At 36.6% G+C, this 115,343-nt stretch carries 101 protein-coding genes and 3 pseudogenes (2 of these 104 cut by a window edge); 78 read left to right on the top strand and 26 right to left on the bottom strand.

The genetic code is table 11. The annotated features are described in order from the left end of the window. A protein-coding gene (locus tag C1H58_RS03065; RefSeq protein WP_165545281.1) for a DUF5776 domain-containing protein crosses the window boundary here: on the top strand, positions 1-417 show its 3' portion. Its footprint begins 1,458 nt before the window's first position; only the last 417 of its 1,875 coding nucleotides appear in the window; its start codon lies off the left edge, out of view; its stop codon occupies positions 415-417. An 81-nt stretch (positions 418-498) separates the two neighbouring features. On the opposite strand, the gene C1H58_RS03060 is transcribed toward C1H58_RS03065, so the two are convergent. The 4 genes from C1H58_RS03060 to C1H58_RS03045 all read right to left on the bottom strand — a co-directional run bounded on the left by C1H58_RS03060 (position 499) and on the right by C1H58_RS03045 (position 4,453). Then, the gene (locus tag C1H58_RS03060; RefSeq protein WP_060829383.1) at positions 499-1,998 is read right to left on the bottom strand and encodes a tripartite tricarboxylate transporter permease; all 1,500 of its coding nucleotides are present in this window, start codon (positions 1,996-1,998) and stop codon (positions 499-501) included. Between the two features lie 13 nt (positions 1,999-2,011). Further along, positions 2,012-2,455, bottom strand: a complete 444-nt coding sequence (locus tag C1H58_RS03055) for a tripartite tricarboxylate transporter TctB family protein (RefSeq protein ID WP_165545280.1) — start codon at positions 2,453-2,455, stop codon at positions 2,012-2,014. Positions 2,456-2,473: 18 nt separating this feature from the next. Continuing rightward, entirely contained in the window at positions 2,474-3,451 is a 978-nt protein-coding gene (locus C1H58_RS03050) for a tripartite tricarboxylate transporter substrate binding protein (RefSeq protein ID WP_165545279.1), read from the bottom strand. Between the two features lie 339 nt (positions 3,452-3,790). After that, positions 3,791-4,453: an NAD(P)H-dependent oxidoreductase gene (locus C1H58_RS03045; RefSeq protein WP_165545278.1), complete on the bottom strand. Its 663-nt coding sequence runs from the start codon at positions 4,451-4,453 to the stop codon at positions 3,791-3,793. 291 nt (positions 4,454-4,744) lie between these two features. Between C1H58_RS03045 and C1H58_RS03040 the strand changes: the two genes are divergently transcribed. Further along, a complete protein-coding gene (locus tag C1H58_RS03040) occupies positions 4,745-5,608 on the top strand; it encodes a fructosamine kinase family protein (protein WP_165545277.1) in 864 nt (287 codons plus the stop codon). 663 nt (positions 5,609-6,271) lie between these two features. Here the strand turns inward: C1H58_RS03040 and C1H58_RS03035 are convergent. Then, positions 6,272-6,874, bottom strand: a complete 603-nt coding sequence (locus C1H58_RS03035; protein ID WP_165545276.1) for a YIP1 family protein — start codon at positions 6,872-6,874, stop codon at positions 6,272-6,274. A gap of 178 nt (positions 6,875-7,052) precedes the next feature. On the opposite strand from C1H58_RS03035, the gene C1H58_RS03030 reads away from it, so the two are divergent. From C1H58_RS03030 to C1H58_RS03015, 4 genes are all read left to right on the top strand, one after another. Then, positions 7,053-7,694: a hypothetical protein gene (locus C1H58_RS03030; RefSeq protein WP_165545275.1), complete on the top strand. Its 642-nt coding sequence runs from the start codon at positions 7,053-7,055 to the stop codon at positions 7,692-7,694. 95 nt (positions 7,695-7,789) lie between these two features. After that, positions 7,790-8,848 (top strand): efflux RND transporter periplasmic adaptor subunit, encoded by a 1,059-nt coding sequence (locus C1H58_RS03025; RefSeq protein WP_425353681.1) that lies wholly within the window; start codon positions 7,790-7,792, stop codon positions 8,846-8,848. After that, positions 8,845-9,528: an ABC transporter ATP-binding protein gene (locus C1H58_RS03020; protein WP_050329922.1), complete on the top strand. Its 684-nt coding sequence runs from the start codon at positions 8,845-8,847 to the stop codon at positions 9,526-9,528. Before C1H58_RS03025 ends, C1H58_RS03020 begins: the two co-directional genes overlap by 4 nt. Continuing rightward, positions 9,525-10,700 carry an ABC transporter permease gene (locus tag C1H58_RS03015; RefSeq protein ID WP_165545273.1) on the top strand — a complete coding sequence of 392 codons (1,176 nt, stop codon included), beginning with the start codon at positions 9,525-9,527 and terminating at the stop codon, positions 10,698-10,700. The genes C1H58_RS03020 and C1H58_RS03015 overlap by 4 nt, the downstream gene beginning before the upstream one ends. 307 nt (positions 10,701-11,007) lie before the next feature. On the opposite strand, the gene lip is transcribed toward C1H58_RS03015, so the two are convergent. Continuing rightward, a complete protein-coding gene (lip, locus tag C1H58_RS03010) occupies positions 11,008-12,864 on the bottom strand; it encodes a YSIRK-targeted triacylglycerol lipase (protein ID WP_165545272.1) in 1,857 nt (618 codons plus the stop codon). Between the two features lie 332 nt (positions 12,865-13,196). Between lip and C1H58_RS12475 the strand changes: the two genes are divergently transcribed. Next, complete coding sequence (locus tag C1H58_RS12475) at positions 13,197-13,331, top strand: hypothetical protein (protein WP_268768012.1); 135 nt, start codon at positions 13,197-13,199, stop codon at positions 13,329-13,331. Between the two features lie 85 nt (positions 13,332-13,416). Beyond that, entirely contained in the window at positions 13,417-14,358 is a 942-nt protein-coding gene (locus C1H58_RS03005; protein ID WP_165545271.1) for a cation diffusion facilitator family transporter, read from the top strand. A 112-nt stretch (positions 14,359-14,470) separates the two neighbouring features. Here C1H58_RS03005 and yut read toward each other — a convergent pair whose 3' ends face one another. Beyond that, positions 14,471-15,385 carry an urea transporter gene (yut, locus tag C1H58_RS03000; RefSeq protein ID WP_165545270.1) on the bottom strand — a complete coding sequence of 305 codons (915 nt, stop codon included), beginning with the start codon at positions 15,383-15,385 and terminating at the stop codon, positions 14,471-14,473. 241 nt (positions 15,386-15,626) lie between these two features. Between yut and C1H58_RS02995 the strand changes: the two genes are divergently transcribed. The 7 genes from C1H58_RS02995 to C1H58_RS02965 all read left to right on the top strand — a co-directional run bounded on the left by C1H58_RS02995 (position 15,627) and on the right by C1H58_RS02965 (position 20,592). Further along, positions 15,627-15,929 (top strand): urease subunit gamma, encoded by a 303-nt coding sequence (locus C1H58_RS02995; protein ID WP_165545269.1) that lies wholly within the window; start codon positions 15,627-15,629, stop codon positions 15,927-15,929. Positions 15,930-15,940: 11 nt separating this feature from the next. After that, positions 15,941-16,297, top strand: coding sequence for an urease subunit beta (gene ureB / locus C1H58_RS02990; protein WP_165545268.1), 357 nt, complete (start codon positions 15,941-15,943; stop codon positions 16,295-16,297). Beyond that, positions 16,294-17,529, top strand: a complete 1,236-nt coding sequence (locus tag C1H58_RS02985) for an urease subunit alpha (RefSeq protein WP_165545267.1) — start codon at positions 16,294-16,296, stop codon at positions 17,527-17,529. The genes ureB and C1H58_RS02985 overlap by 4 nt, the downstream gene beginning before the upstream one ends. A gap of 530 nt (positions 17,530-18,059) precedes the next feature. Next, positions 18,060-18,605, top strand: coding sequence for a dCTP deaminase (gene dcd / locus C1H58_RS02980; protein ID WP_050329933.1), 546 nt, complete (start codon positions 18,060-18,062; stop codon positions 18,603-18,605). After that, positions 18,606-19,508, top strand: coding sequence for a CobW family GTP-binding protein (locus tag C1H58_RS02975; RefSeq protein ID WP_050329934.1), 903 nt, complete (start codon positions 18,606-18,608; stop codon positions 19,506-19,508). It begins immediately after the preceding gene. Positions 19,509-19,728: 220 nt separating this feature from the next. Next, positions 19,729-20,151 carry a universal stress protein gene (locus C1H58_RS02970; RefSeq protein ID WP_050329936.1) on the top strand — a complete coding sequence of 141 codons (423 nt, stop codon included), beginning with the start codon at positions 19,729-19,731 and terminating at the stop codon, positions 20,149-20,151. Positions 20,152-20,358: 207 nt separating this feature from the next. After that, positions 20,359-20,592, top strand: coding sequence for a ferredoxin (locus C1H58_RS02965; RefSeq protein WP_165545266.1), 234 nt, complete (start codon positions 20,359-20,361; stop codon positions 20,590-20,592). 311 nt (positions 20,593-20,903) lie between these two features. Here the strand turns inward: C1H58_RS02965 and C1H58_RS02960 are convergent, their stop codons facing one another. After that, complete coding sequence (locus C1H58_RS02960; protein WP_242680135.1) at positions 20,904-21,134, bottom strand: hypothetical protein; 231 nt, start codon at positions 21,132-21,134, stop codon at positions 20,904-20,906. Between the two features lie 223 nt (positions 21,135-21,357). Here C1H58_RS02960 and cidR point away from each other — a divergent pair, with 223 nt between their 5' ends. From cidR to C1H58_RS02915, 9 genes are all read left to right on the top strand, one after another. Then, positions 21,358-22,287, top strand: coding sequence for a cidABC operon transcriptional activator CidR (cidR, locus tag C1H58_RS02955; RefSeq protein WP_060829400.1), 930 nt, complete (start codon positions 21,358-21,360; stop codon positions 22,285-22,287). 78 nt (positions 22,288-22,365) lie between these two features. Further along, positions 22,366-22,758, top strand: a complete 393-nt coding sequence (locus tag C1H58_RS02950) for a CidA/LrgA family protein (RefSeq protein WP_050329938.1) — start codon at positions 22,366-22,368, stop codon at positions 22,756-22,758. Beyond that, positions 22,755-23,441 (top strand): LrgB family protein, encoded by a 687-nt coding sequence (locus C1H58_RS02945; protein WP_060829401.1) that lies wholly within the window; start codon positions 22,755-22,757, stop codon positions 23,439-23,441. Before C1H58_RS02950 ends, C1H58_RS02945 begins: the two co-directional genes overlap by 4 nt. 122 nt (positions 23,442-23,563) lie before the next feature. After that, positions 23,564-23,737 (top strand): hypothetical protein, encoded by a 174-nt coding sequence (locus C1H58_RS02940; protein WP_016426109.1) that lies wholly within the window; start codon positions 23,564-23,566, stop codon positions 23,735-23,737. Between the two features lie 413 nt (positions 23,738-24,150). Next, positions 24,151-25,119: an ABC transporter permease gene (locus tag C1H58_RS02935; protein WP_050329942.1), complete on the top strand. Its 969-nt coding sequence runs from the start codon at positions 24,151-24,153 to the stop codon at positions 25,117-25,119. Next, positions 25,109-26,068, top strand: coding sequence for an iron chelate uptake ABC transporter family permease subunit (locus C1H58_RS02930; protein WP_050345177.1), 960 nt, complete (start codon positions 25,109-25,111; stop codon positions 26,066-26,068). The genes C1H58_RS02935 and C1H58_RS02930 overlap by 11 nt, the downstream gene beginning before the upstream one ends. Beyond that, positions 26,065-26,826, top strand: a complete 762-nt coding sequence (locus C1H58_RS02925) for an iron ABC transporter ATP-binding protein (RefSeq protein WP_060829403.1) — start codon at positions 26,065-26,067, stop codon at positions 26,824-26,826. Before C1H58_RS02930 ends, C1H58_RS02925 begins: the two co-directional genes overlap by 4 nt. A gap of 57 nt (positions 26,827-26,883) precedes the next feature. Further along, the gene (locus C1H58_RS02920) at positions 26,884-27,918 is read left to right on the top strand and encodes a ferrated catecholamine ABC transporter substrate-binding lipoprotein SstD (RefSeq protein WP_165545265.1); all 1,035 of its coding nucleotides are present in this window, start codon (positions 26,884-26,886) and stop codon (positions 27,916-27,918) included. Between the two features lie 235 nt (positions 27,919-28,153). Then, positions 28,154-29,035, top strand: a complete 882-nt coding sequence (locus tag C1H58_RS02915) for a hypothetical protein (protein ID WP_182281025.1) — start codon at positions 28,154-28,156, stop codon at positions 29,033-29,035. An 89-nt stretch (positions 29,036-29,124) separates the two neighbouring features. Here the strand turns inward: C1H58_RS02915 and C1H58_RS02910 are convergent, their stop codons facing one another. Then, positions 29,125-29,574, bottom strand: a complete 450-nt coding sequence (locus C1H58_RS02910; protein ID WP_060829405.1) for a MarR family winged helix-turn-helix transcriptional regulator — start codon at positions 29,572-29,574, stop codon at positions 29,125-29,127. 135 nt (positions 29,575-29,709) lie between these two features. Between C1H58_RS02910 and C1H58_RS02905 the strand changes: the two genes are divergently transcribed. Together C1H58_RS02905 and C1H58_RS02900 are read left to right on the top strand one after the other, a co-directional pair. Further along, a complete protein-coding gene (locus C1H58_RS02905) occupies positions 29,710-30,339 on the top strand; it encodes a nitroreductase family protein (protein ID WP_016426117.1) in 630 nt (209 codons plus the stop codon). A gap of 323 nt (positions 30,340-30,662) precedes the next feature. Further along, positions 30,663-31,406, top strand: a complete 744-nt coding sequence (locus tag C1H58_RS02900) for a GTP pyrophosphokinase (RefSeq protein ID WP_165545264.1) — start codon at positions 30,663-30,665, stop codon at positions 31,404-31,406. A 116-nt stretch (positions 31,407-31,522) separates the two neighbouring features. Here the strand turns inward: C1H58_RS02900 and C1H58_RS02895 are convergent, their stop codons facing one another. From C1H58_RS02895 to C1H58_RS02885, 3 genes are all read right to left on the bottom strand, one after another. Continuing rightward, positions 31,523-32,080, bottom strand: coding sequence for a M23 family metallopeptidase (locus C1H58_RS02895; protein WP_060829406.1), 558 nt, complete (start codon positions 32,078-32,080; stop codon positions 31,523-31,525). Positions 32,081-32,397: 317 nt separating this feature from the next. Beyond that, on the bottom strand, positions 32,398-33,255 hold the full coding sequence (locus C1H58_RS02890) for a CHAP domain-containing protein (protein ID WP_165545263.1): 858 nt from the start codon (positions 33,253-33,255) through the stop codon (positions 32,398-32,400). A gap of 581 nt (positions 33,256-33,836) precedes the next feature. Continuing rightward, positions 33,837-34,550: a lysozyme family protein gene (locus tag C1H58_RS02885; RefSeq protein WP_103356315.1), complete on the bottom strand. Its 714-nt coding sequence runs from the start codon at positions 34,548-34,550 to the stop codon at positions 33,837-33,839. A gap of 428 nt (positions 34,551-34,978) precedes the next feature. Here C1H58_RS02885 and C1H58_RS02880 point away from each other — a divergent pair, with 428 nt between their 5' ends. Next, a complete protein-coding gene (locus C1H58_RS02880; protein ID WP_165545299.1) occupies positions 34,979-36,397 on the top strand; it encodes a phosphate--AMP phosphotransferase in 1,419 nt (472 codons plus the stop codon). 87 nt (positions 36,398-36,484) lie between these two features. Continuing rightward, on the top strand, positions 36,485-37,360 hold the full coding sequence (locus C1H58_RS02875; RefSeq protein WP_050345184.1) for an alpha/beta hydrolase: 876 nt from the start codon (positions 36,485-36,487) through the stop codon (positions 37,358-37,360). A gap of 190 nt (positions 37,361-37,550) precedes the next feature. On the opposite strand, the gene C1H58_RS02870 is transcribed toward C1H58_RS02875, so the two are convergent. Continuing rightward, on the bottom strand, positions 37,551-37,757 hold the full coding sequence (locus C1H58_RS02870) for a hypothetical protein (RefSeq protein ID WP_050329956.1): 207 nt from the start codon (positions 37,755-37,757) through the stop codon (positions 37,551-37,553). Positions 37,758-38,072: 315 nt separating this feature from the next. Between C1H58_RS02870 and C1H58_RS02865 the strand changes: the two genes are divergently transcribed. Both C1H58_RS02865 and C1H58_RS02860 read left to right on the top strand, forming a co-directional pair. Further along, entirely contained in the window at positions 38,073-43,061 is a 4,989-nt protein-coding gene (locus C1H58_RS02865) for an Ig-like domain-containing protein (protein WP_165545262.1), read from the top strand. 154 nt (positions 43,062-43,215) lie between these two features. After that, positions 43,216-44,361, top strand: a complete 1,146-nt coding sequence (locus C1H58_RS02860; protein WP_165545261.1) for a hypothetical protein — start codon at positions 43,216-43,218, stop codon at positions 44,359-44,361. A gap of 195 nt (positions 44,362-44,556) precedes the next feature. Here the strand turns inward: C1H58_RS02860 and C1H58_RS02855 are convergent, their stop codons facing one another. Continuing rightward, entirely contained in the window at positions 44,557-46,074 is a 1,518-nt protein-coding gene (locus C1H58_RS02855; protein WP_165545260.1) for a M4 family metallopeptidase, read from the bottom strand. Between the two features lie 285 nt (positions 46,075-46,359). Here C1H58_RS02855 and C1H58_RS02850 point away from each other — a divergent pair, with 285 nt between their 5' ends. The 3 genes from C1H58_RS02850 (at position 46,360) to C1H58_RS02840 (ending at position 49,134) form a co-directional block, all read left to right on the top strand. Next, positions 46,360-47,241 (top strand): SDR family oxidoreductase, encoded by an 882-nt coding sequence (locus tag C1H58_RS02850; RefSeq protein ID WP_050329961.1) that lies wholly within the window; start codon positions 46,360-46,362, stop codon positions 47,239-47,241. Positions 47,242-47,466: 225 nt separating this feature from the next. Beyond that, complete coding sequence (locus C1H58_RS02845; protein ID WP_165545259.1) at positions 47,467-48,627, top strand: FAD/NAD(P)-binding protein; 1,161 nt, start codon at positions 47,467-47,469, stop codon at positions 48,625-48,627. 123 nt (positions 48,628-48,750) lie between these two features. Continuing rightward, entirely contained in the window at positions 48,751-49,134 is a 384-nt protein-coding gene (locus C1H58_RS02840; protein WP_165545258.1) for an NUDIX hydrolase, read from the top strand. Between the two features lie 59 nt (positions 49,135-49,193). On the opposite strand, the gene C1H58_RS02835 is transcribed toward C1H58_RS02840, so the two are convergent. From C1H58_RS02835 to C1H58_RS02825, 3 genes are all read right to left on the bottom strand, one after another. Next, positions 49,194-49,589, bottom strand: coding sequence for a hypothetical protein (locus C1H58_RS02835; RefSeq protein ID WP_060829414.1), 396 nt, complete (start codon positions 49,587-49,589; stop codon positions 49,194-49,196). 158 nt (positions 49,590-49,747) lie between these two features. Further along, the gene (locus tag C1H58_RS02830; protein WP_165545257.1) at positions 49,748-50,881 is read right to left on the bottom strand and encodes a sugar diacid recognition domain-containing protein; all 1,134 of its coding nucleotides are present in this window, start codon (positions 50,879-50,881) and stop codon (positions 49,748-49,750) included. 777 nt (positions 50,882-51,658) lie between these two features. Further along, positions 51,659-52,645, bottom strand: a complete 987-nt coding sequence (locus tag C1H58_RS02825) for a putative sulfate exporter family transporter (RefSeq protein WP_165545256.1) — start codon at positions 52,643-52,645, stop codon at positions 51,659-51,661. Positions 52,646-52,937: 292 nt separating this feature from the next. Here C1H58_RS02825 and C1H58_RS02820 point away from each other — a divergent pair, with 292 nt between their 5' ends. From C1H58_RS02820 to C1H58_RS02780, 9 genes are all read left to right on the top strand, one after another. Then, entirely contained in the window at positions 52,938-54,581 is a 1,644-nt protein-coding gene (locus tag C1H58_RS02820) for an alpha-keto acid decarboxylase family protein (RefSeq protein ID WP_165545255.1), read from the top strand. A gap of 565 nt (positions 54,582-55,146) precedes the next feature. Beyond that, positions 55,147-56,550, top strand: a complete 1,404-nt coding sequence (locus tag C1H58_RS02815; RefSeq protein ID WP_165545254.1) for an anthranilate synthase component I — start codon at positions 55,147-55,149, stop codon at positions 56,548-56,550. Then, positions 56,547-57,131, top strand: a complete 585-nt coding sequence (locus C1H58_RS02810) for an anthranilate synthase component II (RefSeq protein ID WP_165545253.1) — start codon at positions 56,547-56,549, stop codon at positions 57,129-57,131. The genes C1H58_RS02815 and C1H58_RS02810 overlap by 4 nt, the downstream gene beginning before the upstream one ends. Continuing rightward, positions 57,115-58,119 carry an anthranilate phosphoribosyltransferase gene (gene trpD / locus C1H58_RS02805; RefSeq protein ID WP_165545252.1) on the top strand — a complete coding sequence of 335 codons (1,005 nt, stop codon included), beginning with the start codon at positions 57,115-57,117 and terminating at the stop codon, positions 58,117-58,119. Before C1H58_RS02810 ends, trpD begins: the two co-directional genes overlap by 17 nt. Continuing rightward, positions 58,116-58,895 carry an indole-3-glycerol phosphate synthase TrpC gene (gene trpC / locus C1H58_RS02800; RefSeq protein WP_165545251.1) on the top strand — a complete coding sequence of 260 codons (780 nt, stop codon included), beginning with the start codon at positions 58,116-58,118 and terminating at the stop codon, positions 58,893-58,895. The genes trpD and trpC overlap by 4 nt, the downstream gene beginning before the upstream one ends. Position 58,896: 1 nt before the next feature. Then, positions 58,897-59,526, top strand: a complete 630-nt coding sequence (trpF, locus tag C1H58_RS02795; RefSeq protein ID WP_165545250.1) for a phosphoribosylanthranilate isomerase — start codon at positions 58,897-58,899, stop codon at positions 59,524-59,526. After that, the gene (gene trpB, locus C1H58_RS02790) at positions 59,523-60,728 is read left to right on the top strand and encodes a tryptophan synthase subunit beta (RefSeq protein WP_165545249.1); all 1,206 of its coding nucleotides are present in this window, start codon (positions 59,523-59,525) and stop codon (positions 60,726-60,728) included. Before trpF ends, trpB begins: the two co-directional genes overlap by 4 nt. A 2-nt stretch (positions 60,729-60,730) precedes the next feature. Next, a complete protein-coding gene (trpA, locus tag C1H58_RS02785) occupies positions 60,731-61,462 on the top strand; it encodes a tryptophan synthase subunit alpha (protein WP_050329980.1) in 732 nt (243 codons plus the stop codon). 147 nt (positions 61,463-61,609) lie between these two features. Beyond that, positions 61,610-62,323, top strand: coding sequence for an HAD family hydrolase (locus C1H58_RS02780; protein ID WP_165545248.1), 714 nt, complete (start codon positions 61,610-61,612; stop codon positions 62,321-62,323). 115 nt (positions 62,324-62,438) lie between these two features. On the opposite strand, the gene C1H58_RS02775 is transcribed toward C1H58_RS02780, so the two are convergent. Further along, positions 62,439-62,867 carry a 6-pyruvoyl trahydropterin synthase family protein gene (locus C1H58_RS02775; RefSeq protein WP_165545247.1) on the bottom strand — a complete coding sequence of 143 codons (429 nt, stop codon included), beginning with the start codon at positions 62,865-62,867 and terminating at the stop codon, positions 62,439-62,441. A gap of 359 nt (positions 62,868-63,226) precedes the next feature. Here C1H58_RS02775 and C1H58_RS02770 point away from each other — a divergent pair, with 359 nt between their 5' ends. The 3 genes from C1H58_RS02770 (at position 63,227) to C1H58_RS02760 (ending at position 67,400) form a co-directional block, all read left to right on the top strand. Further along, positions 63,227-63,364, top strand: coding sequence for a hypothetical protein (locus tag C1H58_RS02770; protein ID WP_165545246.1), 138 nt, complete (start codon positions 63,227-63,229; stop codon positions 63,362-63,364). Positions 63,365-63,846: 482 nt separating this feature from the next. Then, the gene (locus C1H58_RS02765; protein ID WP_165545245.1) at positions 63,847-65,625 is read left to right on the top strand and encodes an ABC transporter transmembrane domain-containing protein; all 1,779 of its coding nucleotides are present in this window, start codon (positions 63,847-63,849) and stop codon (positions 65,623-65,625) included. Next, on the top strand, positions 65,622-67,400 hold the full coding sequence (locus C1H58_RS02760) for an ABC transporter ATP-binding protein (RefSeq protein ID WP_207554609.1): 1,779 nt from the start codon (positions 65,622-65,624) through the stop codon (positions 67,398-67,400). Before C1H58_RS02765 ends, C1H58_RS02760 begins: the two co-directional genes overlap by 4 nt. A 224-nt stretch (positions 67,401-67,624) precedes the next feature. Here the strand turns inward: C1H58_RS02760 and C1H58_RS02755 are convergent, their stop codons facing one another. The 3 genes from C1H58_RS02755 to C1H58_RS02745 form a co-directional block, all read right to left on the bottom strand. Then, positions 67,625-68,053 carry a pyridoxamine 5'-phosphate oxidase family protein gene (locus C1H58_RS02755; RefSeq protein WP_050345201.1) on the bottom strand — a complete coding sequence of 143 codons (429 nt, stop codon included), beginning with the start codon at positions 68,051-68,053 and terminating at the stop codon, positions 67,625-67,627. A gap of 287 nt (positions 68,054-68,340) precedes the next feature. Continuing rightward, complete coding sequence (locus C1H58_RS02750; protein WP_165545244.1) at positions 68,341-69,726, bottom strand: alanine/glycine:cation symporter family protein; 1,386 nt, start codon at positions 69,724-69,726, stop codon at positions 68,341-68,343. 594 nt (positions 69,727-70,320) lie between these two features. Continuing rightward, on the bottom strand, positions 70,321-72,291 hold the full coding sequence (locus C1H58_RS02745; RefSeq protein ID WP_050329988.1) for a fructose-bisphosphatase class III: 1,971 nt from the start codon (positions 72,289-72,291) through the stop codon (positions 70,321-70,323). Between the two features lie 459 nt (positions 72,292-72,750). Between C1H58_RS02745 and C1H58_RS02740 the strand changes: the two genes are divergently transcribed. The 4 genes from C1H58_RS02740 to C1H58_RS02725 all read left to right on the top strand — a co-directional run bounded on the left by C1H58_RS02740 (position 72,751) and on the right by C1H58_RS02725 (position 77,638). Beyond that, positions 72,751-73,941: an MFS transporter gene (locus C1H58_RS02740; protein ID WP_165545243.1), complete on the top strand. Its 1,191-nt coding sequence runs from the start codon at positions 72,751-72,753 to the stop codon at positions 73,939-73,941. Positions 73,942-74,274: 333 nt separating this feature from the next. Continuing rightward, positions 74,275-75,546, top strand: a complete 1,272-nt coding sequence (locus C1H58_RS02735; protein WP_165545242.1) for a pyruvate MFS transporter — start codon at positions 74,275-74,277, stop codon at positions 75,544-75,546. A 168-nt stretch (positions 75,547-75,714) separates the two neighbouring features. Continuing rightward, a complete protein-coding gene (gene srtA / locus C1H58_RS02730; RefSeq protein ID WP_050345203.1) occupies positions 75,715-76,326 on the top strand; it encodes a class A sortase SrtA in 612 nt (203 codons plus the stop codon). Positions 76,327-76,498: 172 nt separating this feature from the next. Next, positions 76,499-77,638, top strand: a complete 1,140-nt coding sequence (locus tag C1H58_RS02725) for a glycerate kinase family protein (RefSeq protein ID WP_165545241.1) — start codon at positions 76,499-76,501, stop codon at positions 77,636-77,638. Positions 77,639-77,813: 175 nt separating this feature from the next. Here C1H58_RS02725 and scdA read toward each other — a convergent pair whose 3' ends face one another. Beyond that, entirely contained in the window at positions 77,814-78,494 is a 681-nt protein-coding gene (gene scdA / locus C1H58_RS02720; protein WP_060829431.1) for an iron-sulfur cluster repair di-iron protein ScdA, read from the bottom strand. A gap of 310 nt (positions 78,495-78,804) precedes the next feature. On the opposite strand from scdA, the gene C1H58_RS02715 reads away from it, so the two are divergent. From C1H58_RS02715 to C1H58_RS02645, 15 genes and pseudogenes are all read left to right on the top strand, one after another. Next, entirely contained in the window at positions 78,805-79,971 is a 1,167-nt protein-coding gene (locus tag C1H58_RS02715) for a betaine/proline/choline family ABC transporter ATP-binding protein (RefSeq protein WP_165545240.1), read from the top strand. Then, the gene (locus C1H58_RS02710; RefSeq protein WP_050329999.1) at positions 79,971-80,606 is read left to right on the top strand and encodes an ABC transporter permease; all 636 of its coding nucleotides are present in this window, start codon (positions 79,971-79,973) and stop codon (positions 80,604-80,606) included. The genes C1H58_RS02715 and C1H58_RS02710 overlap by 1 nt, the downstream gene beginning before the upstream one ends. A gap of 33 nt (positions 80,607-80,639) precedes the next feature. After that, the gene (locus C1H58_RS02705) at positions 80,640-81,293 is read left to right on the top strand and encodes an ABC transporter permease (RefSeq protein ID WP_016426162.1); all 654 of its coding nucleotides are present in this window, start codon (positions 80,640-80,642) and stop codon (positions 81,291-81,293) included. Between the two features lie 254 nt (positions 81,294-81,547). After that, entirely contained in the window at positions 81,548-82,651 is a 1,104-nt protein-coding gene (locus C1H58_RS02700; RefSeq protein ID WP_060829433.1) for a Leu/Phe/Val dehydrogenase, read from the top strand. A gap of 516 nt (positions 82,652-83,167) precedes the next feature. Continuing rightward, entirely contained in the window at positions 83,168-84,232 is a 1,065-nt protein-coding gene (locus C1H58_RS02695) for a PTS sugar transporter subunit IIC (RefSeq protein ID WP_050345208.1), read from the top strand. Positions 84,233-84,711: 479 nt separating this feature from the next. After that, complete coding sequence (gene pflB, locus C1H58_RS02690) at positions 84,712-86,961, top strand: formate C-acetyltransferase (RefSeq protein WP_165545239.1); 2,250 nt, start codon at positions 84,712-84,714, stop codon at positions 86,959-86,961. Positions 86,962-87,027: 66 nt separating this feature from the next. Continuing rightward, positions 87,028-87,789, top strand: a complete 762-nt coding sequence (pflA, locus tag C1H58_RS02685; RefSeq protein WP_050345209.1) for a pyruvate formate-lyase-activating protein — start codon at positions 87,028-87,030, stop codon at positions 87,787-87,789. A 544-nt stretch (positions 87,790-88,333) separates the two neighbouring features. Then, positions 88,334-88,984, top strand: a pseudogene (locus C1H58_RS02680) (SDR family oxidoreductase). A 291-nt stretch (positions 88,985-89,275) separates the two neighbouring features. After that, positions 89,276-90,997: an oligopeptide ABC transporter substrate-binding protein gene (gene opp4A, locus C1H58_RS02675; protein ID WP_165545238.1), complete on the top strand. Its 1,722-nt coding sequence runs from the start codon at positions 89,276-89,278 to the stop codon at positions 90,995-90,997. A gap of 158 nt (positions 90,998-91,155) precedes the next feature. Beyond that, positions 91,156-92,170 (top strand): annotated as a pseudogene (locus C1H58_RS12540) (ABC transporter ATP-binding protein). Beyond that, the gene (locus C1H58_RS02665; protein WP_050345214.1) at positions 92,160-93,149 is read left to right on the top strand and encodes an ABC transporter ATP-binding protein; all 990 of its coding nucleotides are present in this window, start codon (positions 92,160-92,162) and stop codon (positions 93,147-93,149) included. The pseudogene C1H58_RS12540 and the gene C1H58_RS02665 overlap by 11 nt, the downstream one beginning before the upstream one ends. Beyond that, positions 93,146-94,108 (top strand): oligopeptide ABC transporter permease, encoded by a 963-nt coding sequence (opp4B, locus tag C1H58_RS02660; RefSeq protein ID WP_165545237.1) that lies wholly within the window; start codon positions 93,146-93,148, stop codon positions 94,106-94,108. Before C1H58_RS02665 ends, opp4B begins: the two co-directional genes overlap by 4 nt. 11 nt (positions 94,109-94,119) lie before the next feature. Beyond that, positions 94,120-95,013, top strand: a complete 894-nt coding sequence (gene opp4C, locus C1H58_RS02655) for an oligopeptide ABC transporter permease (protein WP_050345216.1) — start codon at positions 94,120-94,122, stop codon at positions 95,011-95,013. A 241-nt stretch (positions 95,014-95,254) separates the two neighbouring features. Next, positions 95,255-95,509, top strand: coding sequence for a hypothetical protein (locus C1H58_RS02650; RefSeq protein WP_060829438.1), 255 nt, complete (start codon positions 95,255-95,257; stop codon positions 95,507-95,509). Between the two features lie 286 nt (positions 95,510-95,795). Next, positions 95,796-96,515 (top strand): trypsin-like serine peptidase, encoded by a 720-nt coding sequence (locus tag C1H58_RS02645; RefSeq protein ID WP_165545236.1) that lies wholly within the window; start codon positions 95,796-95,798, stop codon positions 96,513-96,515. A 163-nt stretch (positions 96,516-96,678) separates the two neighbouring features. Here C1H58_RS02645 and sdaAA read toward each other — a convergent pair whose 3' ends face one another. From sdaAA to C1H58_RS02630, 3 genes are read right to left on the bottom strand one after another with little or no spacing between them, the layout of a single operon-like run. Continuing rightward, on the bottom strand, positions 96,679-97,578 hold the full coding sequence (sdaAA, locus tag C1H58_RS02640; RefSeq protein WP_165545235.1) for an L-serine ammonia-lyase, iron-sulfur-dependent, subunit alpha: 900 nt from the start codon (positions 97,576-97,578) through the stop codon (positions 96,679-96,681). Positions 97,579-97,593: 15 nt separating this feature from the next. Further along, the gene (gene sdaAB / locus C1H58_RS02635; protein WP_050345220.1) at positions 97,594-98,271 is read right to left on the bottom strand and encodes an L-serine ammonia-lyase, iron-sulfur-dependent subunit beta; all 678 of its coding nucleotides are present in this window, start codon (positions 98,269-98,271) and stop codon (positions 97,594-97,596) included. Positions 98,272-98,286: 15 nt separating this feature from the next. Beyond that, complete coding sequence (locus tag C1H58_RS02630; protein WP_060829441.1) at positions 98,287-99,318, bottom strand: PTS sugar transporter subunit IIC; 1,032 nt, start codon at positions 99,316-99,318, stop codon at positions 98,287-98,289. 463 nt (positions 99,319-99,781) lie between these two features. Between C1H58_RS02630 and C1H58_RS02625 the strand changes: the two genes are divergently transcribed. After that, complete coding sequence (locus C1H58_RS02625; protein WP_016426178.1) at positions 99,782-99,961, top strand: hypothetical protein; 180 nt, start codon at positions 99,782-99,784, stop codon at positions 99,959-99,961. Positions 99,962-100,186: 225 nt separating this feature from the next. Beyond that, a complete protein-coding gene (locus C1H58_RS02620) occupies positions 100,187-101,032 on the top strand; it encodes a metallophosphoesterase (RefSeq protein ID WP_165545234.1) in 846 nt (281 codons plus the stop codon). A 195-nt stretch (positions 101,033-101,227) separates the two neighbouring features. Here C1H58_RS02620 and C1H58_RS02615 read toward each other — a convergent pair whose 3' ends face one another. Beyond that, complete coding sequence (locus C1H58_RS02615) at positions 101,228-102,715, bottom strand: aldehyde dehydrogenase family protein (RefSeq protein WP_165545233.1); 1,488 nt, start codon at positions 102,713-102,715, stop codon at positions 101,228-101,230. A gap of 901 nt (positions 102,716-103,616) precedes the next feature. Here C1H58_RS02615 and C1H58_RS02610 point away from each other — a divergent pair. The 12 genes and pseudogenes from C1H58_RS02610 to C1H58_RS02555 form a co-directional block, all read left to right on the top strand. Next, entirely contained in the window at positions 103,617-104,624 is a 1,008-nt protein-coding gene (locus C1H58_RS02610; RefSeq protein WP_165545232.1) for a PTS sugar transporter subunit IIC, read from the top strand. A gap of 95 nt (positions 104,625-104,719) precedes the next feature. After that, positions 104,720-106,251 (top strand): annotated as a pseudogene (locus C1H58_RS02605) (SLC13 family permease); the annotation flags it as partial. Between the two features lie 595 nt (positions 106,252-106,846). After that, a complete protein-coding gene (locus C1H58_RS02600) occupies positions 106,847-107,422 on the top strand; it encodes a hypothetical protein (protein WP_165545231.1) in 576 nt (191 codons plus the stop codon). A 12-nt stretch (positions 107,423-107,434) separates the two neighbouring features. Beyond that, positions 107,435-107,611, top strand: coding sequence for a hypothetical protein (locus tag C1H58_RS02595; RefSeq protein ID WP_164905406.1), 177 nt, complete (start codon positions 107,435-107,437; stop codon positions 107,609-107,611). A gap of 218 nt (positions 107,612-107,829) precedes the next feature. Further along, positions 107,830-108,648, top strand: a complete 819-nt coding sequence (locus C1H58_RS02590; RefSeq protein ID WP_165545230.1) for a formate/nitrite transporter family protein — start codon at positions 107,830-107,832, stop codon at positions 108,646-108,648. Between the two features lie 170 nt (positions 108,649-108,818). Next, positions 108,819-109,370 carry a GNAT family N-acetyltransferase gene (locus C1H58_RS02585; RefSeq protein WP_060829446.1) on the top strand — a complete coding sequence of 184 codons (552 nt, stop codon included), beginning with the start codon at positions 108,819-108,821 and terminating at the stop codon, positions 109,368-109,370. A 359-nt stretch (positions 109,371-109,729) separates the two neighbouring features. After that, positions 109,730-110,470, top strand: coding sequence for a sirohydrochlorin chelatase (locus C1H58_RS02580; protein WP_165545229.1), 741 nt, complete (start codon positions 109,730-109,732; stop codon positions 110,468-110,470). Then, the gene (locus C1H58_RS02575) at positions 110,452-110,913 is read left to right on the top strand and encodes an NAD(P)-dependent oxidoreductase (protein WP_165545228.1); all 462 of its coding nucleotides are present in this window, start codon (positions 110,452-110,454) and stop codon (positions 110,911-110,913) included. Before C1H58_RS02580 ends, C1H58_RS02575 begins: the two co-directional genes overlap by 19 nt. Next, on the top strand, positions 110,906-113,311 hold the full coding sequence (gene nirB, locus C1H58_RS02570) for a nitrite reductase large subunit NirB (protein WP_165545227.1): 2,406 nt from the start codon (positions 110,906-110,908) through the stop codon (positions 113,309-113,311). The genes C1H58_RS02575 and nirB overlap by 8 nt, the downstream gene beginning before the upstream one ends. Before the next feature lie 5 nt (positions 113,312-113,316). Next, complete coding sequence (gene nirD / locus C1H58_RS02565; RefSeq protein WP_016426190.1) at positions 113,317-113,631, top strand: nitrite reductase small subunit NirD; 315 nt, start codon at positions 113,317-113,319, stop codon at positions 113,629-113,631. Continuing rightward, a complete protein-coding gene (cobA, locus tag C1H58_RS02560; RefSeq protein ID WP_165545226.1) occupies positions 113,619-114,563 on the top strand; it encodes a uroporphyrinogen-III C-methyltransferase in 945 nt (314 codons plus the stop codon). Before nirD ends, cobA begins: the two co-directional genes overlap by 13 nt. A 328-nt stretch (positions 114,564-114,891) precedes the next feature. After that, positions 114,892-115,343, top strand: partial view of a nitrate reductase subunit alpha gene (locus C1H58_RS02555; RefSeq protein WP_165545225.1) — the beginning only. 3,220 nt of this gene lie beyond the right edge of the window; 452 of the gene's 3,672 nt are visible here — the first part of the coding sequence; it begins with the start codon at positions 114,892-114,894; its stop codon lies beyond the right edge, outside the window.

Genomic DNA, 115,343 nt, shown 5'->3' with positions numbered 1-115,343 from the left:
GTTGTGACAATTAAAAAAATTAAGCGACATGAAGATAAAGATTTTAAAAAACCAATTAGTGATGTCGAACCCGGAACAGCATTTTATATTAGCAAAATTGTAGCTTCATCAAATGATACACCTCGACTTCAAACTGTAGAAGGGGATTTGATTACGGCTAATCAAAAATTTGTAGAACAACTCAATAAAATTGATGAGCAGTATTATACTGAGGCCCCTAAAACTGTTGAAATTATTAAAACATGTTATTTATATGATTCAAGATCATTTAAAAAAGAGCCTATCGATAGTTTAAAGCCTGGCGATACTTTAACAATCGAACAAATCATTTATACTGCAAATCAAACACCGCGGTTAAAAACAACTACGGGTGCATATTTAACAGCGAATAAGCAATTTGTAAAAGCTATATCTTAAGCACAAAAACAGTTGAATTAAAAGAACAGCACCAGCAATGTATAGTTGGTGCTGTTCATTTTGATATGGACATCTTTCTCGTTAAGTGTTGCTCTGCTTCGATTTAATGAATTTCATCACGAAAGGATAACATAGTGAAAGGAGCGTCATAAGTGTTAATACAATTGCAATCGGAGAGCCAAAGAAAATATCGCTTAAATGATTTTGACTGGTGATTAAGCTTTTGCGGAAGTTTTGTTCCATATCTGAGCCAATGATTGCAGCTAAAATTAATGGAGAAATTGGGAAATCGAGCAATTTCAACAATAAACCGACGATACCAAAAATCAAAAGAATGTAAAAATCAATGATGCTGTAACTTAAAGTATAAGTGCCTAAAAAGGCTAGGACCAAGATGATAGGATACAAAGTTTTTGGTGGTGTCTTTAAAATTTTCAACAATAAACCGATAAGTGCGATATTCAAAATCACTAAAAAGATGTTACCGATAAACATACTATTAACTAATGTCCAAATCATTTCAGGCTGTTTTTCAAATAACAGAGGTCCAGGTTGCAAACCTAACATAACAACAGCACCCAGTATGACAGCTGTCGTACCTGAACCAGGCACACCCATAGTTAGTAATGGAATAAGTGAGCCAACAGAAGCAGCGTTGTTTGAAGCTTCAGGCGCAGCGACACCTTCGATGGCGCCTTTACCGAATTTTTTACTGTTTTTAGAAATTTGTTTTTCAGTGGCATAGCTTAATAGGGATGCGACAGACCCGCCTGCCCCGGGTAATACACCAATGAGAAATCCAATCGGACTTTGACGTAACATCGTCCAACGCGTGCGCTTCCAATCTTCTTTAGTCAATTTCATTGAACCGAGGTCAGCTTTAGGCGGTTCTAACGTATCTAAGTGCATGTAATTATAGAAAACTTCTGCAACTGCATAAACGCCGATTATGATAACAAGAAAATCAACGCCTTCACTTAAATGTGTGATATCAAATGTGAAGCGATACACACTTGTTTGTAAATCGACACCGATTGTACTCATCATTAAGCCGATAGACATTGCGATGAAGCCTTTTACCATTTTGCCAAGTGATAGCGTTACAATCATAGACAAGGTAAATAAAAAGAGCACAAAATACTCTCTTGGACCAAAATTGAGTGCAAAGTTAGATAAAGGCTTTGCGAGTAGTATAAAACCAATGACAGAAGTCAAACCACCGATTAAAGAAGCCACGGCTGAAATCGTTAAAGCTTTACCGGCTTGGTGATTTTGTGTCATAGGATAGCCATCGAATGTAGCAGCAATTGCTGAACCGTCGCCTGGTGTGTTGAGTAATATAGAACTTCTCGAACCACCGTACATCGCGCCATAATAGATTGAAATCATTAAAATGAGCGCGCTCACAGGATTCATCCCAAACGTGACTGGAATAAGAACGGCAACTGCAGTGGCTGGACCAAGCCCGGGTAACATACCGACAACAGTTCCTAAGAATCCGCCAACAACAATCCATAATAAGTTCATAGGTTGGAAGGCTGTTGTTAATCCTTCCCAAAAACTATTTAAATCTATTCCCATTGTAAGCCCTCCTTTATGGTAAGCTGACGTCTAATAGGTGTGAAAAGGTATACCATGCCACCCCAGAAAAGACGATTGCGACAACTAAATTTTTTAACCAGTGCTTTAATCCGTTGATTAAAAACATAACTGCAGCTAAAAAGAGTATGGTTGAAATTAAAAAGCCTGCACGTTCGAAAATAAGTGTATAAATCAAAATAAATAAGCAAGTTAAACCGATTCTTTTTATGACTAAGGGTGTCCAAAGTTGTTTGAACGCTTCAAAAGAAACTGCTTTGTCACGATACATTTGAAAGAAATAGATGATACTTGAACTAATGAGTAAAATTGAAATCAAAACTGGAAAATATTTTGGGCTTTGTGAATCTCCAATTCTAGAAATAGGGAGATGAAGCGAAAGTATCAAATAGACAATGCCTATCATAAGACAGACGAGAGGCGGAATGAATTTTGCCATATTTTAAACCCCCTTTGTTTAAAATCCAGCATCTTGAATCAGTTGCTGATATTTTTTTTGTTGTGCATTTAAAAAGTCTTCTGTTTCATAACTGTCTTTATAAAATGCATCCCAATCTTTGTTTTGTCGTATTTTTTTCCACTGGTCAGATTGAACGACTTTTTTCATAGTTTCATTCCAATATGCACGCTCTGTTTTAGACATGTTTTTAGGTCCCATGACACCGCGCCAATGTGGAAAAACAATATTTAATCCTTGTTCTTTCCATGTTGGTACATCTTCTAATCCTTGTATTCGTTTATCTGATGTAGTAGCAAGAACTTTGAGTTTTCCTGCTTGGTGCTGCGTTTTTACTTCAGAGACTGCTGTGGAAGCGACATCAACATGCCCCCCTAAAAGCGCTGTTTCTAAATCACCACCACTTTTATAAACAAGGAAATCTAATTTTTTTACATCGACACCGTAAGCTTTTGCTGCCTGTACAAATGCGAGGTGATCGTTATTTCCTAAGCCAGGCGCTACTCCGATCGTTAACGATTTCGGATTCTTTTTTAATTTTTCCATGACTTCTTTTCCTGATTTGAGATGAGAATGATTAGAAGCGGATAGACTAATCCATTCTGTCGCCAAAATAGCAATAGGTGTAAAGTCGCGTTGACTTAAATTGCTTAACCCTAATTCATGGTTAGACAGTAATAAGCTGGAGTTGATAGCAATGGAAGAAGCAGGTCGCTCTGTTAGATATTGCCATCCTACTTCGCCACCCCCGCCTGGTTTGTTTATGACAGTGATATTTTGATCAGTTAAATTTTGATCTTGCATGATTTTCTGTATGGCACGAGCAGTTGCATCCCAACCGCCTCCTGGTGAAGCGGGCGCAATAATTTCAATTGTACGATTTGGAAATGTCTCGCTTTTCGACTGCTCATGATGATCATGGCTACATGCTGTGAGAATAAAGACGACAACAATTAAAAGTGTCACGAAATTACGCATAACATATACCCCCTTTGTTTGTGACAGCTTTAATTTTATCACAATATTCAGAAAAATATACATTAATTTTGGCTTTGTGTGACTGTCTGTAGACAAAAATGAGGGGATAGGGTATCAATCCCAAAATAAATAGCGCTAAGATGATTTTGAATAGAAAACCATCTTAGCGCTTCTTTTTTATAATAATACGTCGCTTACGAGGGGACAGAATCAGCTTAGAGTCTTCTGTCCCTAAACAAGCATGTTCATGAAGGAAAGGTTATCAAAGATGTTACATCCCGACGCCCTCTCGAATCTTCATCGCGTATCACAGATAATATGATTTCAATTGTTTTGAACCTAAACCCATTTTACAATTTCTGATTGGGTTTGACGTGTTTTTTCACGTTTTGGATCTTCTTCTCGATAACCAAATGCGACCATTACAGATGGCGCAAAGTTTTCACCATCAATAATGCCTTTTTCGCTTAATAATTCAGCTACCTCATCATATTGAAAACCTTCAATTGGACATGAATCAATACCTAAGAAAGCAGCAGACGTCATCATGTTACCTAGTGCAATATACGTTTGTTTACTGGCCCAATCCCACAATGCGCGATCATTTTCATAAAGGTTTAAGTTTTTATCTTGGAATGAAGTCGTTTTTTCACTCATTTGTTGTATCATCGTTTCATCCATGTGTTTGACATCACGTAATAAATCTTGAACGTACTTGTTTTCTGGACGGACATTTTTACGTGCTAAAATGACCACAAAATGACTCGCTGTATCTAATTGACCTTGTGCCCCCCAACTCATAGGTTTAAGTGCAGCACGAATGGCTGAGTCTTGAATAACGACAAATTGCCAAGGTTCAAAACCAAGCGAACTTGGGGATAATCGTCCTGTTTCAAGAATGGTATTAAAATCCGCTTCTGATATTTTTTTGCGTGCATCAAAACGTTTTGTCGCAAATCTGTAATTAAATGTATCTAGCAACAATTGACGTCGATCTTCCATAGTATTGCAACTCCTTTGTGCATATTTTCATATTATTTAGTATAGCGAAGCATATAAAGACAATAAAATATTTTGTTTTAACAGGGGGATGATCAGGGAATTTCATTAAATGAAGATAATTTAAGCCAGATGTTAGAAATAATATCTAGACATATTTTTAATTCGGAAAGACGACATGATTATTTGTCAACAGATTACCGGCTAACAGTGTACGTAATGATGAAAAAAGCGTAGTCACTAATTGAGAATTGTTATATGAAAAAGTGTTTATATAGAAAGGATTGAGGTTTTATGTTGGAACAATGGTATCGTGAATTGCCACTTCAAGATATTCAAAATATTACCGCTGTGAGTGGTGGCGATGTCAATCAAGCTTATCGTGTAGAAACAAGTAATGAAACGTATTTTTTGTTAGTGCAACAAAATAGAGCGGCCTCATTTTATGATGCAGAAGTGGCAGGTTTAAAAGCTTTTGAGGAAGCGGGTGTGACGGCGCCTGTCGTCATTGCTCAAGGTCGAATTGACCAAGATGCCTACTTGTTATTAAGTTATTTGGAAGAAGGGCAAAGTGGCAGTCAACACGCATTAGGACAACTTGTCGCCAAACTACACCATACCCACGAGCCACAAGGGAGATTTGGGTATCCTATGCCCTTTGAAGGCGGGGATGTTCAATTTAATAACGAATGGACAGAGACATGGTCAGAATTATTTATTAACCAACGAATGAATCCTTTAGCGAAAACGATTCGGAATCGTGGATTATGGACGGAAAGTGATGATGCTTTATTTGAAGAGGTCCGGAAGATTATGATTACGTCTTTAAAGCAACATAATAGTGAACCTTCACTCTTGCATGGCGACTTATGGGCTGGTAATTATATGTTTTTAACAGATGGTCGTCCGGCGTTATTCGATCCTGCACCATTATACGGCGATCGAGAGTTTGATTTAGGTGCTACAAAAGTTTTCGGAGACTTTGATGATGCTTTTTATCATGCCTATAATGAAGCTTATCCATTAAGTGAGGGTGCGCATTTACGTATTCAATTTTATGAACTTTACTTATTGATGGTGCATTTAGTCAAATTTGGCGTGATGTATGCGCAAAGTGTCAGACGTACAATGAATGATATTGTCGATTCAGCAACTTAGTGCAAGAACGTTTGACAATATAGGAGTGGGCTGCTATTATCAACCGTGCTTATTTGTGATAAAGAATGAGTAGCTATTGGTAGCTTATCCACGAAGTGATTTAAATAAAAATAAAGTAGATATTTAGGTTGCACATGTACTTCTATTAAGCCATAGTAACCTGAGTTATTTATAACGGAATACAGGCTGTGACATTGATCCAAAAAAGCGCTCAAATGATTTTTAATAGAAAATCGTCTGAGCGCATTCTTTTATGATAAAACTTTGTATTGTATGACTTCCCTCAAGGGCTCGCTATCAATACTTCGTTTATGCGTGCCGTTACTCACTGTTTTAGTTAAAAATAAATCACTTTCGCGTCATTTAATTAATAGTGACAAAAACTAAATGAACGAAACATTGATTTGATCACATCATAAACGTTTAGGAGGTGAACGCTATGCATATCGAAATGAACGATATTTAATTTAAAATACATTCACTTAGATGGGTTCTATAATTTTTGACATTTTGTTTTTATAAAATACTTTCATCGTTTCATAAAAATATCTTCTTCATCTATATGATAATGGCATAATTGTCCTTAAGCAAACGTACACATGAAGGTAAGAATATTAAATATTTTATGTCCCGAACTCTGTTCTCTTTTTTAAATTCGTTCAATTAACCAAGGCCGGAAATGACGAAAAAGATAATAAATGCAACGCATGCACCTATCCATGAACATTTTTGACTGATACCAAGAGAAGAATGAAGCATAATACCAAAGAACCAAGCTGAAATGATATTAGTGATATTGATTGCGCCTAACCAATTATTTTTAGGTGCGAAGATATTTAATGAATCAATTTTAACAATGCTTGGATCAATGTGGAAAAGCCACTGTAGTAATGCAACAATACAACCTACTGAAGTTGTAATAATGGCATAGCGTAAAGATGCTGCAAAAACAACTTTAGCAGAGACTTGTGATTTAAAGATTTTAGTTATTCCCCAAGTGATTAAGAACAATAAAGCTATAAAGAAACAATAAACAATGAAACTCCCAATCGTACCGGCAACTCTCACAATTGGTAATGTGGATTCAGCTTCAATTGGTGATAAGCCGCCTTCATTAACAAGTGTCTCAGTAAAATCAATGTTTAATATGGTTAATAAGCTGATTAAACAACTGACAATAATAAAAATCAAAATTTTAACTAGAACTTTAGGTCGATGCCTCTCCTTAACGAAAGATTCAATATGTAACAGTTTTGAGTAATTCATGAATTGCCTCCTTAAATTATATTTATATTAGATTGTATCATTAAAATTTATAATTTTATACTTTATATTGTAGCTTTCTCATATGTTATGGCATATTTTAGAATTTTCAACTTTTAATAGTATATTTTACCTTGCAATATGATAATATAATATTAACTTTTTAGAGGAGGATTTAAAGTTGGTCAAAACGAAGCTCCCTTTATTCCAACATTTTGAAAACTTACGGGATTATCCAACATGGAAAGTCAAATCGTTTTTACTTATTTTGATTACTGTTATTTATTCTTTAATATTAAAATATGACACGGATAATACCGAGTTGTTAGAAGGCTTTGGCTATTCTAAACAAGATATAGAAGAAATTCATCAAATCCATTGGCTAACCGATGTATCAAGCAGTCTGATGGGTGGCGTGATTAGCTTTCTATTTACATTTGTCGTTTTTATGATGATTTCGAAATTACTAAATTCAGATGTGACACCTAAGACGATTTTATCAGCTTCTCTAAGCCATTCGCTTATAGTGACAACTGTTTCATTGGTTGTTATAGTGATTCAACTTGCATTACATTTACCTGCACCAGCTTATATTATTACGAGTTTGAATATTTTTCTTCCAGGCAACACCTACCTCGCTGCTTTTGATTTACAGACGATATTTAAAGGATATGTGACATTTATCGTCTATTATGTGACGAGCCGCTTGTCATTTCGTGCTTCCTTAATTTTGGGTATTTTAACAATAGTGCTCATTGTCTTGCTAGCATTAGGCTCAGCTTTCTTAGAAGATACGATTTTGAGCTTGGCTGCTGAATTATAAAACAATTATTAAATATTTTGAATACATAAAATATGGAGTCCTTTTTAATGTTATAATACAGAAAACACAAATTATAACATTAAGGAGGATTTTTAATTTTGAAGAAGAGGACACTAATTGCATTGTCAATCATTGGTATTATCATTTTGACAGGAGTTGCTTTTCTCGTTAAAAACTTTAGCCATATCGGTGGAGACAATGATGGTGAAGGGTACAATACATATACAGTAAAAAGCGAAAAACCGATTCGTATTTCTGGTAAAGTCTCTCCAGAAACGATTAAAACATACTTAAATAATGCGCAACTCGGTACATTTCTAAGCATACAAGTTGAAGACGGTCAAAGTGTATCTCAAGGCACACCGTTGATTAACTATGATATTGATGGGGCGCAACGTCAAAAATTGAATGATCAACTTGTAAAAGCACAACAAAGTGGCGATCAACAAGCAATCAATACGGCTTGGAAGCAACTTAATCGATATGACGGTCAAGTGAATAATAGTATAAATGCAACATTTGATGGCACAATTTCATTAATCAATCGACAACAAGTGGGTGAAAGCGAGCCTATCCTTAAACTGATTTCGAAAGAGCCAATCATTCAAACGACAGTTTCTGAATTTGATTTGAATAAAATTAAAGTCGGCGATACGGTTAATATTGAAGTCACAAGTTCTGGTCAAAAAGGTAAAGGTAAAATTAAAAGCATCGCACAACTTCCAACAAGTTATGATCAAGATAAAGGACAACATAGCGAAACGACAGCTGGAAGTCTAGATGAAAATGCGCATGGAGATGCGCAAACGTTAACGACCAATAATCCAATAGATACACAGCCATCAGGTCAAAATGATAAAGAAACTTCAAAATATAAAATCATCATTGGGGACCTTGATTTTAAAGTTAAAGCAGGATTCTCCGTTGAGGCAAATATTCCTTTAGATACGCTTAAAATACCTAAATCTGTTTTAACTAAAGATAACCATGTTTATAAAGTGGATAAAAATAATATTGCCCATCGTACAAAAATTAAGTATGACGAAAAAAATGGTGATCTCATTGTGACGCAAGGTATTGAAAAGGGTGACCATTTAATACAAAATCCAGACTCAAAAATTAAAGATGGGGAGAAAGTAGAGGTGGCGAAATGATTGAGCTTAAAAAGATCAATCGTCACTTCAAAAATGGGAATACGCATAATCATATTTTAAAAGATATCGATTTAAAAATTCACGAAGGCGAGTTTGTCGCTATCATGGGGCCTTCTGGATCAGGTAAAAGTACTTTGATTAATATACTTGGTTTTATTGATCGCGGTTATGAAGGAGATTACTTATTTGATGGCGAAAATTATCAAAAACGCTCTGATAATGAGTTGGCTGCTATTCGAAATCGAACAGTTGGATTTGTCTTTCAAAATTTTAAGCTGATTCAAAACAATACGATATTAGAAAATGTTAGCATTCCGTTGCTTTATGCAGGTCTACGTGCTTCTGAACGCCACGACCGTGTGATTGAGATGTTGCATCGAGTTGGTTTATTCGAGAAAGAAAACTTGGTGCCCAATAAGCTTTCAGGCGGACAACAACAACGTGTAGCGATTGCGAGAGCCATTGTGAATCAACCGAAGTTTATTATTGCTGACGAGCCAACAGGAGCGCTTGATTCAAAAACTTCAAAAGACATTATGGCATTGTTTTTACAACTCAATAAAGAACAAGGGACCACAATGATTGTGGTGACACATGACCCTAAAGTAGCTGAACAAGCGGATCGTGTGATTCATATCCTCGATGGTCGTGTTCAAAAAGAAGAGGTGTTGAAACGATGACCTATTTCGGTAATATTATACACGTTGCATTGAAGTCAATTATGAAAAACAAGCGTCGTAATATTTTTACCATGATTGGAATTATAATAGGTATAGCTGCGGTTATTACCATTATGTCTTTAGGGAATGGTTTTAAAAAGACAGCGAATGAGCAGTTTAGTGATGCAGGGGCTGCAAAAGACACAGCGTTAGTGAGCTTTATGCCTGACGACTTCGAGCCTATTAAAGATTCTCCTTTTACTGAAACGGAAATTGATATTGCGCGCCAAGTGAAAGGTGTTCAAGATGCAAGTATTAAAGAAGATGAAAGCTCAGGTTTAATATCTGAAGCAAAAACGGTTAGTAAGAAAACAGATATTGCAGTCGTTAAAAGCGAATCGGTGTCAGATGTTTCTGACGGAAAAGGTTTTACAAAAGATGACAATGCTTTAAAACAACGTGTGGCTGTCATCTCATCAGAAGTGGCTGACACACTTTTTAAAGGTAATGTGAAAGGCAAAACGATTTATATAGATGATATGGGGTTTGAAGTCGTAGGTGTAAAGGATAAAGCACAGCTCTCAGATGCTGTTCAAATCCCTACAAAGACAGTAGAGACTTATTTACCTCATCTAAAATCTGCATTTCCACAGCTTGTGCTAAAAATTGGAGAAGATGCGAATAAAAAAGAAATTGCAACACGCGTGGCTGATCAACTGAACAAAAAGGGGGCAGCGATTGATCAAGGGCAATATGAATACTCAGATACCGAAGAATTAATGAAAGGGATTGGCAAGATATTTGATTCAATCACCTATTTTGTTGCTGCTGTCGCAGGGATTTCACTATTTATAGCGGGTATTGGCGTGATGAATGTGATGTACATCTCTGTCACAGAACGGACAGAAGAAATTGCAATTCGACGTGCATTTGGTGCAAAAGGTCGTGATATAGAATTACAATTTTTAATTGAGAGTGTTATTCTATGTTTGATCGGCGGTATCATTGGTTTAATCATTGGGATATTGATTGCACAGCTAGTCGATGTCGTTACACCGGAATATATACAAAGTGCAGTTAGCTTTGGTTCTATCGTACTTGCGGTAGGAGTATCAACGTTAATTGGTATTGTATTTGGATGGATTCCTGCAAGAGCCGCAGCTAAAAAAGAATTGATTGATATTATCAAATAAATTTCACGGTTTCATTAAAAAGATGACTAGGGTTATGCAGCGCTTAAAACGAGCGCATGTGTGGTCCTAGTCATTTTTTATGTTTTTGTACTTTTATAAGATGTTAGTTTCTTGTGTCCACATGATGATATAAAGCGCAGGTGATTCAAGCTTTTCTCGCGCAAAAAATGGTTGGTGCATCGTTACACCAACCGCAAAAATCCTATCAGTTCATTTTGATATTAGAATTTGAAGATGTTTCTTAATACTTTAAATAAAGAAAGTAATAATTCTAATGGTGTTCCACTCACTATGCATCGCCTCCTTATTATTTTACAACTTCTTCTGTTTTAACTAAATCATCTGCAATATTAAGCCAGAAATTTTGAAGTTGTTCTTGTGTATGATTCGTATCATTCGTATCTTGACCGACAAAGTCGACATGATCCCAACCTTCAAGGACCGGTGTCACTTGCCAAATTCCTTTTTGAATTTGGTCTGTAGCATTTGTCCATGCTTGGTTATAAGGATGTAAAGAAGAAACAACAGATACAAGACCATCATTGACACGCCAATTTTTTTCAGGAACTTTGCCGATAACGTTAGCTGTTAAAGCAAATGTTAAAAATAGATCGCGATTTGCTTTTTGTTTACCTGACAGCGTTGCGTGTGTCGCTTCTCCTGTATAAGTTTTATAAACGATATTTGGATTGAGTGAAGTATGTTTATTGATCTCACTTGCACCTTCACGCGTTAAGTCATAAAAACCATTATCTTTTGTTGTCCACAGTTTATTATTATTTTTGATGCGTTGCGTATAGGCTTGATCCGTTTCACCAGGTTTACGTTTAAGTCCCCATTGGTTGAGACCAAAGTCGACACGTGCATCATTTTTAGCTAATGCAGCTGCGAAATCAAATACAAATTGTCTTACGATAGGCTCATTACCGAGTAAGTCTGCTGCGTGTGTTCCGTTATGAGGCGTACCTAAAGTAGTAATTGAAGCGACCATGTTATCGTGTCCACCTTTAAATAAAGGCGAGATTGTACCACCATGTTCCTTTTGGTATTCAATTTCTTCTTGGCTTCCATTACGTAGTAGTTCTTCTAACACACGTATTGTTTGCCCCCCCATGCTATGACCTACAAGATGAATCTTTTTACCAGGTTCCCAATCTTTGTATATACCTTCATATGTATTACCATAACGTTCATGTCCATATTTCGCTGCATGAGCTGCACCGTAATCAACACGACCGCCTTTAATGTAGTAATACAATTCTACAGCACGGTCATAGTTACTCCCAAATGCGCTTACACTTGCTTCATAAGTGTTGTAGCCATTTTCTTCTAAATATTGACGAATATTGAGCTTTTCTCCACCCCAATAATGTGAGAGGACAGTAGGATTTTTATCATCAACAAAGCCATTAAAGCCATGAACTAAAACAATGGGGTCTCGGTTTTTATAATAATTTTGTTTCGCTTTTTGACTTGGTTGTTCATTTAATTTTTCAGCTTGGCGTTGGCGACTTTGCGTTTGTGTTGTCGCTTTCTCTTGTTCTCTTGTTGAAGCTAAATCCGTTTTGACAGGCTGTCCGACATGAGGTTTCGTCCATTCATTTGATTTAAGCGTTTGGGGCGCAGCAGTTTTCTCATCTTTTACTGCGTAAGTTGCTGATGATGTGGGTTGAACGGTATATGGGCTTTGTGTTTGTTTTGCATCTGATGGTGTCGTTGAAGGCGTATCTTCATTTGATGGTTTAGGCATAGGTGCTTTGACAGGAGAATTCAAAGGTTGTTGAGCCGCTTGAGGTGCTTTGACATGATTTTCAGTTTTTGAAGCATAAGTCAAAGGTACAGATGATGTCGTGTCATGGCTAGATGTTTGTTCTTTTTGATTGTTTTGAGCGCGTGTGTTTTCGTCGGTTTGAGTATGAGATACACCGTTATTTGGATATGTTTCTGTATCTTTTAAAGATTTTTGTGATTCCTCATCAGAAGGTTGTTGTTTTTCTAATTGGACATGTGTTTGATGAGAAGCGTCACTTGGCTTTTGACCCCCGTATGTAGATTCAGCTGAAACAGGCGTTTGTAATAGCCCGATGAAAAAGAAAGAAGCAATAACAGCTGATGATGCCCCGATTTTAAATTTACGAATGCTGTAGACATGTTTTTGTTTCATTTTTTCTCACCTCATTTGAATATTCTTTGTAAAAGTTAGCCAAAGTTAAATAAAAATATTAATCAGTATGCGAGGTAACCACTCAAGAATTTGTGCTAAATAAACCGACATATAGAAGCCTCCTTATAATTTTTCTTTTTTGAAAGGGTTTTCAAAAAGGATATATAAATAATACATTAAGTTCAAATAATTGTCAAAATTTTTTAAATTAAGTACCTTTAAATATTTGTTCTTTAAAAAATAGATGTTTTTTAAAGAATATATTTCTAAAGCATGTTTGTAGTTGTTGGCACAGTGGTATGTTAGAATAGAATGAACTGGAGGCTTGTATTATGAAACAATGTTATAAATTGTCTGCATACATTTTTGGCGGTATTGCGGTAGCAGTGTTGGCAGGTGTGGCATACTTGTCATACCAACAATATCAACAAGATGAAGAAATAATGGATGATAATTTCAAAGCTTAGTCGAAAAAATGAGGTGAATGCGGTGAGACCGTATTCACCTCGTGTCGTTTATGGGTAGTGAGAAAAATTATCAAGGAGGGATACGATGTCAAGAGGAAACTATTTTCATCACGTGGAGCATAGAAAAAAACAGACGCATTCCAAAATGACTTTGTGGTTGTCACTTATTATTACGCTCTTTTTTACAGTTGTTGAATTTGCTGGAGGGATAATTTCTAATTCGCTTGCGTTATTATCTGATTCGTTCCATATGTTAAGCGATGTCTTTGCACTTGCTTTATCGATGCTTGCTGTCTATTTTGCGAGCCGCAAACCTACTGCACGATATACATTTGGGTATTTGCGTTTCGAAATTCTTGCTGCTTTTTTAAATGGTTTGGCGTTGGCAGTGATTTCGATATGGATTTTTTATGAAGCGATCGTACGGATTATTTTTCCAAAGCCAGTAGAAAGTGGTTTAATGCTTGTCATTGCTACAATTGGTTTAATTATAAATATAGTACTAACCGTCATTTTAGTGCGGTCATTGAAGAGTGAAAATAATATTAATATCCAAAGTGCGCTGTGGCATTTTATGGGAGACTTGTTAAATTCAATCGGTGTCATTATTGCAGTAGTATTGATTTATTTTACAGGTATTCAGTTAATTGACCCAATTTTGAGTATGATTATTGCGCTGGTGATTTTGCGTGGCGGGTATAAAATCATGCGTAATGCCTGGTTGATTTTAATGGAATCTGTACCAGAACATTTAGATACAGATGAAATTATGGAAACGATGAAATCCGTTGACCAAGTGTTAGACGTCCATGAGTTCCATTTATGGTCAATCACGACAGAGCACTATTCACTTAGTGCCCATGTCGTTTTGGATAGTCGAAGTAGTGAGGATGCGTATCAAACGATCAATGAGCTTGAAACATTGTTGAAAGAAAAATATGGTTTGGCGCATACAACACTACAAATTGAACATTTAGTCATCAATCATTTAGATGAAGCTTACTTTGAAGAAGTGAAAAATGAATAGATATCAAGTTTAATTTAACGTAACTACAGAAATGTATTTGATTTTAAAAGCGTCAATACGAGCATACTGAGTTTTTAACTTAGTTGCAGTGATTGACGCTTTTTTATGAGGATTATCTAATTTGACTTGGACGTGGGGTTTGACCAGCTAGTAACAATGTCCATGTCACTAAAATAAATGGGAATGTTAATGCAGGGAGTCCTATAGGTTCGAAGAATGTTGCAATAGCTGCATACATCATCGGTGTCATCATAACTGCCAATACAAAGACAAGAATAGGATGAAAATAGTTTTCTGAACGGAATGTAACACCTATAGCAATGATGGTTAGCATTAAGTTGAAACCAAATAGACCCTCATTAAGGCTGCCGATATCTGCGCCCAAAAAGAATTCAAGAAGTAAGCCTAATAAATTGGCTACAAGGATATAGAGACCTGCACGTCGAGAAGCAATCCAACAAGCAATGACAATCAAAAGTCCACTTAACACATGTTCAATAAGGAAAATTTGACTCACATTGTTAAAAAAAGCAAGCACTGGATGGAAAGGTGTGTTTAAATCAATGTGAATGTGCGAGGTTAATGGTAAGACCGCTACATTCGTTTGGATAAACTTAAACTGTCGAGACATTAATAAAACAATCCATGTTAGAACGACAAATGGCGTTGTCAGCTCTGGCAAATGGAAAGGTTTTAAGAAGTTTTTAATTGCTTGAGCAATAGGCATCGCAAGTAAAATACAAATTAAAATGATCATCACGTTTTGCCAAGACCACACTAAAAAAAGCGTTAAATCAATAGCAATTAATACAGGATTAAAACCAGCAAGTCCCGCTTGAATTTCCGCTTCTGTATAATTAAAAAAACGGGCGGTTAATAAGCTGAGTAGGCTACCGACCATTGCAGCTAATCCGATTTTCCAATTGCCAATCCATAAAGCAATTAAAATAATGAGACCTGTCCAAGTATTTTCTAATAGCACGACTTGGGAGATGTTTTTGAAAAAAGTATGTATCCATGTTGGCATGTTTTTTCACGCCTTTCTTTCTTTTGATATTGTTTCTGAATATGCTTTGACTTTACCACTTTAACAGCGTATATAACCACTATATTACAATAACATTAAAACTAATGAAAGAAATATATTATAAAATAAAATACACTTAAAAGCTTTTATAAAATAACATTATTGTTTGAAAGTGGTTATGTAAGACACTATAATGAGAGGAGTAATCACTTATTTTCACATTGTTAAGGAGTGGACTGACATGTATTTTACACAACGAGAACAAGACAAGTTAATGATCGTCGTCGCAGCGGATTTAGCGCGTAGACGAAAAGAACGAGGGCTGAAATTAAATCATCCAGAAGCAGTTGCCTTAATTAGTTATGAAGTATTAGAAGGGGTAAGAGATGGGAAGTCCGTCGCCGAATTAATGAGTTATGGAAGGGAAATTTTATCAAAAGATGATGTCATGGAGGGCGTTGATGCCATGGTGACTGACATTGAAATAGAAGCCACATTTCCTGATGGCACAAAGTTGGTAACTATTCATCATCCCATTGTATAGGAGGAATAAGCATGAAACCTGGTGAAATCATTGTTAAAAAGTCGGAAATTACAATTAATAAGGGTAAAGAAAAAACAAAAATCAATGTTAAAAATACTGGTGATCGTCCTATTCAAGTCGGTTCACATTATCACTTTTATGAAGTGAACCCTGCACTCGCGTTTGATCGTGACGATGCTTACGGAAAACATTTAGATATTCCTGCAGGGGCTGCTGTGCGTTTTGAACCTGGAGATGAAAAGACAATTTACCTTGTACGTTACGCGGGGCGTCAACATATTTATGGTTTTCATGGTCTTGTAGATGGTCCAATTGATACATCAAAGGTAACGCCACCAAATGTCGAAGAGGGAAGTGAAGACAAATGAGTTTTAAAATGACAGATGCGCAATATACCAGTTTATATGGGCCTACAGTAGGAGATTCGATTCGTCTGGCAGATACAGATTTATTTGCGAAAGTAGAAAAAGATTATGCCAATTATGGCGATGAAGTCACTTTTGGTGGTGGCAAATCCATTCGTGATGGCATGGGTCAAAATCCAAACGCTACAAGAGCGCATCCACAAGTTGCTGATCTTGTCATTTCCAATGCGGTTGTCATTGATTACAACAAAGTGATTAAATGTGATATTGGTGTGAAAGATGGACGAATTATGAAGTTAGGTAAAGCGGGTAATCCAGACATTATGGATGACGTTGATATTATTATTGGCGCTTCGACAGATGTCATTGCAGCAGAAGGTCGAATTGTAACTACGGGCGGTATTGATACACATGTGCACTTCATTAACCCTGAACAAGCAGAGGTTGCATTAGAAAGTGGTATTACGACGCACATTGGTGGTGGTACAGGAACTTCAGAAGGTACCAATGCTACAACTGTTTCACCAGGCGCTTGGTATATCCATCGAATGCTTCAAGCTGCAGAAGATGTATTACAAGATATGGGCGTTTTCAGTATGGTGAGTTCTGACTCACAAGCAATGGGTCGTGTGGGCGAGGTGATCATCCGCACATGGCAAGTGGCGCACAGAATGAAGCAGGAAAGAGGCCCACTTGAAGGCGATGGAGCATACAATGATAACCGTCGAATTCAACGTTATATCGCTAAATACACGATAAATCCCGCAATAACACATGGCATTTCTGATTATGTGGGTTCAGTAGACGAAGGAAAGCTAGCTGATTTAGTGATATGGGATCCACGTTTCTTTGGTGTCAAACCAGAAATAGTCATTAAAGGTGGCATGATCAATGTCGCAGCAAATGGAGATGCGAATGGATCCATTCCAACAGCTGAACCGGTAAAATATCGTCATATGTATGGGCAATATGGCACTAATATACAAAATACAGCAATCACCTTTGTTTCTCAGGCAGCGTATGACGATGATATTCGCAGTCAGCTCGATTTAAAACGGCAGGTCAAACCTGTACATAACATACGAAATCTTTCTAAAAAAGATATGATTAATAATAACGCGATGCCACAAATTGATGTCGATCCACAAACGTACGAAGTCTTTGTAGATGGCAATAAAATTACAAGTGAAGCGGCAATAGAACTTCCATTAGCGCAGCGTTATTTCTTATTTTAAAGTGATTTAGAGTCATCAATGCATTTTGATGGATTTATTAAAAATTTTTATATCGGAGTAGGATGGCAACCGTCATCCTGCTTTTTTAGCGTTCATATATTTAATGTTGTGCTTTTGTGTAGAGATATTATCTGAACGATGATGTATAAAAACTTTGCCCTCATATGCAAAAATTTAAAACGTATAACATTTTTTACTTTTAATTCTCTACAAATGAGTTTAAATTTAAACAGAGTAGGGTATATTTTTTAATCCTTTTGTTAAGTGAAGGATATTAATTTGCAGTCAAAACGAACTGAGCTATGGAATACATACGCACAAGAGAAATGAAAACAACACAAAAAAATTGATATTTTTGTAAATTATCGTATGTTTTTTCATTTTTTTGTGATAATTTTCCGAATTGAAAACAGACCAAACTATTTGAATCTTTAAAATGCTTGTATGAACTTTTTATACATGGTAAATTATTTAGGCTATAAATTTTCAGAAAAATAATGATTGATTATAAAGAAATAGAGGTGTTGAGCGTGATATTGTCAGATAATGATATAAAGGAATATCTAAAACGCAACATGCTTAAAATCGAACCATTAGTAGAAGAACATATTGAACCCGCTTCTGTTGACCTCACGTTAGGGCAACATTTTTTAAAGCCACTCCCACCCAAAGATGGTGTGCAGCGAATGAGTGAGCCGATTGATTACGAAACGATCAATCAATCGCATGTTGTTGTTCCTGCACATGCATTTATTTTAGCTACAACGGAAGAATATATTACTTTGCCAGAACAATTAACTGGCTTTATAGAAGGTAGAAGTTCAATTGGTCGTGCAGGTCTCTTTATTCAAAACGCAGGATGGGTTGATCCAGGATTTGAAGGAAAGATTACGCTAGAATTATATAATGCGAATGATTTTCCTTTAGAAATTGAGCAAGGTCAAAGAATTTGTCAAATTGTTTTAGCTGAAACGAAAACGAAACCCCAAGCTGTTTATCATGGTAAGTATCAAGGTCAACAAACCACAACGGGAAGTCGAGTATTCCGTGATTGGATGAAAGATGGGGGGATTTAGATGGATATTGTCATATTATCAGGCTTTTTAGGTGGCGGAAAAACATCGACGCTCAATTATTTAGTCCAAGACGCCCTTGACAATCATTTGAAACCGGCTGTAATTATGAATGATTTTGGTGCAAGAAGTGTTGACGAACATCTTGTTACAGAAGATGTTCAAATGGAAGTCCTAGTCAATGGTTGTATTTGTTGTGAGTTGAAGGAAGATGTATCTCAACAATTGCATGAGCTGTATCTATCGTACCAACCTGATATTGTCTTAGTTGAATGTAGTGGTGTGGCACACCCTATCGGGGTCTTTGATGCATGTATGACCCCTGTGCTTGCGCCTTATATTGAAGATATCACGATGTTAGGTCTCGTTGACGTAGCAGCCTATTATGAGAAAAAAGAATTACCAGAATCCGTGCATCATTTAATATTTGAACAATTTCGCTATTGCAGTCACTTAATTTTAAATAAAATAGATTTATTAAATAACGAGGCCTTGTTATCTGTGGTGGATGAAATTCAGCAAACATATCCGAATATTCCTTATATTTTAACAAGTTATGGAGAGCTGACTTTAAACGAAGTCCAACATCAATCACAGTGTCAAGTCAATGAACGTTCCAGTGTGCATCATCATGGGCAATTATCACACTTGATGTACGAATTCGAGGCGCCTGTGCAACAAACAGCCTTAATTGAAGGGCTACAAGGTTTAGAAGATATCTATCGTATTAAAGGATTTGTATATCTTAAAGATTGTGAGAATCCGTGTGTTGTCCAATATACACCTGGTAATTTAGAAATCAAACCGTGTCCGATTCCGATGAAGCCATATTTAATTGTAGTGGGACATAATTTGGACTATCAAGAAATTACCGATACGTTTGATGTAATGGAACTCGCATCTTAAAAATGAATAGATGAACTAAAGCATAATGTGAATGTCGAGATCTCATCGGCTACTCGCATTGTGCTTTTTTAATTTAAAATTCAATTGATTAAGTTATTCTTCTTATTTGAGAAAGCGTTATCATAATGATAGAATAAATGTGATAGAAGTATTTATTTCTCAGTTATATTGTTTGTTATTTAATATATTGGGGAATGCTAATAATGAGGAGGGATTGGATATGTTCAAAAATATTCTAGTTCCATTTGATTTCGGTAATAGTTTTAAAAATGTACCTGAGCAATTAGTGAAATTAACAGGTGAAAATTCTGCATATAAAATTGTCATTTTTAATGTTATTTCTGAAACGGAACTTGCAAACTATGTACGATACCAAGGCAAGCATTTTGAAGAAGTTGTTGAAGAGAAAAAAGATGAAATGAAACCATTTTTAAAATCTTTAGACGATGCCAACTTAAAATATGATGTCAAGTTTACGACAGGTGCAGCTACGAAAGAAATCGTCAATGAAGTTGAAAATGCAGACTATGACGTTGTAGTCATGAGTAATAAACGTTCCGAAATAGATATTAAGCATGTGTTAGGACATGTTACACATAAAATTGCGAAGCGTGTCAATATCCCTGTATTGATTATAAAATAATAAATATCTTCAATGATTTATATAATTATAATATATTTTCCCTTCAGGCATTCGTTGTCTGAAGGGTTTTTTTGGTAGAATTCCTGAAACAAGGAGAATTACTGTGTTGACTCTATATTGCTTTATTTATATAATATAAAAAATAATAGATATAAATAAATATATTATGTGTTTTTGTTTGTATTTAAGGAACAAGGAGGGAAGTTGATGCATTATTATGCGTATGTAGACAGAGAAGTGTGTATTTCTTGTTCAGCTTGTGGTGCTGCGGCGCCTCGATTGTTTCAGTATGATGCCCAAGGGATAGCGTACATGTGTTTAGATTGTAATAGTGGCACGGCGCAAATACCTGAATGTGACTTGGAAAATTTAGATGATGCAGTTGAAAATTGTCCCACGTCAGCGATTATAGTGGGACAGCGCCTTTTTCATATCTTCTAGCTCATTTGTTTTTAAAGGGCTCACTATCCTGAATGGCGTACTTATCACAGTATTTTTAAGTCAGCAAATCAAACGAAAAGGGATTTAATTAAAATGACAACACTATTCATCAGTGCTATAAAAGGGAATACGTATGTATAGAATTTGTAAATATGCAGACGAGGTGTTGAAACGCCAGTACAATTACATCGAGTCACCATTTAGTTACAGCGAAGCGTAGTTTTTATATTTGTTATAGGCATAGTGTAAAAAAGTGATAGAAAAGGCTGGGAAAACTTAAATGCATCCCAGCCTTTTAAATGTGGACTTTTTCAAACCACTTTATAACGTTTGACGGTTGAGAGTAATAATAGAAAGCCTGTTACGACTGTTGCTAAAACTAAACCTGACATCATAAGCGGTGTGAGTAACGTACCAATGATTAAAAATAGCCGCGATATGAGCTCTGCCCCAATCGGCACCCAACTGTCTAGTGCAGAATGGGTACCACGTGTGTCGGTAGGAATAAAACGTATATAAGCATAAGTCCGATTTTTTACCATCTAAATAGTGCATGAGCAATAATAGTATAATCGGAAACACGACATTCACATTTAGGTAATGTCATAAGCATATCTCCATTTTATAAGGTAAAAAATATGTAAAATTAGTATTATATTATCTTTAAAGTGTAAGCGTGTCAAAATTTGTGTGAGACCGTTGTGCACGTTACAATTTGTAAGAGGCATTGGGCTATAATAAAGAGAAAGAATGGAGGGTTATCGTTTGGATATCAAACAAATGAAATACTTTGTAGAAGTTGTACGTCAAGAAGGGATGACACGTGCAGCGGAAACATTGTATATTGCACAGCCAACAATTAGTAAGGCAATCAAAGAGCTAGAATTAGAATTAGGAGAGCCATTATTTGATCGTTCGAAGCGGCAACTGAACTTAACGGATGTGGGTGAAGTTTTCTTTAATAAAGCGTGTGAAATATTAAATTTATATGATAGCTTACCTTTTGAAATCAGTAGTTTACTCGGAATAGAGAAAGGTTATGTTTCCATTGGATTATCTGCCATTATGGATATGGAAAGATTTGGACAAGTGTTGGGAGAATTTCATCAAAAGTATCCGGATGTCGTTTTTAATCTGAATGAGAACGGCGGGAAAACGATTGAAGCTCAAGTGAGAAACAATGATATCCATTTAGGGTTAACGTCATTACCAGTAAATAACCAAGAATTCGATTCATTCCCACTCTATTCAGAGCGCTTTGAAGTGGTGATGCATCATCTCCATCCGTTAGCACACCAACAAAGTGTGACAATTTCTGATTTAAAAGACGAAGATTTTGTGATGTTTAACGAGGATTTTTATTTGAATGATAAAATCATTGCGGTAACACGCCAAGCGGGGTTCGTTCCGCATATTGTTTCTAAAATTTCGCAATGGCGTTTTATTGAGCATTTAATTACTGCCAAGATGGGGATTAGTATATTGCCTGAGAACATCGTGCGTATCATTGCTCAAAATCCAGAAATCAGAGTCTTACAACTGAGTGATGTCACGTTAGATTGGGAGATGGGTGTGATATGGAAAAAAGATGTGCATCTTAACCATGCTACAAAAACTTTTTTGGACTACCTAAATATCCATCTGCCATTGGCACAACAAGGAGATAGCGTTATCATAGACAAAAGTAATGATTGATATGAAAAACCAATATTTTTCTTATGTATCATCACCCTTTACAATAGAATCATTCGAATGAAGAGAAGGGTGGATGAAATGATTAAGTTGAAAAAGTGTTTTAAAGTGTTATCACAATTACTCATCATATACGGCATTACATTATTAGGTAACGGGATTCAACAATTATTTCACATCCCACTTGCAGGAAGTATTGTTGGATTAATCCTATTTTTTATTTTACTGCAGTTCAAAATCGTGAAAGTAGAATGGATTAAAGAGGGCGCAAATTTTCTACTCGCTACGATGGTGTTTTTCTTCATTCCTTCTGTGATAGGCGTGATGGATGTGGTTTCTGAATTAAATTTAAACTTCGTTGTCTTTTTCTCGCTTGTTGTTTTAGGGACTGTACTTGTCGCTTATAGTTCAGGTTTAGTTGCTGAAAAAATGACAACAGGACGTGTATTTCGCAAAGGGCATGAGCAATCATGATGTTTTTACAGGGCGTTGCAATGATTGCGTTGACAGTCGTGATGTATATACTGTCTAGAAAATTATATACAAAGTTTAAATTTCCTATTCTTAACCCTGTTTTAATCACATCTATAAGTGTCATTATTATATTACTCTTATTTCGTCTCGATTATCACAGTTATATGGTTGGGGGACAATGGATTAATCAATTACTCGGATCTACCGTCGTTTGTTTGGCTTTTCCATTGTACTTAAATCGTCACAAGATTTTAAAATACTTCAAAACAATCTTCGTGAGTGTGTTAACTGCGGTCACTTTAAACTTTTCCCTAATTTATTTTACTTTAAAGTTACTCGGTTACGGTCGCGAAGATATCGTGACTTTGTTACCTCGGTCGATTACAGCCGCGGTCGGAGTGCAAGTGTCACATCAGCTCGGCGGCGAAGATACAGTGACAATTATGTTTATTATTGCTACTGGTCTCGTCGGAAGTATGATAGGTGCAACACTTGTGCGCATGACGAATTTTCAAACTTCTATCGCACGTGGGATGACATTTGGTAATGCTTCTCATGCATTTGGTACTGCACGTGCTTTAGAGATGGACTTAGAGTCAGGCGCATTTAGCTCAATCGGCATGATTTTATCTGCCGTTTTAAGTTCCGTTATGCTTCCAATCTTATTGATGTTGTTCTATTAATGAATAAAGAATCGTCATGGCTACCCCTACGCGCCATGACGATTTTTTTAATTTTATATTGATAAATATGATAATATGATATTATTCACGAGATGACATTGGAGGTGCAGGAAGTGAACACCATGTTCTTTATAGTGATTTTATCGATTTTAACGGTGATAGCTTGGGTCATTACCATTCGTGCGTTTAAACGTACAGCAAAACCTGGTAAAATCAGTCCGAATAATTGGGCGGTGATTACAGCCGTTATTACAACGCTGACAATTATGTTAATGTTTATTTATAGCTTGATGTAGACTCGCATTAAGGATGTATCATCATGACAACTGACAATGACGTTTTGAGTAGGTTGCTCAAACACTTGGAGTTCTTTTGAGCTGTATTTTAAGATGGACATTGCATCACGCAGTCAAACCGCGTTTCTATGTTCACTGCTGACAATTATCATATGCAGATTTCAATTTCCACATCATTTGCAATAAAGCTGTATTCTTAAATGCAGTGTGCGCGAAATGATGTGGCTTTTTCATTTTGATGTTCACATTGTGATGAACGTTGATAAGTATTTAACAATTATTTTTAAATGAGAACTGGATTTAAGCTTAATTGAAAATTTAAATTTAATATTGTGTAAAAGTTGGCTTAATGCTAAAATTTTATTGATAATGAAAATCATTATCAATATTTTGCTTTTTAAGGAGCCAGAATAATGCGCGTGATAATGAATGTTTATGTGTTGTTCTTGATCCTAAGTGTGCTCACTGTCTGCTCTTTATTTATAGGTGTGAGTCGTGTCCCTATCACTGAGCTATTTCAATTTAATGCGCATCAACTGAATATTTTATGGGCAAGTCGAATACCAAGAACAGTAAGTATATTAATTTCTGGGAGTGCTCTAGCACTTGCAGGCCTCATTATGCAACAAATGATGCAAAACAAATTTGTGAGTCCAACGACTGCAGGGACGATGGAATGGGCAAAATTAGGCATTTTAATATCACTTATCTTTTTCCCAAAACAACATATCCTTTTAAAATTGGTTTTCGCCGTTTTATGCAGCTTATTTGGAACATTTATGTTTGTTCAAATTGTGCAACGGATTAAGTTCAAAGATGTGATCTTTGTACCGCTCATCGGCATCATGCTTGGTGGGATTGTCTCTAGTTTTGCGACCTTTATTGCACTAAGAACAAACGCTGTTCAGAGTATTGGCAATTGGCTAAATGGTAATTTCGCGATAATTACGAGCGGGCGCTATGAAGTTTTGTATTTGAGTATACCGCTACTCATTGTTACATATATTTTTGCAAATCAATTTACGATTGCTGGAATGGGACGTGATTTCAGTAAAAATCTTGGCTTAAATTATGAATGGATTATGAATATAGGCTTGTTTATTACTGCCACGATGACTGCGCTTGTTGTAGTCACTGTTGGGACGTTACCTTTCTTAGGGTTAATTGTACCGAATATTGTTTCAATTTTTAAAGGTGATCATTTAAAAAATGCGTTGCCACAAACAGCGCTTCTTGGCGCGATTTTTGTGATGATTTCTGACATTTTTGGACGTCTTATCGTTTATCCATACGAAATCAATATTGGATTAACGATTGGTATTTTTGGCACATTTGTTTTTATTGTGATGTTAATGAAAGGACGTCGACATTATGAACAATAAACCTTTGAGAACACTTATCTTTCTAATGATAGGTACAGTGATTACAGCTTTGATGTATTTATTAATCGGAATTGATTTCGAAATATTTGCATACCAAATTTCAAGTCGACTTAGAAAGTTTTTCTTAATTTTATTAGTTGGCGCTGCGATATCCGCATCGACAGTTGTTTTTCAGTCGATTACCGTCAATCGACTATTAACCCCGTCCATTATGGGATTAGATGCTGTCTACTTGTTTAGTAAAGTATTGATATTATTTGTATTTGGGGTGAATTCAGTCTTAGTTCATTCTTTTTATTTAAATTTTTCAATATCGCTTATTGCTATGGTCATATTTGCATTGCTTTTATTTGAAGTCATTTTCAAATTCGGTCAGTTTTCTGTCTATTTTATTTTACTGATTGGTGTTATTCTAGGGACATTTTTTAGAAGTATCACCGGTTTTCTTGAGCTCTTAATTAACCCAGAAGATTTCTTAGCCGTGCAAAGTGCCATGTTTGCAAATTTTGATGCATCTCAAACACCGCTTGTAATGATTTGTGCGGTTGTGTTACTTGTATTGCTTGGTATTACAGTGGCAATTATTCCTTATTTAGACGTTCTCTTATTAGGGAGAGCCCAAGCGATTAATTTAGGTGTGAATTACAATGTGGTCACACGCTTACTGTTAATTCTTGTCGCACTATTAGTCGCTATTGCAACAGCTTTAGTGGGGCCGATTACCTTTTTAGGTCTTTTAACAATTAACTTAGCCCATGAGTTAATGAAAACATTTGAGCATCGCTATATATTACCTGCAACAATTTGTATCAGTTGGATTAGTTTATTTTTAGCACAGTGGATTGTGGAACACTTATTCGAAGCAACAACACAAGTGAGTATACTGATTAATTTAATTGGTGGTATTTACTTTATTTACTTATTAATGAGAAGGAGGACAGCGGCATGATTTGTATTCGAGGATTAAACCAATCTATCGATGGTAAAGAGATACTCAAAGATATTGATGTTGATATTGAAAAAGGAAAATTAACATCTTTGATTGGTCCGAACGGGGCTGGAAAGAGTACATTACTTTCAGCAATGAGTCGTTTGAGTTCATTTGATTCTGGATCTATTGAAATCGAGGGACAAGCAATTGAAACGTATCAAAGTCAGACACTTGCGCAACGTTTATCCATCCTGAAACAAACCAATCATACGGAGTTAAATATTACCGTTGAACAGCTCGTTAATTTTGGTCGCTTTCCTTATTCGAAGGGCTATTTAAAGAAAGAGGATAAAGAAAAAGTTAATGAAGCACTCTCATTATTAAAGTTGGAAGAAATTCGACATCGTTATCTTAAAACGTTATCCGGAGGTCAGCGTCAACGTGCTTATATTGCGATGACGATTGCGCAAGATACGGATTACATTTTATTAGATGAGCCTTTAAATAATTTGGATATGAAGCATTCTGTCCAAATTATGCAGACGTTACGTGAACTGGCTGCTTTTCACAATAAGACCATTGTGGTTGTATTACATGATATTAATTTTGCTTCTGTATATTCAGATCGTATTGTCGCTCTGAAGGGGGGCAAATTGGTCAAAGCAGCACCTAAACGCGAAGTCATTCATACAGCCGTATTAAAAGAACTTTATGAAATGGATGTCAAAATAGAAGAAATTCGTGGTCAACAGATTTGTATTTATTTTGATGAATAATGATGTATATCATTAAAAGCAACACGATTAAATAGCTTAAGTATGTGGAGGAAAACAATGAAAAAACTAGGTCTATTATTAATGATGACACTCATGGTGATTTTAGTCGCATGTGGTAATCAAAACAATGATAAAAAAGAAGAAACGAAAGAAGCAGATAGCAAAAAAGCGGTTGAAATTAAAAATGATTTCACTTTAAGAGGGGAAGCTAAAGATGGCAGCGAAGACAAATCATATCAAGATACAGTGAAATTAGATAAAGATCCTGAAAAAGCAGTCGTTTTTGATTATGGTACGGTCGATACGATGAAAGCCCTTGGATTAGAAGACAAGATTGTCGCGTTACCAAAAGGTGAAGGCAATGCATCACTTCCAGATTTCTTAGATGAGTTTAAAGATGACCGCTATGCGAATACAGGAAGTTTGAAAGAAATTAATTTTGATGTTGTCGCAAAAGCAAAACCAGATGTTATTTATTTATCACCAAGAACAGCGTCACAGAAAAATATTGATGAATTAAAAAAAGCAGCCCCTAATGCAAAATTAATTTATATGGGTGCTAATGATAAAAATTATGTATCTTCTATGAAAACAAACACTGAAAATTTAGGTAAGATTTATGGTCAATCAGATAAAGCGAATCAACTTGTTAAAGATTTAGAACAAAAGATTGATGAAATGAAAGCAAAAACGAAAGACATTGATGAAAAAGCAATGTATTTACTTGTTAATGAAGGTGAATTATCAACATTTGGCGCTGGTGACCGTTTTGGTAATTTAGTTTATGATACATTAGGATTTAAACCTGCTGATCACAATATTAAGAGTAGTAGACATGGTCAGAATGTGACAAACGAATATGTCAGTGAGAAAAATCCTGGTATTATTTTTGCGATGGATCGTGGTCAAGCGATAGGTGAACAATCTTCAGCTAAACAGGTGCTTTGCAATGATGTGCTTAAAAATGTAAAAGCAATCAAAGATAAAAAAGTTGTCGAAGTAGATCCAAAATTATGGTATTTTGCATCTGGTTCAACGACTACGACAATTAAACAAATTGATGAATTGGAAAAAGGGCTTAACTTAAAATAAGATTCTAAGCTTTTAGTGATTCTATGTTATAGATAGGGTTGGAGCGATACGGTTCCAACCCTATCTTTATACAGAGCGTCGAAAGGTTAGTTTGTAAGAAGTAAGTTACCATAGTAGAACACGTTGATGATAAGTAATATGGAAATCAAGTATCGCTATGGCGCTTATTCGATTCATTATCGATTAAAAAATTGGTATAATACGTTTAAATTGAAAAAACGAAAGAGTGAGTAGGATGGTCAATACTTTAGTCATCACAGACGGTCAACCTTACACCCATGAATATGTAAATATGATGCGGGAGCAAGGTCATAAAGTTTATGTACAAGTGTCACCTACTATGGCACAAACGACGAATGGGCGAACACGCCATATTGATTTATTTAACAAAGCAGCTGTTGGAAAGGCGCTAGAAGATATTGCTTTTGTCGTTATCATTGGAGACCCACATTATTCTAACAACGCCTTGACACAAGGACGGGTTATCAATTTGGAACGACTCATCTATGATAATTTAGCAACCGCTATGCATCAAGCGGGCGTCCAAAAATGTTTAGCAATTCAAGCACACCTCAATCCTATACTTGAACAAACATTGGCAGCTTTTAATATTGATGTGATTCATCAAAAAATAAAAGTGAGACATTTAAAATGGGGAAAACGTGCACTTTACCAACTGAGTAAAGAAACACAAACTGTACGTTCTATACAGGCCCTTGAAATTCCTGAAAATGTGTCCATGGATGGTGTTACGTCTATGTATGGTCGCTTTCTTAAGACATTGAATGGCCGATTGATTAATGGTGTCTATGATGGAACACGTTTTACAATTATTTTAATGCCATTCAAGTTACCCCTTATTCAAATGTATCACGACACCACAAGTGATCCTGTTAAAAGCGTGGTACTCAATATTACAGGGGGATTGCTTGTTAAAAGAAGCGGTCGGATTCCAAGGTTAGAGTTTAGACGTTTAGAAGGGGCAACAACGACTTGCTTAATCGCTTTGCATGATTTTGTGCCGAGATTACCTTGGCCGATTTATCGTTTAACACAGGCGCCATTGCATGTTGGCGTTTCATATTTATTTTATAAGTATTGGAATAGCTTTAAATAGAGAAGAGACTCTAAGTTGCTAAAAAGAAAAACTCACCTAGTCAACGTGACAAGGTGAGTTGAAGTGTATCAACGACCTATTTTGGTGTTTTACAGTGCGGTTGGATTTGAAGGAAAGTTATTATCTAGAAAACGTTGTAAAATACCAACCATATCTGCCAAATCATTGCCTTCAAATTTAAGTGAAGCACAGGCATCAACAGTGACATTTCTTAATTGTTGCTTCAGTTGACGCCCTTCATCGGTCAATGAAATATTAAGGTTACGTTCGTCTTCAGGGTTTCTAATTTTTTCAACAAATCCTTGAGCAACCAACTTTTTAATAAGTGGTGTGAGTGTACCTGAATTTAAATAAATTCGGTCACCTAAACGTTTAATATTGATCACTTCATCATCTTCTATTGAAATCAATGTAATATAACCTGTATATGTGAGATTATAATTTTTTAAATGCGTGCTATACTTTTTAATGACTTCTTTGGAAGCGACATAAAATAAAAAGCATAATTCTTTATTTAAATTTTTATCTTGATTTGTCATTTTCAGACCCCCAGTATATAGAAGTGATTATTTCTATTATAACACTTTTCTCTTGATTCAAAAGAAGGTATAAAATATAATCAAATAGCACTTGATTAAATGGATTATTATAAAAATAAAAGAAAGGTGATACTTATGGCACTTAATCAAAACTTTGAGGAAATAATGACAGGAAGACGTTCGGTAAAATTATTTGACGAATCTGTTAAAATTCCACGTTCAGAAATGAATGAGATGATTAGAAAAGCGACGTTAGCACCTTCATCAATTAACATGCAACCATGGCGCTTTGTAGTAGTTGATACAGAAGAAGGTAAAGATACATTACGTCCACTTGTTCAATTTAATACACGTCAAAACGATTCATCTGCAGCGATGATTGTTATTTTCGGTGATATGTTAAATTATGAATATGCAGAAGAAATCTATGGTTCTGCAGTTGAACAAGGCTTTATGCCAGAAGATGTTAAAGTTGACCTTGTTAAACGTTTTGTAGGTATGTATGAAGGTCTTGATCAACAATCAATGAATGACATCGTTAAAGTGGACAGCAGTTTAGCTGCGATGCAGTTAATGTTAGTTGCACGTGAACATGGTTATGATACGAACCCAATTGGTGGCTTTGAAAGAGAAAAAATTGCTGAAGGTTTAGGATTAGATCCTCAACGTTATGTACCTGTTATGATCGTAGCAATTGGTAAAGCAGCGCAAGAAGGTCGTCCAAGTGCACGTTTAGATGTAGACAGAATCGTTCAATATCGTTAAACCTAAAGAGACATTGCTATTCGCTGTGTAAAGAGTGGCTTCATTGCGAATATGTTCTTCATCCCCAAGGCTAAAATGAACGTAACTTTCATTTCCTTAAATGAGATCATTTGCCACATAATTAAAGTGATAGTGACTGATGAACAAATTGATGGTAATAGACCAGATTTGAATCTGTTGCTATCACTTTTTTTGCAATTTTTAGCTAAAAATTCGATAATACAATCATAAGTAGTAAAGTGGTAAGTAGTGAAAACATCGATGACATGGGAGTAAAGACAAAAAATGATAAAACGCGTATCCAATCAATATGGGGTGAGAACATGTTTGTAGAAAAAAACGCGCCAATCAATGTTCAAAGTTTGAAGCATGAATTTGCAAGCTATCGAATTGAGGATTTAAAGCATTTGGACCAACCTGAGGAAATTATCGCATTTGTAGCACTCGAACATTCGTATCGTGCAGCTTTAGAAGAGATTAGCACAAAATTGAGGATACTAGACGAGGATTTCCAAGTCAAAAATGCACATAATCCAATTCATCATATGGAGCGACGAGTGAAAAAGATACCAAGTTTACTCCAAAAACTTAAAAGAAAAGGCATCGAAATTACCGCGAAAGCTGCACAAACACATATTATGGATATTGCAGGAATTCGAGTCGTCTGTAATTATATCGATGACATTTATACTGTGGAGCAACTATTGTTAAAACAAGCAGACATTAAATTGTTGAAGCGTAAAGATTACATCGAAGTGCCTAAGCAAAACGGCTATAAAAGTTTACACATTGTTGTTTCAGTCCCTATATTTTTGACAGATGGGACTGTTGAGACACCCGTTGAAATCCAATTACGTACAATCGGGATGGATATGTGGGCAAGTTTAGAACATAAATTGCATTATAAAAATACAAATGGCAATACAGACGTTTATCGTCATACATTGAAAGAATGTGCGCTTGAAATTGCAAATGTTGAACGCAAAATGCAACGTATTCATCTCAATATTCAACAAGATGATGTGAGCAATCAAAATACAACGCATCATCCCTATTTGGAAGAATAACCTGATGTCATTAATAAGCATGCATACAACGTATATGAAACGTTGGTATAAATAAAACGCTATGTCAAAAGGACATATTAAGAAATCGAACGGTGCATTGATTTCTCAATATGTCCTTATTCAATGCGATAAAGGCTACGTTGTTGATGTGGCAATTGATTAATAAAGGGTTCAGGATCTTCGGCAAAACGATTACCAATACCGCCTTTCATACGTTGGAAATGGAGGTGAGGGCCTGTTGTTTGTTCCCCCGTATTACCAGATTGTGCGATGACTTCTCCAGGAGAGACAGTATCACCCACTTTAACTTTATATCGGTTTAAATGCATAAACCATTGATAATGTGTGCCGTTAGCTTCGCGAATCTCTAAAACATTGCCACCTAATTTATTTTTAAATGTACGTGTCACAGTACCGTGTGTTGGTGCAAGAATTTTCGTGTTTTCAGGTAATGCGTAATCGATACCATAATGACGTGAATCACCATTAAATGATAAACCATGGTTATACTTTCCAAATCCATGTGTTTTTCGATCGGGATGTACATACTTTTCATATTGAGCTGTATACCAATGTGTGAGCTGTGACTTGAGCGTGTGGTCATTCCGAAGCGCAGTAAAAGCCACCCCTAGCGTGGTCATACAAAAAAGTATAAAAAATAAGGAACGTTTCATATATCCTCCTTATATCAATAAGTAATATTATTTTATAAGGCATATGTATTCAGCACAATGATTTTGTTTCAAAGTAGCACGTAGCTAATTATATGGAAGGAAATGATTCATATATCATAGCTGTGTGCACGAAAACATGAACAGCTTGCTTAGGGGCTAAAATCTCAACTCAATTTGGCTTAATTGAAGAGGAAACGAAGTTATATCATAGCAGTTTTATTATAAAAAGAAGCGCTAAGACGATTTTCTGTTAAGAATCATCTTAGCGCTTCTTATTTTAGTATTGATGTCCCGATTTATTATATATTAACTAGCGATTAGTGAATAAAGTTATAACCTGCAGCTTGGCTTGCAGAGATCGTACGTGAAGTGACAACACCAGCACCGTGGCCATAGTTCATTTCAGACACTGTTACTGAACCATTTGAACCGACACTTTCAACGTAAGCAACGTGTCCATATGCCCCAGCAGACGTTTGCATGATTGCACCTGCAGTTGGTTTGTTGTTTACTGTGTATCCAGCTGAACGCGCTGCGTTTGCCCAGTTATTCGCATTGCCCCAAGTTGAACCAATTTTACCGCCTGCACGTTCAAATGCATAGTAAGTACATTGACCAGAAGTATATAAGTTTGATCCAGATGCAGTTGTTGCGATAGAACGTCCACTTGTAGTTACTGTACCTTGATTATAAGTAGGTGCTTCAGTAGTCATTGTTGTGGCTGTTTGTTGTGTTTGGTAGTTAACTTGGCTTGTTGTTGTAGTAGGTACTGTTACGTTTGCTGTTGATTGTGCATTGTATGCACTGTATTGATAGTTTGTATTTGTATTATTATTTGTATTGACTACAGGTGTTTCAACTGAAGTGTAGTCATAGTGATAAGTGTAGTTTTGGTTGTTAGTTTGGTAGTAGTAATAATCAACTGTTCCATCACCATTTTCTGTATAAAAAACATAATCTTGGTTGTTAAACATTGATGGATCCCAGTTTCCGTCTAATGTATGGTGTTTGTTACCATTTACGTCTGTTGTTACGAAGTCTTGAGTTGCTTCTGAATATGTTGTCGTGTAGTGCGATGTTTCATTAAGTTCTGCTGCTTGGGCGTCATTAGAAGCCATGTAGCCAACTCCAACTAAACTCAAGGTAGCGATCGTAGCAGTAGTTAATTTTTTCATAATTAAAAAGTCTTCCTCTCTGAATTCGTTTTGTTACTGAAAGCATCATAGCACACTCATATGATGGAATAAACCATTGTAAACAATTTTAAGTGTGAATGTAACATAAATGAAACAAAAGATAAAATGACGTCTTATTTTACATTAGTGTGTAATTCATATTTTATAAAACGGAACAATGGAAAATTTTGACTTTAATCAAAAATCAGAAAGTGATAAATGGGATCAAATACTGCCAAAGTAGCTTCTTATTTCTTTTAACCTGCTACTTAAAACAAAAAATATAATCATTTTTTATACAACGAAAAGAGAGAGATTATTGAAATTGAAGTTAGAAGCAGTATGAATTTCACATAAAGCATAAAAAATTGAGTTCAGTGACACGTACTAAAAAGGTTATATGAACTTCAACAAGTTGGCACATTCTTTGTAAATGAAAATGGGGGTGAGAGGGAATAGGAATTAGAGTTATAAATAAAGCTTTAAAATAGTAGGGATAGTGTCACTCGATTGAAAAATAACATTAAACATAAAAAAGGATTCCAATTTTGGAATCCTTTTTTATAATATATTGGGTTAAATTACATTCCCCAAGCACTTAAGCCTTGTGCTTTGTATGCTTTTGTAGCAGCGTCCACTTGTTGATCGAAAGTATTTGTTGGTCCCCAACCTGGCATAGTTTGGAATAAACCTGACGCACCTGAAGCGTTACGTGCGTTTAATTGACCATTAGATTCACGAGCGATGATGTGTTCCCAAGTTGAAGCAGAAACACCAGTACGTTGTGCTAAAATTTGTGCTGCTCTTGAACCGTGGCTACCAGCAGTGTTGCCGTTTGATAATGTTACAGAACCAGCACTGTTTGATGAAGTTGATGAAGTTTGGTATGAAGGTGCTGATTGTTTCGCTGGTGCTGAGTAATTTGATTGTTGTACATTTGAAGCTTCATTATTTCCGTGGTGTGCTGAAGCTTGTGCACTGTAGTCAGCCATTTGAGTTGGTTGTGCTACTGATGATTGTGCCATTTCTTGACCTGAACCGTAACCGTATGACCATCCGAATGTCACACCGTCAGACCAGAAGTGGAAGTTTACGCCATTTACAGTGAAGTGGTAGTCGTATGCACCATCTTCAATTGCATGTTCATTTAATGATTGATCGTTGTTTAATGCTAATTGAGCTAATTCTACTTTATTAATATTTTCTTCTGCGGCATTCGCGTCTGCTGAATGTAAAGCAACACCTGTAGTTCCTAATGCTAATGCTAAAGAAGATGCAAGTAATGTTTTCTTCATAATAAAATAAGTCCTCCAGTAAAAATTATTTTTCAGATTTTCATTTTCAAAAGCTTACTAAAAATTTTCAACAACCACACTCTACCAACGAAACACCTATTTGTAAATTACGTGTAAATAACAAAACATTACAATCAGTTTTCATTTTCTCTTTTTGTAATCTAACTGTCATATAAAATGTCGTACCCTGAATGGTTTAATACGTTATAAAGCGCTGATATGAAAGGTTTTTAGCGATGCATTTAAAAATTGTTGAAACCGTCCTTTTATTACAAATATTACAATATGAATTAAAACTGTAATGAAAAGAGGGGGTTGAAATTGACGAAATTTGAATTGTAAAGCTAATTTTTTTTGAAGAAAGGGCGAAAAAAATCCATGATTCAGTTAAAATATTCTTATATATTAATAGAAGTGGACGAGGTGAAATAATGAAAAAACTTGAAACCCTACGACTAAAAATTGCGGAACTCACACGACAAACCCACGAACTTGGCATCCCGATAATGATTGTTTTTGAAGGGGTAGCTGCATCAGGAAAAACACGCTTAACGAACGACTTACTACTCAACTTAGATGCTAAATATACAAAATTTATTGCGACAAAAACCCCTTCTGAATATGACTTGAGATATCCTTTCTTACAGCGATTTTGGGAAACATTACCCGAGAAAGGCCATATCAATATCTATTTTAGAAGTTGGTACTCACATTTTGTGGATTATAAAATTCATCAAATTAAATATCCGCTTTACAAAGATGAAAAAATCCTTAAAAGTGAAATTCAAGGCTTTGAATGCATGTTACAAGACGACCATCACGAAATTATTAAATTTTTTATTCATATTAATGAAGAAAAGCGACAAAAGCATATTGCGCATATGAAATCGAATCCTTTAACACGATGGAAAGCACAAGAGTATGAGCAAATTGTTTCACCAGACGTTTATTTAGAGACATTAAAACCGATGTTAGATCAAACGTGGAAAGAAATTGATTATAGCGATAGAGAAGATGCGATTATAACAATGTATGAGCATTTGCATGAACGCTTATCTAAGGCTATAGACAAGCATCAGAAGCGTGAAGATAAGAAAGACGGTCATTTTTCGCCCTCTTTTCACTCGCATTTATTTGGCAAACCTAAAAACAAAGTGTCAAAAGAAGCCTATCAAGATAAAATTGAAGCACTTCAATTAAGAATGCGTGAACTGCAGTTTGCATTATATGAAAGAAAAATCCCATTAATCCTCGTTTATGAAGGAATGGATGCTGCCGGAAAAGGCGGAAATATAAAACGCGTGAGAACCTATTTGGATCCAACAGGTTATGAAGTTAATGCCATTAGTGCACCGACAGATGTCGAACTCAATCATCATTATTTATGGCGATTTGCGAAAACCATGCCTAAAAGTGGGCATATCGGTATTTTTGATCGCAGTTGGTATGGGCGCGTTCTTGTTGAACGTGTTGAAGGTTTTGCATCTGAACAAGAATGGATGCGTGCTTATGATGAAATTAATGCGTTTGAAAAAATGTGGGTCAATGACGGTGCAATCATATTGAAGTTTTTCTTGTCGTTAGATAAAGATGAACAATTGAAACGTTTTAAAGCGCGCGAAGAAGATGTTGATAAGCAATGGAAAATCACAGATGAAGATTGGCACAATCGAGATAAATGGGCCGAATATGTGGAAGCAAGTCACGATATGATTAAAAAAACAAATACTGAAGCTGCACCGTGGTATGTTGTTGCTGCAGATCATAAGAAAACAGCACGAATTGAAGTTTTAAAATATATTATTCAAAAATGCGAAGAAAAACTTTGGGGCGTTCAGCAATATTAAAATCCGTCCTAAGTCTTTTGACCAAAACTTTTTTCTACTATAATATATTTATCAATAAAACAATAGACCTTAGATAGAGGAATTTTTATGTCATTGGAAAATTACAAAACGGATATTAAAGTGTTAGAAAATGCACATCAAGCACAACTTGAAATTGTAACGATGGGTGACCCGAATGCAACCCATGCGGTCGTTTTACTTCATGGTGCGATTATGAATTACAAGATCATGACACTATTTGCAGAATATCTTCAAAATGCGCAGCTCATTTTTATTAACGCACCTGGACGTGGAGAAAGTACGGGACTAGAGCGAGGTCAGTATGATCTCTCAGAATATGCAATACGGATGAACGAAGCACTTGTTGATATTGTAGAAGCAGGCCACATTGAGCAAATGTCCATTATCGGTTATTCAATGGGTGGATTAATTGCGACAAAGTTAGCAGGCTATAATACGTTACCCATCAAGCATTTAATTTATTTAAATAGTGCAGCTAAAATTGATTACAAAGAGTTACGTTTTTCTAAGTTACTGAGTGAACTCGTTAAAGATATCAAGCCGGGTGAGCAAGATAAAATGGTCAAAAGTATTCCTGAATTTATCTTAAAGCAAGGTGTTTCGAAAAAACATAATGAAGTGTTTAATTTCACCCAATATCTTGCACCAGTTGATACGATGATGACAGATTTGTTGTATACGTTGCGTGCGGATTATTTAGATGATATTGACCTTATTCAAAACATGCCAGAAGTACTGTTTTTGTTAGGTGAAGATGATGTGATTTTTCCAAACAAAGACTCGCAAACAACCTACGAAAAATTTGATGCATTAGGTGCAAAAGTTAAATCGATTGTTTATCCTGAAGTAGGGCATTTAGACTTTTTACGTGTCTTGAATCACACGCATGATCGACATCAAGGGAGCATCACTTATCATATCAACCATCTATTATCGTTATAAATTAAAGACCATTTTATTAACACTAATAGTGGTTATTACACGCGTGACGAAATCATATCATACAAAGTTGTATCATAAAAAAGAAAGCGCTAAGACGATTTTTATTATCAATCATCTTAGCGCTATTTATTATGAGATTAATGGCTCGGCCTCTTTTTCGCATCATCTATTGGACGTGATTTTTAAAGGTTTAAAAGAAATCTGAAGGTAAGAATTCCTCAAAGTCAAAGTTTTGAACTTTTTGTACGGGACCACTATTTAATATTTCTTGAACAGGTTGGCTTTGGGCCAATTCATTTTTGTAGTTATCAATAGTAGAGAGATTTTCGTGATTTAGGAAATGTGCAGCAACAAGGATGGCTGCAATTGCGACTGTTGCTCGAATAATGACGCGCATGATTTTCCTCCTTCTTGTCGTGTGATACTTTCATCATACAGGATGATGCTGATGATTGACATGCGGCCTCAGCAATAACCCTGCATACGACTTTAGAATGATAATCAACATTTTATTAAAAAGCATTTAAACGATGCAAATGATATACAATAATTACGCATTATAACCCTATTTTGATACAGCCTTATTTCTAAGAATAAAATACTTGCTTGAATGATAACCACAGTACATCTTCCAAAACTAAAAATGTTTTGATAATATATATTAAGATAAATTTAATTTATATCAATAAAGATATAGGGATGTGAATCGATATTGAATAGAAAATATCATTTAAAATCAGAAAAGCAAGTACAGCAACAATTTGGCATACGCAAGTTTAAAGTGGGTATCGTCTCTGTCATGTTTGCTTCATTTATTTATATCAATATAGGGCATACAGCACAAGCCGCCGAATTACCTGCTTCCCTTGAATCAGTGTCATCTATAACACATAGCAATGTAAACACAGGAGAGAGAAAAGAAGCACCTCAAGCCGGGGAACATACAGCGCTCAAGTCTGAAGACCCAGTAGACGTGCCAACGGTGACGCATGTAGAAAGTACTGTTAATAAAGAGAAAGTCATCAACCATAAGCAAGCGGGACAACCTACAAATGCGGATATAGATACACGAGACACAACGACAAAGACACTACAATCTGATAAGCAAGATGCAGAGATAGGTCAACAAACGGATGAAACCACTTTTCGTGCAGCGGATTCATCTGTACCAGAAGCAAATGAAGCAGACATACACGCACCAGCACTTCAAGCACAAGCTCAGCCAAAAACAGTAGAAAAGATTCCAGAGAAAGTTTATGAAAAAAGTATCCCAGTCATGAACCATCCTAAAAATGCACAAACATTAGGGATGGGAAGAGGCATTGGACAAGGACGTGAAAGTTTAGGTGTGATTGTACCTGCACATACGAAATTATATATCCGTCAAGTTCATCCGCAAAATAACGATGAGCTTCACGTAAGTTTGATGACGGATGATAGCCAGCAAAATAAAAGTAAAGTTATCCCTAAAACTGGAGAATGGGTCAGTGTTGAAGCAGCGATCGACAGTGCGGCCTTTGTCAATTTACCTAGAGGCCTCAATCATCAGCCGCTCGTTGATTTCTATATTCAAAACAATTTAGGACGCACTTTGCCTACTTATCGACGTGGACAAAGTCAAAATGATTTTGAAGCGCAATGGGAAAAGCAAGATGCGAGCTATGCATTTGTAGAAGGTGAACATATCTCATTTTTGATTCCAAAAGAAGACCGTCAACGCATCAGTGAAATGAAACAGAGTCAAGGTTCCGCTTTTAAAAATTTAGATGAAATGATTGCCTATTATGATGATGTCATTTCGAAATATAGTCAATGGGCAGGGTTAAATGAGGACCCGCAATCACCAAATTATAATGTGGAAATGAAATATTTTACGATGGCAGATAAAAATGGTTATGGTTTAGCTTATTGGACATGGGATCATATGGGCTCTAACAGCGCATCATTACATGGCTATTTACAACCAGGATGGCTCGCTTTACATGAAGTGGGGCACGGGTATGATGGTTGGATGGTCGGCGATAGTCGAATGGAATTACTAGAAGTATGGAACAATATTTTTGCGAATGAGTATCAAACAAAAGTTCAAAGCATTAAAAATGGTTGGTTATATGAGAACCGTCAGCAAGCTTTTCAACAGCGCATTCATGATCAAATATTAAAGGATTCGAAACAATTTTCGTATGCCAATATTGGTTTACGTGATCGATTGGATTTTATGACTCGGATGGTTCGTTTGACGGGAATTGAGGGTTTGACTCAGATGCTTCAATCTATACGGGAAGAAGCCTCACAAGGGCCAGTAACAAAAGATGTTCCACGCTGGATCAATACGTACTGGCTTGCGAATCGTGGGTACAACGGCTTGGCGTACTTTGATTTATATCATATCGATATACCAACAAGTTTAAAAGATACTGTAAATGCATATCCTAATAGTTACATTTATCCGTTAGCGTTATTAATTGATAATGAAACTGAGCGTCAAAAATATGTGAAGCAGTTAGGCTTGGCGACTGCCTATGAACTTGTACGTAGTTCGGATTTAAAAGAGAGTTCTATCAAAGCAAATGCAACGGTGACAGTGGATCAGCAAGGGCAGATTTTACCTGATGGCAGTACGATTAAGTTAATAGATGGAACGACACAAGTAGCTGAAGCTACAATTGTAAATGGAAAAGCACAATTTGAACAAATTCGTGCAGGGATATATAAAATTGTAGCGCCGTTATCAAAAGACGCAGCGTTGCCAGAGCATGCGTATTTGATAGTGAAAGAAAAAGGGGAAAACGTAGCCATAGTGACATATCCTGCCATCCAACATAGGCAAACGGCAATGACTGAACGCATTGTATTACAGGGGATTTCTAATCGAGAGTTTGTGAATATTGAATATCAACCTGAGCATCAAAAAGTGATCTATCGTCAAAACAATGTACAACCGCATTTTTATTTTACAGATGAATATGCGCATATTACGATAAAAAATCAAAATGGAAAGATTTTATTAGACCAATCATTAATAGGCAATGAGACAGCTGAAGGCAAAGTTGCTACATTTGATTTGAAAGACGGTGACACAATTACGGTTAAACATCGTGAACCCCAATCACGTCGACAAGTTTGGCGTATCGAAAATCATACGCAATTAAAATTGCCGCAACCTGAAAAGGAAACAGTCACTTACACATTAACTGACAAAGGCTTTATAGCGGAGGGAGAAACTACCGAAGCAGCAGAAAAAAGATATGCTGAGCAAATGCAAGAAGATGTGACACAGCTGATTCAGCGATTGAAAGCGGAGCCAAATCGAGATTATCGCATCCCACTATATCGTATTGTTCAAGGCGTTCAACATATGGATGTCGTTGAAAAAGAGAAATTGATGCAACAATTACAACCTTATTTACAAGAAATGGTCACAAATCATACTGAGCGACCAACAGTGTCTTCAACTGAACGGGATAAAGATTTTATTACGGGAGATGCATCTGAAAATGCATGGGTCACTGTGACGTATCCATCAGGTGTTATGACAAAAGTTCAAGCAGATGAATATGGTTATTGGGAAACTGCAATTCCTGAACGAGAAGCATTACAAGTCAATGATCAATTGGCAATTGTTGCTACATTGCCTGGGAAATTTCCTTCTCCGCCACTTTACGCTAAAGTCATGGATACCATTGCACCGCCACCACCACAAGTGGATGATTTTGTAGAAAATACGTCAACAATGACTGGTACATCAGCGCTGCATACGACCATATTGGTGACATTACCGAACAAGAAAACTTTACAAACGAATACTGTAGAAGGTAAATGGTCCATTGAAATACCGCCAAGTACACCTCAAATTGCAGATGATACAATTTTTGTCCAAGCGATAGATGATGTAGGCAATCGCTCAGCAATCAACTACGTGACACCTATTGACAATACACCACCTATTCAACCAAAAGTTACAGTCACTGAAGCGGGCAAACATATTATTTGGGGGTATGGTGAAAAGTATAAAGACACGATAGAAGTGACATTACCGAACAATGAAATCATCAAAACGAAAGTAGGACGAAATTTAACTTGGATGATCGGTGTACCATTTCATACTGAATTGCGTGCAGGATCCAAAGTATCAGTTATAGAAATAGATCGCTCTGGCAATCAATCTCAACCGGGCATAGGACAAGTTGTAGATACGACACCACCTCAAACACCTACAGTCGATTTATTACAACAAGGAACATTAGTATTGACAGGGAAAGCAGAGCCGAAAAGTAAAATCATTGTGACGATTAATGAAAAAACAACTCTAGAAGCACAGGTCCTTCAAGATGGAACATGGGAAATTAATGATCCTGTCATCGCAACGATTCAAGCTGATGACAACGTTTCAGTCAAAGCTGTCGATGAAAGCGCAAATGTTTCACCGCTCGTATTTGTTAAAGTTCAACCGATAACAAAAGCACCTGAGCCGATAGAACCTGTTAAAGACAGTGAAACTTTAGCGCATACAAATACATCAGAAACACCGTCTGACTCTGTAGAAACAGCAGAAGTAATGGAACAACCAAAGACTGAAAATAATGTCGAGGCTACAGGAACAGAGGAAACACCTAAAATGGAAGAAGAATCAAAAGCTGAAGATAAAGTAGAACCGACAGAAGAAGTGGAAACGCCAGAGAAATCAACTGTTAAAGAAGAGGGGACACCAGCAGTAGTAGAACCTGCAGAAAATGTAGATGTACCGAAAGAGGAAAATTCATCTACGAGTGAGAAGCCACCTGAAGCATCAGCAGTAGTGGAGCCACCAAAGACTGAAGGTAACGCTGAGCCAACCGAAGCAGATGAAACACCAGAGAAAGAAGTGCCAGTGGAAACAGAATTATCCTCAGGTCCTGTAGACGCTCCAGAAATAGTAGAAGAACCTAAAGTCGAAGATAAAGTAGAACCAACAGAAGAAGTGGAAACACCAGAAGAACCAAGTGTTATAGAAGAAGATACGTCAGCAGTAGAAGAAGCTTCAGACAGTGTGGAAACTCCAGAAGTGGAAAATGCCATAGAGAAGGAAGAGGAACCAGTTGAAGTAGAAGAACGACCTAAGACTGACGACAATGTTGTAGTCATAGAGGAGGACAATGTACCAGAGGAATCAACTTCAATAGAAGCAGCACCTCCATCAGAGGAAGAAGACTTAGAAAGCATCAATACACTACAAGAGGAAAGTGCTATTGGACATATAGAAGAATTAGAAAAGACGCCACCAGTAGAAAACGATAGTCAAACTGAATCAAAAATAACATTGGAGAGCGATAGAGTATCTGGTAATCGGGAAATTGAAGAAAATTTAAAAGCTCTAGGAAAGCCTGAATCACAAGATGGACCTATGGTAGAAGAAATTGATAACCATAACCAATATGATAAGCAGAATATCGATGATAAAGTCCAAATTATGAAGGCTAAGACGAATAATCCTCATGGTTATAAATCACTAGAAATGACAAAGGCGCATTTAACATTAGCTCGTAACACAGTATTGGTCAATCATGTGAATGTCAGTGATGAAAACAAAAAATTATTCACTGCATCACAATTGCCTGCCACAGGTCAATCTGAAAATATACAGTGGAAAGGTTTATTATTGGGCTTTGTGGGATTGATCTTAATGACACGACGTTGCTTTAAAACGCATTCCAAACAATAGTCTACTTACCATATTAATGAATTCTAGAAAGCGGAATGTTGATTGACGTGTGCTATACAAGCTTCGTTCACTTTTCATATTCGTTTCATCTTTACATTCCTTTAATATCATTACGATATGATGAAAGTAAAGACAAATGAAGGGAGTATCTCAGGTGAAAATCACTTTCGAGGCGATAAAAAATCAAAGTGGCTGGATACAAGCTGATTATAAGGATGGTTTACATGAAGGTTGCATACGTTTTGAAATGTCAGATGCAATTGATGTGCGTGATGATATAGTAGCTGAAGCCCTTGCTGCTTTGTGTGGACAATATTATGACACCATTGAACTGGCATTAAAAGTATCGAATAAAACCAAAAAACAAATAGAGGCGCGTACCGGTGCGCAATTGATTTGTAAAGTAGGCATGCTATTTTGGAATATGAACAAGATGATGAGACAAGATATTAAGACTTTGAACTTTAATGGTGATTTGTCTAATTTGTCAGCTTTAGCTTTAACACCAGGCGAAGTGAATAAAGTGTCGTTAGACTTCGGTCAAGAATCAATACGGATGTATGAAATGTTTGATCGCTGGAATAGTAGAATCGTTAAAACGAATGTGATGGCAACTCATTTTCCAAAAATCACGTCCGATTATTATATGATTGGTAGTATTTTATACAAGGATTATTTTAATACGACCTATATGATTACGGGTTTACAACTTAATCCATTAACTTTTAATATGACTAAAATAGAAGCAGAGCAAGCGATAGCGGGTATGATTAATTTGCCACATTCTCTAGGTTTAACTGTTGTCGGTCATACAAAAATAGCTTGTCGTCATTGGTCTAATATATTAGAAAGTGCGATTAGCTCGGTTAAACTGTCAGAACCACATGTCAGTTCATTACAGAGATTATTAGTAGAAATTGAAAATGAGCGCAATTATCTGGGTTTGAGAATCCATTCGCGAGATCTTCAACCGACGCCAATCGTGTGGGGATCAGATGCGCGTTTAGATTTTATCGCACTCTATATTTTAAAGCATGGAGGTCGTGAAAAAGCTGAAAAATTAGTACGGGATATTCCAGTTTCGGCAGAAGCGTTAGTTGCACAATGTGATTTCAATTTTTATGACCGCTTTTATCCAGGTGCGTTTTATTATATGAGTCGGTCATTTAGAGAAGCGGTACAAAAGGTATTAGAAAAAAATGAAATTTTATTCTATAGTGAAGCGGACTGGCAGAATTTTTTATATGTGAAAGATTGGATTGCAAACACAAGAAAAGATGCGATTCAAATAGGAAGATAACAAAAGGTATTTGCATCCTTAATTTCAAATAGGGAGCGGAACAGGGGCAAAATAACGACTGTTCCGCTCCTTTATTGCTGATTCAGTTCAATGTATTGAGGGGTTTATTGAACAACATCAATTTTTATCTATATTTGGAAAAATAAGCGTTTTTATATGTTATGGCAATGCAATTACAAGGAGATGAAATCTTTTTTATACGCCAACATCTTCCCAAGCTTGAGCGACTTGACTCGCTACATTTTGTCCATATAAATCTAAAGCAGATTGATATAGAGACGCTTTTGCATCATTGAAATTAGAAGTTGAAGTTAAATATTTAGATAAGGCTCTGTAATAAATTTGTTCTGAACGGTCTTTACCGATACGTTGAATCGTATTGTAAGCTGCTTTGTTCGGAATACCTGAATTTGTGTGAACGCCACCATTATCACTTGAAGTATGGACATATTGACTCATATGAGAAGGTTGCCCATATTGTTCTGGTGAAGACATACTACGTAAGGCATCGCCATCACGTCCTGGCGTGTATGCATCTTCCCCAATTAAGAAATCTTCTGAATCTACAAAATAAGCAAATACGTCAGAGAAACTTTCATTAAGTGCACCTGGTTGGTTGCGGTATACAAGGTTTGCTGTACTTTGTGTCACACCGTGCGTAATTTCGTGTGCGACGATATCATTCGCAGCAGATAAGTTTGTGAAAGTTACACCATCGCCATCACCATAAATCATTTTATCACCAATCCAAGCGGCATTGTTACGGTTGTCTTGTCCATTAAAACGGTTGACATGTGTAATAGATACAATTGGACTATCTTTATCGTCATACGAAGAACGACCAAATTTAGTTTTGTAATAATCGTAAACTTGTTTCGCATAGTAGTTTGCATCTACACCTGCGCTTTGATATTTATCTGTAAAGTTTGTATCTCTATCTGTAATTAATTGAGCGGAGCCTGTTGCTTCATTAACTGTATAAGCAGACATAACAGCGGGTGTTGTGACGTCTTCTAAACTATAACCATTTCCAATACTGTTAATGTTGATTTCTTTAGTATCACCTAGTACCCCACGGCCAGTTCCTTTTGCAGCGGCATGCTTAATTAAATTCGTTTTTTCAATAATTTCTCCAGTTTCTGCATCGACTTTAATATCCCAATGGGCAACATCTGGTTTTGTCATAACTAATTCAATGTTATAAACGAATTTATTCTTTTCACCATCGATTTCTACTTTGCTTTCTTTAACGACGTGATCATCAATATTTTTAGCTTCTGATGACCTGACATCAATACTTTGAAACGCACGGTTGATGGCTTTATCCTTTGAAATTTCAACTTCATTTGTCGGTTTAACTTTTTTAGCTTTGACTTCACCATTGACAAGGACAACTTTATTATCTTTATTCACGTGTACTTTGACCTCTTTATCTGTCGCAAATGCACCATCAACAACGGGTTGTAACGTGTAATGTGTAAAACCAAGTTTGTCTTTTTCTGTTTTAACGACTTCGTAATCTTCATAGTTCTTTTTAATGTCGCTAGGTAATTCTTTAAGCACTTCGTGTGCTTCAGATTGACTATGAACAGGTTGTTTAAAGTTATGTTTAAGAGGAATGTCAGCTTTCGATTCAGCGTGAGCATTGTCAGAGATAGGTAAAAGACTTAAGCATAAAGAACTAGATAATACTAATTTTGAAATTTTATACATTTTATCAACTCCATTAATTTTTAATACAACAAAAGTTTAATAAAATTATAAGTTTAAAATACAAATTTTGCCTAAGTGTAGATAAATAGTTCGTAGATGTTAAAATTTTCTAAAAAATAAGATATTTATTCGACAATGAAATTTTGTTTTTAAGACTTGTGTTTATTTGTTAACTATTTAATAAATAAAACTATATATAGATGGTGATGGAAAAATGTAGATAGGTATGTTTTTAAACACATAAAAAGGGAATGGAATTCATATACTATTGAAAGGGGTTTTATCATGTCTAATAATAATCCGTTGAAACAATTTTTTAATGGTGATTTTGAAGAACAACCTCAAAAATATCCTGGGATTCAAAAACAAATGACACCTGTCCCAGACTGTGGAGAAGAAACATATGAAGGTGCCAATAAATTAAAAGGTAAAAAAGCATTAGTAACAGGTGGCGACTCAGGTATTGGTCGTGCTGCTGCGATTGCATATGCCAAAGAAGGTGCGGATGTTGCGATTGCTTATCATCCAGATGAACAAGACGATGCTGAAGAAGTCAAAGCAGTGATTGAAAAAGCAGGTCAAAAAGCGGTATTACTGCCTGGTGATTTACGTGATGCTAAATATGCAAAACAAATGGTTAAGGATGCTCACAGTCAATTAAATGGACTCGATATCCTTGTATTAAATGCAGGTATGCAACAATATGAATATGAAATTGAAAACTTAGCTGCAGATCAATTAACAGATACATTTGAAGTCAATGTTTTCTCAAATATTTATTCAATTCAAGAAGCATTACAATATTTTGAACCTGGTGCGAGCATCATCGTAACTGCATCTATCCAAGGGGTAAAACCGAGCGCCCATTTAGTGGATTATGCAATGACAAAAGCTTCTAACATTTCAATGACGAAAAGTTTAGCCGCACAATTAGGACCTAAAGGTATTCGAGTTAATGCGGTTGCCCCAGGCCCTATTTGGACACCACTTCAAGTAAGCGGAGGTCAACCACAAGAGAGTCTTCCAAAATTTGGTCAAAATCAACCACTCCAACGTGCAGGTCAACCTGTTGAACTAGCAGATGTTTATGTGTTACTTGCTTCAGACAATGCAAGCTATATTACAGGACAAGTTTATGGTGTAACTGGAGGCGCGCCGATCAATTAATCGGTTTACACGTACACACATCTTTCTATATAAAAGCCAGAAGTCGAGCTTATTTCGATTTCTGGTTTTTTGTGCTGGATTTCCTTTGCAGTTCGTGAGGTACCCATTGTTAGATGTTCTAAAAAATGAATTAAAAGTGCTATTCGCATGAATAAACAGTTGATTTGAGAACGAATTTCATTTATCATAAATCGTAATTATTACTATTTAAGATAGGTGAAAAAGATGACATACGAATGGGTTATTATCGGGGGTGGCGTACAAGCGACAACGATTGCGTTACAATTAAGAAGCATGGGGCTACCGAAAGAACAATTGAAAATGATTGATCCGCATGAGCGATTATTAGGACAATTTGAAATGCAAACAGGGCGGATAGGTATGCCTTATTTAAGATCGCCATTAGTGCATCATTGTCATCCCGAGCCGTTTGATTTGAAAAAATTTGCGAAAAAAGAAGGCTATGTTCAGGCGATGATTGGACAATACCAACGGCCACGTTTGGATATGTTTTTTGATCATACGCGTTATTGGATAGATGCGTATGAATTAGAAACATGTCACATATGTCAAAAGGCGCGACACCTTTGTCAATGTGATACGTCATGGGAAATTGAATTAGAGAATGGACAAAAAATTAAAGCGCAGCAATTAATTTTAGCGATGGGAACACATCATACGCCATTCATACCTCAAATATTTCAACATCAACCTGATGTTCAACATATTCATAGTGAACAATTAGAGCCCATCGCTGAAGTTTCACATGTGGTCGGTAGTGGGATATCAGCTGGGCATTTAGCCATCAAATTGATTAAAGAAAATCAAGATAAGACAATTCATTTGTGGATGAAGAAAGATTATGAAATCCATGATTTTGATGCAGATCCGGGTTGGTTAGGTCCGAAAAATATGAAACATTTTCAAGAAGAACCACTTTCTGAACGCGCGCTTGTTAATCGCCAAGAACGTCATAAAGGTTCGATGCCTAAAGATATGTGCATGACTTTAAAAAAATATGAAAAACAAGGCCGATTGATTGTTCATCATACAGCCATTGATTACGTCCAAGATCATATGATTATCGCGGGCGACTTAAAAACGCGTTATGATGGCATTTATTTAGCGACAGGTTTTGTGCCAGATTTAATGACACAGCCTTTACTTCGAGACATATTGGCTTTACCAGAAGCGCAATTAGTGTCGGGTTATCCTCGTATTTCAGATGAGCTAGAATGGTTGCCCCATTTATATGTCTCAGGAATGTTAGCAGATTTACAATTAGGTCCCTTTGCGCGAAATATAATGGGAGGCCGTCAAGCTGCATTAAGAATTGGCAAGGTTTATTCAAACCGCATCGCAACGTATCAACAAGCAGTAAGTTAACGCTCACAAATCGTTTCTAATGGATATTCAAATTGCGTCATGATGCCATTCGTTATAAGATGAGAATATGTGTGCAAAGATGTCCTATTCTTTAAAAATGATTGGAAAAGGGGAGTGGCAAGCATGATTAGGTGCGTTTGTTTAGTAGATAGAAAGGCAGATCACTTACGCTTGGTTCAAGTGAGACATAGAGATAAAATGTACTTCCCAGGTGGCAAAATTGAACCGGGTGAAACGATGGAAACGGCATTAATTAGAGAAGTGAAAGAGGAATTACAGTTAGAGATTAAACCTGAAAATATCATCTATATCGGAACCGTTGTAGGACAAGCTTATCCGCAACATGATGAGCAAACTGAATTGAATGGATTTAAAGTGAATCATGCTATTGATTGGTCTCGCGTTGCAATCAATGCAGAAATTACAGACATTGATTGGGTGCAAATAGACGACTTAGACCGGATTGCACCGGCTGTTCAGCAATGGATTGATACTTACGAACGTTAAAAAAACAGCTTATCGTTATTTTCCAATATGTTGGAGATGACGGTAAGCTGTTTTATTTTTTATTGCTTGATTTGGTATAGATTAGGATAAAAACCAATACGAGGGAAATTAAAGCCTATTGTTTTAATTTCAGCTTTTTTACCTTCTATAATATCTTCTTGGATGCTTTGGCTGTTAAATTTACCATGCAACAATATATCATCATTTTGAATTTTAATCGTCTCTTTGCCATGTTTTAAAACGATAAAACGACTTGTACCAGTCGTTAGACCATGGTTTTCTTTATATTTTTCAACGACGATGCCTTGATAAGTTTTATGGTTTAGTTCAGGTATGACTGTTGCCATACCAATAAAAAGAATGGCAAGGATAAAAACTGTGACAAAAATAATTTTCATCACCTTTGGGCCGACCATTTCAAAAAAAGAATTAATCCATTGCTTAATTTTATTCATTAAAATCGCTCCTAACACTCGCATTATATCTAATAAATGACGACATGCATAGTCTGGAGGCACTTCGAATAGCGGTATATGAAATAAAAAAATTATGAGGTCGAAACCCTATTTGGAAGTTGGATTCGGCCTCATGATTTATTTTTTTAAAATTTGTATTAGCATTGTGCACTCTCATATAAGATTTGTGCGATTCGTAACAATACAATCCCGTCTATCGTATTGGGATCCCATCCTGTAATTTCATGGATTTTTTTAATGCGATAGTTCAGTGTATTGCGGTGAATAAACAAGTCATTTGCCGTTTTGACGAGTTTACCGTGATTTCTAAAGTAGGCCTCAATCGTTTCATTGAGATATTTATCTTCTCCAAAATCTAATAACTTTTTGTAGTTAGATACAAGTGACATTTCATTCGATGGCGTGAATTTTTTAATGTTATTACAAATTGTCTCTAGTTCATGGCTTTTATACGTATGCAAGCCTTCTTGAATTTTTAAATCGTGCATCAGCACTTTAAGTGACGTCGCCTCATTATAAGATTGTATGAGTCCTTGTAGTCCATTAGTAATGGAGCCAAGTGTAATTAATGTGCGGGAAAAGATTTCATCTTTCATCTCACTCTCAATGGAGGCTCTTATTTCAGATTGTGTTTGACCACGATTGTCATTGGATTTGAGTATGAACACGTATTCAGAAGGAGAAATTTCAATAATGTCGTCGCTTGGTAATTTCCAGTCTTCTAAAGCGCGGCGCAATGTCATGATTTTCGTTTTACTTGTACTATTTATCGAGATGAGTGCGACGGTAAAGTCTTCGTTTAAACCTAACTTTTCAATGACATTTTTACGGTTATAGGCTTGGATTTGCCGCTGTGGATTAAATAATATATGTGCAAGCATCTGTGTTCGAGATAATGTTTCTTCAAAGCGCGTGGAACGTTCGAATTCTTGTTCGACGATGAACTCTGCATTTAATTTTAATAAATGTGAATAAATTCTAATTTCATCTGGCTCTCCTACTACAAAAAGTGCGCCGTACGTTTTCCCACTATGTGTAATCGGAATAATGACACCAGTCTGTTTAACCTTCCAAAATTTCATATCCTCTTTTTCAATATCGATAGGGAGATTTCGTTGAATAGAATGGCGGGCAGCAGGGTAAAAAACGCCTATTTTATCTGAATTTGATGTTGCGATAACGTAACCGCTTCTATTCAGGATTAGTACATCTGACTTAATAATTGATGATGCTTTTTTTACGACTTTTTGAGCCCAATGTTGTTTAATCATTAATTCCAGCTCCTATTGTTATGTATTTCGCCAGTAGGATGTGAAAGCATCCTCCTTTATAAAAGAGATAAAAATACAGCAGACTTTATGTCAACGGAGTGTATTTTTAGCATGACTATGCTCGAAATTTTATGATAGGGAAGAGAATAACACGATTTAACGTATCCGCTCTTGTTTAAAAATTTTTCTCATCATCCCTAATTCATTTTCAATATATGAATCGATACACCATTGTTTGAAACAAATTGTTTTCATCAACAATCAAAACCCATCAATGAAACTATCATAGCATTTGTTGTGGTGACACACTAGAAAACAACTTGATTCTATTTATAAAGATTTTTATTTAAAACAATGTTTCGTTCGCGTTTCATATTATTACATTTCCGTTACGTCTATGCTTAAAACATAATTTTGTTAAAATTGTTAAATAATTTAAAGTTTAGATTAATATTCAAAACATAAAAGTATGAGTCCATATTTGAGTGTGAATAAGTTTCCTTGATTGTACATTTTACTTATTCTTATATCATAAAGCACATTTATCTTCTTATGCAAATTATATTGAATATCTTTTTGAATTTATAAATACTATTGATTTTACATCTGTACAAGGTTTTGTACTGTGAATTGAAACTGACAAATTGTGATTTAATCTTCATCTTAACAATAGTCAACAGAAAAAACGAATAGAGGATAAAGACATGAAAAAACAAGCAAAGGGCAGACTTAAAAAGCGAAATCCGATTGATTTCTGTTCCCCTTGCTTGTTCATTTTTATAGCATTCCTATTAAGCCCAAGACAATAAGGCTTGTCACAATTAAAGCAGCCCAAGTTAATAGACCGAGCAATATAGGTCTCAGTCCTGCCTTTTTAAATTGACTGAATTTCACAGATAATCCGACGCCCGCTAAAGCTATAGTGATAAGAAAGAGTGCAATCGTTTTAAAAATTTGAATGACCTCATGTGAAAAGTTAAACAGCGTACTGATGAGTGAGGCTACAATAAACCAAATAATAAATCCTGGGACGGCACGAATAATGGTAGGACGTTCCCCTTGTTTTTGAGCTTCTTGTCGTTGTGTAACCCATAGGGCAAGAATAATTGTAATAGGAATAATAAAGAGTGTTCGTGTCAGTTTAACAATCGTCGCAACTTCAAGCGCTTTTGATCCGTAAAGGGCACTCGCAGCGACAACACTAGACGTATCGTTAATCGCTGTACCACTGAAAAAGCCAAAAGCCTCTTGGCTCATATGTAAAAAATGACCGATTGGTGGGAAGATAATCACTGCAACTAAGTTGAACAAGAACACAGTTGATAAACTAAAAGCAATGATTTCATCTTTGGCTTTAATGATTGGACTCGTTGCTGCGATTGCAGAACCACCACAAATAGATGTGCCGACACCTATGAGTATGCCTGTATGGGTATCAATTTTTAATAGTTTGACGCATACAGTAACAATTACGAGTGCGACGAGAAGTGTCACGATAAGGATAGGCAAAGATTTAAGTCCAATGGAACCAATCGACTGAAAGCTAAGTGTGAAACCGAGTACGATAATGCTGTAATGTAATATTTTTTTACTGCTGAATTGAATACCTGGTTTTAACGTTTGTGGTAATTGGATACAGTTATTTAGGACCATACCGATAAGCATTGCGAATATGGCGCTTCCTATAATAGGAAAGAAATGACCGAGCAATGTTGCACCTATCGCAATACTCAATGTAAGCAAGAGACCTTTAATTTTAGACACAATAGACCTTCCTTTCTCAAACTGTTGAGTCATACATTAATGCACGAAAACACAATCAATGGGTGATAAATACGTGCCTATTTTTTAGCCCAATTATTATGAATTGAAAACAATTTGAACTCAATAATGTACTAAAGAGCGCAATCAAATAACTTTGAATCAAGTATAGAACGGCCTTTATATTATTTCAATAGAAGATTCAGTATTATTAGGTCAATATCATTGACTTATTTAAAAGTGCCATGTAGAATTCTAATTGTAAAGAAAAATATAAATCAAGGACGGGATGAAAATGAAAAAAAGAGTAGGACAATTTTTATTTGACGAAATTGCAAAACACGGTGTTGATAAAATCTTTGGTGTACCTGGAGATTTTAACCTTGCCTTTTTAGACGATATTGAGTCACATGAAACCTTACAATGGGTAGGGAATACAAATGAATTAAACGCGAGTTATGCAGCAGATGGCTATGCACGTATCAATGGATTAGCGGCAATGGTGACAACATTTGGAGTAGGAGAATTAAGTGCAACGAATGGTATTGCAGGATCTTACGCTGAAAATGTGCCGGTGATTGCAATTACAGGTGGCCCTACAACAGTCGTTGAGAAAGCTAAAAAATATGTCCATCATTCATTAGGAACAGGTATCTTTGATGCATATCGTAAAATGTTTGCACATATCACTGAAGCACAAACTTATTTAACAACAGATAATGCTCTAACAGAAGTGCCTCGAATCATCCAAGTCGCAATAGAAGAAAAACGCCCTGTACATGTTCATTTACCTATTGATACAGCGATGAAAGAAATTGAAGTACCAGATCAAATTGAATATCCAGAAGTAAAAGCGTCAGAGGACTTATCAAGTATCATCGAAAAAGTAACTGAAGCACTTCAAAATGCGAAACAACCGACTTTAATTGTAGGACATCAAATCAATAGCTTTGGCTTACAAGCTCAAGTTCAACAATTAGCTGAACGTTTAAACTTACCTGTTGCACAGTTATCACTTGGAAAAGGCGCTTTTAACGAAGAAAGCCCACAATATATGGGGATCTTTGATGGCAGTATTGCAGATGAAGCGATTCGTGATTATGTAAATGGTAGCGATGTTGTCATTACTTTAGGGGCAAAATTAACAGACTCAGCTACTGCAGGCTTTTCTCAAGAATTTAAAGATGACATTGTGATGATTTTAAATCATCGTCAAGTTCGTATTGGAGAATTTGAATCGACTTCGCCAGCACTTCCTGAGATTGTGGAAGCACTTGGACAAATCGATTATCACTATGAAGGTCAGTTCCCACAATTTGTATGGCCACAAGCTGAAAATGTGGACTTAAATGAAGAGCCGTTGACACAAGAAAATTACTTTAAATTAATGCAAGGTTTTCTTAAAAAAGGTGACGTTGTTTTAGCTGAACAAGGTACATCATTCTTTGGTTCATATAGTCTAGGTATTGAAGGTTCAACAACGTTTATTGGTCAACCTTTATGGGGTTCAATTGGTTACACATTGCCATCCACTTTAGGAACGACTTTAGCTGCACCAGAACGTCGTAACATCTTACTTATTGGCGATGGCTCTTTACAATTAACAGTACAAGAAATTTCAACAATGATTCGAGAAAAAATGAATCCGATTATTTTTGTCATCAATAACGATGGTTATACTGTTGAAAGAAAAATTCATGGTGAAAAAGCACATTATAATGATATTCAAATGTGGGATTACAAAATGTTACCAGCCGTATTTGGAGGCCAAGATATTCCAACTTATGATGTGAAGTCAACAAAAGCCTTAAAAGAAACAATGGATGCGATTGAACAAAACCCAAATACAATGCATTTTGTAGAGGTCCACATGGATGTGATGGACGCGCCAGAAAAATTGAACATCATTTCAAAAGCCTTTGCAAATCAAAATAAATAGGCAAAACCAATACTAAAAATAGCAATATCCTGATGATTTTCAAAGTCAGTTATTGACATGGGATTATGAATGGTGTTATAGTAAGCCTTAACTTAATATACGTTAGATTGAAAGTAGTTTTTATCGTTTGTAGCATGCAGAAAGCTAATGGTTGATGAAAGTTAGCACGGCGTAAAAATGAATTGGGCAATCACGCATTAACGTAATAATTGAATCATGATTTTAAAAGCGAATATGGCACAACAGTCATATTAACTAAGGTGGCACCACGGTAACGCGTCCTTATAGAGGATGGGAAACCGTGGTGTTTTTTATTTTTTAGTGAGATATAGTTAAATAGTGAGGTAAGATGTAGTAGTTTGAATCATCGGTAGCATCAGAAAATAGACGGTTGATGAGAGTCTATACCGACTTCAAATGAATTGGGTTTTACTGGAAGCAGCTAATTTTATAAGATTTTGAGTGAACAGAAGTATATCTGTTAACAAAGGTGGTACCGCGTGTGAGCGTCCTTTTTTAAGGAGACACACGCGTTTTTTTATTTTAAAAATTAAGGGGGAGACCGATGAAAATCCGTTATCGCATTTTAGATGCACCAATAAATCCAGAAACACTAGCACGACATAAACAACACAAAATTGTATTAGAAAGTGCCACAACATCTCAAACCAAAGGACGTTATTCAGTTGTTGCGTTTGATACGTTTGGTGAAGTGACATTGACTGAAGCGGGTTTAAATATTTCGACGCCTCAATATTCAAAATATGAAACGGACGCTCCGTTTGAAAAATTAAAAGCTTTTATAGGCGCACACCAATCAGATATTAAGTACGAAGCATTACAACAACTTCCTTTTATTTCAGGGTTCATGGGTTACTGCAGTTTTGATTTAGTGCGACATGCATTTCCCATACTTCAACAATATCCGGTTCAAGGAGAAACAGAAGACGTCCATTTTTACATGATTGAATCGGTCTATGTCTTTGATCATTATAAAGAGCAGATTTATGTGATTGTGACGAATCTTTTCTCAGGCGCCTCTGAACAAGAGATGGTACAACGCTTGGATGCGATGATTGATGTATTTAGCCACATTCAACTGTTTGAAGAGGAAATAGAATACAACTTGCCACAACGGAAAATTGAAACCAATATTGATGGAGCGACTTTTATCAATCAAATTACGCAGTTTAAAAAATTAATTCAAGAAGGGGATATGTTTCAAGTCGTTCCTTCTCGAGTTTACAAATATGCTCATGGCTTTGGTCATCATTTACATCAATTAACGTATCGGCTTTATCAAAAATTAAAACGCAAAAATCCAAGTCCTTATCTGTTTTACTTAAATATGGGAGGACCCATTTTAATCGGGAGTTCGCCAGAAAGCTTCGTTAAAGTGAAAGATGGCAAAGTCATGACAAACCCAATCGCGGGCACAATTAAAAGAGGTGAGACAGAGGAAGAAGATTTTAAACTTGCGCAAATTTTGTTGGAAGATGAAAAAGAATTAAGCGAGCATCGTATGTTGGTTGACTTAGGACGTAATGATATTTTGCGAATTGCCAAACCTAACTCATTAGAGATACCGAAGTTAATGACGATAGAACGCTATGAACATGTCATGCATATTGTGACAGAGGTCGTAGGTGAAATTGATGCCAAGCGCTCTCCTCTTGATATAATCGCGAGTCTTTTACCTACAGGAACAGTTTCGGGTGCGCCGAAATTACGTGCGATTCAACGTATTTATGAGAATCACCCCTATAAAAGAGGCGTTTACAGCGGGGGTGTAGGCTATATCAATTGTGATCATACGTTGGATTTAGCCCTAGCCATTCGAACGATGGTCATTGATGATAACGATGTCCATGTCGAAGCGGGTTGTGGAGTTGTCTATGACTCTGTGCCGGAGAAAGAATTGGAAGAAACGAAACTTAAAGCGAAAAGTTTATTGGAGGTCACACTATGATATTAGTCATCGATAATTATGATTCATTCACGTACAACCTGGTAGACATGTTGCGACCATTTGACAATGTGCGTGTCCATTATCCAGACGATACGTCACTCTTTAATCTGAATCCAGATGGTGTGGTCATCTCACCTGGGCCAGGCCATCCAAACGATAGCGATGATTTGCATCGGATTATTCAATCGTTCGAACATATACCTATCTTAGGGATTTGCCTTGGAGCGCAAGCACTTTACTGTTATTACGGTGGGGATGTGAACGTCGCACAGAAAGTTATGCACGGTAAAATTGATCAGTTATCTTTTGATGCACCGAGCGCTTTATACAAAGGGATTTCAGAACATTCTGACATTATGCGCTACCATTCACTGATTTGTGAAGAAGCCACATTACCGGCTTCGTTATTGATTACAGGGCGAACGCGAGATAGTATTCAATCATTTGAACACCGAAGTCGGCCACACTTTGGTCTTCAATATCATCCAGAGTCTTTTGCAAGTAAAGATGTGGCGAAAGTGGTTGAGAATTTTTTATTCATCGTAAAGAAAGGTGTGAAGTCACATGACATTGCTCAATAAAATAATGAATTTTGAAACGTTAGATGCAGATGATATGGCATTATTCGTCAATACTTTAATCTCTGAAACAACACCGATAGAAGATAAGGTAGGATTGCTTGTTGCATATACGATGAAAGGTGAAACAACAGATGAATTATATGCATTATGTGCGCGTTTGATTCAAACCATGTATGAAGAACAACCTCAACATACAGGAAGTATGTGCGTCTGTGGAACAGGGGGAGATGGATCGAATAGTTTTAATATTTCAACGACCGTTTCATTTGTTGCTGCAAGTGGCGGCATTCATGTCGTTAAACACGGAAATAAAAGTGTCACTTCACAGTCAGGTGGAATGGACATTTTACAAGCAATGGAGATTTCGACAACGCCGGTTCAACAAGTTTCACAACAACTGGCGACGAGCCGTTTGGCATTTGTTAGTGCGACAGAGTCTTATCCATTAATGAAAAATATGCAATCTGTACGCAAAAAAATAGGACGGCCGACGATTCTGAATTTGATAGGCCCTATCATTAATCCTTATGCCTTAGATTACCAAGCGATGGGGGTATTTGATCCATCAAGAATGGTGAAAATTGCAGAGGTGCTTCAAAAATTAGGACGTAAGAGAGCGATAGTGATGCATGGCGCAAATGGCATGGATGAAGCAACGCTATCTGGAGATAACCAAATTGTAGAAATGAACCAAAATAAAGGGATTGAGGTCTATACCGTTAATGCCGCGGATTACGGATTACAATACGCGCCTGATGATGCTTTAAAAGGCGGAACGCCTGAACAAAATAAGCAAATCAGTTTAGATATTTTAAAAGGGAAAGATCGCTCTTGTCGGAGAGATGTGGTGTTATTGAACGCGGGTATCGCTTTCTATACTGCTGAAAAAACAGCATCTATTCAAGACGGCATTATCTATGCGGCTGAATGTATTGATTCAGGTGCAGCCTATCAACAATACGAACAAGCGAGAGGTGTCATCGTATGAGTATCTTAGACGAAATCATCACATATAAAAAAGCATTACTAGCAGAGGGGTATTATGAACAGAAAATAGCTCAGATAGATGCCATCAATGTGGCGCACAAGCCTCGTCTTACGCAATTGCTAGCGGATGATTCAAAAATAGGTGTCATTGCAGAAATTAAGTCAAAAAGTCCGACAGTGTCAGACATTCCTGAACGTGATTTAACAGAACAATTGCAACTTTATACAGAAGGAGGGGCTTCAGCCATTTCTGTTTTAACAGATGACAGGTATTTTGGCGGCAGTTACGAGCGGTTGATAGATTTAACCCAGCAAACAAACTTACCTGTACTTTGTAAAGATTTTATCGTCGATGAACGCCAAATAGACCTTGCACATAAAGCAGGGGCCTCGATTATTTTATTAATTGTCAATGTTTTAACAGATGTACGACTCCAACAATTATACAATTACGCTACTGAATTAGGCTTAGAAGTATTAGTCGAAGTACACGACCGTAAAGAGCTTGAACGTGCACATCGCCTCAATCCAGAACTGATAGGTGTTAACAACAGAGATTTGCGCCACTTTAAGACTGACGTTGCACACACGTCTCAAATACTCACGTGTAAGCAACCGGGTGTGCATTATATTTCGGAAAGTGGTATTAAGACCCCTGCAGATATCGCTCAACTAACTTCCACAGGTATTGCAGGCATTTTAGTGGGGGAATCATTAATGAAAGCCAAAGCACCTCAAAAACAAATTCAAGCTTTTAAATTAACAAAGGGTGTCTAATATGTATTTAAAATATTGTGGTTTTACGAGACAACAAGATATTGAAGCTGCGATTCAATGTGATGTATCTGCAATCGGTTTTATTACTTATCCTAAAAGTGCACGGTACGTTAATCTAGAAACATTGCACAGCCTTTCAAAGCAAGTGCCCGATGACATTGACCGCGTGGCTGTTACTGTAAATGCTTCAATGCAAACTTTGCAAAATATCGTTGAACAGACGAATATTAACACCCTTCAATTTCATGGAGATGAATCTGTGGAGACTTTACGTATATTTAAAGCGTACTATCCACATATACAAGTGTTCAAAGCGCTTCCTGCTGACGACATATTGCGTTCTCATATAATGTCGTATCGTGATGCTGTTGACAAAATTTTGATTGATACGCCATCACAACATTTTGGTGGAACAGGGGAAGTGTTTGATTGGTCATATTTAAATGACTTGCCCGAAACAAAGTACATGATTGCTGGAGGATTGAATACACAAAATTTAGCACAATTATTAAAAACACATATACACATTCACGGAATCGATATTGCGAGTGGTATCGAAAGAGACAAAGGCATTAAAGATCCAATCAAAATGAAACAGATGTGTGCAATTATGAAAGGAGCAATAAGATGAAACATATTCAATTAGAAGTAGATGAAAATGGATTCTTTGGAGAATATGGTGGCAAGTACGTACCAGAAACACTGATGCCAGCAATAGATGAACTCAAGAAAGCCTACATAGAGGCGAAGCAAGATGACGCATTTCAAGCCATGTATCATGACTATTTAAGACATTATGTAGGGCGTGAATCGCCATTAACTTATGCGGCATCTTATACTGAACAACTCGGTGGCGCTAAAATTTATCTTAAGCGTGAAGATTTAAATCATACGGGCGCACATAAAATTAATAACGCACTTGGACAAGCGCTTCTAGCGAAAAGAATGGGCAAAAAGAAATTAGTAGCTGAGACAGGCGCAGGACAACATGGTGTAGCCAGTGCAACCGTTGCAGCGTTATTTGATATGGAACTGGTTGTTTTTATGGGAGAAGAGGATATCCGTCGACAACAGTTAAATGTATTTCGTATGGAATTATTAGGGGCTAAAGTTGTGCCTGTGACAGATGGGCAAGGGACGTTATCGGATGCTGTCAATAAAGCATTACAATATTGGGTGGCGCATGTTGAGGATACACATTATCTATTAGGTTCGGCGCTTGGTCCAGACCCATTTCCAACAATGGTACGAGATTTTCAACGTGTGATTGGTGATGAAATTAAAGCGCAACTTCATGAAAAAGAACAACGATTACCTGATGCGATTGTAGCTTGTGTCGGTGGCGGTTCTAATGCGATAGGGACTTTCTACCCTTTCGTCAATGATGAAGCGGTTAAACTGTACGGTGTGGAAGCAGCTGGAGAAGGCGCGGATACAGATCGTCATGCGCTAGCCATCAATAAAGGAAGTAAAGGTGTGTTGCATGGCACAAAAATGTATCTTATTCAAGATGAACAGCATCAAATTAAATTAGCGCACTCGATCTCAGCGGGGTTAGATTATCCTGGTGTCGGACCTGAGCACAGTTATTATCACGATATCGGTCGTGTTGACTATGTGACGGCAGATGACAGAGAAGCTATGGACGCATTAGTTCGTTTCACGCAAGCTGAAGGGATTATTCCAGCAATTGAAAGTGCACATGCATTAAGCTATGTAGAAAAACTTGCCCCTAAAATGGATAAAGAAGAAGTCCTTGTAGTTACAATTTCAGGTCGAGGTGACAAAGATATGGAAACAATCAAAAATTATCTTGAAGAAAGGGAGCGTTAATAATGACTACGAAGCAATTTGTCGCTTATATTATGGGTGGCCCTCAGTTTATTGACGAACTTAAAGCTTTAGATGAAATAGGCGCTGATTATGTTGAAATAGGTATTCCATTTTCTGATCCTGTCGCTGATGGTCCTGTCATTATGGAAGCAGGCCAAGCTGCTATTAAAGCGGGTATGACAGCACAGAAAATTTTAAGCCAATTAAAAGCGGTACAGCATGAATTACAGACACGCACCATTTTAATGACATATTATCACACCATCGAAACGTATGGTGAAGCGGCTTTTATAAAAGATGCCGAAGCAGCAGGTGTGAAAGGCCTTATTATTCCAGATTTGCCTTTTGAATATGTAGAACAACTCAAAGCGCGTCATCCAGAGCGTCAGTTACAATTCATTTCCTTAATTGCGATGACAGCCGCAGCTTCACGACGTAAACGGATCGCAGCGTCTGCGGAAGGATTTATCTATACAATTACAATGAATCAAGTGACAGGGCAAAATGGTCATTTTCATCCTGAACTCAAAAACAATATTTTAGATGTTAAAGCACAGAGTAAAGTTCCTGTGTTTGCCGGTTTTGGAATACGAACACCTGAACACGTGCGTGAAATTATAGAAGTGGCAGATGGTGTTATTATCGGTAGTGAAATTGTGAGACGCTTTAAAGAAGAGGGAATCGACAAGACAAAAGTGTATTTAAAAACAATTAAAGCGGCTCTTGATTCGTAAGAAACATAATCCTGTTGTTTAATCATTTTATTGAACAAATAAAAGGGTTAAACGGTTTGAAAAACTGTTCATGACGATGTGGAAATTATATAATAATCTCACAAAGATATACTGATTGAATTGCTACGATTATAGGGGGTGTATTGGATGATGAAGGTCATACTATTTGATTTAGATGACACGCTGTACAATCAATTGGAAGCTTTTGAATTTGCATATTATCGTCATTTTGCAGATAGCGATATTGGTGCAGAGACATTGTATCGCCACTTTAGAATTTATAGTGATGCATTATTTGAAGCGACACAACTCGGTGAATTATCACTGAAATCGATGCATATTGCGCGCATCACACAAGCAGTACATGATTTTGATATTGATTTACCAGAGCACATGGCTATTGCGTTTCAACAGGATTATGAAGCCGCTCAACAACATATCAACTTATCTGAGACGATGACACAAATTCTCGACTTTTTAACGTCTCAACAAGTTGAATTAGGCATTTTGACAAATGGTGAATCTGATCGTCAACGCCGTAAACTAGAAGCATTAAAACTAGATGCTTTTATTCCTGAGTCACATCAATTTATCTCCGCAGATTTCGGTCTATCGAAACCAGAACGAGGTATTTTTAAAGTTGTCGAGCAGAAGTTAGAGGTTGCCCCGCATGAAATTTATTATATCGGAGATCATTTTGACAATGATGTCATCGGTGCCATTGATGCAGGTTGGCATAGTATTTGGTTTAATCGTCGAAATCGTCCTATGACGCATCAACAATACAACCCTGACCATATTGTGATGACCGAAGAAGAATTATTCGAAACCATTAAAACAATATTCGAAATAGAACATTAACTAACGATACAGAACGTCAACACCCCCACCTTTTCAAAATGATGAGAAGATGGGGGTGCTGTTGCATTTAAATACTTTATAGATAGTGGCGAGATTCGCGCGTGATTCAGTCTACTTATTGGGCCATAATATTTCGTGTTAATTTTGTGCCTTGATCAGGTGTTTCAAATAATGTAATTGTATTCAATGAGACGCCTTCTGGTAGGTGCGCATGGAATTGTTGCCAAATCCAATGGGCAATATTTTCTACAGTGGTGTTCATTTCAGGTAATGTATCGTTAATCAACTGTCCTTCAAGTTTAGGCGCTAAATAGTGATTATAGACAGCATCGATTTCTTTAAAGTCCACAGCCATCCCTTGATCATCTGTTTTTGACCATAGTTCAACCTCTAGTTGATACGTATGTTGTTCTAAATCTACATAGCGTGTATCAGAAAAATAAACACGATTATCACACGTGAAAGCATAATGCTTAATGACAATGAGTGTTTTGTGATGACGTGCAAAATGTTGCGGTGGACGCACATGATCGAATTTTGTCATGTTGTTACCTCATTTCCTCTCTTTTTTATTAGCTTAACATATGAACAATAAAGTTGTGTAGCCCTATCCGTTTTGGTGCTATGTTACCAATTTTTCAACCAACTTATCTTTGCTTTGTTTATCATTCGTTTTTAAAGAAAGTGATAACTTTTATGCGTCTCAATGGTAAATATCTCATTATTTCCCGACTAAAATTCTAGCCTATGGATGATTCATAATAATCAGTACAGATTGTGTTTTCTAAAAATAAAGCAATAAATACGAGGCCGTTATGTTGGGTGAGATAAAGTATGATAAAATAGTTTAAAATATTATCGAAATATTTTGACATTTAAACGTAGTGGGAGGGGGGAGGCAGGATGAATGATGAGCAGAAAATGAAAAGTGTAAAAAGGCAGCGTGCTATAATAAGAGGACTTAGTAAAAATATGAAAGTTAGAGAAGTAAGAAAAATTAAGGGATACGACGTCACTTTTAAATGTAGAGCTTTTCAATAAAGTATAAAAGCATAAATAAAGTGTGTCTAATTTATTTGAGCGGCGAGTGAAGGACTTATCACAACACGAAGCATAGCTTTAGAAAGGGGAGAAAACATGTAGGATGTAGATAAGAATTAAAGCAGATTGCGTCGAGCGCTTGTGTCAATAATAGTTTAAAAGCGCGTAACCATCGCTTTGATCATTCACGTTATAGATTGGGATAGAGATTCCTTAATCTATTAACTTTAGACAAACAATAGAATAGTAGCTATCCAGATTATATATGCGACACTTGTATACAGGTTGATGTAGCTCTTACTCACGCGCCCCAGAATAGGGAACAGAAGAGACGTGCGTGTTTCGTAAAATGAATTTAATGTTGTTTTAACGATGAGGCGTGCATCGTTTGAATAGAATACAGTAAAAACGTGTCGATGCTATTGTTCTTATACAAATAAATATGAAAGTACAGTCTGTGCTTAGAAAGAGTAGGTGGCAACATGAAAGTTTTTAAGCAACTCGGGTGGTTTTTCAAGCAAGAAAAATGGCGCTATATAAGCGCCTTGATTGCTTTAGTTATTACAGCTTTATGTAGCTTGATTCCACCGCAAATTATAGGTTTTGTGATAGATCATATCGCACAGCACACGTTGACACCTCAAAATTTAACAATGTATCTTGTGATTATCTTTATCGTCGGTTTAGCAGTTTATGCGTTACGTTATTTTTTGCGTACGCGATTTTTTGGCGCAAGTGCAAAATTAGGGAGCATTTTGAGAAATCAACTTTATGAAAAATATACGAATATGAGTCCATCATTTTACCAAAATTACCGTACAGGTGATTTAATGGCGCATGCGACAAATGATATTCGAGCGGTGCAAAACACTGCGGGTATCGGTGTGTTTACGATATCTGAAGCAGTCATAACGGGTGGCATCACTTTAATAATGATGTGTGTGACCATTAGTCCTAAACTGACACTCATTATGATGATTCCTTTACCATTATTGGTGATATTGACGAGTTATTACGGCCATTTGTTGCATAAGGGTTTTAAAGAAGCACAAGGGGCTTTTAGTCAATTAAATGATAAAACGCAAGAAAGTATCGCAGGGGTCAAAGTGACAAAATCTTTTGGTTATGAACAAGCGGACGAAACGGATTTTCGACAATTGAGTGACCGTGTCGTGGCTAAAAACTTAGTTGTATCCAAAATTGATGCGCTTTTCGATCCTACAATTGAATTGGTAATTGGTGCAAGCTACCTTTTAAGTGTGGTCTTTGGAGCATTGATGGTGATTCATGAGTCCATCACTATTGGTCAACTCATTACATTCACGACTTATTTAGGCATGCTTGTTTGGCCGTTATTAGCGCTTGGGTTTTTCTTTAATATCGTTCAAAGAGGATCAGCATCTTATGACCGGATACGCAAAATAGAAAGTGTACAAAGTGATATTGTGACGACATCTCAAACATCGTCAGTTCCTGAAGGTGATATTGATTTCAATATTGATACGTTCGAATTTAAAGGTGAAACAGAACCAGACTTAAAAGATGTTCATTTCCAAATTAAACAAGGAATGACGTTAGGGATTGTTGGACATACAGGTTCAGGTAAAAGTTTATTATTACGTCTTTTACTGCGTGAGTTTGATACCAAACAGCCCGAAGATATTCAATATGGCGGACGACCTATCCGTGATTATGAAATTAACAAACTTAGAGGTCAGTTCGGCTACGTGCCACAAGAACATTTTCTATTTTCATCAACCATTCGTGGGAACATCGCATTTAGTCAACCGGATGTTGCGGATGAAAGGGTCTTTCATGCAAGTGCGATGAGTCATATTCATCAAGACATCTCAAGTTTGCCTGAAGGTTATGACACCGTTGTCGGAGAGCGAGGCGTTTCATTATCAGGCGGACAAAAGCAGCGGATTTCCATTGCACGGGCATTAATGACGGAGCCACAAATTTTAATTTTAGATGATGCTTTATCTGCTGTTGATGCAGAAACTGAAACAGCTATTTTGAACAATTTGAAACAAGAACGTCAAGATAAAACGAATATTATTACGGCGCACCGTATGAGTGCTGTTATGCATGCAGATATGATCATTGTAATGAGACATGGCACTATCATTGAACGCGGAACACATGAACAGCTTATGGCAAAAGAGGGTTGGTATGCGGAGACGTACCGTTCACAAGCGATGCAAAGTCGTCTTACCCGTGATTTAGAAAGTGAAGTTGATGGAGGTGAGCGAAAATGATGCAGCAAGACGTCAAATCTCAATTGACAACGAAAGAACAAACTCAGACTTTAATGCGACTCATTCGTTATACATTTCCATTTAAAAAGTTAATCTTCCTAACTTTAGCAATGCTCACTTTTTCAACGATGGCAAGTATGTCTATTCCTTATCTTGTCAAAATGTTTATTGACCAATATTTAACACCGCAACATTTTCCAAGAAATGAAATTACGATTTTGTTAGTCGTTTTTGTTGCAGTTGAATTAATAGGAGCAGTCACTACGTATTTAAGTATTTATTACTTACAATATCTAGCATTTAAAGTCATTCAACAACTGCGAATTGATGCTTTTCATAATATCAGTCAATTAGGAATGAAATTTTTTGATGAAACGCCGAGTGGGAGCATTGTTTCGCGTTTAACAAATGATACTGAGGCAATTGTCGAAATGTTCACAGGTGTGCTCTCTTCCTTTTTAATTGCATTCTTCATGATTATCGCAAGTTTTGTCATGATGTTTGTCTTAGATATTCGAATGGCATTTTTCGCAATGTTGTTTATTCCGATTGTAATCGTTGTGCTCGCAATATATCGGAAATATGCATCCATTTATTTCTATGAAACACGTCAGCGCTTATCTGATTTAAATGCCAAACTCGGTGAATCTATAGAAGGTATGAAAATCATCCAAGTGTTTAATCAAGAGCGACGTTTACGAAATGAATTCGAAGCTATTAATGCATCACATTATCAATATTCAATTAAGACAATACGTTTAGACGGTCTATTATTACGACCTGCGATTACGATGTTATCAACATTTGCAATCGTTGTGATATTAGCGTATTTCGGTATTTTAAGTTTTTCAACAACTGTCACAGCAGGGGTAGTGTATGCATTTATTCAATATATGCAACGTTTCTTTGAACCTGTCAACCAAGTGAGTCAAAATTTAAATATTTTCCAACAAGCCATTGTTTCAGCTAGTCGTGTTTTCAAAATGATGGACGATCCCACTTTAGCGCCGTTACAAAATGTGCAAAGTCAAGGTGAAATTAAAGAAGGAAAAATTGAATTTAAAGATGTTTCATTTAGTTATGATGGTCAACATGATGTACTTAAAAATATTTCATTCACAGTGGAGCCTGGCCAAACAGTAGCTCTAGTAGGGCATACAGGTTCCGGTAAAAGTTCTATCATTAATTTATTTATGCGCTTTTATGAATTTAACCGTGGTGAAATTTTAATTGACGGGCAATCTATTAAGGATTTTCCGCCGGCACAATTAAAACGTAATATCGGACTTGTGTTGCAAGATCCATTTATGTTTTATGGAACGGTCGCTTCTAATATTAAGTTATATCATCCGACGATGACACAAGAAGAAATAGAAGCAGCAGCTCAATTTGTACACGCAGATGAATTTATTCGTCAATTGAAAAATGGGTACGCCCACGAAGTGATTGAGAAGGGGAGTGCTTTCTCAAGCGGTCAACGTCAATTAATTGCTTTCGCAAGAACGATGGCTATCCAACCTAAAGTGCTTATTCTTGATGAAGCGACGGCGAATATTGACTCGGAAACGGAAGAAGCGATTCAACAGTCACTCAATCGTATGAGGACTGGACGAACAACGATTGCCATCGCGCACCGTTTATCGACGATTCAAGATGCCGATCAAATTTTAGTGTTAAATAAAGGGGAAATTGTAGAAAGAGGAACACATGAATCCTTAATTGCGCAAGAAGGCATTTATTACAAGATGTATCAATTACAGCTTAACGGCGCGTAATGTACAAAGGCAGTATACAGAAGCATGTGATGCCATGCAGTTCTGTATACTGCCTTTTGTGTGGAATACAACTTTATATAAGGATAAGACATTTTATATAAACAAAAGTATAACAATGGGAACAATCGGAAAATAAAAGCATTTCCTCAACCGCTCCCGAATAGGTTAATGATTCAAAAACTGACAGATTCATCAGCACACTCTCATTAATTTGCACGAATGAATTAAAGGGCACTGACGTCAATTTCGAAAGGTGTATCTAAATCTTCACTGTTTAGCAGTTTGATATGTGATGGGATGACACGGATAACGACTAAATCTGGATCATTTTTTGAATCAAAAAATGTTTTATCTTGTTCTTGCCATAACCAATCTATTTCTTTTGAATTCGTAATAATATCAATTGTACCATCGATTTCGACATAAGGATGACCAGATCCTTCTTCATAACCGAGTAATACGTGTGCTTTTGGATTTTGTTTTAATTCTTCAATTTTTTGAGAAGAACGGCTTGTTTTTGTATATAAATCTAAGTCGTCATTATAAAAAATCATATAACGACTATTAGGTTGATTGTTAACTGCAGTAGAAAGAACTCCGATACGAGATTTTTCAAATACTTGTTTCATTTGATTAATAACTTTTTGTTTCATTGATTTTTCACCTCAATTTACCCATACCCTTCTCAAGTAGGATCAAACGAAAGTATGAAAGGGACACATTTCCAATCGCAAATATATCTATAAAAAGAAGAGTTCGAGACATAAATTTTTGATAACCTTAACTTTATGAATGTGCTTGTATAGAGGATGCCCCCTTGGAAAGCAAAGTCATACAATACGAAGTTTTTATCATAAAAAGATAGCGCTGAGATAATTTTCTATTAAAAATCATCTTAGCGCTATTTATTGGACTTTCTATCCCAGCTACTTGTATTATTTTATGAATATTGACGTACAGACGGCTTAAAGTAAAGATCTGTTTCTTCTTTAATCACTTTGTATAAGAATAAAATACCAATTAAGTTTGGAATCATCATTAAAGCATTCGCTGTATCTGCAAACATCCAAACAGTTCTTAAGTTAGCTACTGTACCGATGAATGTTGCGATGACATAAATGATGCCATAAAACATGACATATTTTACGCCGAACAGATATTCAAAACATTTTGCCCCATAGACGAACCAAGCAATAATCGTTGAAAAGCCGAAAAAGATGACCGATAGCGATACAACGTATTCCCCCATCGAACCTAAACTTGCGCCAAAAGCTTTACTTGTAAGTGCACCGGCTTCTAAACTTGCATCATGATGCACACCAGAAAGTACACCACCTGTTGGATCCCAAAATCCTGTAACGAGAAGGACGAGTGCTGTCATTGTACAAACGACAATCGTTACAATAAAAGTTCCTGTCATTGCGACTAGCGCTTGAATGGCTGGTTTTTCAGCTTTAGCATTTCCTGAGATTAAAGCGACTGTACCCAAACCTGCTTCGTTGGAGAAAATCCCTTTAGAAACCCCATTTTGAACGGCTTGCATGACTAAAATACCTGAAAAGCCACCTGCAGCGGAGACGGGTGTAAATGCATATTGAAAAATTAAACCAAATGATGGCAATATTTGATTGTAATTGAGAATTAAAATGATGATGGCTGCGCCAATATAAAAAATGGCCATCATTGGAACAAAAAAGCCTGCCACATTGCTAATGCGCTTTAAACCACCAAAAATAATTAATGAGATGAGTATCACTAAAACAATGCCGGTCACAAAGCCGCTCACGTTAAAGCTATTTTTCATGACGTCGGCAATCGTATTTGATTGCACGCTATTACCAATACCCAGTGCTGCAAACGCACCGAATATAGCGAAAGCGACCGCTAAAAATTTAAAGCGATGACCAAGACCCTTTTCTATGTAATACATCGGACCACTTGAAAATTCCCCTTTATCATTTTGAACGCGGTATTTCATTGCGAGTAAAGCTTCCGCATATTTTGTTGTCATGCCCAGCAAGCCCACAACCCACATCCAAAATACGGCACCGGGACCACCTAAAGTGACGGCAGTTGCTACACCGGCGATATTCCCATTTCCTATCATTCCAGCGAGTGATGTCATTAAAGCTTTAAAGTTACTGATATCGCCTTCATTGTCTTTATCACTTTCATTTGGAACGAATGCCAGTTTAAATGCATGCAATAATTTTGTAAATTGCATCCCTTTAAGTAAGAGGGTTAAAAATAACCCTGTCCCTGTTAATAAAATTAAACTCGGTGCCCCCCACAATATTGCATTGAGTTTTTGTAGAATATCAATCAAAATTTCTCCCTCCAATAATTCGCATTTCATAAGTAAACGCTTTCAACATTATAATACATCACGATTTAAAAAGTAAAATAGTGTAAAAGTTCGATTTTGCTCTAGTCATATGATTTGAATTTCCAATCTATCATATGAAAAATTTCTGAGATCAAATAGTTATTATTTTTGGTTTTATATAGACAGCACTTTGAAGTAATGAAACAATTTGGTTGTTTAGTCAAAGTTATTTGATAATGAGGAAAGAACTGGATCCTGTCTTTATACAAAAATGCTATAGCAGGCATTTTGGGCTGACAATCGACCGACACCCACTTCGAACTTGCCTACGTAATAAGGTTGTAATTGATATGATATCCATCATGTTTTCATACTTCATTTTGAACCACTTCAATGCGCACTCTCAAATTTTACACCTTTCTTTTGAACATTACCACTTTTATTTGCAATAAAATAGGGGCAAGACATAATGATGTCTCGCCCCACATACTTGTATGATAACTGATAAAATTGCCAACAATGAAAACCAACCAAAGACATTTCAAATCAAGATTGTATTATCAATGTCTATGCATGCGTAGTCGATATATTTAATTAACGATGTGTTGATTTTTTCATGTAACGATAGTTCATGAGCGCTTTCAACATGTCGATTTCTTTCTGCAATTCTACACCTTTGTTAGTATCGCGAATAAGCTTACGTTCTAACTCTTCATCCACGACACGTCGTATTGATAACTCATCTTCACCAGTTTCCAACATATTTTCTTTTGAGTTGAATTGCTGATGCGCCACCAACTGCATGCCAAATGAATTGTAGAGTAAAGTATAACCAGCAATTCCTGTTGTCGATTGATAGGCTTTTGAAAAGCCGCCATCGATGACGAGCATTTTACCATTGGCCTTGATAGGTGTCTCACCATCACGTTCTTTTACAGGTGTATGGCCATTAATAATTCGGCCTTGCTCTGGATCTAAATCAAACTCTTTTAACATTTTTTTGACGACAGCTTCATCTTCACGCAAATGATAATATGGGTTTTTCTTTTCTTTATGCGTTTTTTTATCTTGAATGAAATAACGTTCAAATGTTGTCATTGCACGCTTTCCAAAAAGTGAAGAATATTTACCTGTCCATAAATACCAAACTAAATCGGTAGAAAGGTCATCGTGTTCGTCTTTTTGTTCATATGCATAATGAACATGCTTTTCAAATTCATCCACTAATGCGCGACCTGATTCATATTGCCCATTAATGACCATACCTTCCATTTCACCTTGTTCGTCAATAGGAATACAACCGTGAATTAAAAGATTGCCATTATAACGCAAATAAAGGTTACCTTTTTTCATTAGAAAGTCAATATGACGACGCAATTTTTCAGATTCTTGGAAAGAGATTAACAGTTTATCAATCACTTCTTTTTCTTCCTCAAGAAGTGCACTTGGTTGTCTTGGATCGACGGTTCTAAAACATGTATTTTCAACAGGGTATACGACACCTTCTATTTCAACTGTTCTATCTTGATAATTAACACGATCCAATAGTAATCTTGACTCCATTTCGAATTCTGGACGGCGTTTAATAATTGGAGCCTCTAATTTAAATTGAATCATAGTAATAGCTTGATGAATTTTAGTGATTTGTAGTCTTTCAGATTCTGACGGTGTCTTTTCAGGATGCTTTTTAGGACGAAATGCGGGATTATCATCATAATATTTTTCAGCTAACGTCAATAAAGGTCTCAAGTTAATGCCATATGCATCTTCAATGATGTCCAAATTATCATAACGGGCACAAATTCGTAAAAGGTTTGCTAAACATACTTTTGACCCCGAATAGGCGCCCATCCACAAAACATCATGATTTCCCCATTGAATATCAACGGAATGATAATCGATTAACGTATCAATGATTTTATCTGGATGAGGTCCCCGGTCATAAATATCACCAACTACATGTAAATGGTCCACCACGAGTCGTTGAATGGTATTGGCCAAACTCATAATAAGCTTTTCGGCTTGGTTTAACTTAATGATTTGGCGAATAATCGTTTCGTAATAATCTTTTTTGTTATTGTATTTATTACTTTTATATAAAAGCTCTTCAATAATAAAAACATACTCTGGTGACAAAGCTTTTCGTAATTTAGAGCGTGTATACTTTGAAGATGTATAAGTTATGACTTCTAATAAGCGTTGAATTGTTTTTTCATACCATTCATAACGTTCTGCTTTACTGTTAAACTGGCCTCTAATTCGCTTTATCTTTTCTTCTGGATAATAAACAAGTGCAATCAATTCGTTCATCGTTTTTTGATCAAGTCGATTGTCAAAAATATCGTGAACCTTCGCTTGTACGTTACCAGACCCGTTTCGTAATACGTGTTGAAAGGCGTGAAATTCACCGTGTAAATCACTGACAAAATGCTCAGTGCCTTTTGGAAGCTCTAAAATAGATTCGAGACTGATAATCTCGGTGGCTACTTTTTCTTCAGAATCATATTTCTCAGCAAGCAAATCGAGATATTGCTTTTTTAGCTCTTTTTCTGTATCAGATAACATAGTATTGACTCCTTTAATATTCATCGTATGTATACATGGGGATGAAGCCATTGGATTAAAAATGACGAGGTGAAGCGTCCTTTATCATCGCTTTTAAAACATGACCGGATCAATGCTTTCTAGTCCAATCGCCCCAATCCTTAATGAATGACACAATTATTTTATTTTAAGCGTTTTCAATTCTATTAAACCATATTCTTTTGTGAAGTTAAACGGACTTGTTTGAAGGTGAGGACTATACTTCATGTATGAACTGAATGTAAGATAAAGTGTTTAAACTAAATGCCTTATTATTTTTGAGAAGGCATTAAACAAGTCGTAGAAAGCACACAAATTGACTGAGTTTGCACTTTGATAGGGCTTTTAGTCATTTCAAGAGGTTGATTTAACTCATCGAAAACGATATAATAGTCAGGTTATTAGTTAGCCTAGCTTACCATTTTAGAAGGGGGATTTTGAATGACTGCGGATAAGGGGAGTCAATTTCTTAAAAATTATATATTAAATTTTGTAGTCAATTTTCTTGTTTATTTAACAATGTATTTACTCATTGTGGTAATCGCACAGTATTCGATCAAACAATACCATGTGACTGCAGGTATGGCAGGACTTGTGTCAGGGATATTCATTGTAGGTGCACTCATTGGACGGTTTGTCGTAGGACGCTATATTCATGAGATTGGTCCACAAAAAATATTAATCGTGGGTCTCATTTCTTTCATTTTGACACAAGGTCTTTATTTTATTGAAGGGAGCTTGACCCTTTTATTAATCACTCGATTTTTAAATGGTCTTGCGCTTGCGGTTGCCACGACAGCAACGGGGACAATTGTTCCGCTCATTTCACCACCGGAACGTCGCGGTGTAGCTATTAGTTTGTTTAGTCTCAGTCTAGTGATAGGTGCAGCAGTAGGGCCCTTTTTAGGACTCTATTTAGCGCATTTCTATCCAACATTTGTTCTTTTTACATTTTGTCTTGTGATTGCGATAGCTGCATTTGTCATCGCGTTATTCTTGAAAGTCAAAGTTGAAATTGAGCCTAAACATGAAGTCCATCATAAAATCCATATTTCTCAGTTCATCTCGTTACCCGCGCTTCCTATTGCATTTGTTGTACTGATTTGTGGTTTAGGCTATGCCTCTGTTTTATCATTTTTACAATTATATGCAGAGCAAATCCATTTGACTGAAGTCGCAAGTTATTACTTTATTTGTTATGCCATCACTTCTATTTTGACGCGACCTATCGTCGGCCACATTTTAGATGAATATCATGAAAACTGGATTGCGTATCCTGCTTTGTTACTTTTTGGCTTAGGACTCTTGCTTTTAGCTTCAGCGCATGCGGGATGGGGTTTGTTAGTTTCTGGCGCTTTAGTCGGTATCGGATATGGAAGTATGACAGCTGTAGGTAACGTAGTCGCAGTGAAAATGTCAGATCCAGATAAAGTTGGCTTAGCGACATCAACTTTCTATATCGGATTGGATATCGGTATTGGCTTTGGCCCGGCATTAATCGGTATCATTGTGCCATCTATCGGTTACCGTACGATGTATTTAGGTACCGGTATATTAATGTTGATATGTATTTTATTATATAGTATTTTACATGGACAAAGACATCGTCATCGTAAAATAGAAGAAAACTAAATTTCGAAAAAGCAAGTGTTTGAAGTCTTACATCTATGACAACGGGCACTTGCGCTTTTTTATTACAAACCATATTCTGAATAAATCGAAAAATCTGAAAAATATGTTGTAACCGATTTCTTAACATGCTATATTCAGATAGTAATATGAAGGGATTAATATCTATCATGAGCATTATTCTATTCATAGATCAATTCTATTATGACAAAAGATGTCGGGAAGAATGAGTGGGATGCGTGCTTACTTTTGAAGACTGTTCATCTTTGTCGAAGGATGCATATCAACCTATTTTAAACGACAGACGTGCATCTTTATGAAAGCGGGGCAAAAATTATGAGTCAAAAGAAAACAAATATACGTTGGATGTTTGCAGGGATTTTCTTTCTAGTCGGTATCATTGCCTATATGGACCGGTCGAACATTTCTTATATTGCAGGTCCTATGATGAAAGATTTAGATTTAACGAAAGGGCAGTTTGCATTACTTGCATCATTTTTCTCACTTGGCTATGCGTTAATGCAAGTGCCAGCGGGATTTTTGGCTGAAAAATACGGGCCGAAAAAAATGTTAACGATTGCACTTGTATGGTGGAGTGCTTTCACAATTTTCACGGGCATTGTCAAACAACATGGCTTTTTATTTTTTATTCGATTTTTATTTGGTGTAGGTGAAGCACCAATGTTTCCATCTAACGCTGTCTTCAATACGTTTTGGTTTGGTAAAAATGAAAAAGGGCGTGCGTCTAGTGCGTTGTTAGCAGGATCATATTTTGGACCGGTATTAGCGCCATTTATAACTGTAACCATCTATAATGCATTTGGTTGGCAAGCTGTTTTTTACATCTTTGGGGCAGTTGGTTTCGTGATTGCAATTTTATGGGGCATTATTGCAAAAGATTTACCAGAACATCATCAAATGGTTAATGAAGCAGAAAAGCAATATATACTACAAAATCGAGATATTATGAAAACTGAAAAATCATCTGCACCATGGGGAATGTTCTTTTCTCGTTTTAGTTTTTATGCTATTGCTGCACAATATTTTATTGTTCAATTTGTCATTACTTTATTTTTAATTTGGTTACCGACATATTTAATTGAGCAGTTTAAAATTGACGCTATGACGATGAGTAAGATTGCAGGTATTCCTTGGTTCTGTATGTTTATTTTAATTATGCTAGGTGGTACGATTTCTGACAAAATTTTGAGCTCAGGCAAGTCGCGTTTTACAGCACGTGCTTTAATTGCTATATTTGGCTTTATTGTATTCGGTGTTTCTTTAAATTTTGCAATTTCATCTGCGACGCTTGTGGGCAATATCTTTTGGATGTCACTTTGTCTAAGTGGGGTCGGCTTATCGATGGTAATGAGCTGGGTTTCAGCTACGGATTTAGGGCGTAACTTTTCTGGTACAGTTTCTGGTTGGATGAACTTATGGGGCAACATCGGCGCGATGTTAGGGCCGTTATTAGCAGGATTTTTAGCGGACTATTTAGGCTGGGTAACGATATTACGTTCGATGACCTTACTTGTAATCATTGCTATTGCCCTTTGGTTTTTTGTGAAACCTGATGAACCATTAATTAAAGATCAAGTGGATGGATAATACAAAGACTGTCATTAAGATTCAATGGACTCAAACCTAAATAAGAATAGGTGTGACAGGGTATGTTCAGCATTATGGCGCTTCTTTTATCTGTTCTGTTTTGTTTTCAATTTGAGCGTAAAAGTATATAATAAAATGACATAAATTATTTGTAAAAGAGGTTAAATGATGCAAAAATTGACACGATGGTTATTTCCGCTGATAGGTATTGCGCTGATTATCGGTGGTATTTATCTTGTATTTAAGCCGAAAATCGATGCCTATTTTACGAAGCAAGATAATGAAAAGAAGATTGAGCAGTATCAGGCAGAGCAAAAAAAAGCACCAGCTTCTGAAAAGAAGAAAACACCTCAAGTTCCGAAAGACCCATCAAAAATTGTTGGCGTTCTTGAAATTCCATCAGTAGACATTAAAGAACCTGTTTACCCGGGACCAGCAACACCTGAGCAACTCAACCGAGGTGTAAGTTTTGCAGAAGGCGATGAGTCATTAGATCAGCAAAATATTTCCATTGCAGGTCATACGGATTATACGTTGAATTATCAATTCACAAACTTGCATAAGGCTAAAAAAGGCGCAAAAGTGACTTTTAAGATTGGAGATGAAACGCGTCGCTATAAAATCACTTCAATTAAAGATGTCAAACCAGAGCAAGTCGAAGTTTTAGACGAAATGAAAAAGAAAAAAGATCAATTGACGTTAATTACTTGTGATGATTATGATGAAAATACAGGTCAATGGTTAACGCGTAAAATATATGTTGCAGAACAAGTAGCTTAATCATCGCAATCTGTTTTAAATGAATAAATGTACGAGATGAAAAAGTGGCTTAGATTTCTAACAGAGATGTTCAGAGATTTAGGTCACTTTTTTAGTTATACATCATTTTGTTTTAAAGCTTGGACGGTGTAAAATGAATCTAACAAATGAGGGTGAACGGGAGAGGATAAAAATGCGTATTTTAATTGCACCGGATTCATTTAAAGAAAGCATGACTGCAATGGAAGCAGCGCATGCCATAGAAAAAGGGTGGCGGTCAGTGACTGGAGAACATGACACGTTTAAAAAAATTCCAATGGCAGATGGTGGCGAGGGTACAACACAATCCTTACACGATGCGTTAGGTGGAAAGTTTGTGACAACTACAGTCACTGGGCCATTAGGCAGTCCAGTGGAAGCGACTTATAGTATTGCCGATGAAGGACGAACTGCAGTGATAGAAATGGCAGCTGCGTCTGGTTTAGATCTGGTTCCAAAAGCACAGCGTAATCCTTTAATCTCGACAACCTATGGGACAGGTGAGCTTTTACGTCATGCATTAGATCAAGGTGTCTCTCATATTATATTAGGTATAGGTGGAAGTGCAACAAACGATGGCGGTGCGGGTTTGCTACAAGCACTAGGTGTTCGTTTATATGATGCACAAGGAAACGATTTGCCGTTTGGTGGTGAAGCGTTGCAACATCTTGCTCGTATTGACAGAGAAGGACAAGATCCACGTTTTGATAATATTCTTTTTGAAGTGGCATGTGACGTAGATAATCCACTATTAGGTTATCGTGGTGCAACGGCGATATATAGCCAACAAAAAGGGGCAACCGCAGAAGATCAGGTTATTCTAGAATCTGCTTTGACACAATGGAACACTGTCATTGAAAAGATGCTCAATAAAAGGGTCAAAAACATACCTGGTGCCGGGGCAGCCGGTGGTTTAGGTGCTGGGTTATGTGCTTTCTTAAATGTGGAATTACGCCGAGGGATTGATATCGTTTTAGATGCGACACATTTTTATCATTATGCTTTAAATACTGATTTAGTCATTACTGGAGAAGGTGCTATTGATGGGCAAACGATATATGGTAAAACACCGATTGGTGTCGCAAAAGCTGCGAAAAAATATCATAAACCTGTTATTGCGGTAGCCGGTGTATTAGGGGAAGGATATGAAGCGGTTGAAATGCATGGTATCGATGCTGTATTTAGTTTGTCTACAGGTCCGAGGTCAGTAGAATCTGCTTTAAAAAGAGGGCCTGATGATTTGACCGAATGGGCCCGCAATATGGCTAAGTTCTCTATGATCCATCGTCAATAATCTCTATGATTAGATGATATTTCATTGGATTGAACAGATTGGCATCAAACGGATAGGTCTGTGTAAATATCTCAATTATAAAATGGAATTAAACCAATGAGAGGGCAGTTGACAATCAATTGATGCAAACTGCCCTCTCATTATCTTATTGTTAAATAGAAGTGGTGACCTAAAATTAAAGTAATTGTTCTACTTTAGGAAATAGCACATGATTTTCTAAGTGGACATGTGCATGTGTTTCTTTTTCTAAGTCTTCAATACGTTGATAAACTAAGCGCCAAGTCCCACAGGCTGAACTTGGAATTTCAAAGTCATCTGTTAGTTGACGCATCTCTTGTAATAATTGTCCTGCATTCAGATGTTCACTTGTCAGCGAATCTATTGTTGCCTCGAGGTCTTCAATTTGTTCTCCTTGATACGCGGCAACTAATTTTGGAAAAGCAATTTGTTCTTCTTCCTCAATATGCGCTAACATCTCGCCTTTAAAAGTATCATAGACCGACTTTAATTGAATTAAATGAGGGTTTTGAGGACCATGTACCTTTGCCAGCTTTGTTACATAAGGAGAGAGTTGTTTGAATTCTGCTCTTAAAGTGTCGTGATAACGTGATTGGATGTACTGAATCAACGAGGGCACATCTAAATAACGTGTATCTATACCTTCACCTTGAATTTGACTTGCTTGCTCTAACTCACTGAGTAATACGTTTACATCGATACGTGGATGTTGTTCAACTGCTTCCAAGATAGAAACTTGTCCACCACAGCAAAAATCGATGCCATATTTACGGAAAACATCTGCTGTTTTAGGGTATTGCGTTACAATATCTGCGACCTTTTCTTGTGTTTGTATCATCATCATTCATCCTTTCTGTTTAAATCTTATAAGTCTAGTTTAAAGTCTTTGTGAAAAAATGAACATTAGGGATTTTACTTTATTTAGTTCAGAAAGTGGATAAGTTTATATCGTAAATTGACTAAGTGTAATTATTCATGCTTTTTCAATTAATAGTTCATTAATTATGTTAAAATAGTAATAGAGTTGAATTTGAAAAAATCGTAAAAACAGTTAAACAGGGAATATCGTTATCATTCAGCATGTGGCTGTTAATGAGACACCTATTACAGTATGCCATCGAAGCATCGAATCTAGAGGAGAGAAGTATATGTTGCGTATTCAGAATTTAACTAAAATCTATCCAGGTGGAAAGAAAGCCGTGGATAATTTAAGTCTTGATATTGAAGAAGGCTCATTTGTAGCGTTTATAGGGACAAGTGGAAGCGGAAAAACGACAGCATTGCGAATGATTAATCGTATGATTGAGGCCACAAGTGGCAAAATTTTAATTGGGGATCAAGATGTCCGTAAGATGAACCCGGTAGAATTACGCCGAAGTATTGGCTATGTTATACAACAAATTGGACTTATGCCACATATGACAATCAAAGAGAATATTGTTTTAGTACCCAAGTTATTAAAATGGTCAGAAGAAAAGAAAACGCAAAAAGCTAAAGAGCTCATCAAATTAGTGGATTTACCTGAGTCTTATTTAGATCAGTATCCTGCACAATTATCTGGAGGACAACAGCAACGTATTGGCGTTATTAGGGCTTTAGCAGCGGAACAAGACATTATTTTAATGGATGAGCCTTTTGGTGCGCTTGATCCTATCACACGAGATACACTGCAAGATTTGGTCAAATCATTACAGAAAAAGCTTGGCAAAACTTTTATTTTTGTAACACACGATATGGACGAAGCGATAAAATTGGCAGATCGCATTTGTATTATGTCGGAAGGGGAAGTCGTACAGTATGATACGCCAGATAATATTTTACGTCATCCAGCAAATGATTTTGTAAAAACGTTTATTGGTGATCACCGTTTGATACAAGAAAGACCGAATATACGTACAGTACAAGATGCGATGATTAAACCTATTACCGTTAATGCAGATGATTCGCTCAATCATACGGTCTCCCTTATGAGAGAAAAACGAATTGATACGATATTCATTGTGAACAAGCAAAATAAATTATTAGGTTATTTAGACATAGAGGATATAAACGAAGGATTACGGAAGCATGCAGAGTTAATTGATGTGATGCAACGTGACGTCTACCATGTACATGTAGACAGTAAGCTACAAGATTCTGTGCGAACGATTTTAAAACGAAACGTGCGTAACATTCCGGTCGTTGATGATGATGGCCGACTCGTCGGTTTGATTACACGTGCCAATTTAGTCGATATTGTTTATGACTCTATATGGGGTGAAGATGCTGAAGCGGAGCAAGTCAATATTGAAAACAATATAGGAGATGGGATCTAATGATTCAATTCTTACATGAATATAGCGGTGAACTCCTTAATAAAACCATTGAGCATTTTTATATATCGTTAATGGCGTTATTTATCGCCATTATTATTGCAGTACCTCTTGGTATTGTATTGGCGAAAACACGGAAAGTTGCCAATGTAGTCCTTACAGTAGCCGGTGTTTTACAAACTATCCCGACATTAGCAATTTTAGCATTGATGATTCCTATTTTTGGTGTAGGGAAAACACCAGCAATTATTGCATTATTTTTATATGTTCTTTTACCTATTTTAAGTAATACCGTGTTAGGTGTTCAAAATATTGACGAGAATATTAAGCAAGCCGGTTTAAGTATGGGGATGACACGTTTTCAACTCATGAAGAGTGTTGAACTTCCTCTAGCGCTCCCATTGATTATGGGGGGTATTCGTTTATCAAGCGTTTATGTCATTAGTTGGGCGACGCTAGCTAGTTACGTAGGCGCTGGCGGTTTGGGTGATTTTATTTTTAATGGATTGAATTTATATAATGCCAATATGATTATTGTAGCGGCAATTTTAGTAACAGCGCTCGCTTTGATTGCTGATATGTTGTTAGCGTTAGTTGAAAGATGGACGATACCTAAAGGGTTAAAAGTTGAGAAATAAGCGGAAGATAATGAATAAATAGGAGGTCAAACAATGTCAGGAAACTTAATCGAACAGTTATTCCAATACTATCAAAATAATATTGGCTACTTATGGGCATTATTTTTGAATCATTTATTAATGTCTGTGTATGGCGTATTATTCGCTTCTCTTATCGGTATTCCTTTAGGTATTTTATTATCACGTTACAACAAAATGGCTTGGTTTGTTATTACGGTAGCGAATGTCATACAGACAGTTCCAGTTATTGCGATGCTCGCTATTTTGATGTTACAAATGGGACTCGGAACAACGACCGTTGTTGTCGCTGTATTTCTCTATGCACTGTTACCGATTATTAAAAATACGTACACAGGCATTACGGGTGTCGATAGCAATATTAAAGATGCAGGGAAAGGTATGGGCATGACACAAAATCAAGTGCTCAGAATGATCGAACTCCCACTGGCATTATCAGTCATCATTGGTGGGGTACGAATTGCGCTGGTTGTCGCAGTAGGTGTGGTCGCTGTGGGTTCATTTATCGGTGCACCGACATTAGGAGATGTCGTTATCAGAGGGACAAACGCGACAGATGGTACAACTTTTATTTTAGCAGGCGCAATTCCTATTGCTTTAATCGCTGTAGGTATTGATGTGCTTTTACGTCTTGTAGAAAAAAGGTTAGATTCTGCAAAGCATGCTTAAATTTAAAATTATTTTCCTAGTTAAATAAGTAGTCAGCTATGAAAAAACGACCGACTTATGTTATGATATTCAAAGGTTGGAAACGCTTACATTCGACAACTTATATGTCTTCAATTGAAGTCTGTTGTTTGAGTGAAAGAACGGGTTAGAAAGTGCGAGTGATATTGCATTCTAAAAGGGGAAGACACATTTCGACTGTGTCCATGACTCACGTTTTCATCCACGGGAAATGAAATAACAGAGGAGGAATGGCAATGATTTTTGAAAAAATGGCACAAGCTGATTACGAGCAATTAGTTTTTTGTCATGATGAAACGACAGGATTGAAGGCGATTATTTGTATTCATGATACGACTTTAGGTCCTGCGTTAGGGGGATGTCGTTTTTGGAACTATGAAACGGAAGAAGAAGCAATCATTGATGTGATGAGACTTGCAAAAGGGATGACCTACAAAAATGCAGCAGCTGGTTTAAATCTAGGTGGCGCAAAAACAGTTGTCATTGGTGACCCTAAAAAAGATAAGTCCGAAGCGTTCTTTCGTGCGTTAGGTCGCTATATTCATAGCTTAGATGGACGTTATATCACTGCCGAAGATGTAGGTACAACGGTTGAAGATATGGATATGATTCACCTAGAAACACCACATGTCTGTGGAATTAGTGAATCTTATGGTTCAGGCGGCAATCCAAGCCCGATGACCGCATTGGGGGTTTATTACGCAATGAAGCGAACTGCGAAAGAAGCCTTCGGGTCAGACTCATTAAAAGGAAAAACAGTTGCCGTCCAAGGTGTGGGCAATGTTGCTTTTCATATGTGCCAATATTTGCATGATGAAGGAGCACATTTGATCGTCACTGATATTAACGAAGAAGCGGTTCAGAATGCAGTTGAAGCATTTGATGCGCAAGCAGTCGGCATTGATGAAATTTATAGTGTCGATGCAGATATTTTTGCACCATGTGCCTTAGGTGGCGTGTTGAACGATGAAACGATTCCTTCATTAAAAGCTAAAATGGTTTGTGGTAGCGCCAATAATCAGCTCTTAGAAGAAAATCGTCATGGTCAAATGTTAGAAAAACGCGGCATTATTTATGCACCGGATTTTGTTGTGAATAGTGGCGGCGTCATTAATGTGGCTGATGAACTGAATGGCTATCATCGTGAGCGGGCTGAGAAAAAAGTGAAAGCTGTCTATGATCAAATGGATAAAATATTTACAATTGCGAAAGAAACGCATGTTTTACCATTACAAGCGGCGGAGCATTTAGCTGAATCAAGAATCAATACAATGATGCGTGTGCACAGTAAATACTCATCCAAGCCTAACAATCAATTGCGTGATACACGTACCCATTGAAATGTTTAAACAGCCTGAAACATTAATTTTTGGTCGCACACCCTAACCTTTGAGCTGATTGAGGGATAATAACCACAGTCGACGAGATGTTTAAGATGTGTGTAGAAATCGAAAATTTGATGCTTATCTAGCTAAGTTCATACAGTTTTAAATATATAACAGCATAATAGGCGCCTTTCAAAGTGGACATTGTATAATGAAGACTTCGAAAGGCGTTTTAATATTTTTTGTTCAAAAGCATATTAACCGTGTTTAGTGCTTTAATAATAAGAAAATTCTAAAAATTATATTGAAAAATAAAAAAGGTTACGGTACGCTACAAGAGTATTCAAATGCAGCTAAAAAAAGGTGAATGTTAAAAAAAGGAAATGTGTCTGAAACCAGTGGTGTATCATATAGTACATGATGACGTACACTTATGTCTCCAATCAGATGGCATAATCCTTAATATTACTGTCCATTTCACAACTTAGCCATGTAATACATCTCATTAACTCATTTCAGGTGGTAGATAAAATGGAAGCAACAGAGAAAAGAATGAACTTTAAACAATTTATGTATAAGGTGTTGAATGGTTTAGCGATTTCAATAATTGCAGGACTGATTCCTAATGCTGTATTAGGTGGATTATTTAAGTATTTAAGCCAATATGCAGATATATTTAGCACATTACAATTTGTCGTACTAGGCATACAGTTTGCTTTACCTGTTATGGTCGGTGTACTTATTGCATTACAATTCAAACTTGACCCTATGAGTACAGCTTTAGTAGGAGCGGCATCTTTTGTAGGTTCTGGTGCAGCTAAAGTGACTGAAGCCGGGTGGCAAATCGTAGGAATTGGAGATTTAATTAATACGATGATTACCGCTTCAATTGCGGTTCTACTTGTATTATGGATTGGTGATCGCTTAGGAAGCCTAAATGTAATTTTATTGCCTATTTTAGTCGGAGGTGTACCGGGTCTTATCGGCGTTTTAACCTTACCTTATGTCAGTAAAATTACATTAGCAATCGGAAGTTTGGTGAATACTTTTACGACTTTACAGCCAGTTTTAATGGGCGTATTGATTGCGGTTTTATTTTCATTTATTATCATTTCACCGATTTCTACGATTGCAGTCGGTCTAGCGATAGGAATTTCTGGATTAGCTGCGGGTTCAGCTGCTATTGGGGTAGCCACAACAGCAATCGTGCTGTTTATTGGTACTTTACGTGTCAATAAAATTGGTGTGCCCATTGCGATCTTATTAGGGGGCATGAAGATGATGATTCCTAATACGATTCGCTACCCTATCATCTTTTTACCAGTGGGTATTACTGCTGCGATTACAGGAGCTGTAGGCGCACTGCTCGGTATAACTGGAACAAAAGAAACGGCTGGGTTTGGAATTGTTGGACTTGTGGGCCCGATTAAAGCATTAGAATTAATGGAAGGTAATCATATAACATCGCTGATGATTGTGATTTTTGTATTTTTTATTATCCCACTTGTTGTAGGCTTTATAGTCAATTTATTGCTTTCTAAAGTGTTTAAACTCTACACTTCTGAGATATACAAATTTACAGCGACTGAAAAATAACAAGTCGAGCTTTAAAATTAAAATACTTTATAAGCAGCATGACTTTGTCCACACGTGTTTGTACATACACTTTTAAAAATTGAATTTACAATCATATAAGGTGACATGTCTTACGCATGATCTGTAAATATAAAAGAGGGACATCAATCCCAAAATAAATAGCACTCAGATGATTTTAAATAGAAAATCGTCTGAGTGCTCTCTTTTTTATGATAAAACTTCGTATTGTGTGACTTCGCTTCTGCTTCAATGAAGGCAAATTGAGTTGAGACTTGAGGCCCATAAGCATGTTTTTCACAGCATAGTTGTATGCTTAAAAAATTAAAAATATAAGACTAGAATTGTGACGAAAATTTATACAAAATAAATCCAAAATATGACATATTTTAAAACGCTTACAATTTAAAGTGATTTCATCCACAAGTCCTGTTATACTGATTGTGAAATGATGAACAAAACCTAATTGGAGGTATGTAACCATGATTAAAGATACGAATACTCGAAGCAATGCTTGGGAAGGATTTAAAACTGGACGTTGGACTCGCAATGTAGATGTGCGTGAATTTATCCAATTGAACTTCACAGGTTATCAAGGTGACGATAGTTTCTTAGAAGGACCTACTGAAGCAACTGAAAAATTATGGGATCAAGTGATGGCTTTATCTAAAGAAGAACGTGACCGTGGCGGCATTTGGGATATGGATACAAAATTACCATCAACAATTTTATCGCACGATGCAGGTTATTTAGACAAATCGTTAGAACAAATTGTTGGTGTTCAAACTGACAAGCCATTCAAACGTTCAATGCAACCATTTGGTGGTATCAGAATGGCAAAAGCTGCTTGTGAAGCTTATGGTTATGAATTAGATAAAGAAACAGAACATATTTTCACAGAATATCGTAAAACACATAACCAAGGTGTATTCGATGCTTACTCAAAAGAAATGTTAGCGTGTCGTAAAGCAGGTATTATCACAGGTTTACCAGATGCATATGGACGCGGTCGTATTATTGGTGACTATCGTCGTGTCGCATTATATGGTATTGATTTCTTAATGGAAGAAAAACAAAGAGACTTCAATGAATTATCATCAACAATGACTGAAGATGTCATCCGTTTAAGAGAAGAAGTATCAGAACAATATCGTTCTTTACAAGAATTAAAACAACTCGGTGAACGTTACGGTTTCGACTTAAGTCGTCCAGCTGAAAACTTTAAAGAAGCTGTTCAATGGTTATACATGGCTTATCTTGCAGCAATTAAAGAACAAAACGGTGCAGCAATGAGTTTAGGTCGTACTTCAACTTTCCTTGATATTTATGCTGAACGTGACTTAGAAGCAGGTACAATTACTGAAAAAGAAGTACAAGAAATTATCGACCACTTTATCATGAAATTACGTCTTGTAAAATTTGCGCGTACACCTGATTACAACGCATTATTCTCTGGTGACCCAACTTGGGTAACAGAATCTATTGGTGGTGTTGGCATTGATGGTCGCCATATGGTAACTAAAAACTCATTCCGTTTCTTACATTCATTAGATAACTTAGGACCAGCACCAGAACCAAACTTAACTGTACTTTGGTCAACTCGTTTACCTGAAAACTTCAAACGTTACTGTACAAAAATGAGTATCAAAACAAGTTCAATTCAATATGAAAATGATGACTTGATGCGTGAAAGTTACGGCGATGACTATGGTATTGCATGTTGTGTATCTGCAATGCGTATTGGTAAACAAATGCAATTCTTCGGTGCACGTGCAAACTTAGCTAAAACATTATTATATGCGATTAATGGTGGTAAAGATGAAAAATCAGGTGCTCAAGTTGCACCAAACTTTGCGCCAATCGAAACAGAAGTTTTAGACTATGATGAAGTTTATCGTCAATTTGATGAAATGATGGAATGGCTTGCAGGCGTGTACATTAACTCATTGAATGTCATCCACTACATGCATGATAAATATAGTTATGAACGTATTGAAATGGCACTTCACGATACAGATGTACACCGTACAATGGCAACAGGTATTGCAGGTTTATCAGTTGCAGCTGACTCATTATCAGCAATTAAATATGCAGAAGTTCGCCCAGTACGCGATGAAAATGGCTTAGTAGTTGACTTTGAAACTAAAGGCGAATTCCCTAAATACGGTAACAACGATCCACGTGTAGATGATATTGCGGTACAACTTGTAGAAAGCTTTATGAGAAAATTACGCAAACATCACACTTACCGTGATTCAGAACATACAATGAGTGTATTAACAATTACTTCAAACGTTGTTTATGGTAAGAAAACAGGTAATACACCAGATGGACGTAAAGCTGGCGAACCATTCGCACCAGGTGCAAACCCAATGCACGGCCGTGATTCAAACGGTGCATTAGCATCATTATCATCAGTAGCTAAATTACCTTATGACTGCTGTAAAGACGGTATTTCTAATACATTTAGTATCGTTCCAAAATCATTAGGTAAAGAAGAATACACACAAGAACAAAACCTTGTAAGTATCCTTGATGGTTATGCTTTACAACATGGTCACCACTTAAACATCAACGTATTTAACCGTGAAACATTGATTGATGCGATGGAACACCCAGAAGAATATCCACAATTAACGGTTCGTGTATCTGGATATGCTGTAAACTTTATTAAATTAACACGCGAACAACAATTAGACGTTATATCTCGTACATTCCACGAAACAATGTAACGGCAAAGCAATAGGTGTCACAGTCGGAGTGACAGATTTTAAGAGAAGGTAAAATGGGGGAGTACAATGATTAGAGGACACATTCATTCAATTGAAAGTTTAGGAACAGTAGATGGACCAGGTCTACGCTATATCATCTTTACACAAGGTTGCTTATTGAGATGCTTATACTGCCATAATCCAGACACATGGAAGATTAATGAGCCGTCGCGATCAGCATCACCAGATGAACTTGTGGCTGAAATCACACCGTACCTCCCATATTTTGAAGCATCTGGAGGCGGCGTTACAGTTAGTGGTGGAGAACCGCTTCTACAGATGCCATTTATAACGGAGCTCTTTAAAAAGCTTCATGCGCACGGCATTCACACTTGTATTGACACATCTTTAGGCTGTGCAAACGATACTGAAGCGTTTAAAAAACATTTTGATCAACTACTCGAGTATACAGACTTGTTGATGGTTGACATAAAACATATTAACAATGAAACGCACAAAAGATTAACTGGAAAACCCAATACTCATATATTAAATTATATTCAATATTTAGCTGATAAAGGTCAACCGATATGGATTAGACATGTGCTTGTGCCAGGTCTTACTGATACCCCCGAAGACCTTGTAGCACTCGGCGCATTTATAAATAAACTTGGTAACGTCGAGAAGTTTGAGATTTTACCTTATCATCAGCTTGGTGTGCATAAATGGGAAGCACTTGGTGTTCCTTATGAACTTAATGATGTCGAGCCCCCGACAGATGAAGAAGTTGAAAAAGCATACCAATACGTTGACTTTAAAGGTGTAACCCCCTTAACACCTATCGGCTAGGTAAAACAATAAGACATGGATCTATTCACTCTTTTAGAATCATAATAACCCTTAAATAATGTTTCGAACCGTACACGCCCCTCACGTGTGCGGTTTTTTTTAATGATTAAAAAGGGAAGGGCATTAACGATAGGATGTATAAAAGCTCCTATTCGTTTCAGTGAGATGAAGGAAGGAATTTAATTGACACGTTTTGTAAACCAATATTATTTTACTTTAGCCTCTTTTTCTTTTTTAACTATTTTCTCTAAATATTAAATTATTCTTTCTTATGTATATTGTAGTTATCTTTTTTACATTGATTATGGAATACTTTTTAAATAGGGCGCATGATATTAGGAATAAAAACAAGTGGATGCTATTTTATTGTTTTTCCACTAGCTTTGATTTTATTATTTGCTTTCATGTTGCACATGCTAACTTAATTGTTTGAGAGAAGATGTGATAGATTGTAAGCACTATTTAATGAGCAGAATCAAAGGCGTGTGTATGAATTGTACTATCATGAAACGTGAGATGATTAGATAGAGGAGGAAACTTTATGATAAAGACGTTACTTTTAGGTGCCAATGGCGGTGTAGGTCAACATTTAGTGAGAATATTCCAATCCAACGACACGGGTTTTACAACGAGTGTACGTGACCATGCACAAAAATAAGCGTTAGAAACAAAAGGTATTGCCACCGTTTATATTAATATTGAAAAAGAATCTATCGAATCGTTAACATAGTTGTTTCAAGATTATAGTCAAGTCATTTTTTCAGTCGGTTCTGGAGGGCGTACAGGGGCAGAAAAACAATCATTGTTGATTTAGATGGTGCTGTCAAAGCGATTAAAACAAGCGAAGCGGCGAAAGTGGAAAACTTTATAATGGTTTCAACCTACGACTCTCGACGTGAAGCGTTTGATGCGAGTGGAGATTTAAAACCTTATACTATCGCAAAACATTATGACGATGACTATTTAAGACGAAGTGCACTAACAGCGACTATATCCAGGTGCGTTAACAAATGATTCGGGTACAGGGGAAATCCGTGCTGCGCAATATTTTGATCAACCGAATGATCGAAAAATTCCACGAGAGGATGTTGCTGCGGTTTTATATGAAGTGGCTGCTCAAACCAAATATCACGGTAAAGAATTTCAAATTTTAACAGGGGATGTGCCAATTGTTGATGCGTTATCTACAATATAAATGACTATTTTACAGTTAAAATAGCATTACCCGTCTACTTTATAAATATACAAAGCATTCAGCTTTTAGAACAGTAATGTCTTTTGATGTTGAGATGTTATTATTCTATTTTTATATAAATGATCTACTCTTTATAAATTTATATTTGTTTCAAATGTTAAAATTTGTGTACATTATTATAAATAATAAAAGAATACAAATTATAAAAATACATATTGACAAAAAATTCAGAAAAATACAATAATAGTAAAGAAAAGATAATTCAATGATTATATTTAAGGGGGAACGCCAATGAAAAAGGCTTATCGTTATGTATTGTTTTTAGCATTGAGTGTAGTTTTAGTTTTGTCAGCTTGTGGAAAAAGTGGAGATACTGCTAAAAATGATAGTAGCAAAACTGAAAAAAGTGATGCTAAGGGAGGAACTTTGAATGTGGGGATTGCTGAACCGCCAGAAGGAAACTTCCAATCTATTTTTTCAAGTTCTACAGGTGATTCAGGTGTTATTGACTATTTTAATGATTCATTGATTGAATTGGATGACAATTTACAAATTAAACCTAAAATTTTGTCATGGGAAAAGCATAAAGATGATGATCTAACGTATACATTCAAATTGAAAAAAGGGATTAAGTGGCAAGACGGTAATCCGCTCACAATTAATGACTGGATTTTCACTTTAGAAACGATTGCAGATCCTGATTATGATGGACCAAGATATAGCGGTGTAGACGTTATTAAAGGGGCAGAGGAAAAGCATAAAGGCCAAGCGCAAAACATCAGTGGTATTAAAAGGATTGACGATTATACTGCAGAAGTTACGTTCAAAGCACATAAAGCGAACAACTTGTTAGAGTTATGGACATCTGCACCAATCAGTGAAAAAATCTTTAAAGATATTCCAGTGAAGGATATGGCGAAATCTGATGCTGTGCGTAAACATCCAATTGGTATTGGACCATTTAAAGTTAAAAATATTGTTGATGGGGAGTCAGTAGAGTTAGTTAAAAATAAAGATTACTGGCAAGGTGAACCGAAAATCGACAAGATCAATTTACGTGTTGTAGAACAGACATCTATGACACAAGCACTTGAAAAAGGGGATATTGATATGGCTTCAATTACGCCTCCTATTGCCAAAGAAATTAAAGACAGTGGTTCAGATAACTTGAAGTTGTTAGAAGCACCGTCAACATCATATGCAATTATTGGTTTTGTTTTAAATGATTATGACAAGAAAAGTCGGAAAATTGGAAAAGAAAGATCGAAATATCAAAATAAACAATTGCGTCAAGCGATGGCGTACGCGATTAATCGTAAAGAATGGATTGACGCATTTTATTATGGATATGGTAAACCATTAAATGGTCTCATTCCATCAGCACATTGGAGTGGTGCTAAAAAAGGTGATGTACACGAATACGATCACAACGTTAAGAAAGCGAAAAAATTATTAGATGACGCAGGTTATAAGGATAAAGATGGTGACGGCTGGCGTGAAGATCCAGATGGCAAGCCATTTGTAGTTAACTTAAAACATTATGCCGGCTCTAACCCTACATTTGAACCGCGTTCAGCAGCGATTAAAGGTTATTGGGAAAAGGTAGGACTTAAAACGAAAGTTGAAATGGAAGAGTTTGGTAAGTATGCAACAGATTTAGAAAATACTTCAAAAGATATGGAAGTTTACTTCCGAACATGGCAACAAGGTGCGGATCCAGATCCATCAGACTTATATAAATCAACAGCGTTATGGAATGAATCACGCTATAACAATCCAAAAGCGGATAAGCTGTTAAGTGAAGCGGTAGATTCAAAAGTCGTTGGAGATAGTAATAAAAAGCGTAAAGAAAAATATCTAGAATGGCAAAAAATTATGGCTGAAGATGTACCTGTTATTCCAATCGTTGAATTAAAAGATGTGACAGTTGTGAATAACAGAGTGAAAAACTTTGAAGTATCATTGAAGGGATCGAACCCTATTTACCAATGGGCAGTTGAAGATAAAAAATAAGAGTCAACTGTTAAGATGATGATTTAAAAGGGATGGGGTTGATGTATAACAACCCTGTCCTTTTCTTAATATAAAAATACGATTGTTATCATCAAAAAATTGGGCATATATTATTTTTAATTTTAAGACGTTTTATACGCGCATAGAGGGGTGGAAAAATGAATAATGGCAATTTGTTAGAAGTTAAAGGTTTATCAACAGCATTTTACATAGAAGGGCAACGACATAACGCAATATCAAATATCGATTTGGAAGTAAAAAAAGGTGAAATATTAGGCATTGTAGGAGAATCCGGTTCTGGAAAATCGGTATTAAGTTTATCCATTTTAAAATTGTTGCCTGAAAAAATCGCAACGATTGCATCTGGAGAAGTGATGTACAAAGACCAACGTATCGATAATCTTCAAGCCGAACAATTCAATCGTGTTCGGGGTAAAGAAGTTGCGATGATTTTCCAAGAGCCGATGACGTCTTTAAATCCAGTTTTTACCATTGGAAGCCAACTTATGGAAATGCTGATGCTACATTTAAAACTTTCAAAAAAAGAAGCGAAGTCAAAAGCCATTCAATTATTGAAAGATGTAGGGATTCCGCGTCCAGACAAGGTCGTCGACGAGTATCCACATCAATTATCAGGGGGGGATGCGACAACGGATCATGATTGCAATGGCCGTTTCATGCGCGCCTCAATTATTAATTGCTGACGAGCCTACAACAGCGCTAGATGTGACGGTTCAAGCGCAAATATTAGAACTTCTTAAACGCATTCAGCAAGATACACAAATGGGGATCATTTTTATTTCACATGATTTAGGAGTGATATCAGAAATTTGCGACCGTGTTGCTGTAATGTATGCAGGTAAAATTGTTGAGACGGCAACTGTTGAAGAAATATTTACCCATCCGAAACATCCTTATACCAAGTTACTTTTAAAAGCCATACCTCGATTGGATGTCCAACAAGATAAATTAGAAACGATTCAAGGTAGTGTACCGAGTTTAACAGAACTCCCTCAAGTGGGTTGCCGTTTTGCGAATAGGTGTCCGAATGCGATGCCTATTTGCTTAGAAAAAAATGTCAAAGCCATTTCGATTGCAGAAGAACATCAAGTTTTTTGTCACTTATATGAAGATGAGGCGCAATTCAAGAGGGGGAATGATCATGGTGAATGAAAATATTTTAGAAGTAAAAAATCTCAAACAGTATTATCCAATTAAGGGGGGTGTGTTTCAACGAAAAGTGGGGGAAGTGAAAGCTGTCGATGACATTTCATTTTCTATAAAAAAAGGACAGACGGTAGGCTTGGTTGGAGAATCAGGTTGCGGTAAATCATCTGCAGGTCGAACGATTTTATGTTTACAAAAGGCGGATGCTGGTGAGATTCTATTTTGTGGTCAAGATTTAACAAAGCTTAAGGGGAAAGCGCTAAGAGAAGCGCGCAAAGGTTTTCAAATGGTGTTTCAAGATCCATATGCCTCGCTAAACCCAATGCAAATGGTAGGCGATATTGTTGGAGAACCAATCAGGAATTACTATAAGAAAAAGCAAAAGGATATAGAGGGTGAAGTGAAAAGCCTTCTTAGACGTGTGGGCTTGAATGAAGCTGATTATTATAAATATGCGCATGAGTTTTCAGGAGGACAACGTCAGCGTGTAGGCATTGCACGTGCACTTGCGCTCAAACCTAATCTGATTATTGCAGATGAACCGGTCAGTGCCTTGGATGTGTCAGTCCAATCACAAGTATTGAACATCATGGACGAATTACAAGAAGAATTTGGTCTCAGTTATCTTTTTATTGCCCATGATTTAAGTGTCGTAAAACATGTCAGTGATTATATTTGTGTGATGTATTTAGGTCATATTTTAGAGCAAGGTCCGGCTGAACAAATATATCAAAATCCGTCACATCCTTATACACAGTCTCTCATCTCAGCGATTCCAGAAATTAATCCAAAAGCACGTAAGAAACGTATCATATTAGAAGGAGATTTACCTTCACCCAGTCATCCACCAAAAGGGTGCCCATTCCATACTAGATGCCCGGTTGCAGAACCGAGATGTGCTGAGATAAAGCCACCGTCTGTAGAAGTGAGTAAAGATCATTATGCGGCATGTATCTTATTAAATGATGGAGGGATGACAAAATGACAACTTTAATTATAAGAAGAATTTTACTTATGATACCGATGCTACTGCTTATGTCCATTGTCATTTTTACAATTGCTAAGTTACAGCCCGGGGATGCGTTTTCAGGTAACATAGATCCAAAAGCGGGTGCAAAATATTATGAAGAGGAACGTGAAAAGCTAGGTTTAAATGAACCGATTCCGGTTCAATATCTCAAGTGGGGAGAACGTGTATTACACGGAGATTTAGGAGATTCCATTCGCTACAAACGTCCAGTAATCGACTTAGTTAAAGAAAGAATGCCGAATACGATTTTACTTGGCGTAATCAGTCTCGTGATTACATATTTGATTGCTTTTCCTTTAGGGATTTTGTCAGGACGCAAACCCTATAGTTTATATGATTATAGTATTCAATTTTTAAATTATTTAATGCTGGCTATCCCTTCATTTGTTGCAGGTGTATTTGCTATTTACATTTTTGCCTTTCAATTAGGCCTTTTTCCATTTTCTGGTTCGGTAGAGATTGGTCTAGAACCAGGGACGATGCCTTATTATATCAGTAAAATTTATCACGCTATTCTACCGGGTACCGTTTTAGGATTGCTATCTACAGCTAGCTATGTACAATTTTTAAGAAACGATATTATCGAAAATTCCCGTAAAGATTATATTCGAACAGCACGTGCGAAAGGTTTATCAGAATCTAAAATATATAATAAGCATATTTTGAGAAATTCTATTATACCCATCGTAACGTTTTTTGGTGCAGATGTTTTATCTGTCTTCGGCGGTGCTGTCATTACAGAAACCATTTTCTCTTATCCTGGTATTGGTAAGCTACTCATTGATGCAATCAGTGGTAAAGATTATCCGTTAATGATGGCGCTACTATTATTCTTTTCGTTTTTAGGATTGCTTGCAAATTTAATATCGGATATCACATATAGCATTGTAGATCCGAGAATTAAGAGTAATTAGGGGGAGAAAGTATGGATAAGAAACAAAAAGCAAAAAGTAAATCACCATTAGCCATCGCGCGTAAAAAATTTCTAAAAAATAAACCTGCAATCATTGCATCTATTATATTAGGTCTTATTGTTGTGATTTCATTTTTAGCGCCATTACTTGCACCTTATGATCCTAACGAGCAAAATTTAGTTTTAATCAAAGGTGATATGTCACCAGAACATTGGTTAGGCACAGATTCAGGGGGAAGAGATATCTTAAGTCGCTTGCTCTATTCTGGACGTGTTTCATTGATGTTTGGATTGCTGACGTCCATTGGTTTAATGACTTTAGGGATCATTATAGGGATGATATCAGGTTACTATGGTGGATGGGTAGATACATTATTAATGCGTTTTACAGAATTTGTGATGCTTTTCCCATTTATTCCATTCGCTGTTGTGTTAAATGCGACATTTAGCGGAAAAATCGAAAATCAATATGGCTCTGCTATTGTTTTAGGTGCCGTATTAATCGCTTTGTCGTGGGTAGGGGTTGCCCGAATCGTTCGTGGTAAAGTACTACAAGAAAAAGAAAATGAATACTTTTTAGCGGCTAAATCCATCGGGACTCCGGTTTATAAAATATTGCTTAAACATCTACTACCGAATATTCTAAGTGTGATTATAGTTCAAGCGACACTCGTATTTGCGGTACAAATTGTAGCTGAAGCGGGACTGAGTTTCCTTGGATTCGGTATTAGTAAAAGTGTCCCAACATGGGGGAATATGTTGACAGATGCACAAGAAGGAGATATTTTAAGGAGCAAACCATGGATATGGATGCCACCCGCAATTATCATTACAACAACCATTTTATGTATCAACTTTATCGGTGAAGGGCTCAAAGATGCACTGAATCCAAAATCTAATCGCTAATAGAATGCAATGGAAATATCGAATATTGTTTAAATCAATCAAGTAGTTAACGATTAAACACATACAAAACTTTTCTTAAAGTCATTTCACATATGGATTAAAACACGATACAATAAAGAAAATGATTTAAAAATAGTTTTCAGTTTATAGACTGAGCAAGTCATTTTAATCAATACTTCTATGCATATAACTATGGCTTGTTTTATTAGGATTTAATGTATAAACAAAGGGAGTGATGAAAGTGCTTAAAAAGCTAGTCATTCTATTTTTCGCGATGGTTATTACGACAACAATTAAAGAAACATATTTTGTGGCAGGAACTTGGCAGTATTTATTATTACAATCACTTTCATTAAGTTTAATTCTATTCTTTATTTATCACTTCATTGCATTTCAATTGAGGTCGAAACGTGATACCGCACATCATGAGCGACGTAACGCGGCGCAAGAGTGTGAAGAACGAGAACAAGTGACTCATCGTGCGATACGTAAGTAAGTGAAGACTTAGTAGGGGATGAAGTCCCATTGCTTTAATTATTATTTCTATACTTAGGCAAGACGACGAAATCTTATTGATTTCGCGGTCCTGCCTTTTTCTTATCGCGCAGTTTGAGCTATCTGACTTGGTTAGTGATAGTTGCTTTCTTTTATTTGATATTACATACAAACCCAAAGCGCTCACATAATTAATAAATTACTTAAAAGTTGTTTATTAATAATTATAAAAAATATTATACTATACTAAAAAATACAAAAGGAAGTGCTCGAATGGAAAAGTTTGTATGCTTGTCGCCCTTCTTTTAGCCATGGTTCCCGTTATTTTCTCGCATAGTGGTTTTACAGCAGTAGTAAATAGTGAAATCTATCCTATTAAAGATTCACAAAATGCCCCATATCATATTGTGGGTAGAATTGATTTTAATAATGGACGTTCTGGTACAGGATTTGTAATTGGTAATAACACAGTAGCTACGAACAGCCATGTTGGTATTAACTTTAAAGGTAAAGATAGTGGTGTCTTTAAGTTAGCTTATAATAAATACAACAAAGGCCCAAAAATCCTTGGAGAATATAGTGTGACGGATGTTAAATTTGCACCTCATAAAGACGATGATGTTGCCATTTTAACAGTTGTACCTAAAAATGGGGCTAAAAATGTTGGAGAAGTTGTCCAACAGGCTGCTATTATAGATGCCGGTTTTATAGATAAAAAGTGGCTTGAAACATCCGAAAATAATTTACATATTGCAGGTTATCCAAGTTTAGGAGATCGTAATATTATGTGGGGTTCAGACGGAAAGATTTTGGACTTTGCTTTTGGTAGTAATCACATTTATAAAGCGAATATATTAACATCTCCTGGTGGTTCTGGTTCCCCTTTATTCAACAATCACCAACAGGTAATAGGAATTAATAGTAGTACTTACGGAGACGATCCAAAAGTCAGTGGTGGATTTTTATTTAAAGATGATTTATTGAAATTTATAATCGATAACAGATAGTATCCTTAAAAACAGCGAGAAATGAAAGACCATTGCCTCCGAAGAAGAGGATATGAAAAAAGCTCTAAGACGTTTTTTATTAAAAAGCACCTTAGAGCTCTTTTTTTAATTTTAAGTCTGAATTGCGATTCATTTTTGAATGATAGCGCAACACGTCAATAATTTACGAGAATATTTCTTTTTTCTGTGCATGTCCAAAGATTTTTTCTTTGATTGCTTGCCCAGTCGGAGTTCCAGCAAGACCACCGATACCAGTTTCACGCAATGAAGCAGGTAAATTTCGTCCTACTTTATCCATTGCCATTATAACTTCATCAACAGGGATACGGCTTTCAACGCCCGCTAATGCTAAATCTGCAGAAATAAGTCCGTTGCCCGAACCAATCGCATTACGCATAACACAAGGGATTTCAACTAAGCCAGCAACCGGATCACAAACGAGACCTAATAAGTTACTTAGGCTGATAGCAATTGCATGACCTGCTTGTTGAGGTGTGCCCCTAAACGTTTCGACTGCAGCAGCTGCAGCAATGGCTGAAGCTGTACCAACTTCAGCTTGGCATCCCCCTGTAGCCCCAGCTACCGAGGCATTGTTTGCAATAATCATACCGCACATCGAGGCAGCAAATAGAAATTGGAGCATTTGTTCATTGCTTAACTCATGAGAAGCTTCTAATTTGAAGAGCACACCCGGTATTGTTCCTGAAGAACCTGCTGTAGGGGTCGCACAAATAATACCCATTGCTGCATTGACTTCATTTGTAGCAATCGCACCTTTAACAGCTGTCATCATATCGTAACCTGATAATGCTTGATGATTTTGATTATATTCATGAACTTTAATGGCATCTTGTCCAGTATAGCCTGTAACACTTTTAACGCCTTTACCTGTTGTTCCTTTTTCAACAGCGTCCCGCATTGTATCTAAGTTTTGTTGCATCATATCAAGGACTTCTTCTCTAGACATGCCGCGTGTAGACATCTCCTGCGCAATCATAATTTCTGCAAAAGTTGTGTCGTGTTGCTCAGCATACGTGATTAATTCTTCCATAGTATCAAACATAGAAATCCCTCCATTTTATTGTATATATGAGAAGTTTAAGCAAGGATAAGCCGTTTTTAATGAAGTTAACAATGCTTCATCAATGGGCTTATTTAAATGTAGTGCTAGAAGACAACGACCTTCGTTCATCGTTTTAATCTCTTCATTAATATCTACTTCTTTTTCAACAAGTTGATTAATTAAATGATTCACTTCAGAAATCGTACATTCGCCATCAATAACGAGAATATTCGGTGTGTGTGACATGAGAATACACATTTGATTGACGTGGATACTTTTCACTTTAAATGCGCCACCACCAATAGAAATTCCATTTAATTCGACGTGACGCGAGCCATGATCTAATTGAATCAATGCGCAATTCGGATGTTCGCCTAGACTGGTTCCAGGTTCTTCAATAAATTCAAAATCGATGCCTTGTTCTTTAGCGATTTTTGTAGAGGACTTAATACGTGGGTCAGATGTATTGAAATCAAGTAAGCCTCCGATGATAGCTAAATCAGTTCCATGCCCACGGTGTGTTTCTGCGAAAGATTCATAATAATGCACTTTAATTTTTTCAGGTGTATCACCTAGAATCGCGCGTGCAGCTTTTCCGATTTTAACGGCGCCTGCTGTATGTGAACTTGAAGGGCCCATCATTACTGGACCAATAATATCGAATGCACTTTGGTAATCTTTTGTACGAGCCATAATGCGTTCCACTCCTTAACTAGTTTGTTGTTTTAATTGAGGTGTATGCACATTGAATGTAAGTCGTTTTTTGCTAATAAATGTACTGATAATATAACTTAAAAGGATGCTAATGATTGCGACAACAACGATCGTAATGGCTGTACGCAATGCATCATTAAAGCCTAGAGCAACAATCGGACCTGCAATCGGTGTTGCCATACCTGGTTGGTTAACGACGATACCCATGTAAGTGATAAATAAGCCGTTGACCATGCCTACGATTGCGTTCGTACCATATAGCTGAATGGGATATTTTGCAATGATATCAATTTGTGTGAGCGGTTCAATGGCTACTGCAAAAGCTTTACCGGAGTTACCAATTTTTAATTTTTTAAATAGTACAAAGTTTGCAAACGAGCTACCCATACATCCTAGGGCACCGATTGCCATTGGAATACCTGTTAAACCAAGTAAACTTGTGAAAACCATCGAACTGAGCGGTGTCATACCTACAACAGGTACAATCGCACCTATAACAAGTGCAAGCGCATAAGGGTTATTATCACCAACAGCAGTTACCGCAGAACCAATTTGTTTAAGAACAGCAATCACACTTGGTGAAACAAGAGATGCAACCCCATAGGCTAAAGCAGGGGAGACTAAAATAACGACAATCAAATCTAAACCTTCAGGAACATATTTTTCTATAACTTTAATTCCAAAACCGACAATATAAGCTGCGATAAATGCAGGTAAAAGTTTAAAATCAAATAACACCAATCCGGTTAATACGGCAAAAACTGGGTTGATACCAAACTTTAAGCAAGTCAGAATACCTACTGCAACCCCGCTTAAGCTACCCGCAATTTCCCCTAATTTGATAAAGTATTCCGAGTGCAATACGCCACCAATGGCATATTTCAAAAACGCCTCAGGTAAAAAAGATGCACATGCTGCACCCGATAAGGCTTGTAAGCTGACTTTACCGTTTGGTGCAAATTTTAAGAATAATGTCATCGCCAATAAGACGACTAATAGTGTTCCAATTCCTAAAATAAAATCCATAACTTTTCCTTCTCTCTTAATTTGCTTTTTAAGTTTTGGATAGCTATCAAAACACCCTCATCATAAAGGCATTTCAGATGCTGTGCAAGCCCTTACATTATACTAAAAATGCAATATTTCATGTTGTTAACATAATTAATTATATATTTATATAGATTGTGAAAATGAATGTAGTGTTTAATTGTTCATAATACTAAAATTTATCTAAGTATTTCACATTAAAGTTTTAATGCGATAAATCAAATTGATTTAATATGACATATTTGTGAATTAATAAAAGTTTAAATATTATTAACTTTCAAACGTATAAAATTACTCAATTTGAATCAAAATACTGCAATAAGTAGTGAGTGATTAATTATGATAATTATGTGAATACAATCACAAAACAATGAAATTAAGTTGAAGTAGGTGTATAATACAAATAGGGAAAGGAAAGCAATAATTAAAGGATGTGTTAAAAATGAGAAAAGCAATTTTAGAACTAATTCGTTCTAACCAAAGTTGTTACGAAATTTACATTCATACTGGTGTAAGCCAAGGTATTATTTCAGACATCCGCTCTGGCTATCGTACATTAGATGATATTAGTTTACGTGACGCTGAACGCCTTTACGATTATGCACAACTCGTTGCTGCATAATATTTAAAATATGAGAATACTAACCGAGAGAGAATAAGAGAATAGATGGAAAAGCATATACTCATAAAACCATAGACCTTTCAAACTGGTACGTTTCAAATGTTCCGTTTAGAAAGGTCTTTTAATTTTGTCTATATCGAATATAAGAAGATAAGGCAGTAAAAAAGCAAGATATTATACGTTTGTACTGGCATTCTGGGATAATAGTTATAAGGGGGAAGCATGATGAAAATCGGTACTTTATCAGATATCCATTTTGATCGCCATCAACAATTACGGATGGAAGATTATATTGAAGCGCTAGCGCAATTGACGCGTCAAAAGGAGTTAGACTTGTTGATCATTGCGGGTGATATTTCCAATCACTATAGCACTACATTGCGATTTATCAAGCAATTGACCGAAAATGTTGCGTGTGGTGTATATTTTATTCCAGGCAATCATGATATTTGGCGTCAAGCTGATGAAATCATCACCTCGGAAGAAATTTTAGCTTTATATACAGCCCATCCCCAGTGCCTCATCAATCAACCGCTTGAATTAGGACAATTTGTTATCGTTGGCCATATGGGCTGGTATGATTATCACTTTGCAAGTAACAAATATACTTTGGAGAAATTGGAAAGAGGTAAGCATTACGGGGCGACATGGCAAGATAAAGTCCATACGAATTTTGAACAGTCTGATCAGATGCTATCCAAGCGTTTTGCAGAATCAGTGTTCCATCAATTAGAGCCTTATCTACATCATAAAGTTATTTTAGTCACACATGTTGTAACGCATCCAAAATTCGTTGTCCCTTTACCGCATCGAATTTTCGATTTTTTCAACGCTTTTATTGGGACACAAGATTTTGATTATGTTTATGAACATTATGACGTGGCGTATAGTGTGATGGGGCATGTTCATTTTAGAAAAAGATACACCGAAAATGGCACGACGTATCTTTGTTCTTGTCTTGGCTATCCGCGAGAATGGAGAGGTGACGATCTCTTCACAGAACTCAAAGATGCATTGCAAATGATTGAGCTTCCAGATAGTGATAATCAACACAATTTCAAGCATGTGTAATAAAAAATTAAGGTGTGTCAGTGGACTTGTTACAGTATTTAAATCATAGTAATGAATAGAGTGCAAAAGCGTATGTAACATAAAGTGAATAACGATTAAAAACGACGGAATCAAGTGCACTACAAGATTCCGTCGTTCTATTTATTTTAGGAGAGCGTCATTAAATTATTTTTCACACAAGTTGTTTCAAGTTATTTAGTATAGACCTTTTGTTTCGTTGCTAATGTCTATATAAATATTTTTAACTTGTTGGTAGTTTGCAATGGCATCTTTATAAGTTTCACGACCAATACCTGATTTTTTGTAGCCTCCGAATGGCGCACCTTCAGGAACTTGGTTATACGTATTGACCCATACACGACCTGTACGGACATTTTTAGCTACATTTAATGCACGGTTAATATTTGTTGAGAAAACACCACCAGCTAAGCCGTATTCAGAGTCATTTGCGATTTGAATAGCTTCTTCATCGTCTTTCACTTTAATAATTGTTAATACGGGCCCAAAGATTTCTTCTTGCGCTAATTTATTTTTATTATCCTTTACTTCGATAAGCGTAGGTTCAAAGAAATGACCTTTATCTAATCCATTATCAGTTAAACGGTGACCGCCGACGAGAATATTGGCATCGTTTTCTTTCGCATAGTCGATATAACCTTGAATTTTATCGATTTGTGCTTGGCCAGTTTGAGAACCCATTTGTGTAGCGCTATCAAGTGGATCGCCAACTCTAATTTGTTTAAATGCTTCAACAAGTCGTGGTACAAGTGTGTCATAAATTTTTTCATGAACAAGTAAACGAGAACCTGCACTACATACTTCACCTTGGTTGAATAAGATACCGAGTTGGATGCCTTCTAAAGCTAAATCTAGGTTTGCATCATCTAAAATAATATTGGCACTTTTACCACCAAGTTCAAGTGTTGCTGGTACGATACGTTTTGCACCTGCTTCTGCAACTTGATAACCCACATCAGTAGAACCAGTGAATGATAATTTGTCGACACCTTCATGATTGAAAATGGCATTACCAGATTCTGAACCTTTACCTGTTACGACATTGACAACACCTGCTGGTAAAACTTCTTGGAAGATTTTAGCTAATTCAATTAAACTTAACGGTGTTGAAGAAGAAGGTTGGATAACGACTGTGTTACCTGCAGCTAAAGCTGGACCTAATTTCCATGAAGCAAGTAGCATTGGGAAGTTCCATGCAACGACAGCACCGACAACACCAATTGGTTCGTGTTGAATAATGCTCATAACATTGTCTTCAATATTGTTGAGAGATCCTTCATCCGTATCCACTACACTTGCGAAATATTGGTAATGGCGTGCTGCAGAAGGAATGTCGATATTTGCAGACTCACGAATTGCTTTACCTGTGTTCAATGTTTCAATTGTCGCAAAGTGATCTTTTTTCTCCATTAATTTATCATGAATTTGACGTAATAAATTAGAACGTTCTTGTTTTGATTTGCGGCTCCATTCTGGAAATGCGTCTTGAGCGGCTTTAACCGCTTTATCGACGTCTTGTTCATTGGCTTTAGCGACTTTTGCTAAAACTTCTCCTGTTGCTGGATTGTTGACATCTAAGTACTCACCAGATTCCGGCTTTACAAATTCACCGCCAATAAACAGTTCATATTGATCAGAAACATAATCCTTAACATTAATACCCATAATATTGCCTCCTTTTAGTTCAACATTATAAAAAGTAATATATTTTGATATTGTTAATTCATTGATGAACGACTTTTTAAAATGTTCTAAAACAAATCTTTCATAGTCTTATTCTAAATCGATATGTTTAAAAGGTAAATTAATCTGACTCATTAAGAAAAAATGTTCCTTTCGATAAGTGGTACAGGGAGTGATGAGAAGTCCAAACCAATAAAAAACAAGCCTCCATAATAGGAGGCTTGCATACTGGGGAAAGAGAAGTTAAACCGTATCAACGGCTCATGCTTCTAAACATTGTAGTCATGAGTTTTTTTATGGAAGACTCATGTTAGAAAATGACTGACACCTTAGTTAGGTAATGAATTCAATTGTTTTATATGATTACTCTTGAGGAAAAATGAACAATCAAATTTACCTTTGACACTTCATCTTATCAGAGATGTGTGAGAAGTATCTGGATGCAATTATATCTAAGTTCCAAACTTTTGTAAATAGGAAACATTTCGGTTTGTAAAAAATTATCATTCTCGAGTCTGAGAAAAAGTCCGTACTCTTGGCGGATGTGTCACTAAAAATCAAGGGGTATACTGTACATAGAACAGTAAATCAATATTCCCATTAGATAAACTGTTCACACTCATCTCAGTGTATGTATACTTGATCACCCCGATAAAAAATCAAGTATCCTAAACCTCCTTTAAAGATAAGATAAGTTAAGCCTTAGTTGGTGTAGAACCGATGTGTCCCCGCGCATCGGTTCTTTTTTAATGGCGTTTATTTTTCCAATCATCTCTTATGATAAAACATTGCTGATGTTTCTATTATTTAATACGATTTTTTTGTATGATGTTAATATAAAAAAATTGTATGTTAACAAACTGAAGAAGAGAGTGTGAGAAAAGTGAAACAATTATTAAGGCGTTGGTTTATTGAAGGTTTGAGTTATATGACGCTAGGGCTGTTCAGCTCCTTAATTATTGGATTAATTATGCAAACGTTAGGTAAACAAACATTATTTCCTAATCTCCATTTAGGCTTTTTAGTCGAGATAGGAACAGTTGCACAAAGTTTAACTGGTGCTGCAATCGGCGCGGCCATTGCCTATGGGTTGAAAGCAAAGCCCCTCGTCATTTTTGCTAGTGTTATTGTGGGGATGCTCGGTTATGATACGTTTTTCGGTGGTGCAGTAGGGGCCTATTTTGCAACTTTGGTCGCTGTTGAAGTGAGTCGATTATATGCATCTAAAACAAAAATCGATATCATTGTCTCTCCATTTTTAACATTAGTGATAGGCGGCGTTGTGGCAAAGTTTTTAGGCCCTGTTTTAAATCAAATGATGCGTGCCCTTGGGGGAGTGATTGTTATCTCTACAGAACAGCAACCATTTTTAATGGGAATCTTAGTTGCGGTCATCTTTGGCTTGTGTCTGACTGCGCCGATTTCTAGCGCTGCGTTAGCCTTAATGCTTGATTTATCAGGTTTGGCGGCAGGTGCAGCAACAATCGGATGTGTGTGTCAGATGGTTGGCTTTGCTGTAACAGGCTATAAAGATAATGGCATTAGTGGCTTGATTTCAATTGGAATTGGAACGAGTATGTTGCAAGTCCCAAATATTTTATTAAAACCATTGATTCTTATCCCACCTACACTCGCAAGTGCAATTATTGCACCGGTTATGACAACATTGTTCCCAATGACTAATAATGCAGCAGGTGCAGGTATGGGCACGAGCGGATTTGTTGGTCAAATTATGACGATACATACGATGGGAAGTCAATTAGATACATGGATACGTATTGCTGTTTTCCACTTTGCTTTACCTATCGCAGTGACTTATGTGATTTATCATTTTATGCGTAAGCATCAATGGATTCACGATGGGGATCAAAAGTTAAATGTGAGTGAGTAAAAAATCTTTAAAATTTTGTGAATGTTAAAACACGTATATCTTTTTAAAGCGCTTTCTTGTTACAATAAGGTTAAAGATCTCAACAAAGGGGGCGCCATGTATGGCAACATCTTCAAAGAAGAAAGAGGGAACAACATTTAAGCCTTTATGGTTTATCTTAAGTTTTGTAGCACTTTTCATAGTGCTCTTATTACCAACGTCAGACCAACTCCCAGTGATGGGAAAATGTGCGTTAGCTATTTTAGCGTTTGCAGTCATTTTATGGGTCACTGAAGCGGTCACTTACCCGGTATCAGCGACTATGATTGTCGGCTTGATTATTTTACTTCTTGGCTTTAGTCCAGTTCAACATCTAACTGAGTCGCTTGGGAACCCTAAAGTCGGTGGTCAAGTTTTAAAAGGGGCAGATGTATTTGGTACAGGAAATGCATTAAAATTAGCCTTCAGCGGTTTTTCATCTAGTGCAGTTGCGTTAGTTGCTGCCGCACTGTTTCTTGCAACTGCAATGCAAGTTACAAATTTACATAAACGACTTGCTTTATTAGTGTTATCTCTTGTAGGTAATAAAACGAAGCGTATCGTCATTGGGGCTATCTTAGTTTCGATTATTTTAGCCTTTTTCGTACCTTCTGCAACTGCACGTGCAGGCGCAGTTGTGCCAATTTTACTCGGTATGGTAGCTGCGTTTGGTGCTGCAAAAGAAAGTAAACTCGCAGCATTATTAATTATTACAGCGGTTCAAGCTGTTTCGATATGGAATGTAGGGATTAAAACTGCAGCAGCACAAAATATTGTGGCAGTTAACTTTATCAATGATCAGTTAGGTCATGATGTCTCATGGGGCGAGTGGTTTTTATATGCAGCGCCATGGTCTATCGTCATGTCGATTGTGCTCTACTTTGTCATGCTCAAAGTCGTACCACCAGAAAAAAATGAAATTGAAGGTGGCACAGAGCTCGTCAAACAACAACTCGCTGAACTCGGTCCTGTAAAACCTAAAGAGTGGCGTTTAATCATAATCTCTGTATTATTATTAGTTTTATGGTCAACAGAAAAAGTATTACATCCAATCGATTCATCATCAATCACACTGTTAGCTTTAGCTGTGATGTTGACGCCGAAAATTGGTGTTATGAGTTGGAAAGAAGCTGAACAGCGCATCCCTTGGGGAACAATTATTGTTTTTGGAGTAGGAATTTCATTAGGAAATGTATTGCTACAAACACATGCCGCGCAGTGGTTGAGTGATGCGACATTTGGATTGTTAGGCTTAAAAGGAATGCCAATCGTTGCGACGATCGCGTTAATTTCTTTATTCAATATTCTAATCCATCTTGGATTTGCAAGTGCGACAAGTTTAGCTTCAGCATTGATTCCAGTATTCATCTCATTAACTTCAACTTTAAGTTTAGGAGATCATGCGATTGGATTTGTACTTATCCAACAATTTGTGATTAGTTTTGGCTTCTTATTGCCTGTAAGTTCACCACAAAGTATGCTCGCATACGGCACTGAAACATTTACGGTTAAAGATTTCTTGAAAGCAGGCATTCCGATTACTGTGATTGGCTACTTGCTCGTTGTGTTATTCAGTATGACTTATTGGCAATGGCTTGGCCTATTATAAAGTCACCTTATTGTCACGGAAATATGAATGAACGAGGCATGTCGAATTTTTAATTAATCACATTTTCAATACATTGAACAAAAGGTGAATGGATATGCAGTTGCCTTAGCTTTATGATGAGGTGGTTGGGGCATCAACTCCAAAATAAATCGCGTTCAGATGATATTTTACAGAAAATCATCTGAGCGCTTCCTTTTTATGATTAAACTTCTTATTGTATGATTTCCCTCATAAGTCTCGTCATCGATACTTCGCTTACATACGTCATCATTTACTATTATAGTTAAAAACAAGTCACTTTTGCCTCATTTTATTAATCACGACATAAACTAAAATAACGATGAATTGATTTGGCCTCAGCGCGTTTCTATTTCAATTAAGCCAAATTGAGTTGAGGCTTCAGCCCATAAGCAACTGTATTCATGAAGGTAAGATTATCAAAAATTTGATTTCACTGACCTTTTTTATGACTTAACATAAAATATAAATGAGTTGTGGGTGCAGTTTCTTTTACTGATATTGTCAAAATATTAAAAATAAAACTTATGAATAAGTGATAAAATAAGAATGGGGCAAACAAAGTGGGGTTGATACCATGAATTTATATAGAAAGTTAAGACAGTTTGGTGTTGAAGATTTAAAAATATTAGAGAATGTGACCTTCCAAACCGTCACGAATTTAATGGAACTCAATAAAGAGGAAGCAGAGCAACTACAAGTCGACATGCAAATCGCTGGCTACACCTTTCAACCGCCCGTTGCTTTAGATGCCAACAACGTAGAATTACCCGTTCAGATTGAATGTGATTTAGACTGTGGAAACGCACCGAAAATGAAAAAATTGCGCGATTTCATTATTGGCTGCATCACTTATGATACTGACATGCTCGATCGTGTGATGACGTACACGCAGCTACAAATCGTCTTGAATGAAACACGTATTTTTGAAGACTTAACCCAATTTAAACTATTTTTATGGAACCATCGTGAAATGTTAAAGCATGTGCAAATTTCACATTTGCTGTCGCATGGACATAAGGGCGCGGCACGCGTAGATATTGAAGATGTGTATCATCAAAAATATGTTTTGGTGCTATTTGTGGAGTTTGACAGTCATAAAAAAGAGGCGGGGATTCGTCAAGTTAAAGCGAACTTATTATCTATTACATAGGAGGACGATGTCATGAATGAACGTTATTTGAAAGTTTTAGGTCTTTATTTTATCAGTGCAGCAATTCCTGCTTTACTTGATAAAGTCAATTCATCAAACTGTTTCTTTAAGTGGTTTACAAAAACAGTGATTGGCTACGGTATATTTGCGAGTGGCTTAAAAATAATGAAAAAGCATAAACATTCCTAATCAAATTGATTTGAAAAGTCACTAGAATGTGGCAGTCACGTTTTTTAAGGAAAGGGAAGCGATAGAGAGTAAAACTTGTATCACTCATTTTATTTTCTATCCCCTTTCCTTTTTTAATTCACTGCTGGTGATGTACAACTTTGTAGAACGTCATGTAAAATGGAAATAGCAAGTTTAAAACAAAACATCAACTTAAAAATTAAAATGGAGGCTTTGAAATGGGGATTCAAAAACCGTCAAAAACAATTGAGGATACCTATGCGTCGCGTCATACAATCAATGACATTATCCATGCGGTAGCGATGAAAGAGGTCATGCTTGATCGAGCAATGCCACGTTATATTGTTAAATCTATGATGTCTGGATTTTTGTTAGCGATTGTAACGGTCTTTATGTTAGCCATTAAAACACAAATGGCCGGTGCAATACCCGGTGTGGTCAACTTAATGGGGGCTATCGCATTCAGCATTGCCTTAGTCTTAATCGTCTTGACGCATTCTGAATTATTAACGAGTAACTTTATGTATATGACAGTAGGGATGTACTATCAAACGATTTCAATCACAAAAGCCATGTGGTTGTTTATCGTCTGCTTTATTGGCAATATTTTAGGTGCTTTTGTGTTATTTATTTTAATGTATTTTACAAAAGTAATGACGCCAGAGATGGTGCACGCATTAACTGCAACTGTGACAGCCAAAACGGTTGAACCAACGTGGCATGCGATACTCGTTAAAGCCATTTTTGCAAACTTCTTTATTAATATTGGGATTTATGTATCTATGCAATTTAAAGAAGGTCTATCAAAAGCTTTCTTTATTGCAGTTGGCGTCATTATTTTCGTATTTATGGCTTATGAACACGTCGTATATAACGCAGGTTTATTTGTAGGTATGATTTTCTATAATTTCGATGGTCTTTCATGGTTAGGTGTATTAAAAAATATCGTCTTTGCTTTTGTTGGTAACTATATTGGTGGAGGCTTGATGGTCGGCTTGCTTTACGCTTATCTTAACGGCTCACGTCGAGTAGAATAAGGTCTCTGATTATTCTGAAAAGCGTTATAGTTACAGAGATCGTTCATTTTTTAATTGGATGGTCATATAATGACTCACGGTGAATACGCTTCGGTTGGAGCGTATTCTTTTCTATCCTGTTTTATATTTGATAATCTACTTATGAATCTTATGGGAAAAGGGGAGAGAAAATGTCTCAAATCAATATTCGGTTGGCGACATTGGAAGATGCTGAGAGATTGCAACAACTGATGTATCGTGCATTTACGCCATTAAGAGAAGTGGGCATCGACTGGCCGTCTGTGAATGCCGATTTAGAAATGATCGAAAAGAATATTAAGTACAATGCTGCGTATGTATTGGAGAAAGATGGAGAAGTGATTTCAACGTTAAGTATTCGCTTCCCATGGGAGCCTAAAAATCCAGTATCGAAATACCCGTTTGTTTGGTGGTTTGCAACGGATCCTGATTATAGTGGGCAAGGCTATGGGCATCAAATGATGTCTTATGTTGAAAATACGATATTGCGCGATACGCTTAAAGCGCCCGCCGTTGTGCTAGGGACATCTGCACGTAAAATGAGCTGGTTAAAAGATGTATATGAAAGACGTGGCTATGAAACATTTTTTACGCTTGAAGAACCTAGTGGTGATCAAGGTGCCATGATGGTTAAAGTATTAATACCCGAACGTTTTAATCGTTCATTATTAGCACCGCCACCATGGTTTGAAGGTGAGTCTTAAATATCGTGCTAGGATAACATTTAATTTGCGTGTCAAATGAACTTAATCATTCATAAAAAGCCCGAGATTTTCGTAAAAAGTGCGATAATATCTCGGGTTTCGTCTTGTTTAAAGACGAGGTATAAATGAGATATGTTGAGATGAATAAGTCGTATTAAAGATACGAATGATCATATGGTCAAATAGGTTGTTGCAGTGGCAACTCAAACGTTGTTAAAGTATATGAAATAAAGTCATGATTGAACTAGGGAATTCCCTCAAATTCAGCTGGAGGGGATTCCCTAGTTTTTATGTTTTCTGTGAATTTTATCACATAAATAAATGGATTTCGTCTACAATAAATGTGTGGGGGTGAAGTGATGGAAAAAGTCATATTAATTGTACACGGTATGAGAAAAGGTGAGCTCAACCAAAAATTAATTCAATTTGTTGACCAACTGTTTGAAGGTGACAAGTTAAATTATGATATTGCGTTTTTAGAGAGTGAAACGAAAGACTTGAATACGACGCTTACAAAGCATATTCGTCAAGGTGCCGACACTTTATATCTTGTGCCATTGTTACTTTTCTCAGCGTCTCATTATTATGAAGATATAGTCGTGGCTTTAGAGAAGTGGCAAGCTCAATATCCGAATATTGTCTTTCATTTAACGAAGCCACTCGGTACACATCCTAAGATGGAGACGTGGGCGCGTTATCGTATTGAAGCAATGGAACGAACATCGGGTCAAAATGTAGGGGTGGTGCTTCTTGCTCACGGTAGTGAAAGATTCAATGAACCAGCTTTGGCCTTAACGCGTATTGCCAATCAACTTTCGACTGCTCAGGAAACTTGCTATCCCAGCATGGTCTATGGAGCATTAGATTTTAAAACGCGGTTACTACAAATTGCACAACAACATGACACCTTATGTATTGTTCCGTTTTTCTTATTTGATGGTTTTTTAGTACAACGGACAAAGGCGCAAATTAGAATGATGCAGTTACCGTGTGAAGTTAAATTTACAAATGCCATCAACTTTCACCCGATATTAAAAGAAATCATCTTAAGTCGTTTATCTGAATGTCGAGGAGGTGTCCTGTGTATCCAATACAGTTAAATTTATCTAATAAAACGGTCGTCATCATTGGTGGTGGGAAAATCGCTTGGCGGAAATTTAAAAAGGTCATGCATGAAGCAAAGACGGTTAAAGTGGTCAGTCCTGAATTTAATCCGGCATTTTACACAAGGACGTGGGCACCCTATATCACTTTGGATAAAAAAGCTTATGATTCAAAAGACATTGCGGATGCCAATCTCATCATCATCGCAACGAATGATGTAAAGGTAAACCAGCAAGTGCATGATGATGCGCGTCCTGAACAGTGGGTGAACCACACTGGAGATCGACGACAATCTGATTTTTATAATTCATTCGATTTTGTACACAACGAAATGACAATTAGTGTGAGTTCTGAAGGGCAATCTATTCAACGCACACAAGCATACGGCGCAAAAATAAAAGCGTATTTAGAAACGCTTGAGGAGGATTTCCATGAGTAAAACAAGATTATTAATGGTGGGTAACGGAATGGCAGGTGTCCGTACAATAGAAGAAATATTAGAGCGAGATCCTGAGCGCTTTGATATCACAATTATTGGTAAAGAACCGTATCCTAACTATAACCGAATCATGTTATCTAACATTTTACAAAATAAAATGACTGTCAAAGAAACCATAATGAATCCTTATGAATGGTATGAAGAAAATCATATTCAGCTTATTACAGGTGATAAGGTTGTTCAAATTGATCGCGAAAAACAACAAGTTGAAACAGAACAAGGTCAAATTGTGGGCTATGATCAAATGATTATCGCAACGGGCTCAGATTCTTTTATTTTACCGATTGATGGTTCACGTTTAGAAGGTGTTGTCGGTTTTAGAACCATTGATGACACAGAGAAAATGTTAGAGATCGCGAAAACGAAACAAAAAGCAATCGTCATTGGTGGGGGACTTTTAGGACTAGAATGTGCAAGAGGTCTCGTTGATCAAGGGATGGATGTTACAGTTGTTCATTTAGCTGAGTGGCTCATGGAGGTTCAGTTAGATCGCAAAGCTGGTGAACTTCTTAAAAAAGATTTAGAAAAACAAGGTATTAAATTTGAACTTCAAGCCAATACGCAAGAAATCTTAGGCGAGAAAAATGTAGAAGGCATCCGATTATCTGATGGTCGTGTATTAGATGCCGATATGGTTGTAATGGCTGTCGGCATTCGACCTGTCACAAAAGAAGCACGTGCAGCAGGCTTAGAAATTGGACGTGGTATCATTGTCGATGACTTTATGAAAACGAGTGATCCTAACATTTATGCGGTAGGTGAATGTGCTGAGCACCGCTCAAAAGTGTATGGTTTAGTTGCCCCATTGTATGAACAAGGCAAAATTTTAGCGGATCATATAACAGGTCGTCCAACTGAAGGCTATCAAGGTTCAACGACTTTCACTTCTTTAAAAGTTTCGGGTTGTGATCTTTTTAGTGCAGGTCAAATTACTGAAAACGATGAAGTCCATGGTATTGAGACGTTTAATGGTGTCGATAATATTTATAAAAAAGTCTTCGTTAAAGATAAAGCGATTGTCGGCGCAGTGCTTTATGGAGACACAGAAGAAGGTAATCGCTTCTACAATATGATGAAAAAAGGCGAAACCATTGATGATTATACATTAGTGTCCATCTTGCATAAAGCGGGTGAAGTTGACGCTATTAGTGTGGCAGAAATGGATGACGATGAGACAATTTGTGGTTGTAACGGGGTCTCTAAAGGTACAATTGTCAACGCAATTACAGAACAAGGTTTAACGTCAGTTGCCGATGTCACACGCGTGACAAAGGCCGGTAATTCTTGCGGTAAGTGTAAAGGACAAATTGCAGAATTACTTGAATATACACTTGGTGATGACTTTGAAGCAAGTGCACCAACTGGTATTTGTGGCTGTACAGATTTATCAAGAGATCAAATTGTGACACAAATTCGCGCAAAAGGATTAAAAACGTCAAAAGAAGTGCGTCATGTATTAGACTTTAAAGATAAAGGCGGTTGTCCAAAATGTCGACCTGCACTGAACTATTATTTAAACATGGTCTATCCGGAAAATCATGAAGATGAAATTGCATCACGCTTTGCCAATGAACGCTATCATGCCAATATTCAAAATGATGGTACATTCTCTGTGATTCCTCAAATGCGTGGCGGTGTGACAGATGCAGATCAATTGATTCGTCTCGGTGAAGTAGCAAAAAAATATGATGTACCTCTCGTTAAAGTGACAGGTTCACAACGGATTGGTTTATATGGTGTGAAAAAAGAAGAATTACCAAAAGTATGGGAAGATTTAGACATGCGCTCAGCTTCTGCATACGGTAAGAAAACACGTTCTGTTAAAAGTTGTGTAGGTAAAGAATTCTGTCGATTTGGCACACAATATACAACAAAATTAGGTATACGTTTAGAAAAAACATTCGAATATATTGATACACCACATAAATTTAAAATGGGTGTCTCTGGATGCCCAAGAAGTTGTGTAGAATCAGGCGTCAAAGATTTCGGTGTAATCGGTGTTGAAAATGGCTTCCAAATTTACGTAGGGGGTAATGGTGGTACAACTGTGGAAATCGCTGAACATTTAACTACGGTTGAAACAGAAGATGAAGTGATTAAACTTTGTGGCGCTTATATGCAGTATTATCGTGAAACGGCGATTTATGCTGAGCGGACAGCACCATGGTTAAGACGTATAGGCTTTGATCAAGTCAAATCGGTTGTCTTGGATCCTGAAAAACAAGAAGCACTCTATGAACGCATTATGGAAGCAAAAGCGGCCGTTTCCAAAGAACCATGGAATGAGATTGTTCAAGATGAAATGAAACAGAAAATATTTGAAGTTGAGAAGGTGTGAGGCATATGTTAAAGGAAAAAGTTAAAGTTGCTAAAGTTTCAGAATTAGAGCCTTTAATTGGTAAAAAAGTCATTGTCGGAGATTTAGAGATAGGCTTGTTTCTAACTGAAGCGGGTGAAATTAAAGCTATTCATAACGTTTGTCCTCATAAACAAGGTCCTTTATCAGAAGGAACAGTGAGCGGAGACTATGTCTTTTGTCCATTACATGATCAGAAAATTGATTTGAATACCGGTGAAGTTCAAGCGCCTGATGAAGGATGTGTCGCGACCTATCCTGTTGAAATTGTAGATGGAGATATTTACGTATGTCTGCCTTAAACGCGTCTCAACCTAAAGTCTATCTTATTGGCGCAGGGCCAGGACATCCCTGTTTACTAACTAAAAAAGCAGAGCGTTGCCTCCAAAAAGCAGATGTCATTTTATATGATCAGTTAGTTCACCCATTTTTACTTCATTTGTCTTCACCAGAGACAGAATGGATTCACGTAGGTAAGACGCCTTATACGAAATATATTAAGCAAGAGCGTATTAATCAGTTACTCGTCGAAAAGGCACAAACTGCGCAAACCATTGTACGACTCAAAGGAGGCGATCCTGCTATATTTGGGCGGGTCGCTGAAGAAGTCGAAACGTTACGTGCGTACCATATTGATTATGAGATTGTTCCGGGGATTACGGCTGCGAGTGCTGCAGTGAGTCAACTAGGAAGAGGATTAACAGAACGAAATGTATCGACAAATATTACTTTTACGACGGGCCACTTTAAAAACAACGAAGAAAATGAAATTGATATGACGACTTTAGAACATGGTGGTACGTTAGCCATTTATATGGGGATTAAACGTTTACCTCGATTAATGCATGATATTAAAAATAAAATGGGAATCGATTTTCCAGTAGCGATTGTCTTTAATGCCACCCATCCTAACCAACGCGTGATAAGTGGAACGGTGAATACAATTGTAGAACAAGTTGAAATGTTGCCTGAACGCCTAGGACCAGGTGTTACCATTGTGGGGCAGGTCGTAAGGGATGTGCAAACAGTCATCGCGAACACCTCAAGAAACTACGAAACAGTGTTAATTAGAGGTGAACGAATGGAAGCGATAGAGCGCGCTTTTAATTACTTTGAAGCGGGACATCAAGTCGTGGTTGATGATCGTCACTATTCAGATTTACATGCTTCTCAAATTGGAAAAATTACCCAACTTATTCAAGATACGACTTTTACACAGGTCGTTGATTTATAAGAGATTTTAGCATTTCGTTAATTAAGTTGCGCTAAGATGATTTTTAATAAAAAATTATCTCAGCGCTTCTTTTTTATGATAAAACTTCGCATTAATATGACTTTGCATGCGCTCAAAATCCAAATTACCTTCACCAAGTTTTTCTTGAATTCAGTCAAATTTAGTTGAGAGTTTAACTGCTAAGCAAGCGATTTAGAACCACGTATTAGGTATGTAAATGCATAGGGATTCCACTTGATGAAATAGGTAAATCCCTAATAGGATACGCTTGTGAATAAATGTACAATATGGGTAATGACTGAAGTCTATGTGTAAGAGGAGGATGACAATGGCTAGATTTGGACTGAATTTTTTTAAGCCTACTGAAAAATTTAACGGGAATTGGTCGGTATTAGAACACAAAAGTCGTGAATGGGAAAAAATGTATCGAGAAAGATGGAGTCATGACAAAGTAGTCCGTACAACGCATGGTGTGAATTGTACAGGTTCATGCTCATGGAAAGTCTTTGTGAAAAATGGTGTGATTACTTGGGAAAACCAACAAATTGACTATCCAAGTTGCGGACCAGATATGCCAGAATTTGAACCACGAGGTTGTCCACGCGGTGCTTCATTCTCCTGGTATGAATATAGTCCACTCCGTGTAAAGTATCCTTATGTTCGAGGAAAATTATGGGAATTATGGACAGAAGCGTTGGAAACATACCAAGATCCAATTAAAGCATGGGCTTCAATTGTAGAAGACGAAAAAAAAGCACGTCTATATAAGTCAGCACGTGG

The sequence above is a fragment of the Staphylococcus sp. 191 genome, from assembly GCF_011174885.1.
GTDB lineage: Bacteria > Bacillota > Bacilli > Staphylococcales > Staphylococcaceae > Staphylococcus > Staphylococcus coagulans.
The sequence above is the reverse complement of the archived record's forward strand: the minus strand, read 5'-3'. Positions and strand labels throughout refer to the sequence as shown.

Excerpts from the sequence above, each read along its gene's own strand:
- C1H58_RS03060 (WP_060829383.1), bottom strand. The coding sequence starts at position 1,998 with ATGGGAATAGATTTAAATAGTTTTTGGGAAGGATTAACAACAGCCTTC.
- C1H58_RS03055 (WP_165545280.1), bottom strand. The coding sequence starts at position 2,455 with ATGGCAAAATTCATTCCGCCTCTCGTCTGTCTTATGATAGGCATTGTC.
- C1H58_RS03050 (WP_165545279.1), bottom strand. The coding sequence starts at position 3,451 with ATGCGTAATTTCGTGACACTTTTAATTGTTGTCGTCTTTATTCTCACA.
- C1H58_RS03045 (WP_165545278.1), bottom strand. The coding sequence starts at position 4,453 with ATGGAAGATCGACGTCAATTGTTGCTAGATACATTTAATTACAGATTT.
- C1H58_RS03040 (WP_165545277.1), top strand. The coding sequence starts at position 4,745 with ATGTTGGAACAATGGTATCGTGAATTGCCACTTCAAGATATTCAAAAT.
- C1H58_RS03035 (WP_165545276.1), bottom strand. The coding sequence starts at position 6,874 with ATGAATTACTCAAAACTGTTACATATTGAATCTTTCGTTAAGGAGAGG.
- C1H58_RS03020 (WP_050329922.1), top strand. The coding sequence starts at position 8,845 with ATGATTGAGCTTAAAAAGATCAATCGTCACTTCAAAAATGGGAATACG.
- C1H58_RS03015 (WP_165545273.1), top strand. The coding sequence starts at position 9,525 with ATGACCTATTTCGGTAATATTATACACGTTGCATTGAAGTCAATTATG.
- lip (WP_165545272.1), bottom strand. The coding sequence starts at position 12,864 with ATGAAACAAAAACATGTCTACAGCATTCGTAAATTTAAAATCGGGGCA.
- C1H58_RS12475 (WP_268768012.1), top strand. The coding sequence starts at position 13,197 with ATGAAACAATGTTATAAATTGTCTGCATACATTTTTGGCGGTATTGCG.
- C1H58_RS03005 (WP_165545271.1), top strand. The coding sequence starts at position 13,417 with ATGTCAAGAGGAAACTATTTTCATCACGTGGAGCATAGAAAAAAACAG.
- yut (WP_165545270.1), bottom strand. The coding sequence starts at position 15,385 with ATGCCAACATGGATACATACTTTTTTCAAAAACATCTCCCAAGTCGTG.
- C1H58_RS02995 (WP_165545269.1), top strand. The coding sequence starts at position 15,627 with ATGTATTTTACACAACGAGAACAAGACAAGTTAATGATCGTCGTCGCA.
- ureB (WP_165545268.1), top strand. The coding sequence starts at position 15,941 with ATGAAACCTGGTGAAATCATTGTTAAAAAGTCGGAAATTACAATTAAT.
- C1H58_RS02985 (WP_165545267.1), top strand. The coding sequence starts at position 16,294 with ATGAGTTTTAAAATGACAGATGCGCAATATACCAGTTTATATGGGCCT.
- C1H58_RS02975 (WP_050329934.1), top strand. The coding sequence starts at position 18,606 with ATGGATATTGTCATATTATCAGGCTTTTTAGGTGGCGGAAAAACATCG.
- C1H58_RS02970 (WP_050329936.1), top strand. The coding sequence starts at position 19,729 with ATGTTCAAAAATATTCTAGTTCCATTTGATTTCGGTAATAGTTTTAAA.
- C1H58_RS02965 (WP_165545266.1), top strand. The coding sequence starts at position 20,359 with ATGCATTATTATGCGTATGTAGACAGAGAAGTGTGTATTTCTTGTTCA.
- C1H58_RS02960 (WP_242680135.1), bottom strand. The coding sequence starts at position 21,134 with ATGGTAAAAAATCGGACTTATGCTTATATACGTTTTATTCCTACCGAC.
- C1H58_RS02950 (WP_050329938.1), top strand. The coding sequence starts at position 22,366 with ATGATTAAGTTGAAAAAGTGTTTTAAAGTGTTATCACAATTACTCATC.
- C1H58_RS02945 (WP_060829401.1), top strand. The coding sequence starts at position 22,755 with ATGATGTTTTTACAGGGCGTTGCAATGATTGCGTTGACAGTCGTGATG.
- C1H58_RS02940 (WP_016426109.1), top strand. The coding sequence starts at position 23,564 with ATGTTCTTTATAGTGATTTTATCGATTTTAACGGTGATAGCTTGGGTC.
- C1H58_RS02935 (WP_050329942.1), top strand. The coding sequence starts at position 24,151 with ATGCGCGTGATAATGAATGTTTATGTGTTGTTCTTGATCCTAAGTGTG.
- C1H58_RS02930 (WP_050345177.1), top strand. The coding sequence starts at position 25,109 with ATGAACAATAAACCTTTGAGAACACTTATCTTTCTAATGATAGGTACA.
- C1H58_RS02925 (WP_060829403.1), top strand. The coding sequence starts at position 26,065 with ATGATTTGTATTCGAGGATTAAACCAATCTATCGATGGTAAAGAGATA.
- C1H58_RS02920 (WP_165545265.1), top strand. The coding sequence starts at position 26,884 with ATGAAAAAACTAGGTCTATTATTAATGATGACACTCATGGTGATTTTA.
- C1H58_RS02915 (WP_182281025.1), top strand. The coding sequence starts at position 28,154 with ATGGTCAATACTTTAGTCATCACAGACGGTCAACCTTACACCCATGAA.
- C1H58_RS02910 (WP_060829405.1), bottom strand. The coding sequence starts at position 29,574 with ATGACAAATCAAGATAAAAATTTAAATAAAGAATTATGCTTTTTATTT.
- C1H58_RS02905 (WP_016426117.1), top strand. The coding sequence starts at position 29,710 with ATGGCACTTAATCAAAACTTTGAGGAAATAATGACAGGAAGACGTTCG.
- C1H58_RS02900 (WP_165545264.1), top strand. The coding sequence starts at position 30,663 with ATGTTTGTAGAAAAAAACGCGCCAATCAATGTTCAAAGTTTGAAGCAT.
- C1H58_RS02895 (WP_060829406.1), bottom strand. The coding sequence starts at position 32,080 with ATGAAACGTTCCTTATTTTTTATACTTTTTTGTATGACCACGCTAGGG.
- C1H58_RS02890 (WP_165545263.1), bottom strand. The coding sequence starts at position 33,255 with ATGAAAAAATTAACTACTGCTACGATCGCTACCTTGAGTTTAGTTGGA.
- C1H58_RS02885 (WP_103356315.1), bottom strand. The coding sequence starts at position 34,550 with ATGAAGAAAACATTACTTGCATCTTCTTTAGCATTAGCATTAGGAACT.
- C1H58_RS02875 (WP_050345184.1), top strand. The coding sequence starts at position 36,485 with ATGTCATTGGAAAATTACAAAACGGATATTAAAGTGTTAGAAAATGCA.
- C1H58_RS02870 (WP_050329956.1), bottom strand. The coding sequence starts at position 37,757 with ATGCGCGTCATTATTCGAGCAACAGTCGCAATTGCAGCCATCCTTGTT.
- C1H58_RS02855 (WP_165545260.1), bottom strand. The coding sequence starts at position 46,074 with ATGTATAAAATTTCAAAATTAGTATTATCTAGTTCTTTATGCTTAAGT.
- C1H58_RS02850 (WP_050329961.1), top strand. The coding sequence starts at position 46,360 with ATGTCTAATAATAATCCGTTGAAACAATTTTTTAATGGTGATTTTGAA.
- C1H58_RS02845 (WP_165545259.1), top strand. The coding sequence starts at position 47,467 with ATGACATACGAATGGGTTATTATCGGGGGTGGCGTACAAGCGACAACG.
- C1H58_RS02840 (WP_165545258.1), top strand. The coding sequence starts at position 48,751 with ATGATTAGGTGCGTTTGTTTAGTAGATAGAAAGGCAGATCACTTACGC.
- C1H58_RS02835 (WP_060829414.1), bottom strand. The coding sequence starts at position 49,589 with ATGAATAAAATTAAGCAATGGATTAATTCTTTTTTTGAAATGGTCGGC.
- C1H58_RS02830 (WP_165545257.1), bottom strand. The coding sequence starts at position 50,881 with ATGATTAAACAACATTGGGCTCAAAAAGTCGTAAAAAAAGCATCATCA.
- C1H58_RS02820 (WP_165545255.1), top strand. The coding sequence starts at position 52,938 with ATGAAAAAAAGAGTAGGACAATTTTTATTTGACGAAATTGCAAAACAC.
- C1H58_RS02815 (WP_165545254.1), top strand. The coding sequence starts at position 55,147 with ATGAAAATCCGTTATCGCATTTTAGATGCACCAATAAATCCAGAAACA.
- C1H58_RS02810 (WP_165545253.1), top strand. The coding sequence starts at position 56,547 with ATGATATTAGTCATCGATAATTATGATTCATTCACGTACAACCTGGTA.
- trpD (WP_165545252.1), top strand. The coding sequence starts at position 57,115 with ATGACATTGCTCAATAAAATAATGAATTTTGAAACGTTAGATGCAGAT.
- trpC (WP_165545251.1), top strand. The coding sequence starts at position 58,116 with ATGAGTATCTTAGACGAAATCATCACATATAAAAAAGCATTACTAGCA.
- trpF (WP_165545250.1), top strand. The coding sequence starts at position 58,897 with ATGTATTTAAAATATTGTGGTTTTACGAGACAACAAGATATTGAAGCT.
- trpB (WP_165545249.1), top strand. The coding sequence starts at position 59,523 with ATGAAACATATTCAATTAGAAGTAGATGAAAATGGATTCTTTGGAGAA.
- trpA (WP_050329980.1), top strand. The coding sequence starts at position 60,731 with ATGACTACGAAGCAATTTGTCGCTTATATTATGGGTGGCCCTCAGTTT.
- C1H58_RS02780 (WP_165545248.1), top strand. The coding sequence starts at position 61,610 with ATGATGAAGGTCATACTATTTGATTTAGATGACACGCTGTACAATCAA.
- C1H58_RS02775 (WP_165545247.1), bottom strand. The coding sequence starts at position 62,867 with ATGACAAAATTCGATCATGTGCGTCCACCGCAACATTTTGCACGTCAT.
- C1H58_RS02770 (WP_165545246.1), top strand. The coding sequence starts at position 63,227 with ATGAATGATGAGCAGAAAATGAAAAGTGTAAAAAGGCAGCGTGCTATA.
- C1H58_RS02765 (WP_165545245.1), top strand. The coding sequence starts at position 63,847 with ATGAAAGTTTTTAAGCAACTCGGGTGGTTTTTCAAGCAAGAAAAATGG.
- C1H58_RS02760 (WP_207554609.1), top strand. The coding sequence starts at position 65,622 with ATGATGCAGCAAGACGTCAAATCTCAATTGACAACGAAAGAACAAACT.
- C1H58_RS02755 (WP_050345201.1), bottom strand. The coding sequence starts at position 68,053 with ATGAAACAAAAAGTTATTAATCAAATGAAACAAGTATTTGAAAAATCT.
- C1H58_RS02745 (WP_050329988.1), bottom strand. The coding sequence starts at position 72,291 with ATGTTATCTGATACAGAAAAAGAGCTAAAAAAGCAATATCTCGATTTG.
- C1H58_RS02740 (WP_165545243.1), top strand. The coding sequence starts at position 72,751 with ATGACTGCGGATAAGGGGAGTCAATTTCTTAAAAATTATATATTAAAT.
- C1H58_RS02735 (WP_165545242.1), top strand. The coding sequence starts at position 74,275 with ATGAGTCAAAAGAAAACAAATATACGTTGGATGTTTGCAGGGATTTTC.
- srtA (WP_050345203.1), top strand. The coding sequence starts at position 75,715 with ATGCAAAAATTGACACGATGGTTATTTCCGCTGATAGGTATTGCGCTG.
- C1H58_RS02725 (WP_165545241.1), top strand. The coding sequence starts at position 76,499 with ATGCGTATTTTAATTGCACCGGATTCATTTAAAGAAAGCATGACTGCA.
- scdA (WP_060829431.1), bottom strand. The coding sequence starts at position 78,494 with ATGATACAAACACAAGAAAAGGTCGCAGATATTGTAACGCAATACCCT.
- C1H58_RS02715 (WP_165545240.1), top strand. The coding sequence starts at position 78,805 with ATGTTGCGTATTCAGAATTTAACTAAAATCTATCCAGGTGGAAAGAAA.
- C1H58_RS02710 (WP_050329999.1), top strand. The coding sequence starts at position 79,971 with ATGATTCAATTCTTACATGAATATAGCGGTGAACTCCTTAATAAAACC.
- C1H58_RS02705 (WP_016426162.1), top strand. The coding sequence starts at position 80,640 with ATGTCAGGAAACTTAATCGAACAGTTATTCCAATACTATCAAAATAAT.
- C1H58_RS02700 (WP_060829433.1), top strand. The coding sequence starts at position 81,548 with ATGATTTTTGAAAAAATGGCACAAGCTGATTACGAGCAATTAGTTTTT.
- C1H58_RS02695 (WP_050345208.1), top strand. The coding sequence starts at position 83,168 with ATGGAAGCAACAGAGAAAAGAATGAACTTTAAACAATTTATGTATAAG.
- pflB (WP_165545239.1), top strand. The coding sequence starts at position 84,712 with ATGATTAAAGATACGAATACTCGAAGCAATGCTTGGGAAGGATTTAAA.
- pflA (WP_050345209.1), top strand. The coding sequence starts at position 87,028 with ATGATTAGAGGACACATTCATTCAATTGAAAGTTTAGGAACAGTAGAT.
- opp4A (WP_165545238.1), top strand. The coding sequence starts at position 89,276 with ATGAAAAAGGCTTATCGTTATGTATTGTTTTTAGCATTGAGTGTAGTT.
- C1H58_RS02665 (WP_050345214.1), top strand. The coding sequence starts at position 92,160 with ATGGTGAATGAAAATATTTTAGAAGTAAAAAATCTCAAACAGTATTAT.
- opp4B (WP_165545237.1), top strand. The coding sequence starts at position 93,146 with ATGACAACTTTAATTATAAGAAGAATTTTACTTATGATACCGATGCTA.
- opp4C (WP_050345216.1), top strand. The coding sequence starts at position 94,120 with ATGGATAAGAAACAAAAAGCAAAAAGTAAATCACCATTAGCCATCGCG.
- C1H58_RS02645 (WP_165545236.1), top strand. The coding sequence starts at position 95,796 with ATGCTTGTCGCCCTTCTTTTAGCCATGGTTCCCGTTATTTTCTCGCAT.
- sdaAA (WP_165545235.1), bottom strand. The coding sequence starts at position 97,578 with ATGTTTGATACTATGGAAGAATTAATCACGTATGCTGAGCAACACGAC.
- sdaAB (WP_050345220.1), bottom strand. The coding sequence starts at position 98,271 with ATGGCTCGTACAAAAGATTACCAAAGTGCATTCGATATTATTGGTCCA.
- C1H58_RS02630 (WP_060829441.1), bottom strand. The coding sequence starts at position 99,318 with ATGGATTTTATTTTAGGAATTGGAACACTATTAGTCGTCTTATTGGCG.
- C1H58_RS02625 (WP_016426178.1), top strand. The coding sequence starts at position 99,782 with ATGAGAAAAGCAATTTTAGAACTAATTCGTTCTAACCAAAGTTGTTAC.
- C1H58_RS02620 (WP_165545234.1), top strand. The coding sequence starts at position 100,187 with ATGAAAATCGGTACTTTATCAGATATCCATTTTGATCGCCATCAACAA.
- C1H58_RS02615 (WP_165545233.1), bottom strand. The coding sequence starts at position 102,715 with ATGGGTATTAATGTTAAGGATTATGTTTCTGATCAATATGAACTGTTT.
- C1H58_RS02600 (WP_165545231.1), top strand. The coding sequence starts at position 106,847 with ATGAATTTATATAGAAAGTTAAGACAGTTTGGTGTTGAAGATTTAAAA.
- C1H58_RS02595 (WP_164905406.1), top strand. The coding sequence starts at position 107,435 with ATGAATGAACGTTATTTGAAAGTTTTAGGTCTTTATTTTATCAGTGCA.
- C1H58_RS02590 (WP_165545230.1), top strand. The coding sequence starts at position 107,830 with ATGGGGATTCAAAAACCGTCAAAAACAATTGAGGATACCTATGCGTCG.
- C1H58_RS02585 (WP_060829446.1), top strand. The coding sequence starts at position 108,819 with ATGTCTCAAATCAATATTCGGTTGGCGACATTGGAAGATGCTGAGAGA.
- C1H58_RS02580 (WP_165545229.1), top strand. The coding sequence starts at position 109,730 with ATGGAAAAAGTCATATTAATTGTACACGGTATGAGAAAAGGTGAGCTC.
- nirB (WP_165545227.1), top strand. The coding sequence starts at position 110,906 with ATGAGTAAAACAAGATTATTAATGGTGGGTAACGGAATGGCAGGTGTC.
- nirD (WP_016426190.1), top strand. The coding sequence starts at position 113,317 with ATGTTAAAGGAAAAAGTTAAAGTTGCTAAAGTTTCAGAATTAGAGCCT.
- cobA (WP_165545226.1), top strand. The coding sequence starts at position 113,619 with ATGTCTGCCTTAAACGCGTCTCAACCTAAAGTCTATCTTATTGGCGCA.